This is a genomic window from Candidatus Photodesmus katoptron Akat1, assembly GCF_000478685.1.
Taxonomy (GTDB): Bacteria; Pseudomonadota; Gammaproteobacteria; order Enterobacterales; family Vibrionaceae; genus Vibrio; species Vibrio anomalopis.
Window position 1 is genome coordinate 346,030 of record NZ_AMSD01000002.1, and the last position, 85,213, is coordinate 431,242.

Annotated in this window: 70 protein-coding genes, 6 tRNA genes, 2 rRNA genes and 6 pseudogenes (1 of these 84 cut by a window edge); 37 read left to right on the plus strand and 47 right to left on the minus strand. The window is 31.4% G+C overall.

Annotated features, from left to right (window positions below; genetic code table 11):
- The 3 genes from purN to rsmD all read right to left on the minus strand — a co-directional run.
- Positions 1-501 carry the 5' portion of a phosphoribosylglycinamide formyltransferase gene (purN, locus tag O1U_RS04090; RefSeq protein ID WP_034411556.1) on the minus strand. It extends 159 nt beyond the left edge of the window, so 501 of the gene's 660 nt are visible here — the first part of the coding sequence; the start codon lies at positions 499-501; the stop codon falls past the left edge of the window.
- Between the two features lie 6 nt (positions 502-507).
- The gene (gene purM, locus O1U_RS04095) at positions 508-1,554 is read right to left on the minus strand and encodes a phosphoribosylformylglycinamidine cyclo-ligase (RefSeq protein ID WP_016504129.1); all 1,047 of its coding nucleotides are present in this window, start codon (positions 1,552-1,554) and stop codon (positions 508-510) included.
- 125 nt (positions 1,555-1,679) lie between these two features.
- Positions 1,680-2,273: a 16S rRNA (guanine(966)-N(2))-methyltransferase RsmD gene (rsmD, locus tag O1U_RS04100; RefSeq protein ID WP_016504130.1), complete on the minus strand. Its 594-nt coding sequence runs from the start codon at positions 2,271-2,273 to the stop codon at positions 1,680-1,682.
- A gap of 242 nt (positions 2,274-2,515) precedes the next feature.
- Between rsmD and ftsY the strand changes: the two are divergent.
- A pseudogene (gene ftsY, locus O1U_RS04105) lies at positions 2,516-3,433 on the plus strand (signal recognition particle-docking protein FtsY); the annotation flags it as partial.
- Between the two features lie 93 nt (positions 3,434-3,526).
- A complete protein-coding gene (gene rpoH, locus O1U_RS04110) occupies positions 3,527-4,378 on the plus strand; it encodes an RNA polymerase sigma factor RpoH (protein WP_016504132.1) in 852 nt (283 codons plus the stop codon).
- Between the two features lie 147 nt (positions 4,379-4,525).
- On the opposite strand, the gene ubiA is transcribed toward rpoH, so the two are convergent.
- From ubiA to hemC, 5 genes are all read right to left on the minus strand, one after another.
- A complete protein-coding gene (gene ubiA / locus O1U_RS04115; RefSeq protein ID WP_016504133.1) occupies positions 4,526-5,377 on the minus strand; it encodes a 4-hydroxybenzoate octaprenyltransferase in 852 nt (283 codons plus the stop codon).
- 321 nt (positions 5,378-5,698) lie between these two features.
- Positions 5,699-6,775: a heme biosynthesis HemY N-terminal domain-containing protein gene (locus O1U_RS04120; RefSeq protein WP_016504134.1), complete on the minus strand. Its 1,077-nt coding sequence runs from the start codon at positions 6,773-6,775 to the stop codon at positions 5,699-5,701.
- A gap of 25 nt (positions 6,776-6,800) precedes the next feature.
- Positions 6,801-7,838, minus strand: a complete 1,038-nt coding sequence (locus O1U_RS04125; protein ID WP_016504135.1) for a uroporphyrinogen-III C-methyltransferase — start codon at positions 7,836-7,838, stop codon at positions 6,801-6,803.
- Entirely contained in the window at positions 7,831-8,598 is a 768-nt protein-coding gene (locus O1U_RS04130) for a uroporphyrinogen-III synthase (RefSeq protein WP_016504136.1), read from the minus strand. Before O1U_RS04130 ends, O1U_RS04125 begins: the two co-directional genes overlap by 8 nt.
- Complete coding sequence (gene hemC, locus O1U_RS04135) at positions 8,598-9,536, minus strand: hydroxymethylbilane synthase (RefSeq protein ID WP_016504137.1); 939 nt, start codon at positions 9,534-9,536, stop codon at positions 8,598-8,600. Before hemC ends, O1U_RS04130 begins: the two co-directional genes overlap by 1 nt.
- Positions 9,537-9,745: 209 nt before the next feature.
- Between hemC and O1U_RS04140 the strand changes: the two genes are divergently transcribed.
- The 6 genes from O1U_RS04140 (at position 9,746) to glnA (ending at position 18,038) form a co-directional block, all read left to right on the plus strand.
- Positions 9,746-12,235: a class I adenylate cyclase gene (locus O1U_RS04140; protein ID WP_016504138.1), complete on the plus strand. Its 2,490-nt coding sequence runs from the start codon at positions 9,746-9,748 to the stop codon at positions 12,233-12,235.
- 550 nt (positions 12,236-12,785) lie between these two features.
- The gene (dapF, locus tag O1U_RS04145) at positions 12,786-13,619 is read left to right on the plus strand and encodes a diaminopimelate epimerase (RefSeq protein ID WP_016504139.1); all 834 of its coding nucleotides are present in this window, start codon (positions 12,786-12,788) and stop codon (positions 13,617-13,619) included.
- A 338-nt stretch (positions 13,620-13,957) separates the two neighbouring features.
- On the plus strand, positions 13,958-14,176 hold the full coding sequence (locus O1U_RS05025; protein WP_052541668.1) for a tyrosine-type recombinase/integrase: 219 nt from the start codon (positions 13,958-13,960) through the stop codon (positions 14,174-14,176).
- Positions 14,177-14,236: 60 nt separating this feature from the next.
- Positions 14,237-14,953, plus strand: a complete 717-nt coding sequence (gene yigB, locus O1U_RS04150; RefSeq protein WP_016504140.1) for a 5-amino-6-(5-phospho-D-ribitylamino)uracil phosphatase YigB — start codon at positions 14,237-14,239, stop codon at positions 14,951-14,953.
- Between the two features lie 491 nt (positions 14,954-15,444).
- The gene (kdsA, locus tag O1U_RS04155; RefSeq protein WP_016504141.1) at positions 15,445-16,296 is read left to right on the plus strand and encodes a 3-deoxy-8-phosphooctulonate synthase; all 852 of its coding nucleotides are present in this window, start codon (positions 15,445-15,447) and stop codon (positions 16,294-16,296) included.
- A 335-nt stretch (positions 16,297-16,631) separates the two neighbouring features.
- Positions 16,632-18,038 carry a glutamate--ammonia ligase gene (gene glnA, locus O1U_RS04160; RefSeq protein WP_016504142.1) on the plus strand — a complete coding sequence of 469 codons (1,407 nt, stop codon included), beginning with the start codon at positions 16,632-16,634 and terminating at the stop codon, positions 18,036-18,038.
- A gap of 129 nt (positions 18,039-18,167) precedes the next feature.
- Here the strand turns inward: glnA and rpoC are convergent, their stop codons facing one another.
- The 13 genes from rpoC to O1U_RS04225 all read right to left on the minus strand — a co-directional run bounded on the left by rpoC (position 18,168) and on the right by O1U_RS04225 (position 31,852).
- The gene (rpoC, locus tag O1U_RS04165; protein ID WP_016504143.1) at positions 18,168-22,367 is read right to left on the minus strand and encodes a DNA-directed RNA polymerase subunit beta'; all 4,200 of its coding nucleotides are present in this window, start codon (positions 22,365-22,367) and stop codon (positions 18,168-18,170) included.
- 82 nt (positions 22,368-22,449) lie between these two features.
- On the minus strand, positions 22,450-26,478 hold the full coding sequence (gene rpoB, locus O1U_RS04170) for a DNA-directed RNA polymerase subunit beta (protein ID WP_016504144.1): 4,029 nt from the start codon (positions 26,476-26,478) through the stop codon (positions 22,450-22,452).
- Between the two features lie 215 nt (positions 26,479-26,693).
- On the minus strand, positions 26,694-27,056 hold the full coding sequence (gene rplL, locus O1U_RS04175) for a 50S ribosomal protein L7/L12 (RefSeq protein WP_016504145.1): 363 nt from the start codon (positions 27,054-27,056) through the stop codon (positions 26,694-26,696).
- A 70-nt stretch (positions 27,057-27,126) separates the two neighbouring features.
- Positions 27,127-27,627 (minus strand): 50S ribosomal protein L10, encoded by a 501-nt coding sequence (rplJ, locus tag O1U_RS04180; RefSeq protein WP_016504146.1) that lies wholly within the window; start codon positions 27,625-27,627, stop codon positions 27,127-27,129.
- 222 nt (positions 27,628-27,849) lie between these two features.
- Positions 27,850-28,548 carry a 50S ribosomal protein L1 gene (gene rplA / locus O1U_RS04185; protein ID WP_016504147.1) on the minus strand — a complete coding sequence of 233 codons (699 nt, stop codon included), beginning with the start codon at positions 28,546-28,548 and terminating at the stop codon, positions 27,850-27,852.
- Positions 28,549-28,552: 4 nt separating this feature from the next.
- A complete protein-coding gene (gene rplK / locus O1U_RS04190) occupies positions 28,553-28,981 on the minus strand; it encodes a 50S ribosomal protein L11 (protein ID WP_016504148.1) in 429 nt (142 codons plus the stop codon).
- Positions 28,982-29,094: 113 nt separating this feature from the next.
- Positions 29,095-29,646 (minus strand): transcription termination/antitermination protein NusG, encoded by a 552-nt coding sequence (nusG, locus tag O1U_RS04195; RefSeq protein ID WP_016504149.1) that lies wholly within the window; start codon positions 29,644-29,646, stop codon positions 29,095-29,097.
- Between the two features lie 13 nt (positions 29,647-29,659).
- Positions 29,660-30,040, minus strand: coding sequence for a preprotein translocase subunit SecE (gene secE, locus O1U_RS04200; protein ID WP_016504150.1), 381 nt, complete (start codon positions 30,038-30,040; stop codon positions 29,660-29,662).
- Positions 30,041-30,128: 88 nt separating this feature from the next.
- A complete protein-coding gene (gene tuf, locus O1U_RS04205) occupies positions 30,129-31,313 on the minus strand; it encodes an elongation factor Tu (protein WP_040356503.1) in 1,185 nt (394 codons plus the stop codon).
- A gap of 82 nt (positions 31,314-31,395) precedes the next feature.
- A tRNA-Thr gene (locus O1U_RS04210) sits at positions 31,396-31,471 on the minus strand.
- Between the two features lie 26 nt (positions 31,472-31,497).
- Positions 31,498-31,572, minus strand: a tRNA-Gly gene (locus O1U_RS04215).
- A gap of 66 nt (positions 31,573-31,638) precedes the next feature.
- Positions 31,639-31,723: transfer RNA gene (locus tag O1U_RS04220), tRNA-Tyr, on the minus strand.
- 53 nt (positions 31,724-31,776) lie between these two features.
- Positions 31,777-31,852: transfer RNA gene (locus O1U_RS04225), tRNA-Thr, on the minus strand.
- A 175-nt stretch (positions 31,853-32,027) separates the two neighbouring features.
- Here O1U_RS04225 and coaA point away from each other — a divergent pair.
- Together coaA and tpiA are read left to right on the plus strand one after the other, a co-directional pair.
- Positions 32,028-32,964: pseudogene (gene coaA / locus O1U_RS04230) on the plus strand (type I pantothenate kinase).
- 95 nt (positions 32,965-33,059) lie between these two features.
- On the plus strand, positions 33,060-33,827 hold the full coding sequence (gene tpiA, locus O1U_RS04235; RefSeq protein WP_016504152.1) for a triose-phosphate isomerase: 768 nt from the start codon (positions 33,060-33,062) through the stop codon (positions 33,825-33,827).
- A gap of 78 nt (positions 33,828-33,905) precedes the next feature.
- Here the strand turns inward: tpiA and efp are convergent, their stop codons facing one another.
- Positions 33,906-34,478, minus strand: coding sequence for an elongation factor P (efp, locus tag O1U_RS04240; RefSeq protein ID WP_016504153.1), 573 nt, complete (start codon positions 34,476-34,478; stop codon positions 33,906-33,908).
- 31 nt (positions 34,479-34,509) lie between these two features.
- Between efp and epmB the strand changes: the two genes are divergently transcribed.
- Both epmB and galU read left to right on the plus strand, forming a co-directional pair.
- A complete protein-coding gene (gene epmB, locus O1U_RS04245) occupies positions 34,510-35,541 on the plus strand; it encodes an EF-P beta-lysylation protein EpmB (RefSeq protein ID WP_016504154.1) in 1,032 nt (343 codons plus the stop codon).
- Between the two features lie 282 nt (positions 35,542-35,823).
- Positions 35,824-36,654, plus strand: a complete 831-nt coding sequence (gene galU / locus O1U_RS04250; RefSeq protein ID WP_016504155.1) for a UTP--glucose-1-phosphate uridylyltransferase GalU — start codon at positions 35,824-35,826, stop codon at positions 36,652-36,654.
- A gap of 161 nt (positions 36,655-36,815) precedes the next feature.
- Here galU and O1U_RS04255 read toward each other — a convergent pair whose 3' ends face one another.
- Positions 36,816-37,193, minus strand: coding sequence for a S4 domain-containing protein (locus O1U_RS04255; protein ID WP_016504156.1), 378 nt, complete (start codon positions 37,191-37,193; stop codon positions 36,816-36,818).
- 197 nt (positions 37,194-37,390) lie between these two features.
- On the opposite strand from O1U_RS04255, the gene O1U_RS04260 reads away from it, so the two are divergent.
- The 13 genes and pseudogenes from O1U_RS04260 to O1U_RS04320 all read left to right on the plus strand — a co-directional run bounded on the left by O1U_RS04260 (position 37,391) and on the right by O1U_RS04320 (position 48,669).
- Positions 37,391-37,723: a hypothetical protein gene (locus O1U_RS04260; RefSeq protein ID WP_040356581.1), complete on the plus strand. Its 333-nt coding sequence runs from the start codon at positions 37,391-37,393 to the stop codon at positions 37,721-37,723.
- Positions 37,624-38,094, plus strand: a complete 471-nt coding sequence (locus O1U_RS04265; protein ID WP_081697386.1) for a type II secretion system protein N — start codon at positions 37,624-37,626, stop codon at positions 38,092-38,094. The genes O1U_RS04260 and O1U_RS04265 overlap by 100 nt, the downstream gene beginning before the upstream one ends.
- A gap of 208 nt (positions 38,095-38,302) precedes the next feature.
- Entirely contained in the window at positions 38,303-40,312 is a 2,010-nt protein-coding gene (gspD, locus tag O1U_RS04270; protein ID WP_016504157.1) for a type II secretion system secretin GspD, read from the plus strand.
- A pseudogene (gspE, locus tag O1U_RS04275) lies at positions 40,309-41,805 on the plus strand (type II secretion system ATPase GspE). Before gspD ends, gspE begins: the two are co-directional and overlap by 4 nt.
- Positions 41,805-43,037: a type II secretion system F family protein gene (locus tag O1U_RS04280; protein WP_016504159.1), complete on the plus strand. Its 1,233-nt coding sequence runs from the start codon at positions 41,805-41,807 to the stop codon at positions 43,035-43,037. Before gspE ends, O1U_RS04280 begins: the two are co-directional and overlap by 1 nt.
- Before the next feature lie 43 nt (positions 43,038-43,080).
- Complete coding sequence (gene gspG / locus O1U_RS04285) at positions 43,081-43,515, plus strand: type II secretion system major pseudopilin GspG (RefSeq protein ID WP_016504160.1); 435 nt, start codon at positions 43,081-43,083, stop codon at positions 43,513-43,515.
- Between the two features lie 66 nt (positions 43,516-43,581).
- Complete coding sequence (locus O1U_RS04290; protein ID WP_016504161.1) at positions 43,582-44,163, plus strand: pilus assembly FimT family protein; 582 nt, start codon at positions 43,582-43,584, stop codon at positions 44,161-44,163.
- Positions 44,156-44,530 (plus strand): type II secretion system minor pseudopilin GspI, encoded by a 375-nt coding sequence (gene gspI, locus O1U_RS04295; protein ID WP_016504162.1) that lies wholly within the window; start codon positions 44,156-44,158, stop codon positions 44,528-44,530. Before O1U_RS04290 ends, gspI begins: the two co-directional genes overlap by 8 nt.
- Positions 44,496-45,122 carry a type II secretion system minor pseudopilin GspJ gene (gspJ, locus tag O1U_RS04300; protein ID WP_016504163.1) on the plus strand — a complete coding sequence of 209 codons (627 nt, stop codon included), beginning with the start codon at positions 44,496-44,498 and terminating at the stop codon, positions 45,120-45,122. The genes gspI and gspJ overlap by 35 nt, the downstream gene beginning before the upstream one ends.
- A gap of 5 nt (positions 45,123-45,127) precedes the next feature.
- Positions 45,128-46,126: a type II secretion system minor pseudopilin GspK gene (gspK, locus tag O1U_RS04305; RefSeq protein WP_016504164.1), complete on the plus strand. Its 999-nt coding sequence runs from the start codon at positions 45,128-45,130 to the stop codon at positions 46,124-46,126.
- A complete protein-coding gene (gspL, locus tag O1U_RS04310; protein ID WP_016504165.1) occupies positions 46,123-47,343 on the plus strand; it encodes a type II secretion system protein GspL in 1,221 nt (406 codons plus the stop codon). Before gspK ends, gspL begins: the two co-directional genes overlap by 4 nt.
- 25 nt (positions 47,344-47,368) lie before the next feature.
- Complete coding sequence (locus O1U_RS04315) at positions 47,369-47,869, plus strand: type II secretion system protein M (RefSeq protein WP_016504166.1); 501 nt, start codon at positions 47,369-47,371, stop codon at positions 47,867-47,869.
- Positions 47,870-47,871: 2 nt separating this feature from the next.
- On the plus strand, positions 47,872-48,669 hold the full coding sequence (locus O1U_RS04320) for a type II secretion system protein N (protein WP_016504167.1): 798 nt from the start codon (positions 47,872-47,874) through the stop codon (positions 48,667-48,669).
- 36 nt (positions 48,670-48,705) lie between these two features.
- Here the strand turns inward: O1U_RS04320 and nudE are convergent, their stop codons facing one another.
- From nudE to lpcA, 3 genes are all read right to left on the minus strand, one after another.
- The gene (gene nudE, locus O1U_RS04325) at positions 48,706-49,263 is read right to left on the minus strand and encodes an ADP compounds hydrolase NudE (protein WP_016504168.1); all 558 of its coding nucleotides are present in this window, start codon (positions 49,261-49,263) and stop codon (positions 48,706-48,708) included.
- 82 nt (positions 49,264-49,345) lie between these two features.
- Positions 49,346-49,933 carry a Fe-S biogenesis protein NfuA gene (nfuA, locus tag O1U_RS04330; RefSeq protein WP_016504169.1) on the minus strand — a complete coding sequence of 196 codons (588 nt, stop codon included), beginning with the start codon at positions 49,931-49,933 and terminating at the stop codon, positions 49,346-49,348.
- A 177-nt stretch (positions 49,934-50,110) separates the two neighbouring features.
- The gene (gene lpcA, locus O1U_RS04335) at positions 50,111-50,686 is read right to left on the minus strand and encodes a D-sedoheptulose 7-phosphate isomerase (protein ID WP_016504170.1); all 576 of its coding nucleotides are present in this window, start codon (positions 50,684-50,686) and stop codon (positions 50,111-50,113) included.
- A 278-nt stretch (positions 50,687-50,964) separates the two neighbouring features.
- On the opposite strand from lpcA, the gene tusA reads away from it, so the two are divergent.
- The gene (gene tusA / locus O1U_RS04340; protein WP_016504171.1) at positions 50,965-51,213 is read left to right on the plus strand and encodes a sulfurtransferase TusA; all 249 of its coding nucleotides are present in this window, start codon (positions 50,965-50,967) and stop codon (positions 51,211-51,213) included.
- Positions 51,214-51,310: 97 nt separating this feature from the next.
- On the plus strand, positions 51,311-51,838 hold the full coding sequence (gene hemG / locus O1U_RS04345) for a menaquinone-dependent protoporphyrinogen IX dehydrogenase (protein WP_016504172.1): 528 nt from the start codon (positions 51,311-51,313) through the stop codon (positions 51,836-51,838).
- Between the two features lie 95 nt (positions 51,839-51,933).
- Here the strand turns inward: hemG and glmU are convergent, their stop codons facing one another.
- The 14 genes and pseudogenes from glmU to mnmG all read right to left on the minus strand — a co-directional run bounded on the left by glmU (position 51,934) and on the right by mnmG (position 63,879).
- On the minus strand, positions 51,934-53,298 hold the full coding sequence (gene glmU, locus O1U_RS04350; protein ID WP_016504173.1) for a bifunctional UDP-N-acetylglucosamine diphosphorylase/glucosamine-1-phosphate N-acetyltransferase GlmU: 1,365 nt from the start codon (positions 53,296-53,298) through the stop codon (positions 51,934-51,936).
- Positions 53,299-53,379: 81 nt separating this feature from the next.
- On the minus strand, positions 53,380-53,802 hold the full coding sequence (locus tag O1U_RS04355; protein ID WP_034411685.1) for a F0F1 ATP synthase subunit epsilon: 423 nt from the start codon (positions 53,800-53,802) through the stop codon (positions 53,380-53,382).
- Positions 53,803-53,823: 21 nt separating this feature from the next.
- The gene (gene atpD / locus O1U_RS04360; RefSeq protein WP_016504175.1) at positions 53,824-55,230 is read right to left on the minus strand and encodes a F0F1 ATP synthase subunit beta; all 1,407 of its coding nucleotides are present in this window, start codon (positions 55,228-55,230) and stop codon (positions 53,824-53,826) included.
- A 36-nt stretch (positions 55,231-55,266) separates the two neighbouring features.
- Positions 55,267-56,144: pseudogene (gene atpG / locus O1U_RS04365) on the minus strand (F0F1 ATP synthase subunit gamma).
- A 48-nt stretch (positions 56,145-56,192) separates the two neighbouring features.
- Positions 56,193-57,737 (minus strand): F0F1 ATP synthase subunit alpha, encoded by a 1,545-nt coding sequence (atpA, locus tag O1U_RS04370; protein ID WP_016504177.1) that lies wholly within the window; start codon positions 57,735-57,737, stop codon positions 56,193-56,195.
- Positions 57,738-57,750: 13 nt separating this feature from the next.
- Positions 57,751-57,999: pseudogene (gene atpH / locus O1U_RS05030) on the minus strand (ATP synthase F1 subunit delta); the annotation flags it as partial.
- Positions 58,000-58,303: 304 nt separating this feature from the next.
- Entirely contained in the window at positions 58,304-58,774 is a 471-nt protein-coding gene (locus tag O1U_RS04375) for a F0F1 ATP synthase subunit B (protein WP_016504178.1), read from the minus strand.
- Between the two features lie 70 nt (positions 58,775-58,844).
- Positions 58,845-59,102, minus strand: coding sequence for a F0F1 ATP synthase subunit C (gene atpE / locus O1U_RS04380; protein WP_016504179.1), 258 nt, complete (start codon positions 59,100-59,102; stop codon positions 58,845-58,847).
- Between the two features lie 52 nt (positions 59,103-59,154).
- Positions 59,155-59,955, minus strand: coding sequence for a F0F1 ATP synthase subunit A (gene atpB / locus O1U_RS04385; RefSeq protein WP_016504180.1), 801 nt, complete (start codon positions 59,953-59,955; stop codon positions 59,155-59,157).
- A gap of 15 nt (positions 59,956-59,970) precedes the next feature.
- A complete protein-coding gene (locus O1U_RS04390) occupies positions 59,971-60,363 on the minus strand; it encodes a F0F1 ATP synthase subunit I (protein ID WP_016504181.1) in 393 nt (130 codons plus the stop codon).
- 521 nt (positions 60,364-60,884) lie between these two features.
- Entirely contained in the window at positions 60,885-61,235 is a 351-nt protein-coding gene (locus tag O1U_RS05035; RefSeq protein WP_016504182.1) for an AAA family ATPase, read from the minus strand.
- The gene (locus tag O1U_RS05040) at positions 61,222-61,314 is read right to left on the minus strand and encodes a ParA family protein (protein ID WP_158000325.1); all 93 of its coding nucleotides are present in this window, start codon (positions 61,312-61,314) and stop codon (positions 61,222-61,224) included. Before O1U_RS05040 ends, O1U_RS05035 begins: the two co-directional genes overlap by 14 nt.
- 24 nt (positions 61,315-61,338) lie before the next feature.
- Entirely contained in the window at positions 61,339-61,971 is a 633-nt protein-coding gene (gene rsmG, locus O1U_RS04400; protein WP_016504183.1) for a 16S rRNA (guanine(527)-N(7))-methyltransferase RsmG, read from the minus strand.
- Positions 61,972-61,986: 15 nt separating this feature from the next.
- A complete protein-coding gene (gene mnmG, locus O1U_RS04405; RefSeq protein ID WP_016504184.1) occupies positions 61,987-63,879 on the minus strand; it encodes a tRNA uridine-5-carboxymethylaminomethyl(34) synthesis enzyme MnmG in 1,893 nt (630 codons plus the stop codon).
- A gap of 711 nt (positions 63,880-64,590) precedes the next feature.
- Between mnmG and O1U_RS04410 the strand changes: the two genes are divergently transcribed.
- Together O1U_RS04410 and O1U_RS04415 are read left to right on the plus strand one after the other, a co-directional pair.
- On the plus strand, positions 64,591-65,130 hold the full coding sequence (locus O1U_RS04410) for an NADPH-dependent FMN reductase (protein ID WP_016504185.1): 540 nt from the start codon (positions 64,591-64,593) through the stop codon (positions 65,128-65,130).
- Between the two features lie 179 nt (positions 65,131-65,309).
- Complete coding sequence (locus O1U_RS04415; protein ID WP_016504186.1) at positions 65,310-66,596, plus strand: beta-ketoacyl-[acyl-carrier-protein] synthase family protein; 1,287 nt, start codon at positions 65,310-65,312, stop codon at positions 66,594-66,596.
- A gap of 105 nt (positions 66,597-66,701) precedes the next feature.
- Here the strand turns inward: O1U_RS04415 and mnmE are convergent, their stop codons facing one another.
- Genes mnmE through rpmH form a run of 5 tightly spaced genes read right to left on the minus strand, consistent with a single transcriptional unit; the run spans position 66,702 to position 70,425 of the window.
- Complete coding sequence (gene mnmE, locus O1U_RS04420) at positions 66,702-68,063, minus strand: tRNA uridine-5-carboxymethylaminomethyl(34) synthesis GTPase MnmE (RefSeq protein WP_187649144.1); 1,362 nt, start codon at positions 68,061-68,063, stop codon at positions 66,702-66,704.
- Between the two features lie 41 nt (positions 68,064-68,104).
- On the minus strand, positions 68,105-69,691 hold the full coding sequence (gene yidC, locus O1U_RS04425; RefSeq protein WP_016504188.1) for a membrane protein insertase YidC: 1,587 nt from the start codon (positions 69,689-69,691) through the stop codon (positions 68,105-68,107).
- Positions 69,675-69,953 (minus strand): membrane protein insertion efficiency factor YidD, encoded by a 279-nt coding sequence (gene yidD / locus O1U_RS04430; RefSeq protein WP_034411701.1) that lies wholly within the window; start codon positions 69,951-69,953, stop codon positions 69,675-69,677. Before yidD ends, yidC begins: the two co-directional genes overlap by 17 nt.
- Complete coding sequence (gene rnpA, locus O1U_RS04435) at positions 69,920-70,279, minus strand: ribonuclease P protein component (protein WP_016504189.1); 360 nt, start codon at positions 70,277-70,279, stop codon at positions 69,920-69,922. The genes yidD and rnpA overlap by 34 nt, the downstream gene beginning before the upstream one ends.
- An 11-nt stretch (positions 70,280-70,290) precedes the next feature.
- The gene (gene rpmH, locus O1U_RS04440) at positions 70,291-70,425 is read right to left on the minus strand and encodes a 50S ribosomal protein L34 (RefSeq protein WP_016504190.1); all 135 of its coding nucleotides are present in this window, start codon (positions 70,423-70,425) and stop codon (positions 70,291-70,293) included.
- Positions 70,426-70,934: 509 nt separating this feature from the next.
- Here rpmH and dnaA point away from each other — a divergent pair.
- The 4 genes and pseudogenes from dnaA to gyrB form a co-directional block, all read left to right on the plus strand.
- Complete coding sequence (dnaA, locus tag O1U_RS04445; protein WP_040356626.1) at positions 70,935-72,344, plus strand: chromosomal replication initiator protein DnaA; 1,410 nt, start codon at positions 70,935-70,937, stop codon at positions 72,342-72,344.
- A gap of 71 nt (positions 72,345-72,415) precedes the next feature.
- Positions 72,416-73,519: a DNA polymerase III subunit beta gene (gene dnaN / locus O1U_RS04450; RefSeq protein WP_016504192.1), complete on the plus strand. Its 1,104-nt coding sequence runs from the start codon at positions 72,416-72,418 to the stop codon at positions 73,517-73,519.
- A gap of 15 nt (positions 73,520-73,534) precedes the next feature.
- Positions 73,535-74,626, plus strand: a complete 1,092-nt coding sequence (gene recF, locus O1U_RS04455) for a DNA replication/repair protein RecF (protein ID WP_016504193.1) — start codon at positions 73,535-73,537, stop codon at positions 74,624-74,626.
- A pseudogene (gyrB, locus tag O1U_RS04460) lies at positions 74,626-77,040 on the plus strand (DNA topoisomerase (ATP-hydrolyzing) subunit B); the annotation flags it as partial. The gene recF and the pseudogene gyrB, both read left to right, overlap by 1 nt.
- A 253-nt stretch (positions 77,041-77,293) precedes the next feature.
- Here the strand turns inward: gyrB and glyS are convergent.
- Positions 77,294-79,369 (minus strand): glycine--tRNA ligase subunit beta, encoded by a 2,076-nt coding sequence (gene glyS / locus O1U_RS04465; RefSeq protein ID WP_040356630.1) that lies wholly within the window; start codon positions 79,367-79,369, stop codon positions 77,294-77,296.
- Between the two features lie 11 nt (positions 79,370-79,380).
- Positions 79,381-80,307 carry a glycine--tRNA ligase subunit alpha gene (gene glyQ, locus O1U_RS04470; protein ID WP_016504196.1) on the minus strand — a complete coding sequence of 309 codons (927 nt, stop codon included), beginning with the start codon at positions 80,305-80,307 and terminating at the stop codon, positions 79,381-79,383.
- 450 nt (positions 80,308-80,757) lie between these two features.
- Here glyQ and O1U_RS04475 point away from each other — a divergent pair.
- From O1U_RS04475 to O1U_RS04490, 4 genes are all read left to right on the plus strand, one after another.
- Positions 80,758-82,314: ribosomal RNA gene (locus tag O1U_RS04475) — 16S ribosomal RNA — on the plus strand.
- A gap of 78 nt (positions 82,315-82,392) precedes the next feature.
- A tRNA-Ile gene (locus tag O1U_RS04480) sits at positions 82,393-82,469 on the plus strand.
- An 80-nt stretch (positions 82,470-82,549) separates the two neighbouring features.
- Positions 82,550-82,625, plus strand: a tRNA-Ala gene (locus tag O1U_RS04485).
- A 167-nt stretch (positions 82,626-82,792) separates the two neighbouring features.
- A 23S ribosomal RNA gene (locus O1U_RS04490) occupies positions 82,793-85,213 on the plus strand; the annotation flags it as partial.

Here is an 85,213-nt window from a genome sequence, read left to right on the forward strand (position 1 = left end):
AGAAAGAATTTGTATGGTATCATCTTTGAAAACTGGCACCTTTTCCTGAAAGATAATAGGACCACTATCAATTTTTTCTGTGACAAAGTGGATAGTTGTACCATGTTCTTTTTCTCCTGAATTTATTACCCTTTGAAAAGTATTTAAACCAGGATATTTTGGAAGTAAAGATGGATGAATATTAATTATTCTTCCAAAATAATGACGAACAAAAAAACCACTTAAAATTCGCATGTATCCTGCTAAAACAATTAGCGCTGGCTTAAACTTATCAACTTGATAAATTAATTCCTTATCAAATGATTTTTTACTATTTAAATATTCTGGATTAATAAAAATATCTGTTATATTAGCCTTTTTTGCACGCTCTAATGCATAACATGATGCTTTATCTGAAAGAACTGCAGCCACTTTAAATTTACTAGTTTTAAGATTAGAAACGTTAATAATCGCTTGCAAATTTGATCCATAACCTGAAACTAACACTACGATACTTTTCACTATATTTTAACTAAATCTTAATTTAGCCTTCTCTGATAAGGATTGAACAGGAATAATTTCACCAATAATCCAAGCATTTTCACCTTCTTTTTGAAAAAGTTTTATAGCTGAATTAGCTTGTTTTTCAGGTAGTATAACAATTAAACCAACACCACAATTAAAAGTACGATACATTTCATAAGTTTCAATATTCCCTTTTTCTTGTATCCATTGAAAAATAGGGGGCCATTTCCAACTACTAGAATTAATAACAGCTTCTACATCATCAGGAAGTATGCGAGGAATATTTTCTAAAAAACCACCGCCTGTAATATGAGCAATTCCATGAATATTATGCTTCTCAATAACTTTTAGTATTGATTTAACGTAAATTTTAGTTGGTCTTAATAAATGTTCAATAAGGGGATATCCAGAAAGTTTCTCATTTTTATTTACATTGAATAGTTCTAGTATTTTATTCACTAAAGAATACCCATTTGAATGTAAACCACTTGATGCTAATGCAATAATTAGATCACCAGAAGTTATATTTGTGCTATCAATAATATTATCTTTTTCAGCTATACCAACACAAAATCCAGCTAGATCATAATCTTTATCTTTATAAATACTTGGTACCTCAGCAGTTTCTCCACCAACTAATGAACAACCTGATAAAAGACAACCCTTGACAATTCCTGAAACCACAGAAGATGCTGTATTAATACTAAGTTTACCAGTAGCATAGTAATCTAAAAAAAATAAAGGCTCAGCTCCTTGAACAATAAGATCATTCACGCACATAGCAACAAGATCAATACCAATAGTATCATGCTTATTCATATCTAAAGCTAAACGCAGCTTACTACCTACCCCATCAGTACTAGAAACTAAAACAGGCTGCTTATATTTATTAGGTAATTCACATAATGCAGAAAAACTACCAAAATTTCCTATAATCTCAGCACGACGAGTAAGCTTCACTAAGCCTTGAATTTGTTCTACGAAAGCTTTACCAGCATCAATATTAACACCAGAATCCTTATAGGTTAAAGAAGAATCAGTACAATTCATAGTGCCCTCAAAGTTTCGTAGTATTCAAGTGAAAAGTTCTTAATAATACTAAAAGTTTCATAAAAAGTTAAAAATTATAGTTCATTTGAAATTATTAAATAGAACTGCTCTATAAAAAAACTTATCTAATCAGTTTTTCTCTTAAATAAGCGACAAATGACTTGTCCAACTGCTTTTTCGCGATATAAATTCCAATATTTTGGAATAAAATTTAAAATTAATTCTTTTTCGCTTTCAACATAGATCATCGAATTATCTGTTAACCAACCATTTTCTTCAAGTAATTTAATAGTATTATTAATCATTTTTTTTCTAAATGGAGGATCTATAAATACAATGTGATAGGGTGTGCCTTTTTGATTAAGATAAGGAAAAACATCACTATTAATTACAGATAGATTTTTTCCGTTTAATGATATAATATTTTCCCTAATTTGTTTAAATGCAATTGAGTTTAATTCAACAAAAACTACTTTTTCTGCTTGTCGAGATGCAGCTTCAAATCCTAAACTCCCTGAACCTGAAAACAGGTCTAAACATTTAGCTTTATATATATATTTTGCCAACCAATTAAATAATGTTTCTTTTACTTTATCTGTAGTTGGACGCAATCCATCTATATTATGCACAATGAGTCTTCTTCCTTTCAAAGAACCAGAAATTATACGAATAAATCCAGGTTTTTTTTTAGATACATTTTTTTGATAACTTTTTAGCATAAATCTTCGACCATCAGCTAAGTAAGTGCTATCATCTAATGATTATTGAAATAATCATTAGATGATAGCACTTACAATAGCCAGAATTGACTAGTATTTCCTTCTCTGCGAAAATATAGAATTTTTTTCTAGAAAAGATCCGATTGTTCATGATTTCATTAAAAGTATATAATCAGTTTCATTAAAAAGAAAAATATCATATATTTCCCTTGAACTCAGATTAGTTTTGGATAAAAAACATGACTAAAAACTTTCTTACACGCCTAAAACATAGCCTACGCTATACGAAAAACAATATTGGAAATGGATTTTTACGTTTATTTAATGGAAAAAAAATTGATGATAATTTATTTAATCAGATAGAAGAACAATTATTAGTTGCTGATGTTGGAATTGATAGTACAACAAAAATCATGGATAATCTGCTTAAAACAGCATCGTATAAAGAATTAAGTAATACTAAAGTACTCTATAGATTGCTGAAAGAAGAAATGAAAAGCATCTTAAATGCTGTGGAAAAACCACTAAAAATAGATACTAGAAAAATGCCATTTATTATCTTAGTTGTTGGTGTAAATGGAGTCGGAAAAACTACTACAATTGGTAAACTCACTAACCTTTTTCAAAAACAGAATAAAAAGGTTATCCTTGCTGCAGGTGATACATTTCGTCCTGCAGCAATTGAACAAATCAAAATTTTAGGTAAACAAAACAACGTTCCAGTTATATCTCAATATACTGGTTCAGATAGTGCTTCAGTTATCTATGATACAATAAAATCTGCTAAAGCACGTACAATTGATATAGTAATTGCAGACACTGCAGGTCGGTTACAAAATAAAAATAATTTAATGCAAGAATTAAGAAAGATTATTCGTGTAATTCAAAAAACTGATATTTCTGCACCGCATGAAATTATGCTTACATTAGATGCTGGAACTGGACAAAATGCTATTAGTCAAGCAAAATCATTCAATCAGATTCAACCAATTACTGGTATTACACTAACAAAATTAGATGGAACTGCAAAAGGGGGAATTATATTTGCGATAGCTGATAAGTTTAAAATTCCGGTTCGTTACATTGGTATTGGTGAAGCTATTGATGATCTTCGTCCATTTAATAGCGAAGAATTTATTGATGCTTTGTTTGGACTATAATTTGTCATTTAGAATAAAAAATAAATTATAACTACTAATTTATTGATACTGATAACTGATACAACTACTAAATTTTTCTGTATAGGAATTGAAATGGAAAAAAAACGATACTCCATAACTACAGTTTCTCAAGATAGCCTAGATAATTATATTAGTTCTGCTAATTCTTACCCAATGCTTACAGCAGATGAAGAACATCGACTTGCGAAACAACTACATTATAAAGGCGAAATTAATGCGGCTAAAGGTCTTATCCTTTCTCATCTTCGTTTTGTGATTCACATTGCCCGCGGATATTCAGGATATGGTCTGCCGATGGCAGACCTCGTGCAAGAAGGAAATATTGGATTAATGAAAGCAGTAAAAAGATTCAATCCTGAAGTTGGAGTTCGTCTTGTTTCATTTGCAGTCCATTGGATCAAAGCTGAAATTCATGAATATGTACTAAGAAATTGGCGAATTGTTAAGGTTGCTACTACAAAAGCTCAACGAAAATTGTTTTTTAATCTACGCAGATCTAAAAAACGTTTAGGATGGTTTAATAATAGTGAAATTGAAACTGTTGCTAAAGAACTAGGAGTAGAACCTTCAGAAGTACGTGAAATGGAATCTCGACTGTCAGCACAAGATACAGCTTTCGAAATATTAGCAGAAAATGATGACTCAACTCATTTTTCACCCTCTGTATACCTGGAGGATAAATCTTCAGATACAGAAAAAAATATAGAATTAAATAACTGGAAAATATACACTCATAATCGATTGAACTTAGCTTTGTCTAGCTTGGATGAACGAAGCAAGCATATTGTACGATCTCGTTGGTTAGATGATACTAAATCAACTCTACAGGAACTCGCAGAAATATATAATGTATCGGCAGAACGAATTCGTCAGCTTGAAAAAAATGCAATGAAAAAATTAAAACTTATAATTGGTTATTTTTAGCTAAAAAACTAACTAGTGCACTTTATTAACACAATTCACAGACATATCCACATAATGATAATGCAATGCAGGATATTTTGTTTGCTTGTTTAAAATAACTTTAGTTTAATAAATTAATTATCTGAACTATTTTATGTGATAAAAGTCTTATAAATATGAGATTTTTAAAGCTATGGCAATTATCATACCTACATAGTTATTATTAAGAAAAGCTTTAAAACAATATTCACGTTCTCGATTCTTAATAAGAAATTGCTGAAATATAAAAAGAATACTCACAATGAATAAGCCAAAATAAAAAGAAATATTAAATTTATACCATATTCCTAAGATAATTAGCATGAATACAGTTAAAAATTGTAAGATTCCAATACAGATTTTATCAAAACGACCGAAAAGGATAGCAGTAGATTTTAGTCCAATCTTAAGATCATCATCCCTATCTATCATCGCATACTGAGTATCATAAGCAATTATCCAAAGAACATTAATTGTAAATAAATACCAAGCTTCTGCAGGAAGTTCATTAGATTGAGCCGCCCAAGCCATAAGAATGGAAAAACTGAAAGTTAATCCTAAAAACAGTTGAGGGAGATGAGTAATACGTTTTAAAAATGGATAAATAATAACGAATAAAATTGCTATAAAAGATAACTTAATAGTTAATAAATTAGTCATACTTACAAGAATAAAAGCTAAACTAGAAAGCACTAAAAAAAGGTAAAAAGCTTCCTTAGAAGATATTAAACCAACAGGAATGGGACGATTTTGAGTTCGCTTAACATGAATATCAATCTTTCTATCTACAAGATCATTGATTACGCAACCAGCTGTTCTCATTAGAAACGCTCCAGCAATAAAAACTGCTAAAATATTGAAATTAGGATTGCCTTCAGAAGATATAATTAATGCCCATAATGTAGGCCATATTAAAAGGAACGACCCTATAGGAGAACCTAGACGCATAATTTGATAGTAAGCATGAATTTTAGATAACATAACTTAAAACCTTTAAATTCAATACCAAAAAGGTAAGACTATCAAAAAAAATCATATATTAATATAGAATTTTAATTCATCTATAGATTGGAATGACATGCTAATTTTTTTCACTAGATATCTCTAAAAAAACCTACTTACAAAAAATTACGCGGAACCTTATTTAAGATTAAACTTAAATAAATAAGATTACTCAATTCAACATTGATTAAATAAAGTACACTTTTTCTTTTATTAATAAATTAGAAATTACAATTAAAATTAATACCTATAGCTATTATTTATACTTTATATAAAACAGAAAAAATAGTATGAAAAAAATTAACGTATATAAATTGGAAGACATTGCTTAAAATGTTGATGAGCTGCATGTAGATTTTGATCTCTCAAATAAAACTGCGCAATGGCACTATGTAAAGCAATATTATTAGCATCCCTTTTTAAACAGTTTTTCAAAAAAACTAGAACAGAACGATCATATGGTAAATTCATCTTGGGTAACAAAGTATAAATAGATGAATCTGGAAAATTTTTAATAGCTTCTTTTACTACTTGATAAGACTCAAAATCAGCTTTACAAATTATAAGCTGATTAGCAAAACAAAAAATTAAATCATAATTGGATCTATATTTTTTCGATAATTTACTCCAATAATTAATTAATCTATCCTTACCGTATTCCTTAGCAATATTAGATAATATACCAGATTGTGCATTTTGAGTAAGTAATTCCAGCTCATTTAAATCAATTAATTTAAATTTTATTAAAACTGGTAATAATTCTAGCAAAGGACTCCATAAATTGAGTTTTAGATAAATTATCTTAAGTAAATTCAAAATAATTTTATTATTTGGATATTTCCCTTTTAAACTCAACAAAGTATTTAAAGAATGGTTGAATTCTGATTCACGAATTTGTTGTTTAGCTTTAGTTATTTGGACAACAAGTTCTGAATTATTTTGTTGACTAGCTAATTGAAGATAATAATCACACTTTTCTTTATTACCAATTTCTTGTGCAGCTTTAGAAGCAATTAAATAATACAATAACTTCAAATTATGGTATCCTGAATGTGATTGAAGAAGTGCTTTTTCTGCCTTTGTCCAATTGCCTTCAAATAAATGCATTATACCTTCATTATAACATAAACTTTTTTTTCTAAATGTATTTAGCCACCCAAAAAAAATTAAACTTTGAAATAACAATTTTTTAATTGTATATTTTAAAAAGAATGCACCTAAAAAAGAAAAAATCAAAAATATAACTAAAGTAGTTATACTCATTTCAATGGTGATATTCTCTAAAGAAATTAGCACATAATTTTTCTGTTGAGAATATCTTGTACCTAAAAATAATCCAATTTCAATAATTATAAATAAAAAAAATAATAGAGTCATAATATATCCTCGTGATATTAGAAAACTAAACATTAAAATCTAAACGTTTTGTCCTAATATTCAATAGGATATTTGGGCTCTTAAGCTTAACTAGGTGACTAACTTGAATGTTCTGTTTTTTTAATTTATTTAACTCTTTATGAAAATTAATTACTGTATCATGATCCTTATCAAAAAAAGAAAATACCCACTGATCAACAATGTTTAGGGAAACTTTATATATTTCAACTTGTTTTCGATAAATAGCGTGTATAGCTGTTTCAAGCTTTATTTTAATATTTTCCTTTAAATATGCTTGCTTTTGTAATGGTAATAATGGTACAACATTGCTGTCATGAACACGAAATTTAATAAAAGTATTTACAAAAGTTTTGAATGATATTAATAAATTCTCTCTCCAGTTACTATGATTAGCCGATACTGATATTTGTTCATTACTTTTTTTATTCTCTAAAATAACTACTGGCAGTTCATCTACTTTCTGTTGTAAATTAATTAAACTCAGAATTATACTATTATAGTCAACTAAAATAATTTTTTTAAGACAATTGATATCGTTTAAGATTGTTGTTTTTAAAGCAAGCAAGTCAGGCTCTTTAAGAGATTCAAGACGTTGTTTAGCAAATTCCATTAACTTTATACTACTAATGACATCATACTCAAAGTAAAGTTTTTTTTCTGCAAGTCGAATGAGATAATCAATTTCAGATAATATCCAATCATTTGGATGTAGATTTTTAACATTACTTTTTACTAAATCAATTTCTATTTTTTTTATGAAATTTATTAATTTATTGATATCTTGTCGTATTTCATATATTTCTGCCTGATTTCTTTCTTTTATTAATTCTAGTTTTTGATTTACCTGAAAAAACTTTTCTTTATAATTCATTCTTTGTCTATGAAATGAAAAAATAATAGAGATAAAAAAAAAGATAATCATTAAACTAAATATTATTATATTACTTTCAAAAACTTCTCTAAAATTTAAATTAATGAAACTTATTTTATTTGGATTTTTTATTTTTATAGAATCAATATTCTTACTATTTTTACTAGCCATAAAATAATTTCCTATTTTTTCTGCACAAAGCTTTTACTAATTTAGCATTAGATGCACTACCTGTACTGATAACATAATTGAACCCCATTTTTTTTGCATCAAAAACAATTCGTTTACTTGGTACAAATAAATCAAGCCCCTGAAACCAAATTCGATGATATGGCTCTATTATTTGAGATAATAAAAACTTTAGTTGAAAAGTACTTGTTACGACTAAACTGTCAACACCTTTATTTTTCCATTGAAGAATTTGAATATTAGAGTTTTCTAATGGAAGTAAAACTCGTTGATATATCTGTTGATATCTTACTATCGCTTGACGTTTTGAAAGTGTCTCAAAAATTAATTCCCTACCACCATTACCACGCAATATGGAAACTTTTTTATTTTTTACATGAGAAAGCTCTGACATTGATAAAAGATGCTCACTATCATTTTCCTTTGGATAATGTACTATTTGTTGAGTAGCTTTACTTAATATCTGTGCAGTTTTTTTACCAATAGCAAAATATTCGGCAGATTTAGGCCAAACCAAAGAAGAAGAGGCAATAGTTTTCTGCATGTAAGTTACAGCATGTTGACTAACAGCAATGATAATATCAAAGGTATGAAGTTTTTTTGCTAAACTTATTATCCTTAGCTGAAGTTCAGGTTGAATAAGTATTAACGGATTATAAATAGAAACAATATTCTTCATTGCCAATTTTTGACATAATATTTCTCCTTGCTTATCTGGGCGAGTGACTAGTACTACAGTCATTAAGTATAATATTCAGAATTTAAATTAGCTAAAATTTCACGAGCTCCATCATCTAATAATTTATTAGCTAGTTGAACCCCTAATTTTGTAGCATCTCTAACAAATCCTGTAATATTACCTCGTATAATTAGTGATCCGTCAGGTTGCCCAACTAAACCATATAATGAAATAGTATTAGCATTCAATGAAGCATAACCAGCAATCGGAACATGACAATTACCTTGCAAAACAGAATTCATTGCCCTTTCACAAGAAATTCGAATAGCTGTATCTTCGTGATTCAATGAAGAAATGATATTATATGTTCTTTGATCATCAAGACGATATTCAATACCAATGGCACCTTGACCTACGGCAGGTAATAATCTGTTTATTTTGATTAAACTGCGAATTCTCTTATTAAACTTCAATCTCTTTAACCCCGCTGAAGCAAGAATAATAGCGTCATATTCATTATTATCTAGTTTACTTAAACGTGTTCCTATATTTCCTCGAAGTTGCTTAATAATAATATCAGGACGATATTCTTTAATTTGGCACTGACGACGTAAGCTGGATGTACCAACAACTGAACCGATTGGTAAATTATCAATAGAACAATAATTATTGGAAATAAAAGCATCACGAGGATCTTCACTTTTACAAACAGCTGCCAAACCTAAATTTTCTGGAAAAACTGTAGAAATATCCTTCATAGAATGTACAGCGATATCTGCTCGTCCTTCTAATATAGCAACTTCTAATTCTTTCACAAATAATGACTTACCTCCAATCTTTGCTAAAGGAATATCCAAAATTATATCTCCTTTAGTAACTATAGTAATTAACTCAACTTCTAGCTCTTTATATTTAGCTTTCAATGCTGATTTTACATAATTAGCTTGCCATAATGCTAATGGACTTTCTCTAGTGGCAATTTTTATAGGTTCCATTTTCATAAGTAAGACTTTCTTCTATAAAATATAGTCATAAACGTCATATTTAATTTAATTAAACTAAGGAAAAAACACTTAAATAACAAGTTGATTTGCTTCTTCTTCTTTCTTTCTTTACCAAAAAAAAAAAATGTTAGAATGATTTAGTTTATCGATTTTAAAGTGCAATTTAATAAAAATTCCATATTTTTTATTCAATCAAGGGATTTCTTTTGTCTTCTGATGCTTATACAAAAACTTTAATACAAAAATTAGATAGCCTAAATCAGAAACGTATTGAACAGGCGATCGCACTTATGGATTCAAAAAGCCGACGTGTATTTCACTTAATTCCTACATTACTTCACTTCAATCACCCAACAATTCCTGGTTATTATGATTCTGATGTACCATTTGGCATCTACGGATTTCAATTTAATGAAATTCAACAAAAGTTTATTTCAGATATTGAATTGATGATTGATAAAAAACTTAGAAATATTAAAGTTCCAGCGATTTTAGGACTATACACTATGGGTAGTACTTCATCTATTGGTCAAAATACCTCTAGTGATTTAGATATATGGGTTACTGTTTCATCTAAAATGAATTATGAACAACGAAATAATCTAACAAAAAAATGTCTACTGATTACGAACTGGGCAAAAACTCAAAAAGTTGAAGCTAATTTCTTTTTAATGGACGAAAAACACTTTAGAGGTAACAATGTTAAAGAAATGACTTGTGAAAACTGTGGTTCTGCTCAGCATGTTTTATTACTTGATGAATTTTATCGTTCAGCTGTTCGATTAGCTGGTAAAAGATTACTTTGGCAAATTGTTCCTCCAGAAATGGAAGAAGATTATGATACATATACAAAGAATTTATGTAAACTAGGTTATATTAATAGTGATGAATGGATTGATTTTGGAAAGCTAAATCATATTCCAGCAGAAGAATATTTTGGTTCAAATCTTTGGCAACTTTATAAAAGCATAGATTCACCATATAAATCAGTATTGAAAGCTATTTTATTAGAAGCATACTCATGGGAGTATCCAAATACAAAACTTTTAAGTATTAATGCTAAGTATCGTTTTTTTTCAAAGTCAGACAGTTCATTTAAGATGGATCCATATTATTTAATGTTAGAAAAAGTCACTAATTATCTAAAAAATATCGGAGATCATGTTCGTTTGAATTTAGTTCGTTATTGCTTTTATTTGAAAACACATGAAAAACTTTCTCAAATTCTAAAAAATAATAATGAAACCTGGAGACGGAGAGTTTTAATTAAAATAATTCATAATTGGAACTGGGATGAAGAAATAATTCAAAAACTAGATAACCACCGTAATTGGAAGATAGAACAAGTAAAAAAAGTACATAATACCTTGCTTGATGCACTAATGTTAAGTTATCGTAAATTGATCAATTTTGCGCGTAGAAATAATATCACCTCTGCCATTAGCCCACGTGACATTACTATTTTAGCAAGAAAACTTTACTCTGCATTTGAAGTATTGCCTAGTAAAATCACATTACTTAATCCAAAAATTGCATTTAGTCTTAATGAATCTGACTTAACATTTATTGAAGTACAGGAAGGTGGGATAAATCAAGCCGGCTGGTATTTATATAACCAGCCATTAATTGCTCATCGAATAATAGGTCAAGCAAAACTTGAATATAACAAATACCTTAGTAAACTTGTAGCTTGGGCGTTTTTTAATGGAGTAATAATTAGAACAACACGATTGCATTCAGTTATACGAAATACTGATCTTGATCTTAATAAATTTACACAAATGGTAAGTAATTTATTCCATACGTTTTCTTCATATAAACAGTACCAACCAAATATGCATTCATTAGTTAATCCATGTGAAATTAAGCAAATGGCTATTTTTATTAATTTTGAATATGATCCAACAACTAAACTAAGTCATAAACCTTTAAAAATCAATTTTAAAAATACTAATGTTTTCAGCTTTGGTGAAAATAAGAAAAATTTAGTAGGTAGTATTGATCTTATCTATAGAAATTCTTGGAATGAAGTTCGTACTTTCAACTTTCAAAGTGAAACAGCAATACTAGATACGTTAAAAATTATTTTAAATAAAATAAACAAAGATGCTTTATCTCAAGAAGCTTTTAATGTTTTTTGTTACAGCAAAAGTTTAAGGGGTATAATACGAACAATGGTTTACCAACTTTTACTTGAATGCATTGACTTACGTTTAAAATCAATCGAACAAAAAAAACATTGTCGATTTAAGGCAATTTGCATTGCTAAGCAGATGTATGGTTTATTTTTTGAATATAGTGGAGTTTCAATTAAAAAACTAGAAAATTCTACTGATTTTTATCAAAATATTTCAAATAATAGATTTAAGGGATTACCAGTGCTTATCATCGAAGATCAAGATACACAACTTCCTTCAATAATTAAGAATTTCGCCAGCGAGGGGCTAGTACAATTTTTCTTTGAAGATACTGAAAATAGCTTTAATATTTATGTTCTTGATGAATTTAATAAAGTTGAAATTTATCGTCAACTTAGTGGAAAAAAAGACCAAATCATTGCTGATGTCAGTAGTTTTTACACTTTAACAGAAACTGGGCACTATTTTTCTTCCTCAGTAAATAATTTAAATTTTACACAGTACTATCAGATAGTCCATTCTAAGAAAGAAAAAACTCAAATTATACCATATCGATGAATAATTTAAAATTTCATCTTATCATACCAAAAAAACAGAAGATGTTTTTTTAGATCCCTATCCCTAGATTTTAAGGCTAACATACTTAATATATAATCAGTTGTTATTTGATAATAATTTGCTTTATTAAATAACTAAGACCATAATACTAAGAAGAAAATTGATGTAAATTATTAATTTGTTCATAAATATTCTTCATCTGTATATCAACTAATTAAATAAATTTAGTATCATTCATACTTTTCTATTGATTTTCTACAGCATGGTGCGATCATAATCAAAAAGAATTTAATATTCATGAGATTAAAAATGAAGTTTTTTTTTTCAAAACTAATCATACTTTCCATTTTAACTTGTATTGGCTGTGGTCAAACTGGTTCACTTTATATATTGGAAGAAGAAGAGGAAAATACTAAAAGAAAAGACTAAATTTTTTTTAAACTAATAGTCTAATTTCTAGATAATGTATCTTGAATCATTTAATTACCAGAAAAAAGTTAAAAACGATTTTATTCTTGATTAAGAAAGACAGAATTCCGGAGTATTTTATATGCATTGCAATTTTTCTAAAATGCATGGTTTGGGCAATAGTTTTATGATTGTTGATTGCATCACTCAAAATATAGTTTTCTCTACTAATTTTATTCGTCGTTTATCTAATCATAATATTGGAGTTGGTTTCGACCAATTATTATTGGTTGAACCTCCATATGATCCAGAAACTGATTTTCACTATAGAATATTCAATGGAAACGGTAATGAAGTTGAACAATGTGGTAATGGTGCACGCTGTTTAGCATATTTTTTACGTATGAAAGGATTAACAAACAAAAATACCATTAAAGTTAGCACTAAAACTGGTAATAAGATAATTTTAAATATAGCAAGAGATAATCAAGTGACAGTTAATATGGGAATACCAAGTTTTGAACCTAAAACTATCCCTTTTCTTGCTAACAAAATAGAAAAAATGTACCTTTTGAATCTTGATAAACATACAATATTTTGTGGTGTTGTTAACATAGGCAATCCTCATGTAATAACTATTGTTGATGATGTGAACACTGTTAATATCAAAAAGATTGGTCCTCTTTTAGAATCACATAAATCTTTTCCAAAACAAGTTAATGCTGGTTTTATGCAAATACTCACTAGAAATGAAGTAAATTTGCGTGTTTATGAAAGATATTCAGGAGAAACACAAGCTTGCGGCAGTAATGCTTGTGCTACTGCTGCTATTGGTATTATGCAGGGATTACTAGATTCCTCTGTAACTGTACATTTACCTGGTGGAGATTTATATATCAAGTGGGAAGGACCCAAAAAACCATTGTATATGACCGGTCCATCTACTCATGTATTTGATGGAAAACTCTCATACTAAATTTTATTTGTATGACTTACATACTAAACTGATTTAATCTAACATAGATTATTCTTAAATAATATATTAAGATGGGGATGGACTATGCTTCTTATATCATATTATTTTGAACTTTACTTTCTTATACTATTAAATAATAAAACAATGCTCTATAATGAAATTGAACTATAGTTCTGGTATAAGATTTTCAGAACTAATCAGTATCAATATCTCTGATATTAATATTTTGAAATTCGTATAATTATAAGAGGGAATAAAGAACGTAAAGTTTTATTTTCTAGATTAGCAAAAAACTGGTTAATAGATAGCTTAAAGTTTGTGGTGAATTTAGTAATAATATGAATGAAAAAGCTTTATTTGCTTCCAAATTAGGAATAGGAATAAGAATGTCACAGCGTAACGTGCAAAAATGTATGGAAGAATGTGGGGTGGGGGAAAGAACCATAATAAATCATATTTCTCCATATAAATTACGTCATTCTTTTGCAATACACATGTTAGAATCCAGTAATAATTACGTGATGTACAAAAACCTATTCAAATTTAAACTCAATTAAACTTTCAAAATCTAGCTAAAATATATGACAACACTTATCCAATAGCGAAAGAAAAAGCAAATGCAATTTTATCGACATTTATCTGAAATTAAAGCAATGACCTTTGATTTAGATGATACACTTTATGACAATCAGCCAATTATGCACCAACTAGAAAAAAAGATGCTAATTTGGTTACATAAGAAACATCCAATTTCCTCCACTCAACCTATAACATGGTGGAAACAGATTAAATATAAATTATTAGAAAAAAAACCACTGCTAAAACATGATGTAACTCTTTGGCTTTTTTACCAAATAGAACAAGGTTTAATACAACTAGAATACTCATTTAGCAAAGCAAGAAAAGCAGCTAAAGAATCAATAGAAAAAATGTTAGAATTACGAAGTCAATTCAAGGTTTCTTATGAAACACATCAAATTCTAGCTTCTCTAGCAGAAAAGATCCCAATAGCAGCTATTACCAATGGAAATGTAAATGTAAATAAAATTGGTTTATCTCCTTATTTTCAATTAGTATTGAAAGCAGGCCGTGATGGTTTAGCTAAACCTTATCCAGATATGTTTATTCAAGCTAAACAATTTTTAAAATTACATTCTCATCAGATTTTACATATTGGTGATCATTTACTTACCGATGTACTTGGTGCTAAAAAAAATGGTTTCCAAGCATGCTGGTACAATAATCAAGGAAAAAACCTGATAAAAAAATCTAATGCGAAATTACTACCAGATATAGAAATTAATCAACTAAATTCAGTATTATTACTAATCTAGTCTTTTTTAGTAAAAAACACTTAATAGACAGAAAAGCTAGAAAAATTTTTGAAAAGGATATTAATACTGTTAATAAAAAGTTTTAACGGTTTTTTATACAAGATTAGAATCTGTCAAGATTGCTCAATCTTTATTTGATATTAGTCCAGATATAAAAATGTTGTTATTACTTAAAGGTAGTAAAAATACTAGAAAGTATCCGAACTAATTAATGTGAAATATAATTGAGCCAATAAGTAAAGCAATAGAAAAGTATAACGATCCAATGATCGTACATCATAAATAATGTTAATCAAACATCTTGAATTTAATAAAGAATGTATAGAAGAAAATATAAACTGCATTGTGTTAGAAAGAATATCCATTTAATTGATAAATATATCGATTTCAGTATATTTTAAAGTAACGTGATAAAATAATCTTAATTTAAGAAGAATATTTGAACTTATTCCGATTTTCTATTACGATAATTAATTTAAAATAAGGGAATGATGAAACAAAAAGTAGTCAAGGTTGGCAATATTTCAATTGCTAATGATATGCCATTTACTTTATTCGCTGGAATCAATGTATTAGAGTCTCGTGATTTAGCTATGAGAGTATGTGAACATTGCTTAAAAGTGACAGAAAAAATTGGTATTCCTTTCATATTTAAAGCTTCTTTTGATAAAGCAAATCGTAGTTCCATATATTCTTTCCGTGGTCCTGGTTTAGAAAAAGGAATGCGAATTTTTCAGGAACTAAAAACAAATTTTGATGTAAAAATTATTACTGATATACATACAGAATCTCAAGCAAAACCAGTATCCGAGATTGTTGACGTGATTCAATTGCCTGCCTTTCTAGCTCGTCAGACTGATTTAGTAAAAGCAATGGCACAAACAGGATCAGTTATAAACATTAAAAAACCTCAGTATATAAGCCATAATCAAATAAAAAATATCGTTGATAAATTTAGTGAATTTGGAAATGATAATATAATTCTCTGTGAGCGTGGTTCTTGCATGGGTTATGATAATCTAATTGTAGATATGTTAGGTTTTGATATAATGAAGAAAGAATCCAAATATAAACCTGTTATTTTTGATGTAACTCATTCACTACAAATTCGTAATTGTTCTGATATTGTATCTGGAGGTCGTCGAAAACAAGTTATTGAACTAGCAAGAGCGGGTTTAGCTACAGGTATTGCAGGTCTATTTATAGAAACCCATCCTATTCCTGAACAAGCACTTTGTGATGGTCCTTCAGCACTTCCTTTAGAAAAATTAGAACCATTTTTATTACAAATGAAAGCCATAGATATTTTGATCAAAAGCTTTCCTACAATTACAATTAATTAATAGGAACTAGGTCCATCAATCATATCGATATCATTTAAAATTAATTGTCAAATGTGTATTCAATTTTATTAGCTGAAGCATTAATCTAGAAAGTTGCTATAATAGATTAATTTTTCTATCTTTACTCTAGAAGAGCAGTATATTTTTTAAAAATAACCTAACAAGAAATAATTATAATAATCAATTTCAGATTACTCTAAAATAAATTCTACTTTACATAGAAAGAAAGTTGTATATGTTGCAATTTATGCATTAATTGTTAGCTAATATATAATTTTCTAGATTTATATATACTTAATCTTTTTCTACCTTACATACTCTGGAGGTTATGCAAGATGTCAGTAAAAAATGTTCTACAACTGCTCAAAGAAAACAAAGTTAAGTTTGTTGACTTACGATTTACTGATACTAAGGGTAAAGAACAGCATATCTCTGTTCCTTCTCATCAAGTCAATCTGATTTTTTTTGAAGAAGGGAAAATGTTTGATGGTTCTTCAGTATCTGGTTGGAAAAGCATTAACGAATCAGATATGATTATGATGCCAGATGCATCTAGTGCTGTTCTAGATCCTTTTACAAAAGAATCAACCTTAAATGTGCGTTGTGATATTCTTGAACCTACAACAATGCAAGGTTATGACCTCGATCCTCGTTCAATTGCAAAACGCGCAGAAGCATATCTTTGTTCTACTGGCATTGCTGACAAAATTTTAATTGGTCCAGAACCAGAATTTTTCTTATTTGACGATGTAAAATTTTCTACAGATATTTCAGGTTCTTTTTTCAAAATTGATGATGTAGAGGCTGTATGGAATACAGGTTCTGAAGTTGAAGGAGGAAATAAAGGTCATCGTCCTCGTGTTAAAGGAGGATATTTTCCTGTTGCTCCTATAGATTCATCACAAGATATCAGATCTACAATGTCTCTTATTATGGAAGAAATGGGTTTAGTTGTTGAAGCTCATCACCATGAAGTAGCAACTGCTGGGCAAAACGAGATTGTAACTCGTTTTAATACACTAACAGCAAAAGCTGATGAAACACAAATTTATAAATATGTTGTACACAACGTCGCTCATGCATTCGGTAAAACGGCAACATTTATGCCAAAACCAATAGCTGGTGATAACGGTAGTGGTATGCATGTTCACCAATCTCTATCAAAAGATGGTATCAACCTTTTTTCTGGGGATAGATATGGAGGTCTTTCAAACTTAGCTCTTTATTATATTGGTGGTATTATGAAGCATGCTCGTGCTATAAATGCGTTTTCAAATCCATCTACTAATTCATATAAACGCCTTGTACCAGGTTTTGAAGCACCAGTTATGTTAGCATATTCAGCTCGTAACCGATCAGCATCTATTCGTATACCAATAGCTAATCCTAAATCACGTCGTATTGAACTACGTTTTGGAGATCCATCAGCGAATCCATATCTTTGTTACTCAGCAATGCTAATGGCTGGTTTAGATGGAATAAAGAACAAAATAGACCCAGGAGAGGCTATGGATAAAGATTTATATGACCTACCAAGTGAAACAATCGAAAAAATTCCAAAAGTTTCAGAATCTTTGCAACAAGCTTTGAAAGAGCTTAATTCTGATCGTGATTTTTTAATATCAGGCGGTGTTTTTTCAAATGATTTTATTAATCACTATATAGACCTTCATTCTCAAGATGTTAGCAAAGTAAATATGGCTGTACACCCAGTAGAATTTGATTTATATTATTCTGTGTAAAGCAGAGGCTATTATAAATAAAGCCTAACTAAAATAACTATGGATATAGCTTACTTTTAGTAGCAAAAACACTCTCACTTTAATGAGTATTCTCTTCTTTATGAGAGTGTTCTAATTATTTTCTATGAACTAATCTGAAGCAAAACCCGCGTTTAAAAGAGCAGCTAAATTATCTGTAGCTTGCTCAACAGATGGACTTTCTTTCTTATAATCACGTTTAGCTTGACGTTCCTGATGGTAAGAGAATCCTGTACCAGCTGGAATAAGACGACCTACGATCACATTTTCCTTTAGTCCACGAAGGTCATCACACTTACCAGAAACTGCTGCTTCTGTTAAAACACGAGTAGTTTCTTGAAAAGATGCTGCTGAAATAAATGATTCAGTTGCTAAAGAAGCTTTAGTTATACCTAATAATTCACGATGAAAAGAAACAAGTTTTTTACCTTGAGCTTCTAATTCCCGGTTAGCAATTTTAACTTGCGAATATTCCACTTGTTCACCTGGAAGAAATTCTGAATCACCAGCATTTATAATTGTACATTTACGCAACATTTGACGAACAATAGTCTCAATGTGTTTATCATTAATTTTAACGCCTTGAAGTCGATAAACTTCTTGTACTTCATTTGTTATATATTGTGTTACAGCATGAACACCACGCAAACGCAAAATATCATGTGATGTTTCTGGACCATCTGCAATGATATCTCCTTTTTCTACTTTTTCACCTTCAAACACATTTAGTTGACGATGCTTAGGAATCATTTCTTCATAAATTTCTCCACAATCACGAGTAATAATAAGACGACGTTTTCCTTTAGTTTCCTTACCAAATGAAACTGTACCTGTATATTCAGCTAAAATTGCAGGTTCTTTAGGTTTTCGAGCTTCAAACAAATCAGCTACACGAGGAAGACCACCAGTTATATCCTTGTTAACACCAGATTTTTGAGGAATACGAGATAAAGTATCACCTATGCTAACTTCAGTATTATCTTCTATATTTACAATTGCTTTACCTGGTAAAAAGTAATGAGCTGGCATTTCAGTACCAGGAATCATAATATCATCACCCTGTTTATCTACCAATTTAATAGCTGGACGCATATCTTTACCTATGGCTGGACGAGCAGCTGGGTCAGTAACTTCACTTGAAGACAAACCAGTTAAATCATCTGTTTGACGTGATACTGTAACACCATCAATCATATCAACAAATTTAACACGACCAGCAACTTCAGTAATAATAGGTATAGTATGTGCTTCCCAATTTGCTATTATTTCGCCAGCATTGACGGTATCATTATTAAATTTACTTAGAACAGAACCATAAGGAAGTCTATGCTTCTCTTTAGTGCGACCAAATTCATCAATAACTGTCATTTCAGATGCGCGAGAAATAATGATAAGCTTTTCATCTTTATTACGAACAAACTTAGCATTGTGCAGTTTGATCGTACCAGTTGTTTTTGCTTGAATATTATTTTCTACAGCAGCAGTAGAAGCTGCACCACCAATATGGAATGTGCGCATGGTAAGCTGTGTTCCTGGTTCACCAATAGATTGAGCAGCAATTACACCAACTGCTTCCCCTTGATTAACTAAATGACCACGTGCTAAATCTCGTCCATAACATAGAGCACAACAACCAAAATTTGTTTCGCAAGTAACTACTGATCGTACTTTCATGCTATCTACTGAATTTTCTTCCATTATCTGACACCACTTTTCATCAATCAAAGTATTACGTGGAATTAAAACTTCTTCAGTACCAGGCTTAAGAACATCTTTAGCAACAACACGACCTAAAGCTAATTCAAAAAGAGCAACTTTCACATCACCACCTTCAATATGTGGCATCATATCAATTCCTTCATGAGTACTACAATCATACTCATGAATAACTACATCTTGAGCTACGTCTACTAAACGTCTAGTTAAATAACCTGAATTTGCTGTTTTTAGAGCTGTATCTGCAAGACCTTTACGAGCACCATGCGTTGAAATAAAATATTGCAATACACTTAAACCTTCTTTAAAATTCGCAGTGATTGGCGTTTCAATAATTGAACCATCTGGACGAGCCATTAAACCACGCATACCAGAAAGTTGACGAATCTGAGCTGCAGAACCACGAGCACCTGAATCAGACATCATGTAGATACTGTTAAAAGATTCTTGCTTCTCCTTTTTACCATCCCTATTAATGATAGTTTCATAAGATAAATTATCCATCATAGCTTTTGCTACCCGATCATTTGCAGATGCCCAAATATCAATTACTTTATTATAACGTTCACCAGCAGTCACAAGGCCTGATTGAAATTGTTCTTGGATCTCACGAACTTCTTCTTCTGCATCAGAAATCTCAAGATACTTAGCATCGGGTACAACCATATCATCGATACCAACAGATACACCTGAAAGTGCGGCATATGAAAAACCTGTATACATTATTTTATCAGCAAAAACAACAGTATCTTTTAAACCAAGTGTACGATAAGCTTCGTTAAGCAAGTTAGAGATTTGCTTTTTACCTAATTTTTGATTGACAATTCGAAACGGTAATCCTTTAGGTACAATCTGCCATAGCATAGCACGACCAATAGTAGTATCCTCTAGCTGAGTTCTATTACTACTTTTTCCATGTTTATCAATTATGGTTTCAGTGATTCTTACCTTGACTTTAGCATGTAATTCAGCATATTTAGTGCTGTATGCTTTTTCAGCTTCTTCAGGTCCAGTTAAATACATTCCTTCACCTTTAGCATTGATCTTCTCTCGGGTCATATAATAGAGACCTAATACAACATCTTGAGAAGGTACAATAATAGGGTCACCTGATGCAGGGGATAGAATATTATTTGTTGACATCATTAAAGTACGAGCTTCAAGTTGTGCTTCTAAAGTTAAAGGAACATGAACAGCCATTTGATCGCCATCAAAATCAGCATTATAGGCTGCACAAACCAAAGGATGTAATTGAATTGCTTTCCCTTCAATTAACACTGGCTCAAAAGCTTGAATACCTAAACGATGTAAAGTAGGTGCTCGATTTAATAACACTGGATGTTCACGAATTACTTCATCTAAGATATCCCAAACTATTGATTCTTCACGTTCTACCATTTTTTTAGCTGCTTTGATTGTTGTAGCCATACCACGAATTTCTAGCTTACTGTAAATAAATGGTTTAAATAACTCTAACGCCATCTTCTTTGGAAGACCACACTGATGCAATCGAAGATACGATCCGACAGTAATTACTGAACGACCTGAGTAATCTACGCGTTTGCCTAGAAGATTTTGCCGAAAACGCCCCTGCTTGCCTTTTATCATATCAGCAAGAGACTTTAAAGGACGTTTATTTGAACCAGTAATTGCACGACCACGACGACCGTTATCTAGAAGTGCATCAACAGACTCTTGTAACATACGTTTTTCATTTCGAACAATGATATCTGGAGCAGAAAGCTCTAAAAGACGCTTTAAACGGTTATTGCGATTGATAACACGACGATATAAATCATTTAGATCAGAAGTAGCAAACCGACCTCCATCTAAAGGAACAAGTGGACGTAAATCTGGCGGTAATACTGGAAGAACAGTCAAAATCATCCATTCTGGATTATTCCCAGATTGCACAAATGCTTCAACTAATTTTAAACGCTTTGTAATTTTTTTACGCTTAGTTTCAGAGTTAGTTGTCTTTAATTCTTCTCGCATTGTATCTATTTCAGAATTCAAGTCCATACTACCCAATAAATCCCGAATAGCTTCTGCTCCCATTTTAGCAGAGAACTCATCTCCCCACTCTTCTAAACAATCTAAATATTCCTCTTCAGTAAGCATTTGTGATTTTTCAAGTTCAGTCATACCTGGTTCTGTTACAACATACATTTCAAAATAAAGAACACGTTCAATATCACGTAGTGGAATGTCCATTAGTAAAGCAATACGAGACGGTAATGATTTTAAAAACCAAATATGCGCGACTGGTGAAGCAAGTTCAATATGACCCATACGATCACGACGAACTTTAGTCTGTGTAACTTCTACACCACATTTTTCACAAATAACGCCACGGTGTTTCAAGCGCTTATATTTTCCACATAAACATTCATAATCTTTTACTGGACCAAAGATACGTGCACAAAATAAACCATCACGTTCAGGCTTAAATGTACGATAATTAATGGTTTCAGGTTTTTTAACTTCACCAAAAGACCATGAACGAATCATATCTGGAGAAGATAAACCAATCTTTATTGCATCAAACTCTTCAGTTTTATGTTGTGCTTTTAGAAAGTTTAATAAGTCTTTCACATTTAGCTCCTTCAAGGAATTAAAAAGGAGGTTGCCTTATTACTAGCAAGCATCGTCCTTCTACTAAATAACCCTAAAAGGATTACTTTTTATCTTCTAACTCTATATTAATGCCCAACGAACGAATTTCTTTTAGTAAAACATTAAAAGATTCTGGCATACCAGCTTCCATACTATGATTACCATCAACAATATTTTTATACATCTTTGTTCGACCACTAACATCATCAGATTTAACTGTTAACATCTCTTGCAATGTATAAGCAGCACCATAAGCTTCTAATGCCCATACTTCCATTTCACCAAAACGCTGACCACCAAATTGAGCTTTTCCACCAAGAGGTTGTTGAGTAACTAAACTGTATGAACCTGTCGAACGAGCATGCATTTTATCATCCACAAGATGATTTAATTTCAACATATACATATAACCAACTGTTACAGAACGTTCAAACTGCTCACCAGTACGGCCATCAAAAAGTTTTAATTGACCGGATTCTGGTAATTCAGCTAGTTTAAGAAGAGCCTTAATAGATTTTTCTGAAGCTCCATCAAAAACAGGTGTTGCAATCGGTAATCCCTCTTTTAGATTATTGACTAGCGTATAAACTTCATTATCTGATAAAGAATCTATATTGACAGATTGACGGGTATCATCAAGATCATAAACTTTTTGTAAAAATCCACGAATTTTTACTAAATCTTGCTTCTCTTTAAGCATTTTATTGATCTTATCACCAATTCCTTTTGCTGCTAAACCTAAATGAACTTCTAAGATCTGACCAATATTCATACGAGAAGGTACTCCTAATGGATTAAGAACAATATCTACAGGACGACCAGTTTCATCATAAGGCATATCTTCCACGGGATTGATCTTCGAAATAACTCCTTTATTACCATGACGCCCAGCCATTTTATCACCTGGCTGAATACAACGTTTTACTGCTAAATAAACTTTTACAATCTTAAGAACACCTGGTGCAAGATCATCACCTTGAGTAATTTTTCTCCGCTTTGTTGCAAATTTCCTATCAAAATCTATTTTAAGCTCATTCCACTGTTTAGCTAGTTGTTCAAGCTGCGATTGTCCTTCATCATTACTTAAAGTCAACTCTAACCAATCAGAACGATTAGTTTTATTTAGACTAGCTTCAGAATAACCAAAAGATAAAAGAACTGAACGAACACGAGTAAGCAATCCTCCTTCAAGAATCTGAAATTCTTCAGTAAGATCTTTCTTAGCCTCTTTTAACTGCATTTGTTCAATATCTAAAGCACGTTTATCTTTTTCTATGCAATCTCTAGTAAATACCTGAACATCAATAATTGTCCCTGAAACAGAATTAGGTACCCGTAATGATGTATCTTTTACATCTGATGCTTTTTCTCCGAAAATAGCACGCAATAATTTTTCTTCTGGGGTCAGTTGAGTTTCCCCTTTAGGTGTAACTTTACCTACTAAAATATCACCGCTTTTCACTTCAGCACCAATATAGACAATACCTGATTCATCTAATCTAGATAAAGCTGATTCAGCTACATTTGGAATATCAGCTGTAATTTCTTCAGAACCTAACTTAGTATCGCGTGCTACACAAGATAACTCTTGAATATGAATAGTTGTAAAACGGTCCTCTTGAACTACACGTTCAGATACTAATATGGAATCTTCAAAATTATAGCCATTCCATGGCATAAAAGCGATACGCATGTTTTGACCAAGAGCAAGCTCACCTAGGTCTGTTGAAGGTCCATCAGCAAGCACATCGCCAAGAGATATTTGCTCACCTGGCATGACAGTTGGTCTTTGATTAATACATGTATTTTGGTTAGAACGGGTATACTTAGTTAGATTATAAATATCAATTCCAGCTTCACCAGGAATTAATTCATGTTCATTAACTTTTACAACAATACGAGAAGCATCAACAGATTGAATTATGCCACCACGTTTTGCAACTGCAGTAACACCTGAATCAACCGCAATATTTCTCTCTATACCAGTACCTACTAATGGTTTATCAGATTTAAGAGTAGGTACAGCTTGACGTTGCATATTAGCACCCATCAACGCTCGGTTTGCATCATCGTGCTCGAGAAATGGAATGAGAGATGCTGCTATAGAAACTATTTGATTAGTTGCTACATCCATATAATTAATATGCTCCCGAGGATGCAAACCTGATTCTCCTTTTTGACGAGCTGTAATCAGCTCCTCAGCAAATGTACTTTCTTTGGTTAAAATAGTATTTGCCTGCGCAATAATAAATTGACCTTCTTGGATTGCAGATAAATAATCAACTACATCTGTTACTATACCATCTACAACCCGACGGTACGGAGTTTCTAAAAAACCATATTCATTACAACGCGCGAATGCAGATAATGAATTAATTAAACCAATATTTGGTCCTTCAGGTGTTTCAATAGGACATAATCGGCCATAGTGAGTTACATGAACATCACGTACCTCAAATCCAGCTCGCTCACGGGTAAGACCACCAGGACCTAGAGCAGAAATTCGACGTTTATGCGTAACTTCTGATAAAGGATTATTTTGATCCATAAATTGCGATAGCTGTGAAGAACCAAAAAATTCTTTAACAGCTGCTGATATAGGTTTAGCATTAATTAAATCTTGAGGCATTACTGAGTCAAGATCTCCAAGACTTAATCGCTCTTTTACTGCACGTTCAACACGAACAAGCCCTATTCTAAATTGATTCTCAGCCATTTCTCCAACACTACGAATTCGTCGATTACCAAGGTGATCAATATCATCAACGTCTCCATTTCCATTACGAATTCTAATAAGCTTTTTCATAACTTCAATTATATCAATTTCATCAAGAGTTACCTGTTCATTACCATCTTTACGATTAATAGAGCTATTAAATTTCATCCGACCAACAGTTGATAAATCGTAACGATCTTCAGAAAAAAATAAACTTTCAAATAATGATTCCGCTGCTTCTTTTGTTGGTGGCTCACCAGGTCTCATCATTCGATAGATCTCTACTAATGCTGAAATACGATCTGTAGTATTATCAATTCTTAATGTTTCAGACATAAAAGGACCATGATCTAAATCATTAGTAAATAAGACCTCTATAATTTTATCACCAGATTGAGAAAAATTTTCTAAATGTTCTAAAGTAATCTCTTCGTTCGCAGACAGAATAATCTCACCTGTTACTTTATTTATATAATCTTTAGATGAAACTTTTCCCAAAATATATTCAACAGGAACATGAATTTTATTTACAGAATGTTTTTTAAGTTCTCGAATATGACGTGCTGTTACACGACGACCAGCTTCAATATATATCTTTCCATTAACTTCAATATTAAATAATGCAGTTTCACCACGTAAACGATCAGGAATTAGCTCCATGAGGAGGACTTCTTCTTTTATTTCAAAACATATTTTTTCGAAAAATAAATCTAATATTTCTTCAGTCGATTTTCCTAGTACACGAAGAATAATTGAGGCTGGTAATTTCCGTCGACGATCAATTCGAACATATAAATTGTCTTTAGGGTCAAACTCAAAATCTAGCCATGAACCTCGGTAAGGTATTATACGAGCATTATATAGAACTTTACCAGATGAGTGTGTTTTACCTTTATCACTATCAAAAAAGACCCCTGGACTTCTATGCAGTTGTGATACAACAACTCTTTCTGTGCCGTTGATGAGAAATGTACCATTATTTGTCATTAATGGAATTTCTCCCATATACACTTCTTGTTCTTTAATGTCTTTCACAGTACCTGGTAGTGCATCTCTATCAAATATAACAAGACGTAACTTAACACGTAGTGGTTTCGAATAAGTAACACCGCGTACTTGACATTCTTTAACATCAAAAGCTGGTTCACCAAGACGATAATTAACATATTGTAGCTCAGAGTTAGCGTTATAGCTTTGAATAGGAAATACAGAACGAAACGCAGCTTCAAGACCATATTGTCCTTCAGAATCCTGTTTGATGAATTTATCGAATGAGTCAAGCTGAATCGATAACAAATAGGGAATATCCAACACTTGTGGACGAGTACCAAAATCCTTTCGAATTCGTTTTTTCTCGGTATAAGAGTAAACCATTTGGGTCCCCAGTTCGCTTATAAGTAACCAAAACTGCTCAATCTTCAGAATTTTGAGCAACGACTAATAGGTGTGTTTATGATAACACCTATAATTTTTAGCGCTTTTTGAGCATGGCAATCAAAAAGTAATAGAAGAAAATACCTATATTCTACAGTATAAAATGGCTGATGATTAGGATATCATCAGCCATTAAGTTAACGAATGTAACAAAATTACTTAACCTCAACAGAGGCTCCTACTTCTTCTAACTTAATTTTAAGAGCTTTAGCTTCAGATTTATCAATGCCTTCTTTTAATAAAGTTGGAGCTGAATCAACAAGAGCTTTAGCTTCTTTTAATCCTAAACCTACAGCAGTTCGTACAGCCTTAATAACAGCAACTTTATTACTACCATGAGCATTTAATATGACACTAAATTCAGTTTGTTCAACAATTTCTTCATCAGGAGTAGTATTATTAATTACAGTAGCAGCAGAAACATGGAATTTTTTTTCCATTGCTTCAATTAATTCAACAATTTGCATTACAGACATATCTGATACTGCATCTAGGATTTGCTTGTTGGTAATAGACATAACAGCTCTCTTTATAATTTAATCAACAGTAAATTTATTTTCAGTCAACAGATAAAAAACAGCTAAAAGCTTATGTTGACACTCCCTCTTTTTCTTTTTTATTACGAATAGCATCCATAGTACGAACAAGCTTACCAGATGAAGCTTCTTTCATACATAGCATCAACCGTAGAATAGCTTCATTATAAGTTGGTAAAGTAGCTAATACATCAAAATTTGCTATGGCTCCTTCAAAAGCAGAAGACTTGATTTTAAGTGATTTATTTTCCTTAATAAATGTTTTTAAAAGTCGTGCAGCTGAACCTGGATGTTCATTAGAAAATGCAATTAAGGTAGGACCAATAAAAGTACTAATTAAGCATTCATAACTCGTTCCTAATACTGCACGACGTGCCAGAGTATTACGCACAACTTTTATGTGTACTCCACTTTCTCTAGCTTTTTTACGAAGATTAGTCATTTCTCTCACTTTAATTCCACGAGAATCAACTACAACTACAGAAAGTGCATTACTAGCAGCCTTATTGACTTCAGAGACAATCTTTTCTTTCATTTTAAGATTTAGAGCCATGTCTTGATTTACTCCTGGTTATAGTTATACAATTAGCTAAACATGATCGGAACAGTAGTAACTTATCCAAGTACATTTTTTTCAAAAAAAGTAATAAGATATTTCATCAAATTGAATTAGCATTCAAATACAATAAACAGTATATTTAAATGTAAAATGCTAGCTGGAAGACTGAAAATACGAAGACTAACCTTTATAAAATTTAGTTCTTTCAAAAAAGAATCATACTTTACTTATACTAGATTGGGTAATAGACAGACCAGCTCCCATTGTAGTAGAAACACTTATTTTTTTAAAAAAATTGCCTTTTACTGAAGAAGGTTTGGCTTTTTTCAAATCGAAAAGAAAACATTCTAAGTTTTCTTTAAGCTGAATTGTAGAAAAACTGACCTTGCCAATAGTAGCATGAATTATTCCATTTTTATCATTACGATAATGAATCTGACCAGCTTTGGCATTTTGTACTGCTTTAGTAATATCATTGGTTATAGTACCCATCTTTGGATTTGGCATAAGACCACGAGGTCCTAAAATAGTGCCAAGTGGACTGACAATGTGCATTGTATCAGGAGAAGCTATAACTACATCGAAATTACATTCACCTTTTTTTATACGCTCTGCAATATTTTCCATACCAACAATTTCTGCACCAGCTTGTTTTGCTAACAGAGCATTTTCACCTTGTGCAAATACTACAGTACGCACTTCTTTACCAATCCCATTAGGTAAAACAGTTGCAGCACGTATATTCTGATCAGACTTTTTTGAATCGATAGCAAGATTAATAGCAACATCTACAGATTCAATAAATTTAACGCTAGCAAATCTTTTTAGAAGAGCAATAGCTTCATCTATTTCATATTCCTTAGCTAAATCAATTGATTTATTAATTAGACTAATACGTCTAGATACTTTCTTCACAAGCTTACTCCTTTAATATCAAACCAATAGAACGAGCAGTACCTAAAATAGAACGTTTCATTGATTCAATATTAACGCCAGTCATATCTACTGCTTTTATTTTTGCAATTTCTTCAACTTGAGCATCAGTTATCGTACCTATCTTCTCTGTATTAGGGCGCGATGAACCAGAACTTACACCAACTATTTTTTTAAGAAGGACTGAAGCAGGAGGAGTTTTAGTAACAAAGGTAAAAGAACGATCAGTATAGATTGTAATAACGACTGGAGTTGGAAGACCTTTTTCTATAGACTCAGTTTTTTCATTAAATGCTTTACAGAACTCCATAATATTTACACCATGTTGACCAAGAGCAGGACCAACTGGTGGACTAGGATTTGCCATACCAGCGGCAACTTGCAGCTTTATAGAAGCTTTAACTTTTTTAGCCATTATATTTCCTACGCTACCAATGCAGCTAAATATCAAGAAAACTCGAAGGATACAATAAAATAGGAAGAATTATAACAATACTCTATATAACTAACAAGACTTATAGTGAAAATTTAATCAAGTTTTTCTACTTGACCAAATTCAAGTTCAACTGGTGTTGCCCGACTAAATATTGACACAGATACTTTTATACGGCTTTTATCATAATCCACATCCTCAACAGTACCATTAAAATCAGAAAACGGACCATCATTAACCCGTACGACTTCACCTACCTCAAATATTGTTTTAGGTCTAGGAGATTCACTTGCCTTTTCTAAACGATTCAAAATAGCATCAGCTTCTTTATCAGTAATAGGTGATGGAGAATCTGAAGTACCACCAATAAAACCAAGTACACGAGGAACACTACGCACTAAATGCCATGATTTATCATTCATTAACATTTTAACTAATACATAACCAGGAAAAAATTTTCGTTCGCTTTTACGACGCTGTCCAGAGCGTATTTCTACTACTTCTTCAGTAGGAACTAATATTTCTCCAAATAAATCTTCCATATTCCGGATCTTGACATGCTCACGTAATGATTTAGCAACACGAGATTCAAAACCAGAGAAAGCTTGGACTACATACCAACATTTTTTATTAGAACATTCACTCATGAACTTATAACCCTCAGATTTCTGTTGCCAATTTAATAAGATAAACCATAATGCTATCAATACCCCATAATATTAAAGCCATTAAAACACTCACAGCAAAAACAATCAAAGTTATTTGCATAGTTTCTTTCCTAGTCGGCCAAATTACCTTTCGAATTTCTTGTCTAGATGCACGTACAAATTCTACTGTTGCCAAACCTTTATTTGTTCTTAAAGCGAGAAAAAAAGCAATGATAATAAAAAAAATAATTACTACAGTACGGATGACTATAGATATTTCAGAATAAAAATAATTGCCAATAACAGCTAAAATTAGTATTAAACAGCTAATAATCCACCTAAATCTATCGACTAAAGGAGAGCCATCAGAAATTCTAATTTTATTTAATTTCATAAACTCAATCTCTATTTCTTCAGATTTTTTTAGAAAACATTTTAAAAATCATGTTCTATCTAACTTAGAAAGGGATATTATATCTTTCTTATTCAAAAATTTTAGCAACAATACCAGCACCTACTGTGCGACCACCTTCACGAATAGCGAATCGTAATCCTTCATGCATAGCTATTGGAGCTATTAACTCAACAATCATTTTTATATTGTCACCTGGCATGACCATTTCAACACCTTCTGGTAAAGAAATATTGCCTGTTACATCAGTTGTACGAAAATAAAACTGCGGTCGATAACCTTTAAAAAATGGAGTATGTCTACCACCTTCATCTTTTGACAACACGTATACTTCAGATTCAAACCTGGTATGTGGAGTCATTGAATTAGGCTTGGCTAATACTTGACCACGTTCAACTTCATCACGCTTTATACCCCGAAGAAGTACACCAACATTTTCACCAGCACGACCTTCATCTAATAACTTACGAAACATTTCAACACCAGTACATGTAGTGGTTATAGTATCTTTTATCCCAATAATGGAAACTTCCTCTCCAACTTTTAAGGCCCCACGCTCAATACGGCCAGTCACTACTGTACCACGACCTTGAATGGAAAATACATCTTCAATAGGCATTAAAAATGGCATATCAACTGCACGTTTAGGCTCTGGTATATAATTGTCTAAAGCTTCAGCAAGCTCAATAACTTTTGCTGTCCATTGCTCTTCACCATTTAATGCACCTAATGCAGAGCCTTGAATTACTGGCAAAGTATCACCTGGAAAATCATATTCAGATAAAAGTTCACGAACTTCCATTTCTACTAACTCAAGTAATTCCTCATCATCAACCATATCACATTTATTCATAAATACCACGATGTAAGGAATACCAACCTGACGTCCTAGTAATATATGTTCACGGGTTTGTGGCATAGGCCCATCTGTTGCTGCTACTACTAAAATACCACCATCCATTTGAGCCGCACCAGTAATCATGTTTTTAACATAATCTGCATGTCCTGGACAATCAACATGTGCATAATGTCGTGTTGGAGTATCATACTCAACATGAGAAGTAGAGATAGTAATACCTCGCTCACGCTCTTCTGGAGCATTATCAATAGACGCAAAGTCTCTTGCAGCACCCCCGTATACTTTAGATAATGTAGTACAAATAGCTGCAGTTAAGGTGGTCTTACCGTGGTCAACATGGCCAATAGTACCAACGTTCACATGCGGTTTTACACGTTCGAATTTTTCTTTAGACATAACAGTTTGCCTTTAAATTTCAATACTCATAATTTAGATGGTTTGATAATGAAAAAATAATAAAAAGAAACTAATTATAAAGTGGTGCTGATACCCAGAATTGAACTGAGGACCTCATCCTTACCAAGGATGTGCTCTACCTACTGAGCTATATCAGCACTCAAAGATTAAAATGACTAAAACCTGGAGCGGGCAACGGGAATCGAACCCGTATCATCAGCTTGGAAGGCTGAGATAATAACCATTATACGATGCCCGCACTACGACATAAGCTAAGAAAGCTAACTAAATATGTATGAATAAGCAATTTCCTACCAATTAATAATGGTGGAGGGGGACGGATTCGAACCATCGAAGGCAGTGCCGGCAGATTTACAGTCTGCTCCCTTTAGCCACTCGGGAACCCCTCCAATATCTACTAACCTAGATTAAACTAGCAAATTCAAAAAAAGTAAAGCTGTACTGGTGCCGACTACCGGAATCGAACTGGTGACCTACTGATTACAAGTCAGTTGCTCTACCTACTGAGCTAAGTCGGCGTAAGCAGAATATGATTCTATTGAATCAATTTCATATTTGTCAATAGTATTTTTATAAAAAATGGAAAAATGATATTTTATTTATCTCAACAATGTATTTTCTATTGAAAAATATATTAATATATATCGATATGTGAAAAAATTCCTGTAATTTATCTGTTTTTTAGTTCCTATTATGAGATCTTTCTTATCTTTAAATCGCGAAGCATGGGCAAAACTATATGATTTTTCACCTGTGAAATTATCTAAAATAATTGTAAAAGAACTTAAAAAGGTAAATCATTATCTAACAATAAAAGAACTTGTTGAGATCTACCTTCCTTTAACTCATTATTTAAACCTTTCTATAGTAACCTATAAAAATAGAAATTTTTCTTCACAAAACTTTTTCAATAAGGATAGTATCTCTTCCCCTTTTATTATTGGAATTACAGGAAGTGTAGCATCTGGAAAAAGTACTATGGCACGTATGCTAAAAGTGCTTCTATCTTCCTTCTTATATAAAAATAAAAAATTGATTTTGTTACTACTGATAGTTTTATTTATTCTAATAAAATACTAAAACAACGTTCGATTATTAAAAAAAAGGATTCCCTGAATCATATAATATACAAAGCCTAATTCAATTTATTTCTGATGTAAAAAAATGCAAACAAAATATAGTTATACCAATATATTCACATATTAATTATGATATTATTGATAAAACTAAAATTATAAATCAACCTGATATTCTAATTATCGAAGGTGTTAACATTTTACAAAATAGTATGGTTTACTCTAATCAGTCTAATAGAATCTTACTTTCTGATTTTTTAGACTTTTCAATCTATATAGATGCCAATACTGAACATATTGAACAATGGTATGTTGAACGTTTTTTAAAATTTCGAAAAAATGCATTTTCTCATCCAGCTATTTATTTTAATCGATATACACAACTTTCTAAACAATCAACGATTAAGAAAGCAAGGAGTATTTGGAATACTATTAACAAAGTTAATTTAGAAGAAAATATTCTTCCTGCTAAAAGAAAAGCAACCCTCATTTTAAAGAAAGGAAGTAATCATAAGGTAGAAGAAGTCCTTATAAATAGTAGGGATATGATATAAGTACATTTATTTGCTATATTCTCAATTAATAAAAAATCATAATGATAAGTTTTTAAAGCTGTAATTTAACTTAAAGGAATAAGGAGGTATTTCTCATGCGTTACCCTGTGATCATAGGAAACTGGAAACTTCATGGAAATAAAAAAAACATTACTTTGCTACTAAAAAAACTTCATGTACTGCTTAAGGATCATAAGCTAAATATTAATATTTCTATAGCTCCTCCTATACTTTATATTGATTTAGTAAAACGCGTACTAACTGAATTAGATAGTCCTATCAGCTTAAGTGCACAGAATGCGGATCTACACAACCAAGGTGCATTTACTGGTGAAATATCTCCAGAAATGCTAAAAGATCTTGGTGTCTCTAATGTTATTCTTGGTCATTCTGAACGTAGAAGATACCATAAAGAATCTAATAAATTTATTGCAGAAAAATTTTCAATTATAAAAAACAATGGTTTAATTCCAATTTTATGTATTGGTGAATCAATGGATCAAAAAAAATCTGGTCAAACTATTCCAATATGTATTCATCAAATAAATTCCATTATTAATACACAAGGGATAGAAGCTTTAAATAATTCAATAATTGCTTATGAGCCTATTTGGGCTATTGGTACTGGTGTTGCAGCTAGTCCTGATTATGTACAGAATGTACATTCTTCAATCCGTTCTTACATAAAGAAAAAAAGCTCTTTGATTGCAGAAAATATTATTATTCAATATGGTGGTTCTGTTAATTTAGATAATGCTGCGTCCTATTTTATTCAACCAGATATTGATGGAGCTTTAATTGGTGGTGCATCCCTTAATCCAGAATTGTTTGTATCCATTATAAAAGCTATGACATTTGCATAATTTACTAAATTCTATACGCTAATCCCATTAGTAAAGAAAAAACCAAATGAAATAAAATTAGCATTCTTGAATGGAATGCTACGATTTCGTAGTACGACTAATATATTCTCCTTTTCTCGTATCGACTTTAATAACTTCCCCAATAGCAATAAATAATGGGACACGAATAATAGCACCGGTCTCTAAAGTTGCTAATTTTCCTCCATTACCCTGAGTATCTCCTTTTAAACCAGGAACTGTATCAATAACCCTAAGTTCAACAAAATTTTCTGGCATTACAGCAATAGGACTTCCATTCCAAAGAGTTAACATACATTTATTATTCTCTAATAACCATTTAGCACTCTTACCAACAGATCGTATATCCGCAGATATTTGTTCAAAAGTTTGAGTATTTATAAAGTAATAAAACTCTTTATCTTTATATAGATAATTTAATGAAACATCTTTTATATCAGCTAGTTCCACAGAATCCCCGGATTTAAAAGTTTTTTCTATAATCCTTCCAGAAAGCAATTTACGAAGTTTTAAACGATTAAATGCTTGACCTTTACCTGACTTAACATATTCATTTTCAATGATTACATAGGGCTCATTATCAAGTATAATTTTAAGTCCAGATTTAAATTCATTGGTGCTGATCATAAGCATAAGCTAATTTTACCATTTTGAGCAAAACCTCATGACCTACATAATAACTCAAAAACATGATTCTGTTGAGAAAAATTGGACAAAACAAGTGGCAAACTCTATCTCAGATCCAAAAGAATTATTAGAATTACTACAAATAAATCCACTATCCTGGAAATCAGGATTTGCAGCAAAAAAAATATTTGCTCAACGTGTACCAAAAAATTTTATTAATAGAATGGAAAAAGGAAATTATAAAGATCCTCTTCTTCGACAAGTGTTACCAATTATTGAAGAATTGGATATTGTCCCCAATTATTCTATTGACCCACTTAAAGAAAAAGAACAGAATACTCATATTCCAGGAGTATTACACAAGTACCATAATCGCCTACTTATAATTGTAAAAGGCGGGTGTGCTATAAATTGTCGTTATTGTTTTAGACGTTATTTCCCATACCAAAACATTAATAACAGCAAATTTTTCTGGGAAAAAAAAATTAATTATCTCCTACAACACCCAGAACTAAATGAAGTAATCTTATCTGGAGGAGATCCTCTCATGGCTAAAGATGAAGAAATCAAATGGATAGTAAAGGAAATAGAAAAAATCAAGCATATAAAAAGATTACGAATCCATACTCGCTTACCTGTTGTAATACCTGATAGAATAACAACTCAATTATGTAATAACCTAGCAAAAACGCGTTTACAGATAATTATTGTTACACATATCAATCATGCAAATGAAATTAATGTTCAATTAAAAACAAAACTTAACAAACTTAGAAAAAAAAACATTATTTTACTTAATCAATCTGTACTCCTTAAAGGAGTAAATGACTCAGTATATGACCAAATCCATCTTAATGAAGAACTATTTGACGGAGGAATTATTCCTTACTACTTACATGTTTTAGATAAAGTACAAGGTGCTGCACACTTCTTTGTATCTGATAAAAAGGCAAAAAAAATTATAACAGCACTAATGGAGAAAGTATCTGGTTACTTAGTACCTAAGTTAACCCGAGAAGTGACTGGAAAAAAGAGCAAAATACCACTCGATTTGCAACTAGATTTATAATACATATATCATGCTTATACAATTATCTATACTCTTCAGCATATATATTACTTCTTCAGTTTTCATTGATATAAAAATATAACTAGACTTAAATATATGCTGTTTTTTTTTCGAAATAGAACCTGTGTTTTATAAGTTTTTATTCAATTAAATTTTAAAACACTACTGTTTATCTATTCTATTTTACTTTTCTATTGCTACAATATTTGGTATGACTATTTCTACTTCCTATTTAATGTTTAATAAAATGTAGTATTACTATGATTGAATTGGTTACTTTATATGATTAAAAAATGTCTATTCCCTGTTGCTGGATACGGAACACGTTTTCTTCCTGCTACTAAGTCAATGCCGAAAGAAATGATGCCTGTAGTGAATAAACCATTAATTGAATATGGAGTTGAAGAAGCTATTCAAGCTGGAATGAATGGTATGTGTATAGTTATGGGGCGTGGCAAGCACTCTATTATGGACCACTTTGACAAAAATTATGAATTAGAACATCAAATTAACGGAACAAATAAAGAAGAACTTCTTATTAACATTCGAAAAATTATTAATGAGGCAAATTTTACTTATATACGGCAACATGAAATCAAGGGATTAGGTCATGCTATTTTGACTGGTCAAGCACTCATTGGTAATGAACCTTTCGCTGTTCTATTAGCTGATGATTTATGCATTAACAAGGAAAAAGGGATTCTATCGCAAATGGTTGAACTTTACAAACAATTTCATTGTTCAATTATTGCCGTACGAGAAGTCCCTAAAAATGAAATTCATAAATATGGAATTATTTCTGGAAAAAATATCAAAAACCGTCTTTATCAAGTGGATAGTATGCTAGAAAAACCAGAAAAATCTACTGAATCAAGCAACTTAGCTATTATTGGTAGGTATATTCTTACTCCAGATATTTTTTCAATTATAAATAAAACGAAACCAGGGAAAGGAGGGGAAATTCAAATTACTGATGCACTTCTATATCAAGCACAGTCAGGCTGCGTCTTAGCATATCAATTTAAAGGGGAAAGATTTGATTGCGGTAATGTAGAAGGCTATATTGAGGCTACCAATTATTGCTTTAAAAATATTTATTTAGCAAATAAATAATTAGCATCACTACATAGTGAAACAGGATAATTCAGTGTATATTAGAAATTTAATTTAATGAAATTAAGCAAAAACCCAATTACCAATCTAGCACAGCTTACGAAAACTATTTATTACTAATTTCTTAGTGACTTAATCTGTTTATTATTATTATGCTAGATTTATTTTTTTAATTTAATCGCATCACGTCTCTGCTTCTTATCTGGTCTAAATCCCTTATCAAATTTACAAAGTTTTCTTTGAAAAGCAATAGATTCTCTTGTTTCTAAACTTTTTCTAGTTTCAGAATAAAGAGTTTTTGATTCAGTTGCTCCTCTACGCTGATTTGATAATGCTAATATAACTATTGTTTTTTTCTCATATCCTTGTTTTAATGTGATCTTATCACCAACTTTGACAAGTTTACTAGGTTTCGTCCTTTTACCATTATATTGAACTTTACCACCATTTACCATATTTCGTGCTATGGAACGTGTTTTATAAAAGCGTGCAGACCATAACCATTTATCAAGCCTAACTATATTTAAGTCTGAATTCATTAGATAAAAATCCTGAAAAATCACCAAAATTATTAATCAATTAACATGATACTTATCATATTTCTTTTCAAATTAGATAGATATGAACTAAAAAACATAAGATTTTATAAATTATGTGATATTAATCATGATTATATAACTAGATACTTCTTAAGTAAGCTAAGGTAAAAAAATAACCCTTAATTCGGAATTTTTCAGTGAAGAAAAAGCAGCTAAATTTAAATAAACTTTCAAATATTTATTTGAAAAGTTTAAAAGCACAAAAAAAATTAAGTATTGCTTTAATTTTATTTTTTTTAATACTTTCTGCTTGGTTACTTGGAAAAATTTTCTGGTTAATACAGGAAAATTCAAAAAATATTCCAGAATGGTCTCCTGAAATCAAAGAGAGTCCTCCAAAAACAAAAAAAAGTAGCATTAATATTATTAAATTAAAAAAAGTAATCTCTTTGGAGTTTATAAAAATCAGAATACGCCAAAACAAGAAGACTCTATGTTTTCTAATACTAAAGAAAAATATCCAACTTTAAAACTAGTTGGAGTCATTACTAGCAGTATACCTGATAAAAATTTAGCAGTTATTTCTAATAAAGGTTCACAAACAACATATGGTATAAATGAAAAAATTAAAGAAACTCAAGCTACAATTAAGGTAATATTACTCGATCAAGTTATTATTGACAATATAGGGTATAAAGAAATATTAACAATCAATAAAAATCAAGTTCATCAAAAACTAAAGAAAAATAACGTTATTAATAATGATAACTTTTATCGTATTCGTGATCTTATTCTGCAAGATAATAAAAAATTTTTTCAATACATTCGTATATTTCCAGTAAATCGTAATGGAAACATAATTGGATATAGAATGATACCAGGGGAAAAAAAGGTTTATTAGACTTTTATGGACTACAACATAACGATATAGCTATAAAGCTAAATGGACAATACTTAACAAAACTTGTATCTAATGGAATGCTGATAAAAACTATATCTCAATTAGATGAATTTTATCTAACAATTGAAAGAAATAGTAAGATACATGATGTGTACATAAAACTATAAAGTGAATCTACAAATGATTTTATTGAGGAGTGTTTTTAAAAGTGAACAGCTTTAAACAAAACCTTGTTTTCTATCTAGGAAGTTTGTTACTGGTAACTCCATTGCTAGCTAACAATTTTAGTGTCAACTTTAAAGGAACAGATATTCAAGAATTCATTAATATAGTTAGTCGTAATCTTAAAAAAACAGTCATCATAGACCCTTCTGTTAGAGGGAAAATAGATATACGTAGCTATGATAAGTTAACAGATATTCAATACTACAGTTTTTTTTTAAATGTACTAGAAGTTTATGGATTTGCTGTCATTGAAATGGATAATAACATTTTAAAAATAGTAAAATCTAAAGATGCTAAAACAGCAGCTATTCCTGTTGTGAATAATGATAGCATCAGTGGAGATAATGTTATTACTCGAGTTGTAACTGTCCATAATGTTTCGGTACGTGAATTATCTCCACTTCTTAGACAATTAAATGATAATTCAGGTTCAGGTAATGTAGTTCATTACGATCCTGCAAATATTATTTTACTTACTGGTCGAGCTGCAGTAGTTAACCGATTAGCAGATATTATCATCAAAGTTGATCAAGCAGGTAATAAAGAAATTGAAGTAATAGAATTAAATAATGCCTCTTCAGCAGAAATGGTACGAATTATTAAAGCATTAAATAAAACTACCAACACCCCCATATTTTTACAGCCTAATCTAGTGGCTGATGATCGCACTAATTCTATTCTAATTTCAGGAGATCCTAAACTTCGTATCCAACTTAAAAAACTCGTATATCAGCTTGATAAAGAAATGGCTTCAAAAGATAATAATCAAGTTATTTATCTGAAATATGCTCAAGCAGAAAATTTAATTAGTGTTTTAGAAGGTTTATCTAATCAAGTAAAATCTGGTAACATTAAAGAAAAATCTAAAGATTTTAACTTTTCTGAAACGATTATCACCGCTCATCCTGAAACAAATTCATTAGTGATAACAGCACCTCCAGATATTATGAAAACGATCCGAAATATTATTGCACAGCTAGATATTCGTCGAGCACAAGTGTTAATTGAAGCTTTAATAGTTGAAGTTTCAGAGGGTAATGGTATTAATCTTGGTCTACAACTGGGTTCCTTAAAAAACGGAACAATTATACAGCATAATAACCTTGGATTACCAATAAGTCAGCTACTGTTAGCCCTAGAAAAATCTAAAGATCAAAGTACATCAGAAAGCTATTGGAATAATACTAATAAAACTTGGGAAACAAAAAAGTCAACGAAACAAGGAGATTATTCCGAACTTATAAAAACTTTTTCAGGTGTAACTGGAGCTATAATGAGTCTGAAAACAAATGATTGGACTGCATTAATTCGAGCTATAGCTTCTAGTGCAGATTCTAATATTCTATCTTCACCCAGTATTACTGTAATGGATAATGGAGTAGCCTCATTTATTGTTGGAGAAGAAGTTCCAGTACTTACAGGAACTACAATTGGATCAAATAATACTAATCCATTTCAAACTGTTGTCCGAAAAGAAGTAGGTATAAAACTAAAAGTAATTCCACAAATTAATGAAGGCAACTCTATCCAACTTAATATAGAACAAGAAGTATCCAATTTATTAGGAGCTAATGGTGCAATTGATGTACGTTTTTCAAAACGACAACTGAATACATCTGTGATGGTAGAAGACGGTCAAATGATTGTACTAGGGGGATTAATTGATGAACGAGCACTAGAAAACCACTCTAACGTACCATTTCTATCTAAAATACCTCTATTAGGGTACCTGTTTAGATCAACAGCAACTCAGGTTGAAAAGAAAAATCTTATGGTATTTATTAAACCAACTATTATGCGTGATGAAATAACAGCCGATGGTATTACCCAGCGTAAATATAATTTTATTCGTGCTAAGCAACTTTATAAATTAAATGAAGGTTTAACATTGATGGATCATATAAATGTTCCAGTTATACCAAAATATTCTAATAAAATTTTCTATCCAGATGAAATCCAAATTCTTCTTGATGCAATTAAAGATATCCAATGAGCAGTCATTTAAAAAATATTTCTACTATTCAAAAACTTCCATTTAGTTTTGCCAACCGTTTTAAATTAGTATTTTCATATAACCAACAAAATGAGAAAGTTCTATATTATGTTGAACCACTAACTATAGAAAAATTAGTTGAAGTACACCGTGTCATTCAAGTTAGATTTACATTACATAAACTTAACCAGAAAGAATTTGATACTAAACTAATGCAAATTTATCAAAAAAATGCTTTTGAAGCACGGCGTTTAATGGAGGATATTAGCTTAGATAAAAATGACTTTTTTCTTTAATAAATACCTTACCAGAACATGAAGACTTATTAGAATCAAATGATCATGCACCAATTATAAAATTAATTAATGCAATATTTTCTGAAGCAATTAAAGAAGGCGCTTCAGATATTCATATTGAAACATTTGAAAAATCGCTATCTATTCGTTTTCGTATCGATGGAGTGCTACGAAATGTATTAACACCAAATAGAAAATTATCACCATTATTAGTCTCACGAGTTAAAGTAATGGCCAAGTTAGATATTGCAGAAAAACGTTTACCTCAAGATGGACGAGTTTCATTAAAAATTGGTGGTCGTTCTGTTGATGTTAGAGTTTCTACTCTGCCATCATCTCATGGTGAACGTGTAGTTATGCGTTTGCTTGATACAAAATCCATTCAATTAAATATAAATAACTTAGGAATGACATTTAAAAACCAGGAAAAATTTCGCTATCTTCTTAAACAACCACATGGAATTATTTTAGTTACCGGTACAACTGGATCTGGGAAATCGACCACTCTATATGCTGGGTTGCAAGAACTTAACAACAAAGAAAGAAATATTTTAACTATTGAAGATCCAATTGAATTTGATATTGATGGGATTGGGCAAACCCAAGTAAACTCGAAAGTAGAAATGACCTTTGCTAGAGGTTTAAGAGCAATTTTACGTCAAGATCCAGATGTAGTGATGGTAGGTGAAATACGTGATCTAGAAACAGCTCAAATTGGAGTACAAGCTTCTTTGACAGGCCATTTAGTTATATCAACTTTACATACAAACAACGCAATTGGTGCAATTACCAGATTGCGCGATATGGGAATAGAAACATTTTTACTTTCATCTTCTCTGCTTGGTATATTATCACAGCGTTTAGTTCGTACGCTTTGTTTCGATTGTAAAATACCTTATGTAGCTAATATAGAACAAAAAAAATATTTTCATTTCCTAATCAAAAACAATTGACTCTTTATAGATCACATGGTTGTAAAAAATGCAATTTCAAAGGTTTTAAAGGAAGAACAGGAATCCATGAATTACTGTTAGTAGATAAATATGTACGAGAATTAATCTATAAACAATCCAGCGAGCAAGAAATTGAAAAAGCGATCCGTTTAAATACTCCAAACATACAAAACGATGGTTTAGAAAAAGTAAAAAAGGGATTACATCACTTGAAGAACTTATGAGAGTAACTAAGAAAATATAATGTATTCGTTTAAATATGAAGCAGTAGATCATAAAGGTTATCTTCATAAAGGAAGGCTAGAAGCAAACCATGCTAAACAAGCCCGTTCATGTCTTCGTGAACAGGGCTTAATTCCTATTTATCTAATTCAAACTTTTAGTAGAAGAGAAAAAAATCGCAGCAAGCATAGAAAAAAAGTATTATACTTTAAAAAAGGAATAAGTACAAAAAACTTAGCTTTAATTACTTATCAACTATCCATCCTAGTTCGCTCTGGCATACCATTAGCAGAATCTATTGGAACACTATCAGAACAAGCTAATAAACCTCATATTTCTTCAATGTTGTCTTCAATTCAATCAAAAGTGAGTGAAGGTTATACATTATCGGATAGTCTGTTGGATTATCCTCATATATTCAATAATCTTTTCTGTTCTATGGTATCAGCGGGTGAAAAATCTGGAAATCTTGCCTTTGTACTAGAACAACTAGCAAATTATCAGGAGAAACGAAAAAAAATACAATTTGAATTTCAACAAGCTATGATTTACCCAGCAATACTAATAGTTTTTTCATCAGGTATATTTTTTTTTCTTCTAACAAAAATAGTTCCAAAAATTACTGAACCAATAATACAATTAGATCAAAAACTACCAACATCTACTTATATATTATTAGAATTAAGCCAATTTATACAAGAATGGGGAATTTATTTCTTATATTTTTTAATGATATTTTTTTGTGCTATACAATATTTACTAACAAAAACTAAATTTCGATTAATTTGGGATAAAAAAATACTTTTTCTTCCAATAATTGGTAAAATTTCTAGAGGTTTAAATACTTCTAAATTTTCCCATACATTGGCTATTTGCACATCTAGCTCATTACCAATTATACAAAGTATGTCTTTAGCTATTGATGTTATATCAAATCAATACTTAAAGAAGAAGATTTTGCTAGCAGCAGATAAAGTAAAAGAGGGTACTAGCTTATATCAAGCATTATCACAAACTAAGCTATTTTCACCGATAATGCTCCATATGATTGCTAGTGGTGAACTCAGCGGTGAATTAGCGAAGATGTTAGTACGTTCTGCCAATACTCAAGATGCTGATTTTATCTCTATGATTAACATTGCCTTAGGAATCTTTACCCCTACAGTAATAATATTAATCTCAATCCTAATATTATTTATCGTCATGGCAACATTAATGCCAATGCTGGAAATAAATAATTTACTGAATCAATAAATATTTTATATCATATAAAAGCAAGTGTATTTTGGAGAAAATGATGAAAAAAGAAACTGGTTTTACTTTACTTGAAGTGATGATAGTAGTAGTTATCATAGGGATATTAGCAAGTTTTGTTGTGCCTAATTTATTAATTCATAAAGAAAAAGCAGATCAACAAAAAGCAATTACTGATATTGTTGCTTTAGAAAACGCATTAGAAATGTATAAACTAGATCACAGTGTTTATCCAACTACTCAACAGGGACTAGAAATATTGCTTGCTGACACTAAAAAGAAAAGGTCAAAAACATACCGTGATATAGGGTATATTAAACGTTTGCCAAAGGATCCATGGGGAAATAATTATCAGTATATAAACTTAGAAAATGAAAACAATAGAATAAAAATCTTTACTTTTGGTGCCGATGGTGAAGAAGGAGGTGAAGGAGTGTTAGCTGACATTGGAAACTGGAATATACAAGACTTTCTATAAGAATAAAGTAACTTTAAAGCTTTTTTATGGTATTCATATTCTGAAAATACTGAATTAATCTATAATATGAAACTATCTCGTGGTTTTACTTTATTTGAAATATTAATTGTTTTAGTGTTATTATCTATAAGCGCTATAACTGTAGTAAATACTTTTTATAAAGATAGCAATCAAAATTTAGTTAAAAAATATACTACAAAACTATTTAACGAAATTCTTTTTTTAAATGAACAAGCTATTCTTACTGGAAAAAATTTTGGTGTATTTTTTGACAAGAAAGAATTAAGTTATGCATTAATGTTCTTAAATCAACAAGTATGGCAACCAATTAAATTTCATAAAATCCAATCTAAAACAAAACTTAACAAAAATAAAATTAGAATAAGACTAACTATAAATAATAATACTAGGGGAAATAACGAAAAACATTTTTTTTCTACAAAAACTTTATCTGATAGAAATCTTTTATTTGCTAGTAAAAGTCAACACAATCAATCTCCACAAATAGTATTCTATTCAAATGGAGAAGTTACACCCTCATCTATTTTAATTTCATCTAAACATAAAAAACAAGAAAGGTGGAGTATTATAATTAAAAAAAATGGTCAGATATTATTACTTGAATTAAAAAACTCTGAATATGACTAACTATCGTGGAATGACATTCATTGAAGTACTTATTGCATTGACTATTTTTTCAAGCACATCAATTGCAGTTCTTCAGCTTGTTAATCATCATATTAATACTATGAATTATTTAGAAGAAAAAACCTTTGCTGTTATTATTATTAATAATAAGATAGCTCAAGTAATGCTTCATCCAACATCTCTAATCAAAGTTCAAGGAATAGAAACAATAGCAGGACAAATTTGGCATTGGAAAATTGAACCTATTCAAACAAGTAATAATTTACTTCAAGCTTTTGAAGTTAGCGTATCAAAAAACAACTTTTCTTCTACTATACTCACAATGAGAAGCTATGTTGCCAATCAAAATTTTCAAGATCAAATATAATCAAGGGTTTACACTGCTTGAAGTGGCACTATCACTAGCTATTTTCGGTGTTCTTAGCATTAGTATTTATCAAATAGTGAACCAAGTACAAGATAGTAATATACTCTTTTTAAAACGTAGTAATCGACTAAAAGAACTTCAAAGAGCACTAATTATTATGGATAACGATTTTCGACAAATTGCACTTCGCCAATTTCGAACTAATGGAAAACAGACAAACAGTCCACTTTTATTAGACTATAATAAGAAGAGCTTATTATTTACTAGATTAGGTTGGCACAATCCTGAACAAAAGTTTCCACGAGGAGAAATTACTAAAGTAAAATATCGTTTCCAAAATAATATATTAGAAAGAATATGGTGGCAATATCCTGATACACCAGAAGGAATTTCTGGCGAAATAACTCCAATTCTCACTGGAGTGCTTTTATTTGATATAAAGTTATATGATGGAAAAACATGGCAAACAAAATGGGAATCATTAACATCTTTACCAAAAGCTATATTAATTATATTTAAATTAATAGATTATGGAAGAATTGAAAAAATTTACCTAACTGTTGATAGTAATTTTAATAAAGAATCAATATAACTAAAATGGCTAAAACAATAACAGTAAAACAGAAAGGTATCGCATTGATTATTGTTTTACTATCACTTGTTGTTATAGTATCGATTTCAGCTTCTATGTCCGAACGCTTATTTATACAATTTCAACGCTTAAGTCAACAAACAGACTATGAACAAGCTTACTGGTATAGCATCTCAGCTGAAAATTTAGCTAAAATAATAATCAAAAAAAGTTTTCAAAACAATCAAAATATTAACTTATCTCAAATGTGGGCTATTAATGAGCAAATCTATCCTTTAGAAAATGGATACATAAAAGGGAAGATATCCGATAAACAAGCTTGTTTTAATATCAATGCTCTTTCTTTTAAAAGAGAAAATAAAAAAATAAAAGACAGACCATACTTAGTTGAAGTATTTCAAACATTACTAAAAATTCTTGATATTAATGACTACCAAGCTGAAACTATTGCTGATTCTACTTGGAAATTTATAGAAAAAAATAACGATGTTAATAGTTTAACCGAAGTAAAAGATATTTACTATGAAAATAAATTTCCTCCATATTTAGCACCAAAAAATCTTATAAGTGATACTACTGAACTCCGTTCAGTACATCAAGTTTCCTCAAAAACTATGAAAATAATTTCCCCTTTTATTTGTGCTTTACCAACTAATGAATTACATATTAATGTTAATACTATAATCACAAAACAGGCAAAATTACTAAGCGCTCTTTTTTTATCACATCTCAGTGAGGTTGATTCACTATCTCTTATTGAACAACGTCCATTTCATGGTTGGTCTTCAGTAAAACAGTTTATATCAGAACCTAAAATTGCTTCTATTCATAAATCAATTCTCAACCAAGCCCAACAATATTTAGGTGTTGATAGCACATACTTTGAATTAGATAGTGAGATAGTAATAGGAAAAACTCAATTAAGACTTAGGAGCTTACTATCTAATTATAATAGAACAACTACAAAGGTTGTACGTCGTAGATTTGGAGGTATATATAAGTGAACGAGTTTCTCATCGTTCTTCTTAATAGAAATAAATCTTCTCCTATTTTATGGTCAATATATTCCTTAACTAATTCTAAAAACATTATCAGTGGTGAGTTTAATGGTTGGGAAAATTTTATAGAACTGACCAAATATTCAAAAAAAAGAGAAGTATGTCTTCTTGTTCCAAGCAGCAATGTTTTTTTATCTTATGTAACACTCCCTATTTCTACATCACGCCCATTAAAAGAAATAATGAGCTACTTATTAGAGGATAATCTTGCCCAAGATATTGAAGAATTACATTTTTCTATACTCAGACAAAATCATCATGGAGGATTTGTTTGTGCTATTGATAAAAAATTGTTACATAATCTGCTTTTTGAATTTAAAAAACTTGGCATAAAAATAACCAAAGTGCTGCCTGATGTTCTTGCATTACCAGAAAATGATGGTTTAACTGCAATTAAATTATCTGGTGAAGAATGGATTATTAAAAAAGGACAATATTTAGGAATAAGCATTTACTCAGACTGGCTACAAGAATTAGTTAACTCAAATTGGGTAAAACAAGGAGATAATTATATATCTCTTAAAAGCTATACTGAATTACCTGAATTAACATTTAATAAAAATCAAATATGGGAAACATCTAAAAAAACTGTATCAACCATGGAGTTACTCAGTCAAGGAGCCTTTCAAACAGAATGCAATTTACTCACAGGGGTATTTAAACCTCCTTTATCATTTTTCTCTAATTGGAAAGTTTGGTATAAAGTATTTGCAGTAATAATATTATTTATAGCAATGTTACTAACTAATCATATTCTACAAATTTTAAAATTAAATACACAAGCTGAATCTTACCGAGCAGAAAGTGAGAGAATTTTTTTTCTATCTTTACCAAATAAAGATAAAATTTCTGATGAAAAATATTTCCGAGACCAAATTCAAAATGAAATTAATTTTTTTTCTATAGACAAGAATAAAAACATAAATATCCTTGAATGGATAGCTGACTTAACAAAATCTTTACAAGAAAAAGATAAGATATGGCTACAAAACATCAAATTTGATGCGAATCGTCAAGAAATGCGTATTAAGGTAAATAGCAAAGATTTTCAAAGTTTAGAAAAACTAAGAATTGAACTATCTAATCAGTTTAATGTAGAACAAGGTCAACTTGAACGTTCTACCAATGATATAGTTAATGGTCTTTTTTTACTTAAAAAATAAATTATTGAATTTGGCCCACTAAATTATGCTAAGCAATTTATTTAAAATACTTAAAGCATGCAACAACAAATATATTTTTTACTATAAACAACCGTCTATTATTGTATGTTTAGCACTAATAATTTCTACTCTGTCATATTTTAGTATATGGTACCTATTAAATGAGAAACTTGAAAAAACCAAGATACGCGTTAATTCTGAAAAAGAATTATTATCTTGGATAACAGAAAAAGCAAATACACTGAGTCAACTACGTTCTGATCATGGACTTATAGATGTAGAAGATTCTCTTAATAATGCAATTACTATTTCATCTAATCATTATCAGATTAAATTAATTCGAGTTACACCGGATAATAATAGCATAAAAGTATGGATTCAACCTGTTGAGTTCAATAAATTTATCGATTGGATAACTTATTTAAGACAAAAACAAGGAATAAAAGTTGAGTATCTCAATATTAATCGTTCCATTCAATCTGGTGTAATTGAAGTTAGTAATTTAGAATTTCAGAGAGGAAGGTAAATATGAAACAATTTATTTTAGTTTCTATGTTATTTATCTTAATTGCATTAACAAGTATAATTGTTCACATTCCTGCTAATACTGCCATAGAGTTTATTCAAAACTTTATCCCTATAAAAGTTGATGGACTAAAAGGTACTATATGGAAGGGAAGTGCAGAAAAACTTTCTTGGAGAAATCAAAACTTAGAATCTGTTGATTGGAATTTTCAAATAAGAAAATTGTTTTTAGCAAAAATGGAAATATTAATACGTTTTGGCAAAAAAAATAATAGCAAAAGTAATATATATGGAGAAGGATATCTTGGTTATGGATTATTTGGACCATATATTACAAAAATATCGGCACATTTTTCTTCTAACCAATTGACTAAACAATTAAAACTACCAAGATTATTTAAAATAAATGGAAATTTTGATTTATCGATAGACGAAATTTACTATCTTCCACCATATTGTCAACAAGCTAAAGGACAATTAATCTGGAATTTAGCTACAATAACATCTCCTTTCGGAGATTTAGATCTAGAAAAAATGATAATAATTTTGAATTGCCAAGATAATATAATTTCAATTTCAGGTCATCAGAAAAGCAATCAAGTAACAAGTGAATTCTCTGCTCATCTAAATAAAGAAAAATATATAGTTAATATTTTATTTGAACCAAAAAATAAATTTCCTAAAGAACTAAAAAAATACTTGCAATGGCTTCCTAAAAACAATAAAAATCATTATCAACTCAGTTATCAAGGAAATTTATTAATGAGTGATTTGTTAAAAGATAAACTATTGATAATCTAACTAGGGGAAATAACACTATTAATAATCTATTTAAAATTAACATATTGCATTTTTTTCTAAATACCTTAATGAAAGCAATAATGCAGCTAAGCTTCTAGACTCACAAAAATTTATATGAGTAATTAACTCTTCACTTCTCCTAATAGACCAAGGTATTACTTCTAATGGTTCTGGTTCATCACCCTTCAATCGTTCTGGATATAAATCTTTTCCAATAAAAATAATCATACGACCAGAAAAATAAGAAGGTGCTAAAACAACTTCTTTTAAAAAAATAAGACAATTAGAACCAAAACCAATTTCTTCTTTTAGTTCTCTTATTGCTGCTTCTTCTTGAGATTCTCCTAAATCTACAAGACCTTTAGGGAAAGATAATTCATAACGTTCTGTTCCTACTGCATATTCTTGAACTAGCAGAAAATTTCCATTCATTATAGGAACAATCATCACTGCGTCAACAGTTCGTGGTTTCATACGTTCATAAGTACGTTTCTCTCCATTCCCGAACACGAGTTTTATTGATTCAATAGAAAATAACTTTGACTGTGAGATAATTTTTTTTTCTAAAATTTCAGGTAAGCTTTTTTTTTTCACTGATTGTACTCTCCATATTTAAAAGAAATACATGACAACTACTCTTTCACTTACAAATGTAGAAAAATAGAACTTATAACTATTAGTAATAAGAAAGATCATTTGGATTATGATTAGTAATATCATGAACGGCAGTTAATTCAGTTGAAAATTTCTGCAGTAGTTCTTTTTCAATATTTTCTTTTAGAGTAATATTGACCATGGAACAACCGTTACAACCGCCTCCAAATTCAATAACTGCAATTCCATCTTCAGTAATTTCTACCAATTTAATATGGCCACCATGATCTGAAAGATGAGGATTTAGTTGAGTTTGTATTACATAATTAACACGTTCCAATAGTGTGGCATCTTTCGATATTTTATTTTTTTTTGCATTTGGGGCTTTCAGTGTTAATTGAGAACTGATTTTGTCAGTAATACAATCAATTTCAGCATGTTTCAGGAAAGGAAGGCTTAATTCATCTACATAAGCAGAAAATCCATTAAATTTAAATTCAGTATCAGTAGATTCTACTGATTCTCTTGGACAATAAGATACTCCGCACTCAGCCTTTTCAGTTCCAGGATCAACAACAAATAAACGTATATTTGTATTTTTTTCTTTTTTATTTAGCAAACTAACAAAATATATTTGTGCAGTTTCACTAATAGAAATAAAATTTAACATAATACATATCTTCTAAAATTATTGACTCTCCAATTCTCCATTGTACTACTCATATAAAGAAGATCTAGTTTTTTTCTAAAAAATAATCAAAGCCGATATGATAATGAAAAGTACTGTGCTGTATAGGCTAATAAGCAATATGTTTATTATCAATATCTTTAATATCTATAAGATAAATTAAGACATTTCTTTTTCAATCATTTGAATGATAATATGGATAATCTTTATATGCATTTCTTGAATGCGGTCTGCATATCTAAAATGTGGAATGCAAATTTCAATATCTGATAAACCAGAGATTTTACCACCATCTTTACCTGTTAATGAAATAGTTTTCATTTCTTTTTTTTTAGCACTATTAATCGCTTTTAGAATATTTTCAGAATTACCAGATGTCGATAAAGTGAATAATACATCACCTTTTAAACCTATAGCCTCTATATACCTAGAAAAAACAAATTCATAACCAAAATCATTACTAACACAAGATAAGTAACTAGGATCTGAAATAGCAATACCTGGGTACCCAATACGATTTTCACGATAACGACCTGTTAATTCTTCTGCAAAATGCATAGCATCACAATGTGAACCACCATTACCACAAGATAAAACTTTGCCATTTTGTTTAAATGAAGTGGCAATTAATTTAGCTATCATTTCCATACGAATCATATTTTCTTCATTTTTAATAAATGCATTCAATAAGTTAACTGATTCGATTAATTCTCTTTTTATTAAATTTTGATACATAAAAACCCTTTTAATTGTCAGATGGATAAATGAAATTATTTATAATAAATATCTACTAATAGTTAACTATTAAAATCAGCGGATATAAAAAATTATTTAGATAAAAAACTAATGTAAAATGTACAAAAATTCATTTTTTCATTTTACAGAAATAAAATAGTTGATTAAAATATCATTAAGCATAAAAAAATCATATATTCAATATATGATAAAAAAATAAAAATGCGTTACTACTATTCATATCAGGGAAAAAACTTTATTGGACATTCTAAGTAACTATGAAATTTCCTTCAAAACATAAAACTCACACTCTCTCAATAGAAGGACTGCGCTGTCCAGAACCAATTATGATAATCAGGAAAACGATAAGAATTATGAAAGATGGTGATTTTCTTCTGATAAAATCAGATGATCCTTCAACAAGACGTGACATTCCAAATCTTTGTCGGTTTATGGATCATAAACTCCTCATTATAAAAACTAACAAATTGCCATATAGATATCTAATAAAAAAAGGCATAAAATAAGGAATAGATGTTGTAAAAATGCTCTATTTACCAATATATTATTTATAATCTTATAATGATTGTTTTATTTTATTTGTATTATTATAGGAATAATAGGATGAAAGTACTTTTGCTTTATTCAACAAGAGAAGGACATACGAAAAAAATTATACAACATATTCATAAAGAACTAAAATGCTCAGAGTGTCAAATAGAAAATATACATAAATTGAAAGAAATAGATTTATTAAAATATAAAAAAATCCTCATTGGTGCTTCTATTCATTATGGTCACTTAAGTAAAGAGCTGTATGATTTTTTAGAAAAAAATTATACACAGCTAAAAAAAATTAAAGGAGCTTTTTTTTGTGTGAATTTAACTGCTAGAAAAGAAAAACAAAAAAAAGATACCCCAGAAGGCAGTACTTACATAAAAAAATTTCTTAAAAAATCTTCTTGGGAACCTCAACTAATAGGAGTTTTTGCAGGGGAACTTTGCTATCATAAATATAGATGGTTTGATCGAATTATGATTAAAATAATTATGTTTTTAACTGGTGGTATAACAAACACTAGCAAATCAGTTGAATATACTAACTGGAAAAAAGTATCTCTATTTGCTAAAAAATTTAATAAATTACAATAAAATTATTTTATTTACTGATTATGGAATAATTGTTATAAACAAATTTAAAAAACAAAAAACCTTTGTATTTATTCTGAATTTTTGTCTAGCATTATTCATTGTTTTGATGGACGCTGCCAATTATAAATCGTACGCTTCTTAGATCTCCTAGTCACTAATTCTCCCTTAGAAACATCTTTCGTAACTGTAGTACCCGCGCCAATAGTTGCATGATCTGCAATATGAATTGGGGCAACTAACTGACAAGAAGAACCTACAAAAACATCATTACCAAGAATTGTTTTATGTTTGTTTGCACCATCATAATTACATGTTATGACTCCAGCACCAATATTGCTCAATTGACCAATTTCAGCATCACCAAGATAAGTTAAATGGTTAGCTTTTGTTTCTTTACCTATAGTAACATTTTTTACCTCGACAAAATTTCCTATATGGACATTATCAAACAACTTCGAAGTTGGACGTAAACGAGCAAAAGGACCAAGCTTACAATTTTTTCCAATGCTGGAGCCTTCAATAACACTATATGGTTTAATAATTGTATTATCATCGATAATACAATTCTTAATAATACTACCAGCACCAACAATTACATTATTACCTAGAGATACATTACCCTCAATTATAACATTAATATCAATTTTACAATTGATACCAAAAATTAATACACCACGTAAATCAAAACGATCAGGATCAAGTAGTATTAGACCTTGGTTAATCAATTTATAAGCTTGCGATAATTGAAATTCTCTCTCTAATTGGGTAAGCTGAACTAGATCATTAATACCTTTTACTTCAATTTTATCAACAGGATGCACTGTGTGCACCTGACATCCTTCATGGTATGCAGTTGAAACAATATCAGTAAGATAATACTCACTTTGTGAATTTTTATTGTTTAAATCAGAAATCCATCGTTTCAAGTCATCCCCTAAGGCAACCATTACTCCTGTATTAATCTCTTTAATTATTTTTTGATTTTCTGTAGCATCTTTTTCTTCAATAATTCTCACTACAGCATTATCACAATCTCTTCGAAGGATCCGACCATATCCCATAGGATTATCTAAAAAAACAGTTAATAAAGCTATTCCTCCCATTGGATAAGCATTTAATAACTTTCTTATTGTCTCTTCAGATATCAAAGGAACATCGCCATATAGCACTAAAATTTTTTCATTACCCAAAAACTTTTTTGATGCTTGACTAACAGCATGGCCTGTACCTAAAGGTTCGGCTTGTAATACCCAAGAAACAGGCTCATCAAATAATGTTTTTTTTATTAGTTCAGAAGAATGTCCATACACTAAATAAATATTCTTCGCTCCTAATTTATTACACGTATCAATAAGATACCTAACTATAGGCTTACCAGCTAAAGTATGCAAAACTTTAGGTATATTAGAACGCATACGGCTACCTTTACCCGCAGCAAGAATAACAGCACTGAATTTCATTTAATAACCTGAAAAACTGTATTAAAAGAATGATTTTTCTAAATATTCTCAGATGTTTTGTTTTTAATAATCAGATTCCAATTAACGAAATCTTTTACTTAATTCAAGAACTCTTAGTTGAGCAACTGCTTTCTCAAGTTCACTGCTAGCTAATTCAATATCTACGCTTTCACCTTTTCCTGTCATCATCTTTTCAGCCTTTTTTTTAACTGACTCAACTTTTTGTAAATCTAAATCCTGACCACGAATAGCAGTATCAGCTAATAAGGTTGAAATAGTAGGTTGAATTTCAAGTACACCACCAGAAACATATATAAACTCTTCTTGAAAATTAGCTTTTAATATACGAAGCCTTCCAGGCAATAGTTTAGTTAATAATGCTGTATGACCATAAAAAACTCCTATGTCTCCCATACAAGCAGTTACTAAAAAATTTTTAACAGAACCTGAGAAAATTCTACTTTCAGCACTAACTACATCGAGATGAAAAGTTTTCACTAAAATTTTTCCTTAAAATGTTTTAATTTATAATTTTTTAGCATTATCTAAAACATCCTCAATCGAACCACAATACATAAACGCTTGTTCTGGAATATCATCATATTCTCCTTCTAATAATCTTTTAAAACCATATAAAGTTTTTTTAAGAGGAACATAAACCCCTCGATTACCAGAAAACACTTCAGCTACATGATAAGACTGAGTTAAGAAACGCTCGATTTTTCTAGCTCGAGAAACAATACATTTATCTTGATCTGATAATTCATCAATACCTAAAATAGCAATTATATCTTTTAATTCTTTATAACGCTGAAGTGTTTTCTGAACAGAACGTGCTATATCATAATGCTCTTGCCCAACAATTAAAGGATCTAATTGACGAGAAGTAGAATCTAAAGGATCTATTGCTGGATAAAGCCCCATAGCCGCAATGCTACGATTCAATACAATTGTTGCATCTAAATGTGCAAACGTTGTTGAAGGAGCTGGATCAGTTAAATCATCTGCTGGTACATAAACTGCTTGCACAGATGTAATAGAACCTTGATTAGTTGAAGTAATACGTTCTTGAAGAATTCCCATTTCTTCAGATAATGTAGGCTGGTAACCTACAGCAGAGGGTATACGACCTAACAATGCTGATACTTCCGTGCCTGCTAGTGTGTAACGATAAATGTTATCAATAAATAAAAGTACATCATGACCCTCATCACGGAACCGTTCAGCCATAGTTAAACCAGTTAATGCGACTCGTAAACGATTTCCTGCTGGTTCATTCATTTGACCATAGACCATAGCTACCTTTGATTCTTCTAACTTTTTAATATTTATAACACCAGCTTCCTGCATCTCAAAATAAAAATCATTTCCTTCACGAGTTCGCTCACCAACACCAGCAAACACAGATAACCCTGAATGTTGAAGTGCTATATTATTTATGAGTTCCATCATATTAACAGTTTTTCCAACACCGGCACCCCCAAATAAACCAATCTTCCCTCCCTTTATAAAAGGACAAATTAAATCAATTACCTTGACACCAGTTTCTAAAATCACTGTTTCATTAGAAATATCTTCAAATTTTGGTGCTAAACGATGAATAGGATAACGTTCCTTAGTGTTAATTTCCCCAAGATTATCAATAGGTTCTCCTAAGACATTAACAATACGACCTAAAGTTGCGTTACCAACTGGTACTAAAATTGGAGAACCTGTATCTTGAACTATCAAACCACGACGCAGACCAAATGAACTTCCCATAACGATAGTACGAACTATACCAGCACCAAGCTGCTGTTGAACTTCAAGAACAAGATGAACTTTAAGTTCTAGAACATGTAATGCATTATACAAATTTGGTACTGAATTACTATCTGGAAATTCTACGTCGACTACTGAGCCGATGATTTGTATAATCTTACCTGTAGTCATCGTAAATTAATCCTCTAAACTATTTTCTTCTTAGATTTAAACTGCAGCTGCACCTGATACTATTTCAGATAGCTCTTGAGTAATTTCAGCTTGACGAGCCTTATTATATAAAAGTTCTAAATCATCAATTAAACAGTCGGCGTTATCAGTTGAACTTTTCATAGCTAGCATTCTAGCTGCTTGCTCACATGCTAAATTCTCAACTAAACCTTGATATACCTGAAATTCTAGATACCGTATTAACAATACATCTAATAAGGATTTAGAGCTAGGTTCATATATATAATCCCATGAATAACTTTTTTTATATCATTATTATTATCTTTATCCTCAGATAAAGGTAATAATTGTTTAATCTTAGGTTTTTGAATCATCGTATTTATAAAACGATTAAATACTAAAAATAACTGATCTAACTCACCTGAATCATACTTTTTCAGCATAACACCGACCGAACCGATTATACTTTCAAGACTTGGTCTATTTCCAAGACCTGATAACTGGGCAATAACCTTAGCCCCAATATGTTTTTTAAAAAAGGAACTAGCCTTTAAACCAATTATAGACAACTGAATATTGGCACCTTTTCTAGATTTTTTTTGTATATCTATAAGAGTCTGTTTAAATAAATTAATATTTAATCCTCCACACAAACCACGATCTGTAGAAATAACAATATAACCAACAGATCTAGCTGTTCGCTTTTCTAAGTATGGATGGTACAAGTCTAATCTATCAGATTGAGTAATATGATTAATAACTTTAGATATTTCTTCAGAATAAGGACGAGAAGCTTCCATTAATTTCTGAGAACGACGCATCTTGGAAGCTGCTACCATCTCCATCGCTTTTGTTATTTTTTTAGTGCTTCTAACACTACTAATCTTAGTATGTATTTCTTTCGGATTAGTCATAACTAAAAAAAGCTCCTATTGCTCACTTAACATTACTATCTTATTGGTTTACCAAATTTGAGTGTCTTGAAAAGAACTTAATATCTTTTGAAACTGTATTTCAATTTCTTCGTTATATTCATCAGTTGTATTTATCTTATCTACAAATTTTGAATATTCTAAATGAGCATAAGATAATATAGACGATTCAAAAGATAAAATATCTTTTGCTTCAATTTTTTTAAAAAAAACACTTTCTGCTACAAAAAGAAGCAATGCTTGGTCAAAAACAGACATAGGAGAATACTGTTTTTGCTTCATTAATTCTGTAATTTTTAAACCATGCTCTAACTTCTCCTTAGTTATTGAATCTAGATCAGAAGAAAACTGTGCAAACGCTGCTAATTCACGATACTGAGCAAGTGCTGTACGAATACCAGATGAGAACTTTTTAATTATTTTATTTTGTGCTGCCCCACCTACACGAGAAACAGATATCCCAGGATCTAATGCAGGACGAATACCCGAATTAAATAATTCAGTTTTAAGAAAAATTTGACCATCAGTAATTGAAATGACATTAGTTGGAACAAATGCAGATACATCACCTGCTTGTGTTTCAATTATAGGAAGAGCGGTTAAAGAACCCGTTTTCCCTTTCACCTGACCATTAGTGTGCCTTTCTACATATTCTGAACTAACACGAGCTGAGCGTTCTAGTAATCTTGAGTGAAGATAAAAAATATCACCAGGAAAGGCTTCACGACCAGGTGGACGTTTCAGTAATAAAGAGACTTGACGATAAGCAACAGCTTGCTTAGATAAATCATCATATACAATTAAAGCATCTTCACCACGATCACGAAAATACTCTCCCATTGTACAACCAGAATATGGCGCTAGATACTGTAATGCAGCAGATTCAGAAGCTGTTGCTACAACAATAATAGTATTATCCAACGCTCCGTATTTTTCAATTTGATGCACTACACTGGCTACAGTAGAACTTTTTTGACCTATAGCAACATAGATAGAATAAACACCAGATTTTTTTTGATTAATAATTGTATCAATTGCCATCGATGTTTTACCAGTCTGACGATCGCCAATTATTAATTCACGCTGTCCTAAACCAATTGGAATCATAGAGTCAACAGACTTATAGCCAGTCTGAAGAGGTTGATCTACCGATTTACGTTCAATAACACCTGGTGCAATTACTTCGACAGGCAAAAAAGTTTTAGATTTAATTGGACCTTTCCCATCAATTGGTTGACCTAAAGTGTTTACAATTCTACCAAGCATTTCTTGACCAACTGGAACTTCAAAAATACGTCCAGTTCCTTTCACTTTCATTCCTTCCTTAAGATCAAAGTGAGGCCCCATAACTACAGCTCCAACTGAATCACGATTAAGATTTAATGCTAAAGCATAACGTTGACCAGAAAGCAACTCAATCATTTCACCTTGCATTACATTTTCTAAACCATATATGGTAATAATACCATCACTTACTGACGCAATAGTACCTTGGTTGCAATTTTCTATAACAATATTAAAATCTTTAATGCGTTTTTTGATTAATTCGCTAATTTCTGTGGAACTAAGTTGCATATTCCAATCCTTATCAATAATTCGTCTTCAATAAATTTCTTAGACAATTTAAATAACCCATTGCAGAGCCATCAATTAGTGTATCTCCAACTCGAATTGTAATGCCACAAATCAAATTTTGATTTATAGCACAATGTAGATTAACCTTATAACCAAAGCGCTTTTCAAGTTTATCTATAATAATCTTGCATTGTTTTTTAGAAAGTTTAACCGCAGATAATACATAAGCATCTTTACGTTTTTTATATTCATTTTTCAGATAAAGAAAATTTTTAAAATGCCAGGAAGGTTCATGAGGCGTGAGTTTTTAATAATCATTTTTATAAAATTCTGAGAAAAATTGTTAAACTGATTTTTATAACAAGATAAAAAAAATCCTCCAGTCTATGAGGAGATAATAAGCGAGCATCTAATATTTTTTAATTTGCTCTTGTTCTAAAAGTTTAACAAAAAAATAAGCACTTGATTCCAATGTTCTACCTGATCATTTTCGAGAGCGAATTCAAAAACTGCATTAGAATAAATTCTTTCTATTTTTTATTTAAGTCAGACATTATTTTGTATACTTAAAGCTTAGATGAAATTCTAGATATAATATCATCATGATCGTTCTTATCAATTGTACGCTGAAGAATTTTCTCAGCAGCTAATATTGATAAATCAGACAATTGCTCACGTAGTTTTAAGTTAAGACGACGTTGTTCAGCTTCTATTTCAATTTTAGCTTGAAGAAGAATTTTATTATGTTCAATTAAAGCTTCTTGACGAGCTTTATGAATAATCTGAATTTTACGTTTATTTGCTTGTGTAATGATTTTTTTTGCTAAGATCGATGCTTTTTTAATTTTTTTTGAAGCATCTAATTTTGCTAATTCTACATTCTTAGCAGCATCTTTAGCCTCTGATAAAGAGGAAGCAATATATTTTTGACGTTCTTCAATTGCCCGAATAATAGGCGGCCATACATACTTAACGCAAAACCAAACAAATAGAGAAAACGATATTGCTTGACCTAATAAGGTTGCATTTAGATTCACAACAGTTCTCCTTTATTCATCGACAATTAAATTTCAATCCAAAAAAAACTATTTTTTAAAATAGGTTGATTTAACCAGAAAAATATACAACGAACGGATTGGCAAATGTAAAAAGCAAGGCAATAACAATACCTATCATAGGGATAGCATCTAATAGACCCGCTATTATAAACATCTTAACTTGTAACATTGGAGCCATTTCCGGTTGACGTGCAGCTCCTTCCAAAAATTTCCCACCTAGGATAGCAAAACCAATAGATGTGCCAATAGCACAAAAACTAACCATAATCGCCACTGCAATTGCAGAAAAACTTAATACAGTTTCCATCTAAAATCTCCAATCAAATTAGCAACAAGTTTCTCAAATAAAGGTTATAGAATCAATGCTTATTTCCTTCATAGATCATTGACATATAAACAATAGTTAACATCATAAACACAAACGCTTGAATTAAAATAACAAGAATATGAAAAATAGCCCAAGGAACTGAACCTATCCATTGAAGGTACCATGGTAACATTGCAGCGCATAAAATAAAAACCACTTCACCTGAAAACATATTACCAAATAAACGCATACCAAGAGATAAAGGTTTAGCCAACATAGATACTATTTCAATTAGCAGATTTAGTGGAATCATAATTGGGTGATTAAATGGATGAAAAACTAACCCTTTTATAAAACCAGAAATTTTTTTTACTTTAATGCTATAAAATATAACTAAAAAAAATATAGATAAAGCCATGGCCATCGTGATATTAAGATCAGCTGAAGGAACTGCTTTTAAATAAGCAATCCCTAATAAATTCTTAGCTAAATAAGGCAAAAAATCTATAGGAACTAAATCCATAACATTCATTAGTATAACCCAACAAAAAATAGTTAATGATAAAGGAGCTATTATTGGATTTGAACAATAAAACGTATCTTTAACATTTTTATCCACAAACTCAACTACCATTTCAATAAAACATTGTACTTTTCCTGGAAAACCAGATTTTACTTTCTTAGCTACACTATAGAACAAACCTAAAAATATTAAGCCAGTAAACCAAGAAAAAAACAAACTATCTATATGAATATTCCAAAAACTTGTTTCTTCAGAGACCAAGCCTATCTTAGCTAAAGAGAAATGTTCTAAATGATGCTCAATATATTCGGATGTTGTGGAATCTGACATAACACACCCTTAATTTTACTTAATAAATAAAACTGGAGTAAAAAAATTAATAGTTAATAAAAATAAATAGCTTGATACTAAAGGAATTAGTTCTACTTTCATATATATAAATACAATCGAGAATAATATAGCCGTAACAACTAATTTAATCAATTCTCCAGCGTAAAAAGATATCAAAACAAACACTTTATGATTCGCTCCACTAAACAAGAAGGCGCATAATGAAAAAATCATATTAGCAAGAAAAAATATTCCTCCACCAATAAATGATGCCTTTCCCCATTCAATTCCAAAAAATATCATTATCGATGAACTTAAAATAAGGAGAGCCGCTCCCTGAATCACTAATATGCGTTTAACAAGATTTTTTCCAAGTCTAGTAGCTAAAGGAGATATATTAATAATCATACGCAGTACCTGTGTAAGATATATTCAATTTTAAATAGCTATATCAAAGTCTAAAATTATACGATCAGATAAATTGATTGCAATCAAAATACTGTAAAAAAACAACTTTTCTTATAATCCTATATTTTTCATAAAAAATGTACTAACCTTTTAGTTTATCTATTTCGAATGATATTTATTCTTTTTCTCGAGCTGAAGCACTATTAACTAATAGAATAGGCGTCTAATCCTTTTCCTAAACTAGGTTTAGACATATCAACTAGATTCCTTATAATAAATTGATTCATTTAGTTCTTCACGACGCAGGATTTCAGCAGCTAACACCAAGTATGCCTTAAGCACCTAGGATGAATGCTTATCATAATACATAGCTGATTTTCTATGACTTATTTGCTTCAGCTGAATGAATATTACAAGGAATGACTGTTCTATAAACTTCATTACCAAAATGTTTTTTTAACTGCTCCGAGACTTCATTTGAGATTCTATTTCTTGGATCATACATAGTACGTAAGAAACCTTCAATTTTTAAATTCACAAGCATTAATAGTAAGAAGATTTAAAGAGGGAGGACAAGCAATAAAAATAAAATCACAAACATCTCGAACTGAAGAAAGAGTATTTTTAAGACGATCTTCTCGAAAAAAAACTTCCATTAACTTTATTTCAGCAGCTGTAATATCACTATTAGCAGCAATGAGATCATAATAACCTGATATCTGTCTGTATCCTACTTTCTTGAAAGAAAGATTTTTAATTATAAGTTCATAATCTCTTGCATTTATTTTATATTTATCTATTCCACTTGCCATAGTAGCATTACCTTGAGGATCAAGAAGAACCAATAATACTTTTTGCTTAATTACTATCATTGAGGCAGCTAATGTTTACACAAGTTGTAGTTTTTATAACACCACCTTTCTGATTTGTAATAGCTATAATTCTTCCCACAGATATATCTCGTAATTATCGTAATTATCCTTGATCTAATAAGATTACAAGATGACGTCTACCTTCTAACTCAGGAACTTCTAACACTTTTATATCAATTACAGAACACCAATCAGGAAGTTGTTTAATTTCATCTACAGGTAATTGTCCTTTCATAGATAAAAATACACCAGAGTTTATTTTAGGTAAATGCCGACAACACTTTACCATTTTTTTTATTGAGGAAAATGCACGGCTCAAAACGGCATCAAATCTCTCTTCTGGTTGATAGTTTTCAACCCTACTATGGATAGGTATTGCATTTTTAATATTCAGTTCATAAAGAACGTGCTTAATAAAACAGATACGTTTCTTTGAAGAATCTAATAAATAAAAAGTCTTATCAGTAGCAATAATAGCTAATGGAATACCAGGTAAACCTGGGCCAGTTCCTACATCAATAAATAGATTTCCTTCAAGATAAGGATTTATAGTGATGCTGTCTAATACATGTTTAATAAGTATTTGTATAGGATTGTTGATAGAGGTTAAGTTATAAACTTTATTCCACTTATTAAGCAATTCTGCATAAGAAACAAGTTGTTGTTTATGTGACTTATTTACTATCAGGTTAGCTTGTCTTAAAAGATTATCAAGTTTGAGTCGTAAAGAATTCACTCTGTGCTTACATCCTTAGTTATTTTTAATTAAGTACTGTTTTTTTAAATGTATAAGCAAAATTGAAATTGTCACAGGTGTTACTCCAGGAATTCTTGATGCAGCACCTAACGTATTAGGTCTTATAGTACTAAGTTTTTCTATTACTTCATTTGATAGACCTTTGATTTTTTTATAATCCAGTTTTTCATCCAAGATTGTATTTTCATAACGGATGGACTTTTCAATTGTTTTTTGTTGGCGATCAATATAACCTTTATATTTAATCTGAATTTCAATTTCTTGAGTAACTTCAGAATCTTTTAATCCAGGATAAAAAGGTTCTAATTTCATTAACTTAGAATAGGTCATTCCAGGACGTCTTAATAAATCTTCACCGCTCATTGTATTGGATAAAGGATTTGTGAGCAGCTTATTGATAGCACGAATATTATTAGCATTTGGTTGTATTATTATTCCTTTAAGGCGTTGTTTCTCATTCTCAATATCATTTATTTTTTTATTAAATTTAACCCAACGCATTTCATTAATAAGACCTAATTTATAGGATTTTTCAGTAAGACGAATGTCAGCATTATCTTCACGTAATAGTAAACGATATTCAGCACGTGATGTAAACATCCGATAAGGCTCTGTTGTACCTAAAGTAGATAGATCATCAATTAGAACACCTAAATAAGCTTCATCACGACGAGGTATCCATCCCTCTTTATCTTGATTATATAAGCTTGCATTAATTCCAGCCATTAAACCTTGAGCTGCAGCTTCTTCATAACCAGTTGTACCATTTATTTGGCCAGCAAAAAACAAACCTTTAATTAATTTTGTCTCATAAGTTCCTTTAAGAGCACGTGGATCAAAAAAATCATATTCAATTGCATAACCTGGACGAATAATATGAGCGTTGTTGAATCCTTCGATGGATTGAATTAATTCTACTTGTACATCAAATGGCAAACTAGTAGAAATTCCATTTGGATATAATTCATTAGTAGTTAAACCTTCAGGTTCAATAAAAATTTGGTGGGACTCTTTGTTGTTAAAACGTATGATCTTATCTTCAATCGATGGGCAGTATCGTGGTCCAATTCCTGTTATATTTCCATTAAACACTGGGCTTTTAGAGAGATTTTTTCTGACTATATCATGAGTATGCACATTAGTGTGAGCAATAAAACAAGGTATTTGTTTTGGATGTTGTTTTGGATTTCCTATAAAAGAAAATACAGGTACAGGATAGTCTCCATGCTGAATCTCTAAACTTGAAAAATCCACGCTTCTAGAATCAATTCTAGGTGGTGTTCCTGTTTTTAACCTATTTACCTTAAAAAGATATTCTCTAAGATGCATAGCTAATTTACTTGAAGGGGATTCGCCTGATCTTCCTCCAGGTATAGTTTTTTCTCCTATATGTATTTTTCCGTTAAGGAAAGTACCAACAGTTAAGATCACTGATTTAGCATAAAATTTATAGCCTATTTGGGTAACTACTCCAATGATAGTATCATTTTTTATAATAAAATCATCTACGGATTCTTGGAATAGAGTTAAATTTTCTGTATTCTCTAAAGTTTTTCGTATGTAATTTTTATAAAGCAACCGATCAGATTGAGCTCTTGTAGCACGAACTGCTGGACCTTTAGAAAGATTTAAGATCTTAAATTGAATACCTGAATGATCAATTGCTTGAGCCATTAATCCACCCATAGCATCAATTTCTTTTACTAAATGACCTTTTCCAATCCCACCAATAGCTGGATTACAAGACATTTGACCTATAGTATCAATATTATGGGTTATAAGTAGTGTATGTTGTTGAGTGCGGGCTGTTGCTAAAGCTGCTTCTGTTCCTGCATGTCCAGCTCCTATTACAATTACATCAAATTGGTTTTTGTTTTTGTAAAGCAATCTGTTAATTCCTAATGTTTCTTTAAAAGAACTTGTATGATGTTATTTAAAGGTTTACGAACTTTTAATATAAGATCTAAAAGATCTTATATATTTTTATTATTAAGGATTCTTAAGTACGTGGATAACTGCTATATAATCAATAAGATCATGTTCTTCTCACCCATTATATAGTGTGATCAAAATTTTATTATGATGAGTGTTATATGTGTATAACTACTACTATTATACATAACGTGGTTTTTTTCTCTACACATATAAATAAACACAGGTTAATAACTATATATCTATGTAGTTATATACAGACATTAAAAAGCACCAAAATCATATCGTTATTGAATTCACGTTTATATACTTGTAAATTCCTTTACTAAGACAAATAACTTTGAATTTAAATAAACATAAGTCAATTATATTTTTATGAATATGGCTTATTTTAAGAAAAAATCATACTTTTTTATACTCAAGTTTTCGCTCAATAACGGTTTCTATATTCATATTTCAAATATTAATAATCTAAAAGCAATAAAGTTTAATCTTTCCTAACTATAGAGGTTTTAAATAAAAATATTTCTAGAATAATGCTAGTATATAAAAGTTTACACCAATGATAAGTATGTATTATGTAAACTTATCTATTATTTTTAGATACCATCATTTATAATTGAATAAGATTCAACTTTTTTTAACTATTTAACTTTAATTATCACAATGAAAATTCTTGCTTTTGCTGCTAGTAATAGTATCCATTCAATCAATAAAAAGTTTGTACAATATGTCACTGGTTTAATTCCTTTCAGTGATATTACAATATTAGATCTTAATGATTATGAAATGCCCATATACAGTATAGATCGAGAGCAAAATATGGGTATTCCAAATCAATCTCAAATGTTTTTTAAACAAATAGGAAAAGCTGATGCAGTTATTATTTCTTTTGCAGAACATAATGGAAGTTATACAGTTGCATACAAAAATCTGATTGACTGGACATCAAGAATACATCAGCTTATTTTTCAGAATAAACCTGCATTATACCTTTCTGCTTCTCCAGGAATAGGTGGTGCGAAAAATGTGCTGACTATTGCAGTTAACTCTGCTGCATCTTTTGGCGCAGTTTTAAAAAGCAGTTTTTCTATACCTAATTTTTTTAATAATTTTAATCTAGAAAAAAACATACTCACTAATCCTAAACTGGAAAAGGAATTAAAGTTAGCACTATCACAATTGCTTTCATCTACTATTCCTTAAAATGAATATTATTAACGTTAATAATATTATTATAGACAAACTAACAATAATCTAGTTTAATGTTAATATGTTTTGGGTTAATAACAATTCCTGTTCCATATATTATTTTAAAATAGAACTTATGGCTAAGAGTTTTATAGTTGTTGACTTAATAGTAATTTTGGAGTTTTAGAAATAAAATGAAACGAATAGTCATTACTGGTTTTGGTGCTATATCTCCTATTGGTTTAAATGCCAATGAAAGTTTTAAGTCATTATTGCAAGGAAAACATGGTTTTAGAAGAATTACAAATTTCGTTCCAGAAAAATTAGGATGTAAAACAACGTTTGCTGCTCAGATTTCTGAAAACTTTAATTTGATTCATCATTTCCCATTTAGCGAAATGTCCATTCAAGAACAAAAAAAACAAATAAAAAAACTTGATAGACATCAAGTTTTTGCAATGATAGCAGCTTCAGAAGCTATTAAAATGGCTGGTTTAGATTCAATACAAAACAAGAAACAGTTAGATCGTATTGGTGTTAATTTTTCTACTGGTGTTGGTGGCATGAATAGTTTTGAAACTTGTGTTGCTACTTCTATAGCTGGTAAAAAACAATCACCATTTGGCAATTTAAAGTTTTTACCTAATATTGCTGCAGGATATATTTCTAATTATTGGAATTTTACAGGTCCAAATAATGCTCATTGTACTGCGTGTGCTGCAGGTGCTCATTCAATTGCGGATGGATATAACGCTATTTTTACAGGAGAAGCTGATATTATTATTGCAGGTGCATCAGAAGCATCTATTACCCCAGTAGGAATTTCAACATTTAATGCACAGACAGCATTATCTGTGAACAACAACTCAATTGATACTGCTTCTCGTCCATTTACAGTAGATAGGAATGGTTTTGTTATGGGTGAGGGTGGAGCATGTCTTGTTTTAGAAAGCTTTAAAAGTGCACAAGAACGTGGAGCTAAAATATATGCAGAATTATCGGGTTTTTGCAGAACGGCAGATGGAAATACAGGTCAAGCGATCACTTCCCCTCATCCCAATGGCAATGGAGCAAAACGAGCGATCTTAGGTGCACTAGAAAGATCTGGAAAATCTCTTTATGATGTGGATTATATTAATACCCATAGCACTAGCACTATTGCAGATTTTGTTGAAATTAAAGCGATTAAAGAAGTATTCAAAGAACATGCTATAAAAGTATTGGTATCTGCTACAAAAGCATCTACAGGACATTTATTAGGTGCATCTGGTGCTATCGAGGCTGTCTTTACTGTCCTTTCCATTATTAATAATACAGTTCCATATACTAGAAATTTAACAATGAAAAATATTGATAAAGCTTGTTTAGGTGTTAATCATGTAATGGAGAAACCAAAAAGAACAAATATTAATTTAGCATTGTCAAATTCATTCGGATTTGGTGGAACTAATGTTTGTGTAGCAATTTCATCATATAGGTAATTAACTGCAACTTTTAATAAGCTAAAAATACATTTGATATAAATTAAAAATAGTTTTTTTGCTATTGCAAATCTATTACTGCGATTCTAAGACTAGAAATTTAATTTATTTTCCTATGCAGAATGAAGAAAAAATTTTTCCAAGTAAATCATCAGAATTAAATTCTCCTGTGATTTCATTGAGGTGCTGTTGTGCTATTCTTAGTTCTTCTGCAAGAATTTCTCTCTCTGTTGCATTTTCCTCTATCTGTGCTTTTCCAATCTTTAAATGTTGTTCAGCTTGTTCTAACGCATTGAGATGTCTACGACGTGCCATAAATCTCCCTTCATTCCCTCCTGAAAATTGCATGCATTTTTTTAAATGTTTTTTAAGTATATCAAGTCCTTGTCCTGTTTTAACCGATAAATGAATTACTGTTGGTAAGCTAGCTGAACATATTCTTGGACCTTCACTAGTTTGATCTATTTTATTTCGAATAATAGTTATACCTGTATTATTTGGTAGGTGATTGAGAAAATCAGGATATATTTCTGTTATATTAGTAGAAATTGTATTACTAGCATCAATCATAAACAGAACATGATCGGCTACTTTAATTTCATCAAAAGTTCGTTTTATCCCAATTTTTTCAATCATATTTATAGTGTTACGAAATCCTGCAGTATCAATTAGCTGTATTGGCATACCATCAATATGTATGTTTTCATGAAGTATATCACGAGTTGTTCCAGCAATATTAGTGACAATAGCAGATTGTTTTCCTGAAAATGCATTAAGTAAGCTTGATTTCCCAGAATTAGGTAAACCAACAATTGCTATTTTCATTCCTTCACGAATAATGATTCCTTGATTAGCTTCTTGTTTTACTTTTTTTAGATTTTTAAAAATAATTTTTAAATCAGATAATATTTTTTTTGTGTTTAAAAAATCAATATTATCTTCTGGAAAATTAATAGATGCTTCAATATCTATACGCAAATTAATTAAACTATTAACTAACATATTAATTCTCCTAGAAAATTCTCCTTGAAAAGATTGAAATGCTAATTTTGCTGCTTCTTCCGATTGTGCATTAATAAGATCAGCTATAGCTTCTGCTTGAGTTAGATCTAACTTATTATTTAAAAAAGCACGTTCAGAAAACTCTCCAGGTTTTGCTATTCTAATGTTAGAAATATGCAATATATGTTGGATTAACATATCCATTACAAAAGGGCTACCATGACCTTGCAATTCTAGTACATCTTCTCCTGTAAATGAGTGTGGTTCTGGGAAATAAATAGCAATACCCTGGTCTAGTATCATTTCATTTTTCTTAAAAGGAATATAAGTAGCATAACGAGGTTTCAGCATTTTCCCTGTAATTTCCCAAGCTACTTTTAAAGCTTGAGGTCCTGATACACGTATAATTCCAATACCAGAATAACCTCTAGATGTAGCCTGAGCAACAATAGTATCTATCATTATTATTTCTTCATTTATAGAACAGTTATTTATTAAGTTGTAATTTAATATAATCCTTTCTTTGCTAATGTTTTGTAAATAAGCGTTTGCTGAATAACAGTGACAATATTCGATATTAGCCAATACAGAACAAGTCCCGATGGAAACCATAGTAAGAAGCCAGTAAATATCACTGGTATAAATGTCATAATTTTTTGTTGAAGAGGATCTGTAATAGTAGTTGGGCTCATTTTTTGGATAAGAAACATTGAAATTCCCATAAGTATAGGCAAAATAAAGTAAGGATCTGGAGCTGAAAGATCATGAATCCAACCAATAAATGGAGAATGACGTAATTCTACTGATTCCATTAAAGTCCAGTATAAGGCAATAAAAATAGGCATCTGTAGAAGAATAGGTAAACATCCACCCAATGGACTTACTTTCTCTTTCCTATATAATTCCATCATTTCTTGACTCATACGTTGCCGATCATTACCAATACGTTCTTTCATGGCTTGTAATTTTGGTTGAAGAACTCGCATTTTAGCCATTGAAGTATATTGAGCTTTAGTTAATGAATACATAGCACCACGAATAATAAAAGTTAAAATTATAATCGATACTCCCCAGTTAGATGCAAACCTTTGAATAAAGGATAGTAATTTATGTAATGGTTTAGCAATAAACCATAGCCAACCATAGTCAACTACTAGATCTAGATTTGGGGCAATTAATTCCATTTCATCTTGTAGTTTTGGACCTATCCAAAGTGTGGACTTAAATTTAGCAGAATCTCCATTTTTGATAGTTACATTTGGAAAACGAATACCAATATCAGCAAGATCGTCAATTATACGAGTATAAAGAGTTGAAGTAGAGTTATTTCTAGGAATCCATGCTGCTGCAAAATAATGTTGAATCATTGCAGCCCAGCCTTGATCATGAAAAATATTTAATGATAAATTGCGTTCTTTCATATTATCAAAGCTATATTTTTTATAGCGTGTATCTTGTGTTGAATAGGCACCACCTTGATACGTTGGAAGTGTAATACTACCACCTGAATCCATCATGTTTTGACGTAAATGAGAATACATGCCTACAGTTGCATTCTTGCCTGATCGATTCATTATTTGAAATTCAATATCAAGAGCATAGCTGTTTCTTTTTAAAATAAATGTTTTAGTATAGTAAATGCCATTTTCTTGATATGTTAAAGGAATCCTCAATTCATTTAAACCTTCAGTTAATTGAAAATGATTACTGTTGGTTTTGTAATGAGGGCGATTATCTTTGGTTAAATCAATTCCATTGGGACCAATCAAACCACTTTGAGCAATAAATTGATGTTTAGGTGTATTTTTTAGTAAGACAAACGGGGTTGATGAACCAAGTTCTAATAAATATTTATTTAGCTTTGCTTCTATAATATCACCACCAATTGTAGTGATATTTAAAGTGAGAACATCAGTTGTTGCTGTAATTGTCGATAATGAAGAACTTATAAATGATTTAGGTATTATTTCATTTGGTTCTATTGTTTCATGTTCATTATATGTAATCTCCTTTTCATTACTATTCCATTGTTGAAATAGTAAAAAAGAAACTAAACCTAAAGCAATTAATAGGATCTTACATTGATGATTCATTCTGTTTATCTTCTTCGTTTAATTTAGATATTGATGGAATAGGATCGTATCCTCCTTTATTCATTGGGTTGCATTTTAATAGACGTTTAACTGCTAATAAACTTCCTTTTACAAACCCATAAGCTATAATAGCTTCTATGGCATAAACTGAACAAGTCGGACAAAATCTGCAGCAAGGGGTCATTAAAGGACTGATAATCCATCTATAAAGACGAATTATCGTAATAACTATCCAAGAGAAAAAAGAAATAGGCGAGACCATAGTTTATTAAACACTAAAAATGTTTCATTATTACTTAATTTTTGAAAATGTCGTTTAGCAATGACAACAAAATCCTTATTAGGAAGTTTATGTTGATTTTTTCTAAAACTTTCTCTAGCTAACCGTTTAAAATTATTTCGGTCTACAGCGTTTCCAATCTCTTTTTTAGGAACAGCTAATCCTAAACGAGGACTGCCAAGAAAATTTTCTCGAGAAAGTATAGTTAAATATAAAGAGTTAACACAATGAGCTTTCTGAAAAACACTATGATAGTGTTCAGAATTAGATAATCGAACCCTTTTATTAAACCTGTATCTAACACACAAAATATAAGCTGCTATTTAGAAAGATGTACACGACCTTTTTTTCGACGTGCATTAATAATTTTACGACCATTTTTAGTTGCCATACGTGAACGAAATCCATGGGTACGACTTCGTTTCAGAACTGTAGGCTGAAAAGTGCGTTTCATGATCGATACCTTTAATTACTGTTATCTAAAAGAGTTTCTGTTTTTTCTCTTGTATTTAAGCAATTGTAAAAATAAATTAAGAGAAACTAATTGTAAAAGTTCACGTTATTACGACTATATACCAATAATCGTTCCATCATAACTTAATTTTAAAAAAATGCAATAGATTATAATACTAAATATAGATACTCAGAAATATGATAACAATCATATTTTCTATAATTAAAAAATTGCTATTGTAATATTATTCAGTTTAGAACTATTATCTAATATCAATTAAATATTTTTAATGCGTGATTATTCAATAGAATTGAAAATTACTATTTCAATTTTTTCCTTTCATTTTTGTGGGTTATTCTGTGAATAAATTCAGAAAAAAATATGGTAGTATTGTGAATAACCATAATTCTATTCACTGGAACCATAATTAAATTCTAGTGAGTTAGATTATCGATAGATAATCTTCCAGAAATTTTCCTATTATAAATAAGTGTATGAGTGAGGTTACTGTGTCATCTTCTCTTTGGTTGCAATGTTTACAACACCTTCAAGAAGAGCTACCAATAACAGAATTCAGTATGTGGGTTCGTCCGTTGCAAGCGGAACTTAGTGATAACACGCTAACTTTATTCGCGCCAAACCGTTTTGTGCTTGATTGGGTTCGTGATAAATATCTTAATAATATAAATAACGTACTGAAGGAATATTGTGGAGAAAATATTCCAAATCTTCGTTTTGAGGTTGGTAGTCGTCCCATTATTTCAAAACCATCTTCGTTAATCCAAACACCAGCCGATGTTGCAGCAATGTCTTCTGCACCTGCTCAATTAGAGGCTTGTAAAAGTTTAAATAAAACATTAGATGATAAAAAAGTAGAAAACATAATAGATATTACTTATCGTTCTAATGTAAATTTAAAACATAAGTTTAACAATTTTGTTGAAGGAAAATCGAATCAATTAGGTTTAGCCGCAGCGCGTCAAGTTTCAGATAATCCTGGTGCAGCCTATAATCCTTTATTTTTATATGGTGGAACGGGTTTAGGAAAAACGCATTTATTGCATGCAGTAGGTAATTCTATTGTAGATAATAGACCAAGTGCAACAGTCGTATATATGCATTCTGAACGATTTGTGCAAGATATGGTGAAAGCACTACAAAATAATGCAATTGAAGAATTTAAACGTTATTATCGTAGTGTTGATGCCTTACTTATTGATGATATTCAATTTTTTGCTAATAAAGAACGTTCTCAAGAAGAATTTTTTCATACATTCAATGCTTTATTAGAGGGTAATCAGCAAATTATTTTAACTTCTGATCGTTATCCAAAAGAGATTAATGGTGTAGAAGATCGCTTAAAGTCTCGTTTTGGCTGGGGATTAACAGTAGCTATAGAGCCACCAGAATTAGAAACCCGTGTTGCTATTCTAATGAAAAAAGCAGAATATCATAATGTTTATTTAGCAGATGAGGTGGCTTTTTTTATTGCTAAGCGTCTTCGTTCAAATGTTCGTGAATTGGAAGGGGCATTAAATCGTGTTATTGCTAATTCTAATTTCACAGGTAAATCTATAACTATTGACTTTGTTCGAGATGCACTTCGAGATTTATTAGCGCTTCAAGAAAAATTAGTTACTATTGATAATATTCAAAAGACAGTTGCTGAGTACTATAAAATAAAAGTTGCTGATCTACTTTCTAAACGTCGTTCTCGTTCTGTTGCTCGACCTCGTCAGTTAGCTATGGCATTAGCTAAGGAACTTACAAATCATAGTTTGCCTGAAATTGGAGATGCTTTTGGCGGACGTGATCATACAACAGTATTGCATGCTTGTCGTAAGGTACAGCAATTACGTGAAGAAAGTTATAATATAAAAGAAGACTATTCAAATTTAATTCGTACTCTTTCTTCTTGAACTGGTTTAAGTAGTCGATGGTAAGTATATATCAGTTAAGAAAAAAGTTTTTTTATTAAGAAGCATGCATAATGAAATTTTCTATCCAGAGTAATCATCTAGTTAAGTCATTACAACAGGTGTTTGGTGTATTTGGAAGTCGTCCTTCATTGCCTATTCTTGGGCATTTGTTAATTAAGGTAGTGGATAATATTTTATGGATTATTACAACTAATCTTGAAGTCGAATTAATAAGTCGTGTAATCTTATTAGATAACGATATTAGAGAAGGTTCAGTAACTATTCCAGCAAGGAAATTTCTAGATATTTGTCGTAGTTTTTCTTCGACAGCAATGATTACTCTTACATTGGAAAAAAAACAAGTGAAAGTTTATTCTGGACGTGGTGTATTTTTTCTTTCAACATCCCCACCTAATAATTTTCCAAATATTAATGCATTAAAAGCTAATGTTGTAGTATCTCTTGCTCAAAGTGAGTTACGTAATTTAGTGAAAAAAACTCATTTTTCGATGGCTAATCAAGATATTCGCTATTATCTCAATGGAATGTTGTTTGAAATTGAAGGTAGTATACTGCGAACGATAGCTACCGATGGACATCGTATGGCTATTTCTAAAACTCAGTTAATTTCTTCTTTCCCTTCAACAAAGATTATTCTTCCTAGAAAAAGTGTACAAGAATTACTGAAGTTACTTGATATTTCAATGGATCCTGTATTACTAAAAATTAGTGATTCAATTTTGCGTATTGAAGTAGAGAATTTTATATTAACCTCTAAATTAGTTGATGGTTGTTTTCCAGATTATCGATTAGTATTTCCAGAAAATATTAATAAAGTACTTCAAGCATCATGTGATGATTTATATCAAGCTTTTTCTAGAGTCGGTGTTCTTTCTAACGAAAAAATTCGTTCTGTTCGAATTAATTTATCAAATGATGAAATGCGTATTACAACAAGTAATGTAGAGCAAGAAAAAGCGGAGGAAATTATAGATGTTTCTTATAGTGGTGAAGATTTAGAAATTGCTTTTAATGTAAAGTATATATTAGATGTTCTTAGTACATTAAGGTGCAAAAAAGTTCGTCTATCGATGTCGGATTCTAATTCAAGTATATTAATTGAAAATGCTGAAAATAGTAATGCTATGTATGTTGTGATGCCAATTCGTTTATAATTATAAAAATATAAAATGTCATTAATTCGTTTAAGTTTGCATCAATTTCGTAATATTAGGACTTGTACTATTCAATTAGCAACAGGTTTTAATTTTTTTATTGGTCCTAATGGAAGTGGTAAAACCAATCTTATTGAGGCAGTCTACTTTTTAGGTCTTGGTCGTTCTTTTAAGCCAGATTTAATTAATCAGGTTATTCATAATGAATATAATGAATTATTTATTCATGGTGTATATGTAAATTCTTCTAAACTAGAATTACCTATTGGTATTAATAAGAAGCATAATGGAACTAAAATAGTTAAAATAAAAGGTAAGTCTGGACAAAAAATTTCACAACTTGCAAAAATATTGCCTTTACAGTTGATTCATCCTGAAAGTGTAGAATTGCTTCTTGGTGCTCCAAAGTTTCGTCGTGCATTTATCGATTGGGGGTTATTTTATACAAAGCCAGAGTTTTATAATGTTTGGGGACGTTTTAAGCGTTTGATTAAGCAGCGTAATGCATTGTTAAAAAAAGTTTCAAATTATCAATCGTTAATCCCTTGGGATAGGGAACTAATAATCTTAGCAGAAAGCATTAATACATGGCGAGGTCAGTATGTCAAAAGCATCCAATTTATGCTTCAAGATATTCTTAGTATTCTTCTGCCTGAAGTGAATATTGAATTTGAATATTATTCTGGTTGGAATAAGGATTTTTTATATCAAAGTATTCTAGAAAAAAACTTTGTTCGTGAAAAAACATTAGGTTATACTTTATGTGGTCCAAACAAAGCAGATTTTAAAAGTTATATTGATGGAGTGCCTGTAGATAGAATCTTATCTCGAGGTCAATTAAAATTAATGGTTTGTGCATTAAGAGTTGCTCAGGGACAGCATTTAAAAAAAACTACAACGAATCAATGTATTTATCTAATTGATGATTTTGCTTCTGAATTAGATAATAATTCTCAAAATCGACTTTCTAATTGTTTAAGTACAATAGATTCTCAAATTTTTATAAGTTTAATTAACGAGAGAGATATTAGCAAGAGATACAATAAAAACGGAAAAGTGTTTCATGTGAAACATGGTGTGATAACAGAACGTAAGAGAAAAAATTAATGTCTGAAAAATATGATTCCTCTAGTATCAAGATCCTAAAAGGATTAGATGCAGTACGCAAACGTCCCGGTATGTATATAGGTGATACAGATGATGGTACTGGTTTGCATCATATGGTTTTTGAAGTAGTTGATAATTCAATTGATGAAGCATTAGCAGGTTATTGCAATGAAATTATTGTAACTCTTTACGATGATGATTCAGTATCAGTACAAGATGATGGTCGAGGCATACCTACTGAAATGCATGCGGAAGAAAAAGTTTCAGCTGCAGAAGTTATTATGACAGTTCTTCATGCTGGTGGCAAGTTCGATGATAATTCATATAAGGTTTCTGGAGGCTTACATGGAGTTGGGGTGTCAGTTGTAAATGCTTTATCAAAAAAAGTAGTTTTAACTATTCATCGTGATGGGAAAACATATAACCAAGTCTATCACAATGGTAAATCCCAGTTACCATTAAATCAAATTGGCTTTACAGAAAAAACTGGTACGGAAATTAGATTTTGGCCAAGTGAAAAAATTTTTTCTAATCTTACATTTCATTACGATATCCTAGCAAAGCGTTTGAGAGAATTATCATTTCTTAATTCTGGAATTTCTATTCAATTGCTTGATGAACGAGAGGAAGATAAATATGATCATTTTAAATTTGATGGAGGTATTCAAGCCTTTGTTGCACATTTAAATCACAACAAAAAAAATATAATTCCTAAGATTTTTTATTTCTTTCATGAACGCGAGGATGGGATTGTTGTTGAAGTAGCTATGCAATGGAACGATGGTTTTCAAGAAAATATTTATTGTTTTACAAATAATATCCCTCAAAGTGATGGTGGTACTCATCTTGCGGGCTTTAGATCTGCACTAACTCGTACTTTAAATGTATTTATGGACAAAAACGGTTTATCTAAAAAATCTAAAACTGTTACTTTAGGGGATGATATTCGTGAAGGTCTTGCAGCTATTGTTTCAGTAAAAGTTCCAGATCCTAAATTTTCTAGTCAAACTAAAGATAAACTCGTTTCATCTGAAGTAAAGTCTGCAGTTGAATCAATAATGGGAGAAAAATTATCTGAATTTTTAGTAGAAAATCCTATAGAATCTAAGGTGATTTGTTCAAAAATCATTGATGCAGCCCGTGCTCGTGAAGCTGCTCGTAAAGCTCGTGAGATGACGCGTCGGAAGGGTGCTTTAGAATTGGCAGGTTTGCCAGGAAAATTAGCAGATTGTCAGGAAAGAGATCCTAAATTCTCTGAATTATATATCGTAGAAGGAGATTCTGCAGGAGGAAGTGCTAAGCAAGGACGTAATAGAAAAAATCAAGCTATTCTACCATTAAAAGGTAAGATTCTTAATGTTGAAAAAGCTCGTTTTGATAAGATGCTTTCTTCTCAAGAGGTAGCAACTTTAATTACAGCATTAGGTTGTGGCATCGGTCGAGATGAGTACAACTTAAGTAAGTTGCGTTATCAACACATCATTATTATGACTGATGCTGATGTCGATGGTTCTCATATACGCACTTTATTATTGACTTTTTTTTATCGGCAAATGCCCGAATTAATTGAACGTGGTTATATTTATATTGCTCAACCTCCACTTTATAAAGTAAAAAATGGTAGGAATGAGCAATATATTAAAGATGAAGCTGCAATGGAGAAATATCAAGTTTCACTTGCGCTAGATAAGGCTTCACTGTTTATAAGTAGTAAATCGCCAGCTTTGACCGGGAAAATATTAGAAACGCTTGTGAACAAGTATAATACATGTATGAAATTAGTAAATCGTATAAGTCGTTATTACCCAAAAGATTTGGTTCAAGGTTTAATTAATGTTCCCTGTTTAACAGAAAAACAATGCAGCAACTTGATATTAATAAAAAAATGGATTACACAGCTTGTTAAAGAGTTAGATATTAAAAGCACCAGTATTAGAAAATATTTTTGTGAAATTGAAAGGGATCCTAGCACTTTATTATATTTTCCGAAAATATCTGTTTTTACTTATGGTGTGATGGATAAATATGTATTAGGTATTGAACTGATAAATTCAAAGGAATATGTAAAATTAGTTTCTTTATCAAAAGAATTTCGTAGTCTATTACAAGAGGGTGCATATATTCAGCGAGGTGAATGTATAAAACCTGTAACAACTTTCATCGAAGCATTAAATTGGTTATTTAAAGAATCACGCAGAGGTTTAAGTTTTCAGAGATATAAAGGGTTAGGTGAAATGAATCCAGATCAGCTTTGGGAAACTACAATGGATCCAGAAAAACGTCACATGATACAAGTACGAATTGAAGATGCTATTAGTGCTGATTTATTATTTACTACTTTAATGGGAGATCAAGTGGAACCTCGTCGTAATTTTATTGAAGAAAATGCCCTTAAAGTAGTTAACTTAGGGAAAGTTAATTTACTCATATTTAATAAAAAATTTAATCTATCATTTATTTATCAAATTCAATAGGTTAAATATCTATATTCTTATGGTGTAATATTTTTAGAAGGATGCTACATATGCATAATGTAGATTTCTCATCAACTAGCAGACTATATTAGATAACCGTAATTTAATTAATGCCATGTGCTATGATAGAAGTTAAATTATTTAGATTAGTTAGATAGTTACTTAATTGACATGGTGGGTTTTTCAGAAAATTTTACTCTTTCAAGATCGAAAAGTCTGCTATTCCTTGGAATAAATTAGATATATTTTTTAATATTGTTAAGCGATTCTGTCTTATTCTTTTGTCATTGCTTATGATAGTTACTTTATCAAAAAAAGTATTAATTATTGGAGTCAATTGAGCTAGTTTTTCTAATTTTTTGCTGTATTTATTTAATATAAAATTTGAATTTAATTCTTGTTTTAATATCTTTATTTTATCAGATAGAATTTTTTCCTCATCTTTGCAAAGAAGGATTGGATTAATTTCTTCTTTTAATGTGAAGTTACACTTCACCAATATGTTAGTTACACGTTTAGTTACAGCGATAAATGATTTGCCTTTTTCTAATTCAATGAAATTTGATATTGCTTTTATTCGTTCATCAACATCTATTAATTTAGTGGATTTTGTTGCTAATACAGATTGGATTATATGTAGATCAAAACCGGAATCTTTATACCATGCATGAAGACGAGCTAAAATAAATTCAATTACATGGATTTCTACACTATTATTCGTTAATTTATTTTTAAATAATTCTTTAGATTTCGTAATGAGATCAGCTAAATCAAAATCATAACTATTTTCTATAATAATACGAAGCACTCCTAATGATAAACGTCGCAGTGCAAAAGGATCTCCACCTTTTTTAGGGATTTGATTAATTCCAAAAATTCCTACTATAGTATCCAGTTTATCTGCAAGAGCAAGTGATGAAGCAATGCCTCGGCTTGGTAATAAATCACCGGAAAATCTTGGTCTGTATTGTTCATATAATGCTATAGCTACTTCTTTTTCTTCACCATCGTAACTTGCATAATGCATGCCAATTATACCTTGCATTTCACTAAATTCGAATACCATAGATGTCATTAAGTCACACTTACTTAGAAGCGCTGCACGCTTGGTATTTTTAATATTAGCAGTATTTTTTTTTGCAATATAAGTAGAAAGTTCTACTATTCGTTCTGTTTTTTCTTTAAGTGTTCCAAGTTGTTTTTGGAAGATAGCCTTATCTAATTCTGGAAGATATTCAATGAGTTTACGTTTGCGATCTTTTATAAAGAAAAACTTAGCATCGGAAAGACGAGAATGAATTACTTTCTCGTTACCGTTTATTATTTGATTAGGATCTTTAGATTCAATATTAGCAACAAATATAAAGTTTGGTAATAGTTGTTTTTTCCTCTTGTTTTCATAGACAGGCAAGCATTTTTGGTGAGTTTTCATAGTATAGACCAAAGCATCTAAGGGGATTTTTAAGAATTGTGTTTTGAACTTTCCTATTAAAATTACAGGCCATTCAACAAGAGAAGTAATTTCTTCTAGTAAAGTATCATCTAAATCCAGAACACCTCCAATTTTTTCTGCAGCCTTGTTAGCATACAATAGAATTTTTTCTTTGCGTTCTTGAAAATCAGCAATTACTTTACCTTGTTCTTTTAAGATTTTCGGATATTGATTTGCAGATTGTATAGACAGCTTATGTTTACCAATAAAACGATGGCCATGAATAGTACGGCTAGATGAAACACCTAAAATTTCTCCATGAATAAGTTCATCATTAAGTAGAATTGTTAGGGTTTTTATAGGTCGTATAAAACGAATATTAGAGTTTCCCCAACGCATGGTCTTATCTTTTGATAAATTAATGATACTTCTTTTAATCAATGGTATAATTAATTCTTGAATATTTTTACCTTCTATTTCTTTTTTTAACACTAACCACTTACCTTTTTTTGTAACTAGGTGGTTAGCTTCTTCTAATTGAATATTATTACTTTTAGCCCAACTCAAAGCAGATTGAGTTGCTTTACCATTAGTATCAAATGCAACAGAAATAGAAGGGCCTCGTTTGTTTATTACTCTTGTAGGTTGAATTTCTAATAAATTTGTTACTTTCAATGCAAGACGACGCGGTGTAGCATACCATTTAATTCTTTTATATGTTATTCTTTCCTTCTTCAATTCTTTTTCAAATATTTTTGAAAAAGATTCCCCTAAAGAACGCAGTTTTAATGATGGTAATTCCTCAGTTCCTAATTCAATTAAAAAGGTTTTTGCTATATTTTTTTCTTTCATTGTTTATTACTTTTATTTAAATGGCATAATGGAAATCCTAAAGCTTCTCGTAATTCATAGTATACTTCTGCAACTTTCCTAGTTAGTTTACCAATACGAAGAATATAGCATTGTCGTTCAGTAACAGAGATTGCTTTACGTGCATCTAGTAAATTGAATACATGTCCTGCTTTTAAAATACGTTCATACGCTGGTATTGGAAGTGGTCTTTTTAGTGTAATGAGTTCATTGCATTCTTTTTCACACTGTTTAAAAAAATTAAATAAAAATGGAATATTTGTATGCTCAAAATTGTAAATAGATTGTTCAACTTCATTTTGGTGAAAAAGTTCACCATATGTAATTATTCTATCATTGGGTGCAATATTCCAAATAATCTCATAAACTGAATTAACTTGTTGAATAAACATAGCTAATCTTTCTACACCATAAGTAATTTCAACTGTTACTGGTTTGCAATCAAGTCCACCAATTTGTTGAAAATATGTAAATTGAGTTATTTCCATTCCATTAAGCCAGACTTCCCATCCTAATCCCCAAGCACCTAAAGTTGGATTTTCCCAATTGTCCTCTACAAAACGGATATCATGAATTTTTAAATTAATCCCAAGAACTTCTAATGAACCTAAATACAGTTCTTGTACGTTTTTTAAGGATGGTTTTAAGGCTACTTGAAACTGATAATAATGTTGAAGACGGTTTGGATTTTGAGCATAGCGACTATCACTAGGTCGACGAGATGGTTGAACATACGCGATTGACATGGGCTCTGGCCCTATTGATCGTAGGCATGTCATAGGATGAGAAGTGCCAGCACCTACTTCAAGATCTAATGGTTGAATAATAGTACATCCATTTTTTGACCAATAATTTTGAAGAATAAAAATTATTTCTTGAAAGGTTTTTATACTATGTTTTTTCATTAGTTAGATCTGAATAAAAATATATTTTAGATGTCAAGGAAGTCACGAAGCAGTCATTTATTCACTGCAAATTTAATGGAACGAATTTAATTATATAGTGATTTTTAATTAAAGTCATACTTATAATTATAAACATTATTAAAAAACATATAATAGCTATTTTAAATAAAGTAATTTATTTGCATATTAAATTTTAAAAAAGTATTTGACACAGAGTTGGATCTAGCTAGAATGTTTGATTCTTTCTAGTAAAAGAAGAAAGCAAGCTCTTTAATAACATTAAATCTATTAATCTGTGTGAGCACTTATTTGATAACAGTCTTAAAGGCTTGTTTAGTGAACAACAAAGGGAACGATCGATATTTATTTAATTGATAGGAACTAATGTTGGTTTACATTTTTTTGATGTATTGAGTATTCATTAAGCAATTACCTTGATAACAAAAGCTTTAATTGAAGAGTTTGATCATGGCTCAGATTGAACGCTGGCGGCAGGCCTAACACATGCAAGTCGAGCGGAAACAACAGCTATCCTTTTTTTAAAAGGATAATTGGTTGTCGAGCGGCGGACGGGTGAGTAATGCCTAGGAAGTTGCCCAGTAGAGGGGGATAACCATTGGAAACGATGGCTAATACCGCATAAACTCTTTGGAGAAAAGCAGGGGACCTTTTATAGGCCTTGCGCTATTGGATACGCCTAGGTGGGATTAGCTAGTTGGTAAGGTAATGGCTTACCAAGGCGACGATCCCTAGCTGGTCTGAGAGGATGAACAGCCACACTGGAACTGAGACACGGTCCAGACTCCTACGGGAGGCAGCAGTGGGGAATATTGCACAATGGGCGCAAGCCTGATGCAGCCATGCCGCGTGTGTGAAGAAGGCCTTAGGGTTGTAAAGCACTTTCAGCAGTGAGGAAGAATATGCATCTAATACATGTATATTTTGACGTTAACTGCACAAGAAGCACCGGCTAACTCCGTGCCAGCAGCCGCGGTAATACGGAGGGTGCGAGCGTTAATCGGAATTACTGGGCGTAAAGCGCATGTAGGTGGTTTGATAAGTTAGATGTGAAAGCCCGGGGCTTAACCTCGGAACTGCATTTAAAACTGTCAGACTAGAGTACTATAGAGGGGGGTGGAATTTCAGGTGTAGCGGTGAAATGCGTAGAGATCTGAAGGAATACCAGTGGCGAAGGCGACCCCCTGGATAGATACTGACACTCAGATGCGAAAGCGTGGGGAGCAAACAGGATTAGATACCCTGGTAGTCCATGCCGTAAACGATGTCTACTTGGAGGTTGTGGCCTTGAGCTGTAGCTTTCGTAGTTAACGCGTTAAGTAGACCGCCTGGGGAGTACGGTCGCAAGATTAAAACTCAAATGAATTGACGGGGGCCCGCACAAGCGGTGGAGCATGTGGTTTAATTCGATGCAACGCGAAGAACCTTACCTACTTTTGACATCCAAAGAAGCCAGTAGAGATACAGGTGTGCCTTCGGGAACTTTGAGACAGGTGCTGCATGGCTGTCGTCAGCTCGTGTTGTGAAATGTTGGGTTAAGTCCCGCAACGAGCGCAACCCTTGTCCTTGTTTGCCAGCGAGTAATGTCGGGAACTTCAAGGAGACTGCCGGTGAGAAACCGGAGGAAGGTGGGGACGACGTCAAGTCATCATGGCCCTTACGAGTAGGGCTACACACGTGCTACAATGGTGTATACAAAGGGTTGCCAACCAGTAATGGTAAGCTAATCCCCTAAAGTACATCGTAGTCCGGATTGGAGTCTGCAACTCGACTCCATGAAGTCGGAATCGCTAGTAATCGTAGATCAGCACGCTACGGTGAATACGTTCCCGGGCCTTGTACACACCGCCCGTCACACCATGGGAGTGGGTTGCAAAAGAAGTGGGTAGTTTAACTTTCGAGAGGACGCTCACCACTTTGTGGTTCATGACTGGGGTGAAGTCGTAACAAGGTAGCCCTAGGGGAACCTGGGGCTGGATCACCTCCTTAAAATATCAGGATTGTTTGAATGAGTGCTCACACAAATTAATTAGATTAATTTAAAGTTAAAGAGTTTAGTTAGATATTGGGTCTGTAGCTCAGTTGGTTAGAGCGTTCGCCTGATAAGCGGGAGGTCGGTGGTTCAAGTCCACTCAGACCCACCAATCCTTTTGAATATTTAAGTTATTACCAAAAGGAGTTAAAATTGAACGTTCATACTTAAAGCTAATGTATGCAAGGAGAAGGGGCTATAGCTCAGCTGGTAGAGCACCTGCTTTGCACGCAGGGGGTCTGCGGTTCGATCCCGCATAGCTCCACCAATGATTAAACGATTAAAATCAATTAAATATAGTAAAGCCTGTTCTTTAACAATTTAGAAAACTAGACAGATAATTCTGTTAGTTAATTTAGGATAATAAAGTTATCCTGGCATTAATTTAATAGAAAGATAAATTATTTGTTATATTAAAACTTTTTAGGGTTGTATGGTTAAGTAATTAAGTGTACACGGTGGATGCCTTGGCAGTCAGGGGCGATGAAGGACGTATTAACTTGCGATAAGCCTAGATAAGGAAGTAAAATCCGCTTGAGTCTGGGATTTCCGAATGGGGAAACCTATACACGCAAGTGTATATCATAATGTGAATATATAGCATTATGAAGTAAATCGAGGGAACTGAAACATCTAAGTACCTCGAAGAGTAGAAATCAATATGAGATTCCGAAAGTAGTGGCGAGCGAAATTGGAGTAGCCCTTAAACTATTAATGTATTAGGTGAAAGCTCTGGAAAGTGCTGTGATACAGGGTGATATCCCCGTAACCGACAGTACATTATTAGTGAAATCGAGTAAGGCGGGACACGTGATATCCTGTTTGAATATGGGGGGACCATCCTCCAAGGCTAAATACTACTGACTGACCGATAGTGAACTAGTACCGTGAGGGAAAGGTGAAAAGAACCCCTGTGAGGGGAGTGAAATAGAACCTGAAACCGTGTACATACAAGCAGTAGGAGCGCTGTTATTCAGTGTGACTGCGTACCTTTTGTATAATGGGTCAGCGACTTATATTCAGTGGCAAGGTTAACTGCATAAGGGAGCCGAAGGGAAACCGAGTCTTAACTGGGCTATTTTAGTCTCTGGATATAGACCCGAAACCAGGTGATCTAGCCATGAGCAGGTTGAAGGTTGAATAACATCAGCTGGAGGACCGAACCGACTAATGTTGAAAAATTAGCGGATGACTTGTGGTTAGGGGTGAAAGGCCAATCAAACCTGGAGATAGCTGGTTCTCCCCGAAAGCTATTTAGGTAGCGCCTCGGATGAATACTACTGGGGGTAGAGCACTGTTAAGGCTAGGGGGTCATCCCGACTTACCAACCCTTTGCAAACTCCGAATACCAGTAAGTAATGTCCGGGAGACACACGGTGGGTGCTAACGTCCATCGTGGAAAGGGAAACAACCCAGACCGCCAGCTAAGGTCCCTAATTTGTAGCTAAGTGGGAAACGATGTGGGAAGGCTTAAACAGCTAGGATGTTGGCTTAGAAGCAGCCATCATTTAAAGAAAGCGTAATAGCTCACTAGTCGAGTCGGCCTGCGCGGAAGATATAACGGGGCTAAGCTACAAACCGAAGCTGCGGCAATATAACCAACTGGTTATATTGGGTAGGGGAGCGTTCTGTAAGCTGTTGAAGATATGTCGTAAGGCATGTTGGAGGTATCAGAAGTGCGAATGCTGACATGAGTAACGATAATGAGGGTGAAAAACCCTCACGCCGGAAGACTAAGGGTTCCTGTCCAACGTTAATCGGGGCAGGGTAAGTCGACTCCTAAGGTGAGGCCGATAGGCGTAATCGATGGTAAACGGGTTAATATTCCCGTACTTTTTGCAATTGCGATGGGGGGACGGAGAAGGCTAGGTGTGCCTGGCGACGGTTGTCCAGGTTCAAATATGTAGGCGAATAGTTTAGGGAAATCCGGATTATTTTACGCTGAGATATGATGTCGAGCTGCTATGGTAGTGAAGTCATTGATGCCATGCTTCCAGGAAAATCCTCTAAGCTTACAGATTGTAAAGAATCGTACTCTAAACCGACACAGGTGGTCAGGTAGAGAATACCGAGGCGCTTGAGAGAACTCGGGTGAAGGAACTAGGCAAATTGGTACCGTAACTTCGGGAGAAGGTACACTTTTAACGGTGAAGTTCTTTGCGAATATAGCTGTTGAAAGTCGCAGATACCAGATGGCTGCAACTGTTTATTAAAAACACAGCACTGTGCAAAATCGTAAGATGAAGTATACGGTGTGACGCCTGCCCGGTGCCGGAAGGTTAATTGATAAGGTTAGACTTATAAAAAGTCAAAGCTTTTGATCGAAGCCCCGGTAAACGGCGGCCGTAACTATAACGGTCCTAAGGTAGCGAAATTCCTTGTCGGGTAAGTTCCGACCTGCACGAATGGCGTAATGATGGCCATGCTGTCTCCACCCGAGACTCAGTGAAATTGAAATTGCTGTGAAGATGCAGTATACCCGCGGCTAGACGGAAAGACCCCGTGAACCTTTACTACAGCTTGGCACTGAATGTTGAACTTATATGTGTAGGATAGGTGGGAGGCTTTGAAACCAGTACGCTAGTATGGGTGGAGCCGACCTTGAAATACCACCCTTATATGTTTGATATTCTAACTTAGCCCCGTTATCCGGGGTGAGGACAGTGTCTGGTGGGTAGTTTGACTGGGGCGGTCTCCTCCTAAAGAGTAACGGAGGAGCACGAAGGTGGGCTAATCACGGTTGGACATCGTGAGGTTAGTGCAATGGCATAAGCCCGCTTAACTGCGAGAATGACAATTCGAGCAGATGCGAAAGCAGGTCATAGTGATCCGGTGGTTCTGAATGGAAGGGCCATC

Bases quoted from the DNA above. Each gene is read 5' to 3' on its own strand.
- atpA (WP_016504177.1), bottom strand. From the start codon at position 57,737: ATGCAACTTAGTTCCACAGAAATTAGCGAATTAATCAAAAAACGCATT.
- hemG (WP_016504172.1), top strand. From the start codon at position 51,311: ATGAAAGTACTTTTGCTTTATTCAACAAGAGAAGGACATACGAAAAAA.
- O1U_RS04130 (WP_016504136.1), bottom strand. From the start codon at position 8,598: ATGACTGTAGTACTAGTCACTCGCCCAGATAAGCAAGGAGAAATATTA.
- lpcA (WP_016504170.1), bottom strand. From the start codon at position 50,686: ATGTATCAAAATTTAATAAAAAGAGAATTAATCGAATCAGTTAACTTA.
- dnaN (WP_016504192.1), top strand. From the start codon at position 72,416: ATGAAATTTTCTATCCAGAGTAATCATCTAGTTAAGTCATTACAACAG.
- nfuA (WP_016504169.1), bottom strand. From the start codon at position 49,933: ATGTTAAATTTTATTTCTATTAGTGAAACTGCACAAATATATTTTGTT.
- O1U_RS04415 (WP_016504186.1), top strand. From the start codon at position 65,310: ATGAAACGAATAGTCATTACTGGTTTTGGTGCTATATCTCCTATTGGT.
- atpD (WP_016504175.1), bottom strand. From the start codon at position 55,230: ATGACTACAGGTAAGATTATACAAATCATCGGCTCAGTAGTCGACGTA.
- efp (WP_016504153.1), bottom strand. From the start codon at position 34,478: ATGCTTATGATCAGCACCAATGAATTTAAATCTGGACTTAAAATTATA.
- hemC (WP_016504137.1), bottom strand. From the start codon at position 9,536: ATGAAAATGGAACCTATAAAAATTGCCACTAGAGAAAGTCCATTAGCA.
- galU (WP_016504155.1), top strand. From the start codon at position 35,824: ATGATTAAAAAATGTCTATTCCCTGTTGCTGGATACGGAACACGTTTT.
- yidC (WP_016504188.1), bottom strand. From the start codon at position 69,691: ATGAATCATCAATGTAAGATCCTATTAATTGCTTTAGGTTTAGTTTCT.
- O1U_RS05035 (WP_016504182.1), bottom strand. From the start codon at position 61,235: ATGATAGTAATTAAGCAAAAAGTATTATTGGTTCTTCTTGATCCTCAA.
- tpiA (WP_016504152.1), top strand. From the start codon at position 33,060: ATGCGTTACCCTGTGATCATAGGAAACTGGAAACTTCATGGAAATAAA.
- gspG (WP_016504160.1), top strand. From the start codon at position 43,081: ATGAAAAAAGAAACTGGTTTTACTTTACTTGAAGTGATGATAGTAGTA.
- tuf (WP_040356503.1), bottom strand. From the start codon at position 31,313: ATGTCTAAAGAAAAATTCGAACGTGTAAAACCGCATGTGAACGTTGGT.
- rsmD (WP_016504130.1), bottom strand. From the start codon at position 2,273: ATGCTAAAAAGTTATCAAAAAAATGTATCTAAAAAAAAACCTGGATTT.
- O1U_RS05025 (WP_052541668.1), top strand. From the start codon at position 13,958: ATGAATGAAAAAGCTTTATTTGCTTCCAAATTAGGAATAGGAATAAGA.
- yidD (WP_034411701.1), bottom strand. From the start codon at position 69,953: ATGGTCTCGCCTATTTCTTTTTTCTCTTGGATAGTTATTACGATAATT.
- O1U_RS04320 (WP_016504167.1), top strand. From the start codon at position 47,872: ATGAAACAATTTATTTTAGTTTCTATGTTATTTATCTTAATTGCATTA.
- dapF (WP_016504139.1), top strand. From the start codon at position 12,786: ATGCATTGCAATTTTTCTAAAATGCATGGTTTGGGCAATAGTTTTATG.
- gspK (WP_016504164.1), top strand. From the start codon at position 45,128: ATGGCTAAAACAATAACAGTAAAACAGAAAGGTATCGCATTGATTATT.
- glmU (WP_016504173.1), bottom strand. From the start codon at position 53,298: ATGAAATTCAGTGCTGTTATTCTTGCTGCGGGTAAAGGTAGCCGTATG.
- yigB (WP_016504140.1), top strand. From the start codon at position 14,237: ATGCAATTTTATCGACATTTATCTGAAATTAAAGCAATGACCTTTGAT.
- nusG (WP_016504149.1), bottom strand. From the start codon at position 29,646: ATGAGTGAATGTTCTAATAAAAAATGTTGGTATGTAGTCCAAGCTTTC.
- gspI (WP_016504162.1), top strand. From the start codon at position 44,156: ATGACTAACTATCGTGGAATGACATTCATTGAAGTACTTATTGCATTG.
- rpoH (WP_016504132.1), top strand. From the start codon at position 3,527: ATGGAAAAAAAACGATACTCCATAACTACAGTTTCTCAAGATAGCCTA.
- ubiA (WP_016504133.1), bottom strand. From the start codon at position 5,377: ATGTTATCTAAAATTCATGCTTACTATCAAATTATGCGTCTAGGTTCT.
- rplK (WP_016504148.1), bottom strand. From the start codon at position 28,981: ATGGCTAAAAAAGTTAAAGCTTCTATAAAGCTGCAAGTTGCCGCTGGT.
- secE (WP_016504150.1), bottom strand. From the start codon at position 30,040: ATGAAATTAAATAAAATTAGAATTTCTGATGGCTCTCCTTTAGTCGAT.
- O1U_RS04120 (WP_016504134.1), bottom strand. From the start codon at position 6,775: ATGACTCTATTATTTTTTTTATTTATAATTATTGAAATTGGATTATTT.
- O1U_RS04410 (WP_016504185.1), top strand. From the start codon at position 64,591: ATGAAAATTCTTGCTTTTGCTGCTAGTAATAGTATCCATTCAATCAAT.
- recF (WP_016504193.1), top strand. From the start codon at position 73,535: ATGTCATTAATTCGTTTAAGTTTGCATCAATTTCGTAATATTAGGACT.
- tusA (WP_016504171.1), top strand. From the start codon at position 50,965: ATGAAATTTCCTTCAAAACATAAAACTCACACTCTCTCAATAGAAGGA.
- glyQ (WP_016504196.1), bottom strand. From the start codon at position 80,307: ATGAAAAAACATAGTATAAAAACCTTTCAAGAAATAATTTTTATTCTT.
- rpmH (WP_016504190.1), bottom strand. From the start codon at position 70,425: ATGAAACGCACTTTTCAGCCTACAGTTCTGAAACGAAGTCGTACCCAT.
- atpB (WP_016504180.1), bottom strand. From the start codon at position 59,955: ATGTCAGATTCCACAACATCCGAATATATTGAGCATCATTTAGAACAT.
- rplL (WP_016504145.1), bottom strand. From the start codon at position 27,056: ATGTCTATTACCAACAAGCAAATCCTAGATGCAGTATCAGATATGTCT.
- epmB (WP_016504154.1), top strand. From the start codon at position 34,510: ATGACCTACATAATAACTCAAAAACATGATTCTGTTGAGAAAAATTGG.
- glnA (WP_016504142.1), top strand. From the start codon at position 16,632: ATGTCAGTAAAAAATGTTCTACAACTGCTCAAAGAAAACAAAGTTAAG.
- atpE (WP_016504179.1), bottom strand. From the start codon at position 59,102: ATGGAAACTGTATTAAGTTTTTCTGCAATTGCAGTGGCGATTATGGTT.
- purM (WP_016504129.1), bottom strand. From the start codon at position 1,554: ATGAATTGTACTGATTCTTCTTTAACCTATAAGGATTCTGGTGTTAAT.
- O1U_RS04290 (WP_016504161.1), top strand. From the start codon at position 43,582: ATGAAACTATCTCGTGGTTTTACTTTATTTGAAATATTAATTGTTTTA.
- rplJ (WP_016504146.1), bottom strand. From the start codon at position 27,627: ATGGCTCTAAATCTTAAAATGAAAGAAAAGATTGTCTCTGAAGTCAAT.
- O1U_RS04280 (WP_016504159.1), top strand. From the start codon at position 41,805: ATGTATTCGTTTAAATATGAAGCAGTAGATCATAAAGGTTATCTTCAT.
- rpoB (WP_016504144.1), bottom strand. From the start codon at position 26,478: ATGGTTTACTCTTATACCGAGAAAAAACGAATTCGAAAGGATTTTGGT.
- O1U_RS04125 (WP_016504135.1), bottom strand. From the start codon at position 7,838: ATGGCTAGTAAAAATAGTAAGAATATTGATTCTATAAAAATAAAAAAT.
- O1U_RS04315 (WP_016504166.1), top strand. From the start codon at position 47,369: ATGCTAAGCAATTTATTTAAAATACTTAAAGCATGCAACAACAAATAT.
- O1U_RS04255 (WP_016504156.1), bottom strand. From the start codon at position 37,193: ATGAATTCAGACTTAAATATAGTTAGGCTTGATAAATGGTTATGGTCT.
- gspJ (WP_016504163.1), top strand. From the start codon at position 44,496: ATGTTGCCAATCAAAATTTTCAAGATCAAATATAATCAAGGGTTTACA.
- kdsA (WP_016504141.1), top strand. From the start codon at position 15,445: ATGAAACAAAAAGTAGTCAAGGTTGGCAATATTTCAATTGCTAATGAT.
- O1U_RS04390 (WP_016504181.1), bottom strand. From the start codon at position 60,363: ATGATTATTAATATATCTCCTTTAGCTACTAGACTTGGAAAAAATCTT.